The 114,766-nt window shown below is 54.7% G+C and carries 105 protein-coding genes, 12 tRNA genes, 1 other RNA gene and 1 pseudogene (1 of these 119 cut by a window edge); 62 read left to right on the top strand and 57 right to left on the bottom strand.

What is annotated here, in order from left to right; translation table 11 throughout:
* Positions 1–76: 76 nt before the first annotated feature.
* From FHC52_RS08040 to FHC52_RS08055, 4 genes are all read right to left on the bottom strand, one after another.
* Entirely contained in the window at positions 77–436 is a 360-nt protein-coding gene (locus tag FHC52_RS08040; protein WP_220420019.1) for a hypothetical protein, read from the bottom strand.
* Between the two features lie 54 nt (positions 437–490).
* On the bottom strand, positions 491–964 hold the full coding sequence (locus FHC52_RS08045; protein WP_048619581.1) for an HNH endonuclease signature motif containing protein: 474 nt from the start codon (positions 962–964) through the stop codon (positions 491–493).
* Between the two features lie 78 nt (positions 965–1,042).
* A complete protein-coding gene (locus FHC52_RS08050) occupies positions 1,043–1,216 on the bottom strand; it encodes a hypothetical protein (RefSeq protein WP_164085561.1) in 174 nt (57 codons plus the stop codon).
* A gap of 1,379 nt (positions 1,217–2,595) precedes the next feature.
* Positions 2,596–4,410 carry a recombinase family protein gene (locus FHC52_RS08055; RefSeq protein ID WP_045357791.1) on the bottom strand — a complete coding sequence of 605 codons (1,815 nt, stop codon included), beginning with the start codon at positions 4,408–4,410 and terminating at the stop codon, positions 2,596–2,598.
* A 31-nt stretch (positions 4,411–4,441) separates the two neighbouring features.
* Here FHC52_RS08055 and FHC52_RS08060 point away from each other — a divergent pair.
* Positions 4,442–5,059: pseudogene (locus FHC52_RS08060) on the top strand (pyridoxal phosphatase); the annotation flags it as partial.
* Here FHC52_RS08060 and modC read toward each other — a convergent pair.
* From modC to FHC52_RS08080, 4 genes are all read right to left on the bottom strand, one after another.
* Positions 5,060–6,118, bottom strand: a complete 1,059-nt coding sequence (modC, locus tag FHC52_RS08065; protein ID WP_048026984.1) for a molybdenum ABC transporter ATP-binding protein ModC — start codon at positions 6,116–6,118, stop codon at positions 5,060–5,062.
* 2 nt (positions 6,119–6,120) lie between these two features.
* A complete protein-coding gene (gene modB / locus FHC52_RS08070) occupies positions 6,121–6,810 on the bottom strand; it encodes a molybdate ABC transporter permease subunit (RefSeq protein ID WP_023326931.1) in 690 nt (229 codons plus the stop codon).
* Entirely contained in the window at positions 6,810–7,583 is a 774-nt protein-coding gene (gene modA, locus FHC52_RS08075; protein ID WP_032656274.1) for a molybdate ABC transporter substrate-binding protein, read from the bottom strand. The genes modB and modA overlap by 1 nt, the downstream gene beginning before the upstream one ends.
* A gap of 178 nt (positions 7,584–7,761) precedes the next feature.
* A complete protein-coding gene (locus tag FHC52_RS08080; protein ID WP_008501118.1) occupies positions 7,762–7,911 on the bottom strand; it encodes an AcrZ family multidrug efflux pump-associated protein in 150 nt (49 codons plus the stop codon).
* Positions 7,912–8,038: 127 nt separating this feature from the next.
* Between FHC52_RS08080 and modE the strand changes: the two genes are divergently transcribed.
* The 7 genes from modE (at position 8,039) to gpmA (ending at position 15,786) form a co-directional block, all read left to right on the top strand.
* A complete protein-coding gene (modE, locus tag FHC52_RS08085; protein ID WP_126287701.1) occupies positions 8,039–8,827 on the top strand; it encodes a molybdenum-dependent transcriptional regulator in 789 nt (262 codons plus the stop codon).
* Positions 8,828–8,894: 67 nt separating this feature from the next.
* On the top strand, positions 8,895–10,367 hold the full coding sequence (modF, locus tag FHC52_RS08090) for a molybdate ABC transporter ATP-binding protein ModF (protein WP_126287703.1): 1,473 nt from the start codon (positions 8,895–8,897) through the stop codon (positions 10,365–10,367).
* A 201-nt stretch (positions 10,368–10,568) separates the two neighbouring features.
* Positions 10,569–11,585: a UDP-glucose 4-epimerase GalE gene (gene galE, locus FHC52_RS08095; RefSeq protein ID WP_008501115.1), complete on the top strand. Its 1,017-nt coding sequence runs from the start codon at positions 10,569–10,571 to the stop codon at positions 11,583–11,585.
* Positions 11,586–11,594: 9 nt separating this feature from the next.
* Positions 11,595–12,641: a galactose-1-phosphate uridylyltransferase gene (gene galT, locus FHC52_RS08100; protein WP_126287705.1), complete on the top strand. Its 1,047-nt coding sequence runs from the start codon at positions 11,595–11,597 to the stop codon at positions 12,639–12,641.
* 3 nt (positions 12,642–12,644) lie between these two features.
* A complete protein-coding gene (galK, locus tag FHC52_RS08105; protein WP_021241009.1) occupies positions 12,645–13,793 on the top strand; it encodes a galactokinase in 1,149 nt (382 codons plus the stop codon).
* Positions 13,787–14,827, top strand: coding sequence for a galactose-1-epimerase (gene galM, locus FHC52_RS08110; RefSeq protein ID WP_021241010.1), 1,041 nt, complete (start codon positions 13,787–13,789; stop codon positions 14,825–14,827). The genes galK and galM overlap by 7 nt, the downstream gene beginning before the upstream one ends.
* Positions 14,828–15,033: 206 nt before the next feature.
* Positions 15,034–15,786, top strand: a complete 753-nt coding sequence (gpmA, locus tag FHC52_RS08115; RefSeq protein WP_008501111.1) for a 2,3-diphosphoglycerate-dependent phosphoglycerate mutase — start codon at positions 15,034–15,036, stop codon at positions 15,784–15,786.
* 61 nt (positions 15,787–15,847) lie between these two features.
* Here the strand turns inward: gpmA and aroG are convergent, their stop codons facing one another.
* The gene (aroG, locus tag FHC52_RS08120; RefSeq protein ID WP_008501110.1) at positions 15,848–16,900 is read right to left on the bottom strand and encodes a 3-deoxy-7-phosphoheptulonate synthase AroG; all 1,053 of its coding nucleotides are present in this window, start codon (positions 16,898–16,900) and stop codon (positions 15,848–15,850) included.
* 304 nt (positions 16,901–17,204) lie between these two features.
* Here aroG and FHC52_RS08125 point away from each other — a divergent pair, with 304 nt between their 5' ends.
* The gene (locus tag FHC52_RS08125; RefSeq protein WP_032675988.1) at positions 17,205–17,582 is read left to right on the top strand and encodes a YbgS-like family protein; all 378 of its coding nucleotides are present in this window, start codon (positions 17,205–17,207) and stop codon (positions 17,580–17,582) included.
* A 106-nt stretch (positions 17,583–17,688) separates the two neighbouring features.
* The gene (gene zitB / locus FHC52_RS08130) at positions 17,689–18,621 is read left to right on the top strand and encodes a CDF family zinc transporter ZitB (RefSeq protein ID WP_032674380.1); all 933 of its coding nucleotides are present in this window, start codon (positions 17,689–17,691) and stop codon (positions 18,619–18,621) included.
* Here zitB and pnuC read toward each other — a convergent pair.
* The 21 genes from pnuC to mngA form a co-directional block, all read right to left on the bottom strand.
* A complete protein-coding gene (gene pnuC / locus FHC52_RS08135) occupies positions 18,618–19,337 on the bottom strand; it encodes a nicotinamide riboside transporter PnuC (RefSeq protein ID WP_023293003.1) in 720 nt (239 codons plus the stop codon). The two genes, zitB and pnuC, sit on opposite strands and share 4 nt — an antisense overlap.
* A 22-nt stretch (positions 19,338–19,359) precedes the next feature.
* Positions 19,360–20,403, bottom strand: a complete 1,044-nt coding sequence (gene nadA, locus FHC52_RS08140; protein ID WP_023293004.1) for a quinolinate synthase NadA — start codon at positions 20,401–20,403, stop codon at positions 19,360–19,362.
* 191 nt (positions 20,404–20,594) lie between these two features.
* Positions 20,595–20,723, bottom strand: a non-coding RNA gene (locus FHC52_RS08145) — RtT sRNA.
* 26 nt (positions 20,724–20,749) lie between these two features.
* Positions 20,750–20,825 (bottom strand) — tRNA-Lys (locus tag FHC52_RS08150).
* A 24-nt stretch (positions 20,826–20,849) separates the two neighbouring features.
* Positions 20,850–20,925 (bottom strand) — tRNA-Lys (locus FHC52_RS08155).
* A gap of 46 nt (positions 20,926–20,971) precedes the next feature.
* Positions 20,972–21,047 (bottom strand) — tRNA-Lys (locus tag FHC52_RS08160).
* Positions 21,048–21,050: 3 nt separating this feature from the next.
* Positions 21,051–21,126: transfer RNA gene (locus FHC52_RS08165), tRNA-Val, on the bottom strand.
* A 27-nt stretch (positions 21,127–21,153) separates the two neighbouring features.
* Positions 21,154–21,229: transfer RNA gene (locus FHC52_RS08170), tRNA-Lys, on the bottom strand.
* 161 nt (positions 21,230–21,390) lie between these two features.
* The gene (cpoB, locus tag FHC52_RS08175; protein WP_021241013.1) at positions 21,391–22,188 is read right to left on the bottom strand and encodes a cell division protein CpoB; all 798 of its coding nucleotides are present in this window, start codon (positions 22,186–22,188) and stop codon (positions 21,391–21,393) included.
* A 9-nt stretch (positions 22,189–22,197) separates the two neighbouring features.
* Positions 22,198–22,719, bottom strand: a complete 522-nt coding sequence (pal, locus tag FHC52_RS08180) for a peptidoglycan-associated lipoprotein Pal (RefSeq protein ID WP_003858578.1) — start codon at positions 22,717–22,719, stop codon at positions 22,198–22,200.
* Between the two features lie 35 nt (positions 22,720–22,754).
* On the bottom strand, positions 22,755–24,047 hold the full coding sequence (tolB, locus tag FHC52_RS08185; RefSeq protein WP_008501103.1) for a Tol-Pal system beta propeller repeat protein TolB: 1,293 nt from the start codon (positions 24,045–24,047) through the stop codon (positions 22,755–22,757).
* A gap of 134 nt (positions 24,048–24,181) precedes the next feature.
* Positions 24,182–25,450 carry a cell envelope integrity protein TolA gene (gene tolA, locus FHC52_RS08190; RefSeq protein WP_008501102.1) on the bottom strand — a complete coding sequence of 423 codons (1,269 nt, stop codon included), beginning with the start codon at positions 25,448–25,450 and terminating at the stop codon, positions 24,182–24,184.
* A gap of 28 nt (positions 25,451–25,478) precedes the next feature.
* Complete coding sequence (gene tolR / locus FHC52_RS08195; RefSeq protein WP_003858589.1) at positions 25,479–25,907, bottom strand: colicin uptake protein TolR; 429 nt, start codon at positions 25,905–25,907, stop codon at positions 25,479–25,481.
* A gap of 3 nt (positions 25,908–25,910) precedes the next feature.
* A complete protein-coding gene (gene tolQ, locus FHC52_RS08200; RefSeq protein ID WP_008501101.1) occupies positions 25,911–26,603 on the bottom strand; it encodes a Tol-Pal system protein TolQ in 693 nt (230 codons plus the stop codon).
* Complete coding sequence (gene ybgC, locus FHC52_RS08205) at positions 26,600–27,004, bottom strand: tol-pal system-associated acyl-CoA thioesterase (protein ID WP_003858593.1); 405 nt, start codon at positions 27,002–27,004, stop codon at positions 26,600–26,602. Before ybgC ends, tolQ begins: the two co-directional genes overlap by 4 nt.
* 148 nt (positions 27,005–27,152) lie before the next feature.
* Positions 27,153–27,443, bottom strand: coding sequence for a cyd operon protein YbgE (gene ybgE / locus FHC52_RS08210; protein WP_008501100.1), 291 nt, complete (start codon positions 27,441–27,443; stop codon positions 27,153–27,155).
* Positions 27,443–27,556 carry a cytochrome bd-I oxidase subunit CydX gene (gene cydX, locus FHC52_RS08215; RefSeq protein ID WP_003858598.1) on the bottom strand — a complete coding sequence of 38 codons (114 nt, stop codon included), beginning with the start codon at positions 27,554–27,556 and terminating at the stop codon, positions 27,443–27,445. The genes ybgE and cydX overlap by 1 nt, the downstream gene beginning before the upstream one ends.
* A gap of 14 nt (positions 27,557–27,570) precedes the next feature.
* Complete coding sequence (gene cydB, locus FHC52_RS08220; RefSeq protein WP_023293006.1) at positions 27,571–28,710, bottom strand: cytochrome d ubiquinol oxidase subunit II; 1,140 nt, start codon at positions 28,708–28,710, stop codon at positions 27,571–27,573.
* A gap of 15 nt (positions 28,711–28,725) precedes the next feature.
* Positions 28,726–30,294 carry a cytochrome ubiquinol oxidase subunit I gene (cydA, locus tag FHC52_RS08225; protein ID WP_008501098.1) on the bottom strand — a complete coding sequence of 523 codons (1,569 nt, stop codon included), beginning with the start codon at positions 30,292–30,294 and terminating at the stop codon, positions 28,726–28,728.
* Between the two features lie 680 nt (positions 30,295–30,974).
* The gene (mngB, locus tag FHC52_RS08230; RefSeq protein WP_220420020.1) at positions 30,975–33,605 is read right to left on the bottom strand and encodes a mannosylglycerate hydrolase; all 2,631 of its coding nucleotides are present in this window, start codon (positions 33,603–33,605) and stop codon (positions 30,975–30,977) included.
* A 23-nt stretch (positions 33,606–33,628) separates the two neighbouring features.
* Positions 33,629–35,545 carry a PTS 2-O-a-mannosyl-D-glycerate transporter subunit IIABC gene (gene mngA, locus FHC52_RS08235; RefSeq protein ID WP_032674377.1) on the bottom strand — a complete coding sequence of 639 codons (1,917 nt, stop codon included), beginning with the start codon at positions 35,543–35,545 and terminating at the stop codon, positions 33,629–33,631.
* A gap of 170 nt (positions 35,546–35,715) precedes the next feature.
* Here mngA and FHC52_RS08240 point away from each other — a divergent pair, with 170 nt between their 5' ends.
* Positions 35,716–36,432 carry a GntR family transcriptional regulator gene (locus FHC52_RS08240; RefSeq protein WP_021241016.1) on the top strand — a complete coding sequence of 239 codons (717 nt, stop codon included), beginning with the start codon at positions 35,716–35,718 and terminating at the stop codon, positions 36,430–36,432.
* Positions 36,433–36,515: 83 nt separating this feature from the next.
* Here FHC52_RS08240 and sucD read toward each other — a convergent pair whose 3' ends face one another.
* From sucD to sdhC, 8 genes are all read right to left on the bottom strand, one after another.
* Entirely contained in the window at positions 36,516–37,385 is an 870-nt protein-coding gene (sucD, locus tag FHC52_RS08245; protein WP_008501094.1) for a succinate--CoA ligase subunit alpha, read from the bottom strand.
* Complete coding sequence (gene sucC, locus FHC52_RS08250; protein WP_006809579.1) at positions 37,385–38,551, bottom strand: ADP-forming succinate--CoA ligase subunit beta; 1,167 nt, start codon at positions 38,549–38,551, stop codon at positions 37,385–37,387. Before sucC ends, sucD begins: the two co-directional genes overlap by 1 nt.
* A gap of 95 nt (positions 38,552–38,646) precedes the next feature.
* Positions 38,647–39,867 carry a 2-oxoglutarate dehydrogenase complex dihydrolipoyllysine-residue succinyltransferase gene (gene odhB / locus FHC52_RS08255; RefSeq protein ID WP_025912846.1) on the bottom strand — a complete coding sequence of 407 codons (1,221 nt, stop codon included), beginning with the start codon at positions 39,865–39,867 and terminating at the stop codon, positions 38,647–38,649.
* Between the two features lie 14 nt (positions 39,868–39,881).
* Positions 39,882–42,689 (bottom strand): 2-oxoglutarate dehydrogenase E1 component, encoded by a 2,808-nt coding sequence (gene sucA / locus FHC52_RS08260; RefSeq protein WP_008501092.1) that lies wholly within the window; start codon positions 42,687–42,689, stop codon positions 39,882–39,884.
* A 248-nt stretch (positions 42,690–42,937) separates the two neighbouring features.
* Positions 42,938–43,654, bottom strand: a complete 717-nt coding sequence (gene sdhB, locus FHC52_RS08265) for a succinate dehydrogenase iron-sulfur subunit SdhB (RefSeq protein ID WP_008501090.1) — start codon at positions 43,652–43,654, stop codon at positions 42,938–42,940.
* 15 nt (positions 43,655–43,669) lie between these two features.
* Positions 43,670–45,436, bottom strand: a complete 1,767-nt coding sequence (gene sdhA / locus FHC52_RS08270; protein WP_008501089.1) for a succinate dehydrogenase flavoprotein subunit — start codon at positions 45,434–45,436, stop codon at positions 43,670–43,672.
* The gene (gene sdhD, locus FHC52_RS08275; RefSeq protein WP_008501088.1) at positions 45,436–45,783 is read right to left on the bottom strand and encodes a succinate dehydrogenase membrane anchor subunit; all 348 of its coding nucleotides are present in this window, start codon (positions 45,781–45,783) and stop codon (positions 45,436–45,438) included. Before sdhD ends, sdhA begins: the two co-directional genes overlap by 1 nt.
* A complete protein-coding gene (sdhC, locus tag FHC52_RS08280; RefSeq protein ID WP_020684965.1) occupies positions 45,777–46,181 on the bottom strand; it encodes a succinate dehydrogenase cytochrome b556 subunit in 405 nt (134 codons plus the stop codon). Before sdhC ends, sdhD begins: the two co-directional genes overlap by 7 nt.
* Before the next feature lie 639 nt (positions 46,182–46,820).
* Between sdhC and FHC52_RS08285 the strand changes: the two genes are divergently transcribed.
* Entirely contained in the window at positions 46,821–48,104 is a 1,284-nt protein-coding gene (locus FHC52_RS08285; protein WP_008501086.1) for a citrate synthase, read from the top strand.
* Between the two features lie 85 nt (positions 48,105–48,189).
* On the opposite strand, the gene nei is transcribed toward FHC52_RS08285, so the two are convergent.
* From nei to FHC52_RS08320, 7 genes are all read right to left on the bottom strand, one after another.
* Positions 48,190–48,981 (bottom strand): endonuclease VIII, encoded by a 792-nt coding sequence (gene nei, locus FHC52_RS08290; protein WP_220420021.1) that lies wholly within the window; start codon positions 48,979–48,981, stop codon positions 48,190–48,192.
* Positions 48,982–48,999: 18 nt separating this feature from the next.
* Positions 49,000–49,740, bottom strand: coding sequence for a 5-oxoprolinase subunit PxpA (gene pxpA, locus FHC52_RS08295; protein ID WP_025912732.1), 741 nt, complete (start codon positions 49,738–49,740; stop codon positions 49,000–49,002).
* Complete coding sequence (pxpC, locus tag FHC52_RS08300) at positions 49,727–50,659, bottom strand: 5-oxoprolinase subunit PxpC (protein ID WP_021241019.1); 933 nt, start codon at positions 50,657–50,659, stop codon at positions 49,727–49,729. The genes pxpA and pxpC overlap by 14 nt, the downstream gene beginning before the upstream one ends.
* Positions 50,653–51,309 (bottom strand): 5-oxoprolinase subunit PxpB, encoded by a 657-nt coding sequence (pxpB, locus tag FHC52_RS08305; protein WP_032674375.1) that lies wholly within the window; start codon positions 51,307–51,309, stop codon positions 50,653–50,655. Before pxpB ends, pxpC begins: the two co-directional genes overlap by 7 nt.
* Before the next feature lie 14 nt (positions 51,310–51,323).
* Positions 51,324–52,067 (bottom strand): type 2 GTP cyclohydrolase I, encoded by a 744-nt coding sequence (locus FHC52_RS08310; protein WP_021241021.1) that lies wholly within the window; start codon positions 52,065–52,067, stop codon positions 51,324–51,326.
* 10 nt (positions 52,068–52,077) lie between these two features.
* Positions 52,078–53,490, bottom strand: a complete 1,413-nt coding sequence (gene phrB, locus FHC52_RS08315) for a deoxyribodipyrimidine photo-lyase (RefSeq protein ID WP_063453803.1) — start codon at positions 53,488–53,490, stop codon at positions 52,078–52,080.
* 340 nt (positions 53,491–53,830) lie between these two features.
* The gene (locus FHC52_RS08320) at positions 53,831–54,037 is read right to left on the bottom strand and encodes a YbfA family protein (protein WP_008501079.1); all 207 of its coding nucleotides are present in this window, start codon (positions 54,035–54,037) and stop codon (positions 53,831–53,833) included.
* Positions 54,038–54,346: 309 nt separating this feature from the next.
* Between FHC52_RS08320 and kdpF the strand changes: the two genes are divergently transcribed.
* The 9 genes from kdpF (at position 54,347) to potE (ending at position 66,279) form a co-directional block, all read left to right on the top strand.
* The gene (kdpF, locus tag FHC52_RS08325) at positions 54,347–54,436 is read left to right on the top strand and encodes a K(+)-transporting ATPase subunit F (RefSeq protein WP_014069365.1); all 90 of its coding nucleotides are present in this window, start codon (positions 54,347–54,349) and stop codon (positions 54,434–54,436) included.
* A complete protein-coding gene (gene kdpA / locus FHC52_RS08330; protein WP_047748681.1) occupies positions 54,436–56,115 on the top strand; it encodes a potassium-transporting ATPase subunit KdpA in 1,680 nt (559 codons plus the stop codon). The genes kdpF and kdpA overlap by 1 nt, the downstream gene beginning before the upstream one ends.
* Positions 56,116–56,133: 18 nt before the next feature.
* Positions 56,134–58,182 (top strand): potassium-transporting ATPase subunit KdpB, encoded by a 2,049-nt coding sequence (gene kdpB, locus FHC52_RS08335; RefSeq protein WP_008501077.1) that lies wholly within the window; start codon positions 56,134–56,136, stop codon positions 58,180–58,182.
* Between the two features lie 12 nt (positions 58,183–58,194).
* Positions 58,195–58,770 carry a potassium-transporting ATPase subunit KdpC gene (kdpC, locus tag FHC52_RS08340; protein WP_023343593.1) on the top strand — a complete coding sequence of 192 codons (576 nt, stop codon included), beginning with the start codon at positions 58,195–58,197 and terminating at the stop codon, positions 58,768–58,770.
* Positions 58,771–61,458 (top strand): two-component system sensor histidine kinase KdpD, encoded by a 2,688-nt coding sequence (kdpD, locus tag FHC52_RS08345; RefSeq protein ID WP_008501075.1) that lies wholly within the window; start codon positions 58,771–58,773, stop codon positions 61,456–61,458. It abuts the gene before it with no gap.
* Positions 61,455–62,132 (top strand): two-component system response regulator KdpE, encoded by a 678-nt coding sequence (kdpE, locus tag FHC52_RS08350; protein ID WP_008501074.1) that lies wholly within the window; start codon positions 61,455–61,457, stop codon positions 62,130–62,132. The genes kdpD and kdpE overlap by 4 nt, the downstream gene beginning before the upstream one ends.
* Before the next feature lie 279 nt (positions 62,133–62,411).
* Complete coding sequence (gene speFL, locus FHC52_RS08355; RefSeq protein ID WP_003858645.1) at positions 62,412–62,516, top strand: leader peptide SpeFL; 105 nt, start codon at positions 62,412–62,414, stop codon at positions 62,514–62,516.
* Between the two features lie 254 nt (positions 62,517–62,770).
* Entirely contained in the window at positions 62,771–64,969 is a 2,199-nt protein-coding gene (gene speF, locus FHC52_RS08360; protein ID WP_025912727.1) for an ornithine decarboxylase SpeF, read from the top strand.
* Positions 64,966–66,279 (top strand): putrescine-ornithine antiporter, encoded by a 1,314-nt coding sequence (gene potE / locus FHC52_RS08365; protein ID WP_008501072.1) that lies wholly within the window; start codon positions 64,966–64,968, stop codon positions 66,277–66,279. The genes speF and potE overlap by 4 nt, the downstream gene beginning before the upstream one ends.
* A gap of 90 nt (positions 66,280–66,369) precedes the next feature.
* Here the strand turns inward: potE and pgm are convergent, their stop codons facing one another.
* Complete coding sequence (gene pgm / locus FHC52_RS08370) at positions 66,370–68,010, bottom strand: phosphoglucomutase (alpha-D-glucose-1,6-bisphosphate-dependent) (protein ID WP_220420022.1); 1,641 nt, start codon at positions 68,008–68,010, stop codon at positions 66,370–66,372.
* Between the two features lie 24 nt (positions 68,011–68,034).
* Complete coding sequence (gene seqA / locus FHC52_RS08375; RefSeq protein ID WP_008501070.1) at positions 68,035–68,583, bottom strand: replication initiation negative regulator SeqA; 549 nt, start codon at positions 68,581–68,583, stop codon at positions 68,035–68,037.
* Positions 68,584–68,766: 183 nt separating this feature from the next.
* On the opposite strand from seqA, the gene ybfF reads away from it, so the two are divergent.
* From ybfF to fur, 4 genes are all read left to right on the top strand, one after another.
* The gene (ybfF, locus tag FHC52_RS08380) at positions 68,767–69,540 is read left to right on the top strand and encodes an esterase (protein WP_220420023.1); all 774 of its coding nucleotides are present in this window, start codon (positions 68,767–68,769) and stop codon (positions 69,538–69,540) included.
* 128 nt (positions 69,541–69,668) lie between these two features.
* Positions 69,669–69,956 (top strand): LexA regulated protein, encoded by a 288-nt coding sequence (gene ybfE / locus FHC52_RS08385; protein ID WP_008501068.1) that lies wholly within the window; start codon positions 69,669–69,671, stop codon positions 69,954–69,956.
* A gap of 155 nt (positions 69,957–70,111) precedes the next feature.
* Positions 70,112–70,642, top strand: coding sequence for a flavodoxin FldA (gene fldA / locus FHC52_RS08390; RefSeq protein WP_008501067.1), 531 nt, complete (start codon positions 70,112–70,114; stop codon positions 70,640–70,642).
* 291 nt (positions 70,643–70,933) lie between these two features.
* Entirely contained in the window at positions 70,934–71,380 is a 447-nt protein-coding gene (gene fur, locus FHC52_RS08395; protein WP_008501066.1) for a ferric iron uptake transcriptional regulator, read from the top strand.
* A 91-nt stretch (positions 71,381–71,471) separates the two neighbouring features.
* Here the strand turns inward: fur and chiQ are convergent, their stop codons facing one another.
* From chiQ to nagE, 4 genes are all read right to left on the bottom strand, one after another.
* Positions 71,472–71,798 carry a ChiQ/YbfN family lipoprotein gene (chiQ, locus tag FHC52_RS08400; RefSeq protein WP_025912725.1) on the bottom strand — a complete coding sequence of 109 codons (327 nt, stop codon included), beginning with the start codon at positions 71,796–71,798 and terminating at the stop codon, positions 71,472–71,474.
* 47 nt (positions 71,799–71,845) lie between these two features.
* Positions 71,846–73,243, bottom strand: a complete 1,398-nt coding sequence (gene chiP, locus FHC52_RS08405) for a chitoporin ChiP (RefSeq protein WP_023293022.1) — start codon at positions 73,241–73,243, stop codon at positions 71,846–71,848.
* Between the two features lie 446 nt (positions 73,244–73,689).
* Positions 73,690–75,357, bottom strand: coding sequence for a glutamine--tRNA ligase (glnS, locus tag FHC52_RS08410; protein ID WP_021242997.1), 1,668 nt, complete (start codon positions 75,355–75,357; stop codon positions 73,690–73,692).
* Between the two features lie 179 nt (positions 75,358–75,536).
* Positions 75,537–77,489 carry a PTS N-acetyl glucosamine transporter subunit IIABC gene (gene nagE, locus FHC52_RS08415; RefSeq protein WP_220420024.1) on the bottom strand — a complete coding sequence of 651 codons (1,953 nt, stop codon included), beginning with the start codon at positions 77,487–77,489 and terminating at the stop codon, positions 75,537–75,539.
* 326 nt (positions 77,490–77,815) lie between these two features.
* On the opposite strand from nagE, the gene nagB reads away from it, so the two are divergent.
* The 12 genes from nagB (at position 77,816) to FHC52_RS08475 (ending at position 84,685) form a co-directional block, all read left to right on the top strand.
* Entirely contained in the window at positions 77,816–78,616 is an 801-nt protein-coding gene (gene nagB, locus FHC52_RS08420) for a glucosamine-6-phosphate deaminase (RefSeq protein WP_008501061.1), read from the top strand.
* Between the two features lie 55 nt (positions 78,617–78,671).
* Entirely contained in the window at positions 78,672–79,820 is a 1,149-nt protein-coding gene (gene nagA, locus FHC52_RS08425) for an N-acetylglucosamine-6-phosphate deacetylase (RefSeq protein WP_008501059.1), read from the top strand.
* Between the two features lie 8 nt (positions 79,821–79,828).
* Positions 79,829–81,049 carry an N-acetylglucosamine repressor gene (locus tag FHC52_RS08430; protein ID WP_021242995.1) on the top strand — a complete coding sequence of 407 codons (1,221 nt, stop codon included), beginning with the start codon at positions 79,829–79,831 and terminating at the stop codon, positions 81,047–81,049.
* A gap of 45 nt (positions 81,050–81,094) precedes the next feature.
* Positions 81,095–81,847, top strand: a complete 753-nt coding sequence (nagD, locus tag FHC52_RS08435; RefSeq protein WP_008501057.1) for a ribonucleotide monophosphatase NagD — start codon at positions 81,095–81,097, stop codon at positions 81,845–81,847.
* Between the two features lie 249 nt (positions 81,848–82,096).
* Entirely contained in the window at positions 82,097–83,761 is a 1,665-nt protein-coding gene (asnB, locus tag FHC52_RS08440; protein WP_021242994.1) for an asparagine synthase B, read from the top strand.
* Positions 83,762–83,987: 226 nt separating this feature from the next.
* Positions 83,988–84,064, top strand: a tRNA-Met gene (locus FHC52_RS08445).
* Between the two features lie 9 nt (positions 84,065–84,073).
* A tRNA-Leu gene (locus FHC52_RS08450) sits at positions 84,074–84,158 on the top strand.
* Positions 84,159–84,181: 23 nt separating this feature from the next.
* A tRNA-Gln gene (locus tag FHC52_RS08455) sits at positions 84,182–84,256 on the top strand.
* Positions 84,257–84,288: 32 nt separating this feature from the next.
* Positions 84,289–84,363: transfer RNA gene (locus FHC52_RS08460), tRNA-Gln, on the top strand.
* A gap of 17 nt (positions 84,364–84,380) precedes the next feature.
* Positions 84,381–84,457, top strand: a tRNA-Met gene (locus FHC52_RS08465).
* 42 nt (positions 84,458–84,499) lie between these two features.
* A tRNA-Gln gene (locus FHC52_RS08470) sits at positions 84,500–84,574 on the top strand.
* A gap of 36 nt (positions 84,575–84,610) precedes the next feature.
* Positions 84,611–84,685 (top strand) — tRNA-Gln (locus FHC52_RS08475).
* 104 nt (positions 84,686–84,789) lie between these two features.
* Here FHC52_RS08475 and ubiF read toward each other — a convergent pair.
* On the bottom strand, positions 84,790–85,965 hold the full coding sequence (gene ubiF, locus FHC52_RS08480; protein ID WP_126288502.1) for a 3-demethoxyubiquinol 3-hydroxylase: 1,176 nt from the start codon (positions 85,963–85,965) through the stop codon (positions 84,790–84,792).
* Positions 85,966–86,100: 135 nt separating this feature from the next.
* On the opposite strand from ubiF, the gene miaB reads away from it, so the two are divergent.
* The 10 genes from miaB to rihA all read left to right on the top strand — a co-directional run bounded on the left by miaB (position 86,101) and on the right by rihA (position 96,371).
* Positions 86,101–87,525 (top strand): tRNA (N6-isopentenyl adenosine(37)-C2)-methylthiotransferase MiaB, encoded by a 1,425-nt coding sequence (gene miaB / locus FHC52_RS08485; protein WP_128299400.1) that lies wholly within the window; start codon positions 86,101–86,103, stop codon positions 87,523–87,525.
* Positions 87,526–87,688: 163 nt separating this feature from the next.
* On the top strand, positions 87,689–88,735 hold the full coding sequence (locus FHC52_RS08490) for a PhoH family protein (protein ID WP_063453799.1): 1,047 nt from the start codon (positions 87,689–87,691) through the stop codon (positions 88,733–88,735).
* On the top strand, positions 88,732–89,199 hold the full coding sequence (ybeY, locus tag FHC52_RS08495) for an rRNA maturation RNase YbeY (RefSeq protein WP_008501052.1): 468 nt from the start codon (positions 88,732–88,734) through the stop codon (positions 89,197–89,199). The genes FHC52_RS08490 and ybeY overlap by 4 nt, the downstream gene beginning before the upstream one ends.
* Before the next feature lie 89 nt (positions 89,200–89,288).
* On the top strand, positions 89,289–90,167 hold the full coding sequence (gene corC / locus FHC52_RS08500; protein ID WP_021242574.1) for a CNNM family magnesium/cobalt transport protein CorC: 879 nt from the start codon (positions 89,289–89,291) through the stop codon (positions 90,165–90,167).
* Positions 90,168–90,172: 5 nt separating this feature from the next.
* Entirely contained in the window at positions 90,173–91,711 is a 1,539-nt protein-coding gene (gene lnt, locus FHC52_RS08505) for an apolipoprotein N-acyltransferase (protein WP_126288506.1), read from the top strand.
* A gap of 400 nt (positions 91,712–92,111) precedes the next feature.
* Complete coding sequence (locus tag FHC52_RS08510) at positions 92,112–93,017, top strand: amino acid ABC transporter substrate-binding protein (protein WP_025912717.1); 906 nt, start codon at positions 92,112–92,114, stop codon at positions 93,015–93,017.
* 155 nt (positions 93,018–93,172) lie between these two features.
* Positions 93,173–93,913: a glutamate/aspartate ABC transporter permease GltJ gene (gene gltJ, locus FHC52_RS08515; RefSeq protein WP_008501048.1), complete on the top strand. Its 741-nt coding sequence runs from the start codon at positions 93,173–93,175 to the stop codon at positions 93,911–93,913.
* Entirely contained in the window at positions 93,913–94,590 is a 678-nt protein-coding gene (gene gltK / locus FHC52_RS08520; protein WP_008501047.1) for a glutamate/aspartate ABC transporter permease GltK, read from the top strand. The genes gltJ and gltK overlap by 1 nt, the downstream gene beginning before the upstream one ends.
* Complete coding sequence (locus FHC52_RS08525) at positions 94,587–95,312, top strand: amino acid ABC transporter ATP-binding protein (RefSeq protein WP_008501046.1); 726 nt, start codon at positions 94,587–94,589, stop codon at positions 95,310–95,312. Before gltK ends, FHC52_RS08525 begins: the two co-directional genes overlap by 4 nt.
* Before the next feature lie 120 nt (positions 95,313–95,432).
* Complete coding sequence (rihA, locus tag FHC52_RS08530; protein ID WP_126288508.1) at positions 95,433–96,371, top strand: pyrimidine-specific ribonucleoside hydrolase RihA; 939 nt, start codon at positions 95,433–95,435, stop codon at positions 96,369–96,371.
* A 64-nt stretch (positions 96,372–96,435) separates the two neighbouring features.
* On the opposite strand, the gene FHC52_RS08535 is transcribed toward rihA, so the two are convergent.
* Positions 96,436–96,918, bottom strand: coding sequence for a zinc ribbon-containing protein (locus FHC52_RS08535; RefSeq protein WP_023617134.1), 483 nt, complete (start codon positions 96,916–96,918; stop codon positions 96,436–96,438).
* 214 nt (positions 96,919–97,132) lie between these two features.
* Between FHC52_RS08535 and leuS the strand changes: the two genes are divergently transcribed.
* From leuS to lipA, 14 genes are all read left to right on the top strand, one after another.
* Positions 97,133–99,715 (top strand): leucine--tRNA ligase, encoded by a 2,583-nt coding sequence (leuS, locus tag FHC52_RS08540; RefSeq protein WP_032656226.1) that lies wholly within the window; start codon positions 97,133–97,135, stop codon positions 99,713–99,715.
* A gap of 14 nt (positions 99,716–99,729) precedes the next feature.
* Complete coding sequence (gene lptE, locus FHC52_RS08545) at positions 99,730–100,299, top strand: LPS assembly lipoprotein LptE (RefSeq protein WP_008501042.1); 570 nt, start codon at positions 99,730–99,732, stop codon at positions 100,297–100,299.
* Positions 100,299–101,330, top strand: coding sequence for a DNA polymerase III subunit delta (holA, locus tag FHC52_RS08550; protein ID WP_039024429.1), 1,032 nt, complete (start codon positions 100,299–100,301; stop codon positions 101,328–101,330). The genes lptE and holA overlap by 1 nt, the downstream gene beginning before the upstream one ends.
* The gene (gene nadD, locus FHC52_RS08555; protein ID WP_021242579.1) at positions 101,323–101,988 is read left to right on the top strand and encodes a nicotinate-nucleotide adenylyltransferase; all 666 of its coding nucleotides are present in this window, start codon (positions 101,323–101,325) and stop codon (positions 101,986–101,988) included. The genes holA and nadD overlap by 8 nt, the downstream gene beginning before the upstream one ends.
* Before the next feature lie 269 nt (positions 101,989–102,257).
* Positions 102,258–102,575: a ribosome silencing factor gene (gene rsfS, locus FHC52_RS08560; protein ID WP_003858696.1), complete on the top strand. Its 318-nt coding sequence runs from the start codon at positions 102,258–102,260 to the stop codon at positions 102,573–102,575.
* 3 nt (positions 102,576–102,578) lie between these two features.
* Entirely contained in the window at positions 102,579–103,046 is a 468-nt protein-coding gene (gene rlmH, locus FHC52_RS08565; RefSeq protein ID WP_003858701.1) for a 23S rRNA (pseudouridine(1915)-N(3))-methyltransferase RlmH, read from the top strand.
* A gap of 28 nt (positions 103,047–103,074) precedes the next feature.
* The gene (gene mrdA / locus FHC52_RS08570; RefSeq protein ID WP_023293034.1) at positions 103,075–104,976 is read left to right on the top strand and encodes a peptidoglycan DD-transpeptidase MrdA; all 1,902 of its coding nucleotides are present in this window, start codon (positions 103,075–103,077) and stop codon (positions 104,974–104,976) included.
* Between the two features lie 2 nt (positions 104,977–104,978).
* Complete coding sequence (gene mrdB, locus FHC52_RS08575; protein ID WP_008501037.1) at positions 104,979–106,091, top strand: peptidoglycan glycosyltransferase MrdB; 1,113 nt, start codon at positions 104,979–104,981, stop codon at positions 106,089–106,091.
* A 16-nt stretch (positions 106,092–106,107) separates the two neighbouring features.
* Positions 106,108–107,220 carry an endolytic peptidoglycan transglycosylase RlpA gene (rlpA, locus tag FHC52_RS08580; protein WP_021242581.1) on the top strand — a complete coding sequence of 371 codons (1,113 nt, stop codon included), beginning with the start codon at positions 106,108–106,110 and terminating at the stop codon, positions 107,218–107,220.
* Positions 107,221–107,359: 139 nt separating this feature from the next.
* Entirely contained in the window at positions 107,360–108,571 is a 1,212-nt protein-coding gene (dacA, locus tag FHC52_RS08585; RefSeq protein WP_008501035.1) for a D-alanyl-D-alanine carboxypeptidase DacA, read from the top strand.
* 106 nt (positions 108,572–108,677) lie between these two features.
* A complete protein-coding gene (ybeD, locus tag FHC52_RS08590; RefSeq protein ID WP_003858718.1) occupies positions 108,678–108,941 on the top strand; it encodes a DUF493 family protein YbeD in 264 nt (87 codons plus the stop codon).
* Positions 108,942–109,035: 94 nt separating this feature from the next.
* Complete coding sequence (gene lipB / locus FHC52_RS08595; protein ID WP_008501034.1) at positions 109,036–109,677, top strand: lipoyl(octanoyl) transferase LipB; 642 nt, start codon at positions 109,036–109,038, stop codon at positions 109,675–109,677.
* 291 nt (positions 109,678–109,968) lie between these two features.
* Positions 109,969–110,922: a YbeF family transcriptional regulator gene (locus FHC52_RS08600; protein WP_008501033.1), complete on the top strand. Its 954-nt coding sequence runs from the start codon at positions 109,969–109,971 to the stop codon at positions 110,920–110,922.
* Positions 110,923–111,129: 207 nt separating this feature from the next.
* A complete protein-coding gene (lipA, locus tag FHC52_RS08605; protein WP_008501032.1) occupies positions 111,130–112,095 on the top strand; it encodes a lipoyl synthase in 966 nt (321 codons plus the stop codon).
* An 81-nt stretch (positions 112,096–112,176) separates the two neighbouring features.
* Here lipA and tatE read toward each other — a convergent pair whose 3' ends face one another.
* On the bottom strand, positions 112,177–112,380 hold the full coding sequence (tatE, locus tag FHC52_RS08610; RefSeq protein WP_008501031.1) for a twin-arginine translocase subunit TatE: 204 nt from the start codon (positions 112,378–112,380) through the stop codon (positions 112,177–112,179).
* A gap of 125 nt (positions 112,381–112,505) precedes the next feature.
* Positions 112,506–113,294, bottom strand: coding sequence for a deaminated glutathione amidase (locus tag FHC52_RS08615; protein ID WP_126288510.1), 789 nt, complete (start codon positions 113,292–113,294; stop codon positions 112,506–112,508).
* Positions 113,295–113,361: 67 nt separating this feature from the next.
* Here FHC52_RS08615 and crcB point away from each other — a divergent pair, with 67 nt between their 5' ends.
* A complete protein-coding gene (crcB, locus tag FHC52_RS08620; protein WP_008501029.1) occupies positions 113,362–113,745 on the top strand; it encodes a fluoride efflux transporter CrcB in 384 nt (127 codons plus the stop codon).
* A 219-nt stretch (positions 113,746–113,964) separates the two neighbouring features.
* On the opposite strand, the gene cspE is transcribed toward crcB, so the two are convergent.
* Positions 113,965–114,174, bottom strand: a complete 210-nt coding sequence (cspE, locus tag FHC52_RS08625) for a transcription antiterminator/RNA stability regulator CspE (protein ID WP_002439184.1) — start codon at positions 114,172–114,174, stop codon at positions 113,965–113,967.
* A 190-nt stretch (positions 114,175–114,364) separates the two neighbouring features.
* A protein-coding gene (gene pagP / locus FHC52_RS08630) for a lipid IV(A) palmitoyltransferase PagP (RefSeq protein WP_008501026.1) crosses the window boundary here: on the bottom strand, positions 114,365–114,766 show its 3' portion. It continues 216 nt past the right edge of the window; only the last 402 of its 618 coding nucleotides appear in the window; the start codon falls outside the window, past its right edge; the stop codon is at positions 114,365–114,367.

A 114,766-nucleotide genomic window follows, 5' to 3' on the forward strand; every position in this document is an offset into this window, starting at 1 on the left:
ACGGTCTAAATAGGCTGATTCAAGGCATTTACGGGAGAAAAAATCGGCTCAAACATGAAGAAATGAAATGACTGAGTCAGCCGAGAAGAATTTCCCCGCTTATTCGCACCTTCCCTAGTACTTCAAACGCCTGTGATACTAGGGTTGCTATGCGTTTGTACTTTTCACGCGATGATTTACTATCTGGATAGTTTTGATTTTTATTCAGTCTGAATAGTTTTAGATGTTCAAATACCATAACTTCACTGAATTCAGGAGCATTCTTTACTATCGCAAATACATCTTCTTCCGGTACACGGTTTTTACCTAGAAAAGTACTTTCCTGGATTATTCCACGCATTACTTCTTTTGCTTCACTAGATAGTGAATTAAAGCAAATGAAACGTAGTTCATTCTGGATCATTTGATTATTGTGTATTGTTTCTTTTCTCGCCATTATAATTCCCCCTTAATATGGGGCTGTCACTCCTACATGATAGCCCCTAAGTTATTATGCTTGTTTGATAATTCTTGTGTAACTATGTCGTGTAGTATTTCGGTTCCATAGTTGATTGAAGTAGGATGTAATCCCAATGTATGAGTACTTTCCAGTATTCCACGCATCAATAATTTGTACTTTCTCTTCTTCGGTGAATCTATTCCAGCTACGTTTATTTTTCGCTTTTGCCATATTCTCTTTTTGTGTAATCCATTGTAGGTTATCCACGTGATTGTTTAGAGGATTACCATCAATATGATCAACAACTAATTTCAATGATTCATCACGTTCAATAAAAGTTTCTGCGATTAGTCGATGAACTTCTACAGTTCTACTATCACCACCTTTGACAGATAGTGTTACTTTGTAGTACCCATTAGATTTTGAAGGGGTTAGCTTTAGTAGTGTTTCTGTCTTAGTATTGAATACATCACCTTCATTACTTACTACATAATATTCATATTTCGTTTCTTTCCATATTTTCATATATAACTTCCATATTACCCGCGTTACTTCCTGTAATCGCGTTTCTACTTATTGTGTGGTTAGTAGACAACCAATTAATTACTTACTGTTTAGTACAATGTACTGATCAATTAAGTAACCTACAGCAGAAGATAGAGTACCTTTTGATACCTTACCTTCATCAATCAATTTTTTTAGTACTTCAACCTGTGAATTAGATAAACGTGCGGTTATTACGTTATCTTTTCTATCCTTAGATTTATTATTCTTCATTTAATTAACTCATGTGATTTGTATACGTATACGTTATTTATCCCAAGCAAAAAAGATAGCCCTTTTAGGGGGCTATACTTTAGCAATATAGGAGAATTATAATGTTACCATCTATTTAGTCTCTGATGGCTGGAGAAATGGAATTATGCTTCGCAGTTCGGCTAGGTGAACATTTTCGATCACTCAGAAAGCCACATCAATATTATAGGACATTTTTTGCGTCTGTCCCAAATATTTTATAGATACCTACATTATACCGTGAAAAAATCACCCGTTCCAAAATTCTTAGGACTTTTTCTTTCGTAATTTATCAGTACTTTTATTTATGTGTTGTCTTACGTGACGTTCTACAAATGGTATCTTTAGTGGAAGTGCTAGTACTGTGAGAATCATAAACATCAATACTAGTATTGTGTAGATTGGGAAAAGAAAGATTTCAATTAATGGCTTTAGCATGTATACGCCTCCTGTATTGTATACATTTATTTATATAAAGAGGCGTAATCATGTGAGTTATTGTAATAGAAGTACTGATATGAACATACCAGGTTGGAACATTTCAATACTATAGCCCCTGAATCTTTTCAGGGGCTATAAGAAGGTAATGTACCTTCAACCGTCGGCAAACGGTAGAGGCGGCAACCTCTACCTTTCACCAACAGGAGTTTTGGCTTGATTGGTATTATATCAAATAGAAGGTTTTTTCACCAAGAAAAATCTCACATCGCCTAATATCAGTCACCCTCACGAATCACTTAACGCAAATCTTTGCTGTGACGCGTTTTGAGAGGCTCTATTACAAACCCACACCAACGCATTACCATATACGAAAAAGCCCCGCATACGAACGTACACGAGGCCAAAATTAAACTTAAAACGTAAAATCTTGTTTTTAAAATAATCAAATACTTATCGGAAAGTTACATAGTCTGCCTTGCGATTTATGATGGCTTGACTATTCAACGTTATAAATAGTTAGCTTTACTAGTGGTGTTCAAACATAAATACACCCTGCTAATACCATCAAATACTAGCAGGGCAAAAAAATGTATCGTATTTCGCTTACGTCCCATGACAACTATCATCAAAGTACTGCTAACTACTCAACTGATACTACATTATTATTATTGTCAATTTAACTATAGACTACTTTCAAGTGCATCACTATGTACTTTGGAAGTAACGTTAGATTTATCACAAAAATACATGTAACGATTGTTAGTTACATTTTTAAAAGAGAAATACTATCATTACTCAACTTTGTATTTTTCAAAAAATCTTCACGGCTGAAGCAAGATTCTAAAATCGCATTTTTGATGGCTCTGCTGACGTTACAAGTCAATTAAGAGGTTTCTTTCGTTTTATGTTTAGGATACTCGTTACTTAGTGAATAAGAAACTCATATTGTTTCGCATCCAAACACCTACGGCATCACATCGATCTACAGCATCTACATAGTTCAGCAATAGCGAATAATCAATGATTGTAAGATCTTCTTTAGTCTGCTGAAAACGGATCTCACCATCTTTAACACTAATTACGAAAGATGGTGTGTAATAGAATTTAGCACCATCAACATTTTCAATGATCACCTCACTGATTAACTTTTGTTCTTTCTTCTTATTCTCTATAAAAAGGACATGCCTTTTCAGCTCGTTCTGCTTGTAGATAATGTCAATTGTGTAAAAATTGCCGTTACGCTTTAGACGAATATTAGAAACAATCTTGTTAAGTTCATTCTCATAACGTGTGCGTATGTCGACGTTATTCACATTATATAATTCAGTAACGTTAACATCCTGTAGTACTGGTAAATCTACTTGTACTGTAGCTAATGAAGCCTGACGTGCTAATAACTGTTCTAATTCTAACTTGGCATCATCCAATTCTTCCCGCATTTCAAAAGAGACAGCTTTACCAGCACTTTTACGCCGTTCAATACCATTTTCATAGTTAGTGATCTGATCCTTAACTTGATCAATTTGAATACGTATCACTTCAATTTCAGGATTGAATTCTTGTTCTTTAATCACAGTGTTTAGATCCATGCCTAATAAATGCTCTACTACAAAACGCTCTACTGTTTCATAGGTCATAGCTTTATTTTCGCAAAGTCCATCACGTTCATTGAGGCAACGAATGTATCTATATTCCTCGATTTTTGGATCGCCTTTCTTTGGTGTACGTTTAGCACGAACCACATTATGATACATTGGCCCGCCGCATTCAGTACAACGAGCGATACCACTAAACAAATTACTTTTAATCAGTACTTCTTCCTGTCCGTCTTTCTTCACGGTAACACGTCCAGCATTAGGACGACGAGACTTTAGCAATTCCTGTACTAATTCAAATTCTTCTTCATTAATCACTACAGGGTACACGTCCATATCGTACTTTTTCTGAGTTACTGGATTTTCAATATCATCATGGTTACGGATGATTTCTGAAATGAAAATCTTACCAGTTACACGGCGATTAGTAAGAATCTTATGAACAAGTTCACCAGTCCACGGACGATTAAATTTATATTGCTCACCTTCTTTCGTTTGAAGTTGTTTAGCAATCGTGGGGCATCCCATGCCAGTTTGATAAAGAGCAAATATCTCTTTAACTACTGCCGCTTTATGATTAAGCACATACTTATCATTTTCTACTTCGATCCATTGAGGACGTTTATTAGTTACTATAGTACCTTTGTTGAATGCTTGTTCGCGTTTCTTCGCCCACCCTTTACGAATACGATCACTTTTATACTTAGATTCATCATATGCCCGTTGAGCATTCATCATTACAAAAGGTAGATCTTTAGAATTACTACGGCTGATAACTATGTTAGCCATTACATCATGAATAGCTACGTTATGTGCCATTAGAGCATTGATGTAACCCATCACATCAAACGGGTTCTGGCGGCTAAAGCGGTCTATAGATTCCACTACCAATATAGAACTATCCCACATACCATTACGTACTTGTTCCATCCATGCCCCTAACTCACCCTCAGAGATGTTTAAACCCTTAAAGGCTGAGACACCTTGATCCGATAGTACTACTGGGGCTGGATCATCCATTTCCGCACAAATGCCAGTACGCTCTAAGTAGCCTTCTAATAGTTCAGCTTGGCGTGCGATACCTGACCCGTCGAGCTGCTGATCCGAGCTAACACGATGATACACAAATACTTTTTTCATGTTAAACCTTCTAATTTTTGTTTGTATAAGCATAACACATTTGTATGATTATCAGGCAAAAAAGGTTTTAGCCTCCGACCCGCTGCCGGTTCCTCAGGCGCTGCAACTGATTGATCTGCTGGATGAGCATGCCATTCACGGCCTGATGTATGTGGATAACGCAATGGTCTACGAGCGCCCTACCGGCCACGTGGTGCGCACCAGCAACTGGGCGTTGTCCCTGCCTGAAGCGCAGCGTCCGGTCTTTACCCAGGTATCCTCCCTGCGTCAGGCAGCCCAGGACGTTGAGGCTATCTGGAAATTCGCCCTGACGGATGAAGACACGACCAAACTGAATACCTTCGCGAAGCACGTCGAGGAAACGCTGGGGCTGGAGTGCGAGTGGTCCTGGCACGATCAGGTGGATATTGCCCGCAAAGGCAACAGCAAAGGCAAGCGTCTGACGCAGTTTGTGGAATCACAGGGCTGGTCAATGCAGGACGCGATCGCCTTCGGCGACAACTACAACGACATCAGCATGCTGGAAGCCGTCGGTACGGGCGTGGCGATGGGCAATGCCGACGACGCGGTAAAAGCGCGCGCTAACGTGGTGATTGGCGACAACACCACCGACAGCATCGCGCAGTATATTTATACCCACCTGCTGTAATCAGGCGGTGATCGAGACGCTCTTAATTTGCGCGTAAAGCCACAGGCCGGGTTTGATCCCTAACTCATCCCTGGCCCACGGGCTGATGCGCGCCCAGAGCGTTCGGCTTCCCACCTCGAGCTTCACTTCCACCTGGCCGTTATCATCAAAACACTCCGCGACTTTGGCGCGCAGGATATTTCGAATACTGGTTTGCAGCGGCGGCTGCAGCACCAGCGAGACGTCAGATGCCTGAATACGAATACGCAGCGCGGACTGCAACGGCTTGTCGATCTTATTGACCCACAGGTGCTGATCGCCCAGCGCCAGCGCCGTCATCGCGTAGTGCGGATGGTGTTCCAGCACGCTCACCTTCAGGATGCTGCTCTGCTGTTCCCGGGGTAACCACGGGTGCATTACGCTGCTGCCCCAGACCTCTTCCAGGTTGCCGAAGGCCTTGACGCTGCCCTCTTCCAGCACCAGCACTTTGTCGGCCAGATGGAGGATCTCATCCAGCGAATGGCTGACGTAGAGCATTGGAATATTAATTTCTCGCGTCAGGCGCTGCAGGTAGGGCAGGAGCTCACGTTTGCGCGGAATATCCAGCGAGGCCAGCGGTTCGTCGAGCAGCAGCAGTTCGGGCGCGGTCAGCAACGCGCGGCCAATGGCCACGCGCTGTTTTTCTCCGCCGGAAAGCGACGAGGGCAGTCTGTCGAGCAGTGGCTCAATGCCTAAAAGCGTCACCAGCTTATCAAACTGTCCGGCCATGCTTTTCGCCATGCCGTAACGCAGGTTGCCGCGCACGCTGTAGTGCGGGAATAAGCGCGCGTCCTGGAAAACATAGCCAATGCGGCGTTTATCCGGCGACAGATACACCTTGTTTTCCACGTCGTTTAAGACGCGGTTATTCAATACAATCCGTCCTGACTGCGGGCGCGTCAGGCCGCTGATGGCATTTATCAGCGACGTTTTTCCCGCCCCCGAGACGCCGAAGATGGCAGTGATACCGCTTGCAGGCAGCGTCTCGTTGAGCGTCAGGGTATGGTTTCCCAGCGTCTGGGAGAAATTCAGTTCCAGCATGCTTATTTCCCCATCCGCTCACGGCTCAGCCGCGCCAGCCATTCCGACACCAGCAGCGATACCAGCGCCAGCACAATTGAAATGATACACAGCCGCGCCGCCGCGCCCTCTCCGCCCGGCGTTTGAATCAGGGTATACATGGCCGACGGAATCGTTCGCGTCTCGCCGGGGATGTTCGAGACGAAGGTGATGGTCGCGCCAAACTCGCCCAGCGAGCGGGCGAAGGCCAGTACCGTCCCGACAATAATGCCGGGTAACGTCAGGGGAAGCGTGATGGTGAAAAAAACGCGCCAGCGCCCGGCACCCAGCGTACGGGCCGCCTGTTCGAGCTTCATGTCCACGCCTTCCAGCGCGAGGCGGATCGCCCTCACCATCAGCGGGAATGACATTACCGCCGCCGCCAGTACCGCACCGCGCCAGCTAAACGCAAAGGTCAGCCCAAACCAGTCGTAAAGTTTTTCGCCAATAAAACCGCGTCGCCCCATGGAAATTAACAGCAGATAACCGACCACCACGGGCGGCAACACGAGCGGAAGATGAAGCACGCTGTCGAGCAGCGCTTTGCCGGGAAACCGACAGCGAACCAGTAGCCAGGCAAAGAAGATCCCAAAGGGCAAACTCAGCGCAACCGCCAGGGAAGAGACTTTAAGGCTCAGCAGAACAGCCTGCCATTCAGGATCGGTCAATATCATCAGTGAGTCGTAAATCCGTAACGTTTAAAGATCGCGGACGCTTCCGGCCCCTTCAGATAATCGCGGAAGGCCGTCACGGTCGCATTTTTATGTCCATCAACAATCGCAACAGGATATTCCACTTTCTTGTGGGAGTCTTCCGGGAACGTTGCCACCACTTTCACACCCTTACTGGCAACGGCATCAGAGCCATACACAATGCCCAGCGGGGCTTCGTTGCGTTCCACCAGCGCCAGCGCGCCGCGGACATCTTCCGCCGGGGCCAGCTTCGGTGACAATGTCTCCCATGCGCCCAATTTTTGCAGCGCTTCTTTGGCGTAGATCCCGGCCGGAACGTGCTCCGGATCGCCCACCGCCAGACGCCCGCCGTTCAGCAGGCTTATCCAGTGGGTCTCTTTGTTGATGGTGATGTCAGCCTGGGCGCTGGCTTTGGGCGCCACGACAACCAGGCTATTGCCCAGCAGCGTTTCGCGGGTTGCCGCATCAATCGCTTTCTTCTCCACCGCGTAATCCATCCACTTCTGGTCAGCCGAGATGAACAGATCCGCCGGCGCGCCCGCTTCTATCTGGCGAGCGAGCGTCGAGGAAGAGGCAAACGAGGAGACCACCTCGACGTTTTTCTCTTTTTTATACGCCGCCGCGATATCCTGCAGCGCGTTAGTCAGCGACGCCGCCGCAAAGACCGTGATTTTACCCTCATCCGCCAGCGCGTGTCCGGTAAGGGAAAGCGTCAACGTTGCCCCTGCAAAAAGGCGTACCCATGAACGTGCCATCTGTAACTCCTGTGAGTATCGTTATATACATATTAATATAACGGTAACGTCAGGGAGATCCCAGCGTTTAATCGTACCGCTGAAGAGGTAAACCGGCGTAGTGCGTTAAAGAGTATCGGCGAAAACGGGAAAATCTTGAGAGCAAAACGCCCGGACAAGCCGGGCGTTTTGTGGGGAATCAATGCTGCTTTTTAGCCTGGTCTCTGTGACCAATGTTCGAAAAGACGTTGAACACTTCACCCAGGCCGTAGATGGCACCGAGGATGATGGCCATCACTACTGGTACCATGATCACGGCGAATACCAGACTTTTCAACAACTCTAACATGGTTTTCTCCAGATATTGTGAACAGCTTATTCTACCCTTTCAACTGAGAAAAACATCCCCTTTTGTGCGGTACCCTTTGCGCCCTGCACCATTTGGGTCACAATACCCTTTTTGCCAGGACACTGTTATGCAGGCCGAAATTCTTCTCACACTCCGACTTCAGCAAAAGCTTTTCGCCGATCCGCGACGTATCGCCCTGCTTAAACAAATAGAACAAACGGGCTCGATTAGCCAGGGGGCGAAAAACGCGGGCATCAGCTACAAAAGTGCCTGGGACGCCATCAACGACATGAACACCCTGAGCGAACAGCCGCTGGTGGACAGAGCCACGGGCGGCAAAGGCGGCGGCGGTGCAATCGTGACGCGTTATGGCCAGCGTCTTATTCAGCTTTACGATCTGCTGGCCCAGATTCAGCAAAAAGCGTTCGATGCGTTAAGCGATGACGATAACGTTCCGCTGGACAGTCTGCTGGCCGCCATTTCCCGCTTCTCGCTACAAACCAGCGCCCGCAACCAGTGGTTTGGTACGGTGACGGCGCGCGACAATCTGCAGATACAGCAGCATATTGAGATCCTGCTTGCCGATGGCACCACCCGTCTGAAGGCCGCCATAACGGCGCAAAGCGCGGAACGTCTTGAACTGGATGAAGGGAAAGAGGTGCTGGTGCTCCTGAAGGCGCCGTGGGTCAGTATCACACGCGATCCCGACGCGGCAAAGACAGCAGATAACCAGCTGCAGGGCACCATCAGCCATATCGAACGCGGCCAGGCGCAGTGCGAAGTGCTGATGATCCTGGCAGATGGGCAGCCGCTTTGCGCGACCGTACCGCTCAGCGAGTCGGACAACTTAGAAGAAGGTGCTGCCGTCACCGCGTATTTCAACGCGGACCGGGTGATTATCGCCACTTTGTGCTGAGCACATTGACAATCTTACCGACAGTGCGTATCCCTGATATCTGGTGCTGCAAAAACAGGGATAAACCATGTCATCATTGCATATTTCGCAAGGCACGTTTCGTCTTAGCGATACCCGAACGCTGACAATTGCTGATTTGACGCTACGCGCGGGTGAAAGCTGGGCGTTTGTCGGCACAAACGGCAGCGGTAAATCCGCGCTGGCCCGCGCGCTGGCCGGAGAGCTCAACCTTCTCAAGGGCGAATACCAGAGCGACTTTACGCGCCTGACGCGCCTGTCGTTTGAACAACTGCAAAAGCTGGTCAGCGACGAGTGGCAGCGCAACAACACCGATTTGCTCAGCCCTGGCGAAGACGATACCGGCCGTACGACGGCGGAAATTATTCAGGATGAAGTGAAGGATCCCGCCCGCTGCCAGCGCCTGGCAGAACAGTTCGGTATCACCCCTCTGCTGAACCGGCGCTTTAAATACCTTTCGACCGGCGAGACGCGAAAAACGCTGCTTTGTCAGGCGCTGATGAGCGAACCTGAACTGCTTATTCTGGACGAACCGTTCGACGGTCTTGACGTGCAGTCCCGGGCGCAGCTGGCGTCTCTGCTGGCGTCGCTTAATCAGCAGGGATATACCCTCGTGCTGGTGCTTAATCGTTTTGATGAAATTCCGGAATTTATCCAGCACGCGGGCGTCCTGGTCGACTGTAACCTGACCGAGACCGGCGAAAAAACCGCGCTGCTTAAGCAGGCGCTGATTGCCCAGCTCGCGCACAGCGAACAGCTCGACGGTATTACCCTTCCGGAACCCGACGCCCCGTCGGCGCGCCACGCGCTTGATCCCCACCAGCCGCGCATCGTGCTGCGCGATGGGGTGGTCGCTTATGACGATCGCGCTATCCTTAATCACCTCAACTGGACGGTCAATCCAGGCGAGCACTGGCAGATTGTCGGTCCCAACGGCGCGGGAAAATCCACGCTGCTGAGCCTGATCACCGGCGATCATCCGCAGGGCTATAGCAACGACCTCACGCTGTTCGGTCGGCGTCGCGGCAGCGGCGAAACCATCTGGGATATCAAAAAACATATCGGCTACGTCAGCAGCAGCCTGCATCTGGATTACCGGGTCAGTACCACGGTACGCAACGTGATCCTCTCCGGGTATTTTGACTCCATCGGCATTTATCAGGCGGTGTCGGACAAACAGCACAAGCTGGCCCAGCAGTGGCTGGACATTCTGGGCATGGACAACCGGGTGGCTGACGCGCCGTTTCATAGTCTTTCGTGGGGGCAGCAGCGTCTGGCGCTGATCGTTCGCGCGCTGGTGAAACATCCTACGCTGCTGATCCTCGACGAACCGCTGCAGGGACTCGACCCGTTGAACCGCCAGCTTATCCGCCGCTTTGTGGACGTGCTGATTAGCGAAGGTGAAACGCAGCTGCTGTTCGTTTCACATCATGCCGAAGATGCCCCCTCCTGCATCACCCATCGCCTGGAGTTTGTTCCGGACGGTGAGCACCATTACTATCGGCAAAGCAAAATCGATTAATCCCCGGAGGGCACCGCCCTCCGTTTTTCAGATAACCTGCACTAATACATTGCTATCCCGTTGATCTACAATGCCTCACGGTAGCTGAAAATCGGATTTTAAAAACAGTGTAAACGATTCCACTATTTTATCCCATGTCACACTTTTCGCGTCTCTGTTATGCTATGGTTATTACATACCATAAGCCCAATGGAGCGAAATATGCGAGTTCTTGTAACAGGTGGTAGCGGTTACATCGGTAGTCATACCTGCGTGCAGCTGCTGCAAAACGGCCATGACGTCATCATTCTCGACAACCTGTGCAACAGTAAGCGCAGCGTGCTGCCTGTGATTGAACGTCTTGGCGGTAAACACCCGACGTTCGTGGAAGGCGACATCCGTAACGAAGCGCTGATGACCGAGATCCTTCACGACCACGCCATTGAAGCGGTGATCCACTTCGCGGGTCTGAAAGCGGTCGGTGAATCCGTTGCTAAGCCGCTTGAGTATTACGATAACAACGTCAACGGCACCCTGCGTCTCATCTCCGCCATGCGTGCGGCCAACGTCAAAAACTTCATCTTTAGCTCTTCCGCCACCGTCTACGGCGATCAGCCTAAAATCCCTTACGTTGAAAGCTTCCCGACCGGGACGCCGCAGAGCCCGTACGGCAAAAGCAAGCTGATGGTGGAGCAGATCCTGACCGACCTGCAAAAAGCCCAGCCGGAGTGGAGCATCGCGCTGCTGCGCTACTTCAACCCGGTCGGTGCGCATCCGTCTGGCGATATGGGGGAAGATCCGCAGGGCATTCCGAACAACCTGATGCCGTATATCGCCCAGGTGGCGGTAGGCCGCCGCGAGTCGCTGGCGATTTTTGGCAATGACTACCCGACCGAAGACGGCACCGGCGTGCGCGACTATATCCACGTGATGGATCTGGCCGACGGCCACGTTGCGGCCATGCAGCAGCTGGCGGACAAACCGGGCGTGCATATTTACAACCTCGGCGCCGGCGTCGGCAGCAGCGTGCTGGACGTGGTTAACGCCTTCAGCAAAGCCTGCGGCAAGCCGGTGAACTACCACTTCGCACCGCGTCGTGAGGGCGATCTGCCTGCTTACTGGGCCGACGCCACCAAAGCCGACAAAGAGCTTAACTGGCGTGTTACGCGCACGCTTGATGAAATGGCACAGGATACCTGGCACTGGCAGTCACGCCACCCGCAAGGCTATCCGGACTAAGGATCCGTCATGACGCAATTTAATCCCGTCGATCATCCGCATCGTCGCTTTAACCCGTTAAGCGGGCAATGGATTTTAGTTTCTCCGCATCGCGCCAAGCGCCCCTGGCAGGGGGCGCAGGAGACGCCTGCAAAACAGACCCTGCCGCAGCACGACCCGGACTGCTTCCTCTGTCCGGGCAATACGCGCGTCACCGGGGATAAAAACCCGGACTACAAAGGCACCTTCGTGTTTACCAACGATTTTGCCGCCCTGATGACCGACACGCCGGACGCGCCGGAAAGCCACGATCCGCTGATGCGCTGTGAAAGCGCGCGCGGTACCAGCCGCGTGATCTGCTTCTCTCCCGATCACAGCAAAACGCTGCCGGAGCTGAGCGTTGAGGCACTGAAAGAGGTGGTCAACACCTGGCAGGCGCAAACCGCCGAGCTGGGTCAGACTTACCCGTGGGTGCAGGTGTTTGAAAATAAAGGTGCGGCCATGGGCTGCTCTAACCCGCACCCGCACGGCCAGGTCTGGGCGAACAGCTTCCTGCCTAACGAAGCCGAGCGTGAAGACCGCCTGCAAAAAGCGTATTACGTGGAAAACGGCTCGCCGATGCTGGTGGATTACGCGCAGCGTGAGCTGGCCGACGGCAGCCGTACCGTGGTGGAGACCGAACACTGGCTGGCCGTCGTGCCTTACTGGGCCGCCTGGCCGTTTGAGACGCTGCTGCTGCCGAAAGCGCACGTGCAGCGCATCACCGAACTCAGCGACGCGCAGCGCGACGACCTTGCCCTGGCGCTGAAAAAGCTGACCAGCCGTTACGACAACCTGTTCCAGTGCTCCTTCCCGTACTCCATGGGCTGGCACGGCGCACCGTTTAACGGGGAAGAGAATCAGCACTGGCAACTGCACGCCCATTTCTATCCGCCGCTGCTGCGCTCCGCGACGGTGCGTAAATTTATGGTGGGCTACGAAATGCTGGCAGAAACCCAGCGTGATCTGACGGCGGAACAGGCGGCTGAACGTCTGCGTGCCGTTAGCGACGTCCACTATCGCGAATCAGGAGTCTAAAAGATGAGTCTGAAAGATAAAACACAATCCCTGTTTGCTGAGAAATTTGGCTACCCTGCCACCCACGTAATTCAGGCACCTGGCCGCGTCAACCTGATTGGTGAACACACCGACTATAACGACGGCTTTGTGCTGCCGTGCGCCATCGATTACCAGACGGTCATCAGCTGCGCGAAGCGCGACGACCGCCAGGTTCGCGTGATTGCGGCGGATTACGGTAATGAGACGGACGCGTTTTCCCTCGATGCCCCGATTGTGACGCACGACAGCCAGCAGTGGTCTAACTACGTGCGCGGCGTGGTGAAGCATCTGCAGAAGCGTAACAAAAACTTCGGCGGCGCCGATTTGGTCATCAGCGGCAACGTGCCGCAGGGGGCGGGCTTAAGCTCCTCTGCGTCTCTGGAGGTCGCCGTCGGCACCGTGTTCCAGCAGCTCTATCATTTACCGCTGGATGGCGCACAAATCGCCCTGAACGGCCAGGAAGCGGAAAACCAGTTCGTGGGCTGCAACTGCGGCATCATGGACCAGCTGATCTCCGCGCTGGGCAAAAAAGAGCACGCGCTGCTGATCGACTGCCGCTCGCTGGGCACCAAAGCCGTTCCCCTGCCAAAAGGCGCGGCTGTCGTGATCGTCAACAGCAACTTTAAGCGCACGCTGGTGGGCAGCGAGTACAACACCCGCCGCGAGCAGTGCGAAACCGGCGCCCGCTTCTTCCAGCAGCCCGCCCTGCGCGACGTCACGCTCAATGAATTTAACAAAGTGGCGCACGAGCTGGATCCGATCGTCGCCAAACGCGTTCGTCACGTGCTGACGGAAAATGCCCGTACCGTTGAAGCCGCGTCCGCGCTGGCGAAAGGTGACCTGAAACGCATGGGTGAACTGATGGCGGAATCTCACGCCTCCATGCGCGATGATTTTGAAATCACCGTGCCGCAGATCGACACCCTGGTGGAGATCGTCAAAGCGGTCATTGGCGACAAAGGCGGCGTGCGCATGACGGGCGGCGGTTTTGGCGGCTGCATCGTTGCGCTGGTGCCTGAGGAGCTGGTCCCTGCTGTACAGGACGCCGTGGCGAAGCAGTACGAAGCAAAAACAGGTATCAAAGAAACCTTCTATGTTTGCAAAGCATCACAAGGAGCCGGACAGTGCTAAACGAAACACCTACCCTCGCACCGGATGGTCTGCCGTATCGCCTGTTAACCCTGCGCAATCGCGCGGGGATGGTGGTTACGCTCATGGACTGGGGTGCAACCCTTCTTTCAGCACGCGTACCGATGCCGGACGGCAGCGTGCGCGAAACCCTGCTCGGCTGCGCATCGCCCGAGCAGTATGTTAATCAGTCTGCCTATCTGGGCGCATCCGTAGGGCGCTATGCGAACCGCATCGCGAAGAGCCGTTTTGAACTCGACGGCGTGCAGTACACCCTGCTTCCAAGCCAGGGTGAGAACCAGCTGCACGGCGGCCCGGACGGGTTTGATAAACGTCGCTGGAAAATTGTTCGTCAAAACGACGGCGAAGTGCTGTTCTCGCTGGATTCGCAGGACGGCGATCAGGGCTTCCCGGGTAACCTTATCGCCTCCGCGCGCTTTACATTGACCGACGACAACCGTATCGCCATTGAATACCGTGCGACGGTCGACAAGCCGTGTCCGGTCAACCTGACCAATCACGCGTACTTTAATCTGGACGGTAACCAGTGCGACGTGCGGAACCACAAGCTTCAGATCCTGGCGGATGCGTATCTGCCGGTTGATGAGATGGGCATTCCGTACCAGGGCCTCAAAGACGTGAGCGGCACCAGCTTTGACTTCCGCAGCGCGAAATCCATCGCCCAGGATTTCCTGAGCGATGACGACCAGCGCAAGGTGAAAGGCTACGACCACGCGTTCCTGCTGCAGGCTAAAGGCGATGTGAAACAACCTGCCGCACAGGTCTGGTCCACCGATGAGAAGCTGCAGATGACGGTTTATACCACCGCTCCTGCCCTGCAGTTCTACTCAGGTAACTATCTCGGCGGCACGACGGCGCGCGAACACGAAGAGTACAGCGACTGGCAAGGGCTGGCGCTGGAGAGCGAGTTCCTGCCGGACAGCCCGAATCATCCGGAATGGCCGCAGCCGGACTGCGTGCTGCGCCCGGGTGAAGAGTACGTTAGCGTGACGGAATATCATTTTATTCCACATTAATATTCAGCCCTCCCTCCGGAGGGCTTTTTTCTGTGCGCCTTGCTGAAAATAGCGCCGATCGCAGACAAAATCATAACCCTGGATTCACAAGCATCTTACACTCAGAGACTATTTTCGCTATGGTTAGGGTTAAGCGTTGCTGCTGGCACGGCCACGGCAATATAATGAGAATTGTTATCATTCTAAAAATGCTTGAGGAGTAAGAGATGGCTATTACTAAGCTGGTTCTGGTGCGTCACGGCGAAAGCCAGTGGAACAACGAAAACCGCTTTACCGGTTGGTACGACGTTGATCTGTCCGAGAAAGGCGTAAGCGAAGCAAAAGCAGCAGGTAAACTGCTGAAGGAAGAAGGCTTCAGCTTTGATTTTGCTTACACCTCTGTGCTGAAACGTGCCATCCATACCCTGTGGAACGTGCTGGACGAACTGGACCAGGCCTGGCTGCCGGTTGAGAAATCCTGGAAACTGAACGAGCGTCACTACGGTGCGCTGCAGGGCCTGAACAAAGCGGAAACCGCTGAGAAATACGGTGACGAGCAGGTTAAACAGTGGCGTCGCGGCTTCGCGGTCACCCCACCAGAGCTGACCAAAGATGACGAGCGCTACCCGGGCCACGACCCGCGTTACGCGAAACTGACCGACGCTGAGCTGCCAACCACCGAGAGCCTGGCGCTGACCATCGACCGCGTTGTGCCTTACTGGAACGAAACCATTCTGCCACGTCTGAAAAGCGGCGAGCGCGTGATTATCGCGGCTCACGGTAACTCCCTGCGTGCGCTGGTGAAATACCTGGACAACATGGGTGAAGACGAAATTCTCGAACTGAACATCCCAACTGGCGTACCGCTGGTGTATGAGTTCGACGAAAACTTCAAGCCAATCAAACACTACTACCTGGGTAACGCGGACGAAATCGCAGCGAAAGCGGCGGCCGTTGCGAACCAGGGTAAAGCGAAGTAATTTTCGCTGACCATAAAAAAAGCGCGGAACCGTCCGCGCTTTTTTATTTGAGCCGTCAGAATTAACCGCGACGCGCTTTCACCGCATTCGCCAGCTGGCGCAGGATGGCGTCGGTGTCATCCCAGCCGATGCAGGCATCGGTCACGCTCTTGCCGTACACCAGCGGCTCGCTGCCTTCCAGGTTCTGGTTACCTTCAACCAGATGGCTTTCGATCATCACCCCAATTACCGCCTTCTCACCGCCGGCAATCTGCTGACAGACATCTGCGCCCACTTCCATCTGCTTTTTAAACTGCTTGCTGGAGTTGGCGTGGCTGAAATCGATCATCACCTGCGGTGGCAGCCCGGCTTTTTCCAGCCCGACTTTGACTTCGGCCACATGCTTTGCGCTGTAGTTCGGCTCTTTGCCGCCGCGCAGAATGATATGGCAGTCACCGTTACCGCTGGTGTTAACGATGGCGGAGTGGCCCCATTTGGTCACGGACAGGAAGCAGTGCGGTGCGCCCGCTGCGTTGATGGCGTCGATAGCCACCTTAATGGTGCCGTCAGTACCGTTTTTGAAGCCCACCGGACAAGAGAGACCGGACGCCAGCTCGCGGTGAACCTGAGATTCAGTAGTGCGGGCACCAATTGCCCCCCAGCTCATCAGGTCTGCCAGATACTGGGGCGTAATCATATCCAGGAACTCACCGGCCGCAGGCAGCCCGCTGTCGTTAATCTCCAGCAGCAGCTTGCGCGCAATGCGCAGACCGTCGTTGATCTGGAAGCTGTTATCCATGTGCGGATCGTTAATCAGCCCTTTCCAGCCAACGGTGGTGCGCGGTTTTTCAAAATAGACGCGCATCACGATTTCCAGCTCATCCTTCAGCTCTTCACGCAGGGTGAGCAGACGGGCTGCGTATTCTTTCGCGGCAGCAGGATCGTGGATAGAGCATGGGCCAATCACCACCAGAAGACGATCGTCATTACCTTTCAGGATCTTATGGATCGCTTTACGAGCATGAGAAACCGTGTTTGCGGCATTTTCAGTGGCGGGGAATTTCTCAAGGAGTGCTACAGGAGGTAATAACTCATTGATCTCTTTAATACGTAAATCGTCATTCTGATAATTCATCTTCGTTCCAGCTCTGCCATATCTTTAGTAATGAAAGCAATCCTTTCAATCTATCTTGTCGCTCAGGAAGTGTAAACACGGTTTTACACTTCACGCAGATAATTCCTGGAATTCGCCTAAAAATCGCCACAAAATAGCGAAAAACGAGATCTAACCTAAGCTTTTTAACTGTAACAACCATTTTTACACGCTTAAACGCGATTCCCGACTGACGTAAGTCCGTATGGCGGAATCTTTCGCCTCTGAAAAAGATGCACTGTTGGAAAAAGTTATCCAGCGTAACGACAAGAACAGGAGCACCATGATGAAAATGACAAAACTGGCAACCCTCTTCCTGACCGCCACCCTCACCCTGGCCAGCGGTAGCGTTCTTGCGGCCGAAACGGGCTCATCGGGTAACGGTGATGCAAACGCGGCTGCGTCAGCAGGCCAGGTCGCCCCTGATGCCAAACAGAACGTCGCCCCGAACAATGTCGATAATAGTCAGATCAATAATGGAAACACCAACACCGGCGGCACCATGCTGCACCCCAACGGTACCGACTCCGGCACCATGAGTCATGACAGCATGAGCAAAGATGAAGTTCATAAGAACTCCATGTGTAAAGATGGCAAATGTCCCGACCCGAATGACAAAGTGGGGGATGATGCCAATACCAAAACAGATGGTACGACTCAGTAACCGGCTGTGAAATTAATGATAAAAGGAGAGCTAAGGCTCTCCTTTCTTTTTGAGTAACCTATTAAAAACGCTACACTAAAAACGATAACGAATCAGGAAAGATAACATGGCACACACACATTCCCACGCCACCGGCGACGACAACGCTAAACGATTGCTGCTGGCCTTTGGCGTCACGGCAACGTTTATGATTATCGAGGTCATTGGCGGCCTGGTTTCCGGCTCTCTGGCGCTTCTGGCCGATGCCGGACATATGTTGACCGATGCCGCCGCCCTGCTCTTCGCCCTACTGGCCGTGCAGTTTGCGCGCCGCCCACCGAATGCGCGCCACACCTTCGGCTGGCTGAGGCTGACCACCCTGGCCGCGTTTGTTAACGCGATTGCCCTGGTGGTCATTACCATTCTTATCGTTTGGGAGGCCATTCAGCGCTTCAGACATCCTCAGCCGATTGCCGGGGCGACAATGATGGTGATTGCCGTGGCAGGGCTGGTGGCGAATATCCTGGCCTTCTGGATTTTGCACCGCGGCAGCGAGGAAAAGAACCTCAACGTGCGCGCGGCGGCTCTGCATGTGCTGGGGGATTTGCTCGGTTCAGTCGGGGCGATTGTCGCCGCGCTGGTGATCCTCTATACCGGCTGGACGCCTGTCGATCCGATTCTGTCCGTGCTGGTGTCGTGTCTGGTCTTGCGCAGCGCCTGGCGGCTGCTGAAGGAGAGCGTGAATGAACTGCTTGAAGGGGCTCCGGCATCCATGGACATCGACGAGCTGAAGCGCAACCTGCGCCGTACTGTTCCGGAAGTCCGCAATGTCCACCACGTGCACGTCTGGCTGGTGGGGGAGAAACCGGTCATGACGCTCCATGTCCAGGTGATCCCGCCTCACGACCACGATGCGCTGCTCGATCGCATCCAGCACTTCCTGGAACATCACTACGACATTAGCCATGCCACCGTTCAGATGGAGTATCAGCCCTGTAGCGGACCGGACTGCCACCTTAACGAGGCGCAGTCCGGTCATTCACATCATCATGACCACTAGCTGGAAAGCGCGCGAGAGCCTCGCTCACGCGCGCTGTTAATCCACATCCGGCTACCGTTCAGCGCGATGAAGGTCAGCAACAGATATTCCAGCGACATGGCATAGACGCCCTGCAGGGCGAAGATCGCCACGCTGATAACGTTGATGATGACCCACAGCAGCCAGTTCTCAACGTATTTACGGGTCATCAGAATCATCGCTGCAATCGACAGCACCATCATGCAGGAATCCCAGAACGGGAAAGCATCCGGCTGGAGTTCTGGCATCGTCACGTTCAGGCCGATGCCGGACATGACCGAAACGGCAATGCGGGTCAGGAACGCAAACACCGGATTGATGAAGACGGTCATTAAGCCAATGGCCACCACGCAGGCGACAAACCAGGCGATGGCTTTCGGCAAGGGCAGCCAGCGAATCTGCAGCTCTGCCTCCTGCTGGCTGTTCTGACGCGACCACGCATACCAGCCGTAAATATTGGCGGCGAAGAAGAACAGCTGCAAAAGCAGGCTGGCGTACAGCTGGATCTGGAAGAAGATAATCGCAAACAGCGTGACGTTAATCAGCCCGAATGCATAATTACTGATCTTCTCAAGGCTTGCCAGCCAGATACACAATAGTCCCGCCAGCGTACCAACGGCCTCAATCCATGACAGGTCATAGCCACCTGCACCAATCGGTATATGAACCAGAATGTTCTGTGTGCTAAAAAAATCCATCTTTTCCCCGGGGCGTAGTGAATTAAGTACGTAGTGTAGCCGCAAAATCCAGCATGCGGTTAAGCGGAATTAACGCGCCTTCACGCAGGCCAGCATCCACGTGGATTTCATGCGCCGCACCACCGGTTTCTAACCCTTCGGCAATCGCTTTCAGGCCGTTCATCGCCATCCACGGGCAATGCGCACAGCTGCGGCACGTTGCCCCCTCGCCTGCGGTAGGCGCTTCGAGAAGCTCTTTCTCCGGCACGGCCTGCTGCATCTTGTAGAAGATACCGCGATCGGTCGCCACGATGAGCTGCTTGTGAGGCAACGTTCTGGCCGCGTTAATAAGCTGGCTGGTTGAACCCACCGCATCCGCCATGTCGACAATCGACTGCGGAGATTCAGGATGCACAAGAATGGCGGCGTCAGGATAAAGCGCCTTCATGCGCGCCAGCGCCTGCGTCTTGAACTCATCATGAACGATACAGGCGCCCTGCCAGCAGAGTACGTCAGCCCCCGTCTGCTTCTGAACATAGTTGCCGAGATGGCGATCAGGCGCCCAGATAATCTTCTCACCCAGACTATCCAGATGTTCAATCAGCTCAACGGCGATGCTTGACGTGACCACCCAGTCTGCCCGCGCTTTCACTGCTGCCGACGTGTTCGCGTAAACCACCACGGTCCGGTCAGGGTGGGCATCACAGAAGGCCGTGAATTCGTCAATCGGACAGCCGAGATCCAGGGAACACTCCGCGTTAAGCGTGGGCATCAGAATGGTTTTTTCCGGGCTCAGGATCTTTGCCGTTTCGCCCATAAAACGCACGCCGGCAACCAGCAGCGTGGAAGCGGGATGTCGTGCACCGAAGCGCGCCATCTCCAGTGAGTCAGAAATGCAGCCGCCGGTCTCTTCCGCCAGCTGCTGAATTTCCGGGTCGGTGTAGTAATGGGCCACCATCACCGCGTCGCGCTCTTTAAGAAGACGTTTAATCTTCTCGCGGTAGAACTGCTTTTCGTCCTGGCTCAGTGGGACAGGCTTAGGCGGAAACGGATAGATTGCGGCTTCAGGATCAAACATCACACTCATTATGGCTTCTCGTTTTACGGGCTTAACAATATTGCCTTTCATTTGCCTGACATAGCAAAACGCGTGGCAATTGTGTTTTGTATACTAAACAAGATAGCGAATCTGGCGTGAAAAGTCACCGGGAATAGATGGGCGGAGCATTTGTTGTACCGCAGATAGCAAAAAGGCGCCTTTAGGGCGCCTTTCTACACTGGTGGGTCGTGCAGGATGACTCGCTTCGCTCGCCCTTCGGGCCGTCGCCGTAAACGGCTCCGGTGCCTCACTGCGTTCGGCTCGAACCTGCTGCAGGTTCGAATCATCCAGATCGCAGATAGCAAAAAAGCGCCTTTAGGGCGCTTTTTTACATTGGTGGGTCGTGCAGGATTCGAACCTGCGACCAATTGATTAAAAGTCAACTGCTCTACCAACTGAGCTAACGACCCCTTGCGGGATTTTTTTCTTCGAAGTGGTGGGTCGTGCAGGATTCGAACCTGCGACCAATTGATTAAAAGTCAACTGCTCTACCAACTGAGCTAACGACCCATTCGGGTGCTGACTTCGAAGATTTTTACTCGGTACCACTTTAAAGTGGTGGGTCGTGCAGGATTCGAACCTGCGACCAATTGATTAAAAGTCAACTGCTCTACCAACTGAGCTAACGACCCGAGTGGTGGGTGATGACGGGCTCGAACCGCCGACCCCCTCCGTGTAAAGGAGATGCTCTACCAACTGAGCTAATCACCCACTCTGTACTGCCGGAACTGCGTTAAGTGGTGGGTCGTGCAGGATTCGAACCTGCGACCAATTGATTAAAAGTCAACTGCTCTACCAACTGAGCTAACGACCCACTTTTATGCTGCTTTCACGTTGTTTGATATCCCGTGGCAACGGCGGCATATATTACTGATTTAAGAATTCTGCGCAACAAAAATTTCGATGAAGATCACTTAACTGCTTAGTAATCATGCTGCACGACCAGAAATAACGCGATTTCTGGTCATGCGATAATCATCCCATCGAATTCAGACGTTTTTGCGCCTGCTTAGCACCTTCGGTACCCGGGAATTTTGCGACCACCTGCTGATAAACCGCTTTGGCTTTCGCCGTGTCGCCTTTGTCCTGCATGATCACGCCAACCTTATACATCGCATCTGGCGCCTTCGGCGATTTTGGGTAATTTTTCACCACTGAGGCAAAATAAAACGCCGCATCGTCCTTTTTACCCTTGTTGTAATTCAACTGACCGAGCCAGTAATTGGCATTTGGCTGATAAGTGGAATCAGGGTATTTCTTAACAAAGCTCTGAAACGCAGCAATCGCGTCATCCTGACGAGATTGATCCTGCACCAGGGCAATCGCCGCATTGTAATCCGTATTCGCGTCACCGCTCTGTACAGGCGCGCCTGTTGAGGCAGACGTATCAGCAGATGGCGCTGGCGTAGACGTCGCCGCACCGCTCTGATCGCCTGCGGCAGGCTGCGCTGCTGCACCACCACCGCTGCTCAGGCTATCTATCTGCAACAAGATTTGCTTCTGACGTTCCACAACCTGATTAAGCTGATACTGGCTTTCCTGAATCTGACCGCGGAGAGAGTCAATATCATTCTGGTTATCGGAAAGTTGTTGCTGGAGTTGGGTTAAAAGCTGGCTGTGAGCGTTAGAAATACGCTCGAGTTGAGTGACCCGGTCTTCTACCGAGCCTGAGCCGACACTACTGATTGGTGCCTGAGCAAAAGCGGCCCAGGGGGCCGCTATTCCAACCAGTAACGACAGACTCAACAGATGATGTCTGAAGTTACTGCTCATGCAATTCTCTTAGTAAACCAGTACGGCACGACGGTTTTTGGAGTAAGCCGCTTCGTCGTGACCCAGTACTGCAGGTTTTTCTTTACCGTAAGAAACGATGGAGATCTGGTCAGCAGAAACGCCTTTACCCTGCAGGTACATTTTAACAGCGTTAGCACGACGTTCACCCAGGGAGATGTTGTACTCTGGAGTACCACGTTCGTCCGCGTGACCTTCTACGGTGACTTTGTAAGATGGGTTGCTACGCAGGAAGTTAGCGTGCGCATCCAGCATCGCAGCGAAGTCAGAACGGATGTCGTATTTATCCAGATCGAAGTAAACGATGTTGTTCTGCTGCAGCTGCTGCATCTGAAGACGCGCCTGCTCTTCAGAAGACATGTTGCCATTGCCGTTCGCGTCCATACCGGTGCCGGCACCCATCATGCCTTCGCCGCTCTGGTCATTGCTGGCGTTCTTGTTAGAAGAACACGCTGCGATTGCCATTACAGGCAGAGCGATCATCAGCCCCTTCAGCACTTTGTTCAGTTGCATTTCTATGATTCCTTTAGTAATCAATTAATTATTATTTACAGATACGGCGACCAGGCAGGTGATTTTACCTGTCCATCAGTTGCCGGAATACGCGCTTTGAAACGCCCATCTGTAGAAACCAGATTCAGCACAGATCCCATCCCCTGAGAAGAGCTGTAGATTACCATCGTGCCGTTAGGTGCCAGACTTGGCGTTTCATCCAGGAACGTTGACGACAGAACTTGCACGCCACCCGCTACCAGATCTTGTTTGGCAATGTGCTGCTGCCCGCCGTTGGAGCTGACCATTACCATAAATTTACCGTCGCTGCTCACGTCTGAGTTCTGGTTCTGAGAACCTTCCCAGGTAATACGCTGCGGAGCACCGCCGTTGATGTTGACTTTATAAATTTGTGGACGGCCGGCCTGGTCAGAGGTAAACGCCAGGTTTTGACTGTCCGGGAACCATGAAGGTTCGGTGTTGTTGCTGCGACCGTCGGTCACCTGACGGATCTGGCCAGAGCCAATGTCCATCACGTACAGGTTCAGGCTACCGGTTTTTGACAGCGCAAACGCCAGTTTAGAGCCGTCTGGAGAGAACGAAGGCGCACCGTTGTGACGTGGGAAAGACGCCACCTGACGAACCGCACCGTTTGCCAGCGTCTGGATAACCAGCGCAGAACGGCCGCTTTCGAAGGTCACATACGCCAGCTTAGAACCGTCCGGAGACCAGGCTGGAGACATCAGTGGCTGCGAGGAGCGTTTCACCAGGAACTGGTTGTAGCCATCGTAGTCAGATACGCGCAGCTCATACGGGAATTGACCACCGTTGGTCTGCACCACGTACGCGATACGGGTACGGAACGCGCCTTTAATGCCGGTCAGTTTTTCAAATACCGCATCGCTGGCAGCGTGTGCCGCGTAGCGCAGGTACTGCTTAGTGACCTTGTAAGAGTTCTGGGCCAGAACGGTACCGGGTGCACCGCCGGTATCCACCAGCTGCCAGGCCACGTTGTAAGAACCGTCCGGATTAGGGGTAACCTGACCCACAACCACGGCATCAATACCCAGTGCAGACCATGCTGCAGGCTGAACTTCCTGCGCGCTACCCGGCTGCTGAGGCAGGCGAGAACGATCTAACGGGTTGAATTTACCGCTGTTACGCAGGTCAGCCGCCACGATGCCACCGGCATCTTCAGGTGCAGCGCCAGGACCGGCCCACTGGAACGGAACAACACCGATTGGGCGTGCCGAGTCCACCCCCTGGGTGATCTCGATACGTACTTCTGCGTGCAGTACTGCTGCCCACAGCATTAAAAAACTAAATGCTACACGTAATGCCTGCTTCATCATATCTCCCTTATCCGGGTAACCTTACCCACGATAATTTAGCAGAATGTTAACAAACTCAAATAGACAAAACTACCCGAACCCTGTGACTAAACCTGGTCTATTTTTCCCCGTTTGCACGGGGAAAATGTAACTTAAGGTTTGAAGTCCAGCGGCGCATTTTTGAAGACTTCGTAGACTGCCTGCGAAGGCGGTTTAGGCATCTTCGCCTGACGCGCTGCAGCCAGGGCCGCAGTACATAGAGCCGGGTCGCCACCTTCAGACTTAATATCCAGCAGCATGCCATCCGGAGCCAGTTTTATACGCAACGTACACGTTTTACCGGTATAGGAAGACGCATCATAGAATCGGCTTTCAATAGCGGATTTAATCTGCGCGGCATAACCGTTGATTTCAGCCCCTGTCGCACCGTTACTCTTAGTGTTACCACTTCCGGTCGGCGCTGCGTTGTTTCCTTTCGCCCCACCGCCCGTTTTCGGCGCATTCTTACCGGAGCTCAAATCGCCGAGCAGATCGTCAACCCCTGCGGCAGCAGCGGCTTTTTCAGCGGCGGCAGCCTTTTTAGCAGCCGCTTTTTCAGCTGCTGCTTTCTTATCGGCAGCGGCCTTCTCAGCTGCAGCTTTTTTGTCAGCAGCGGCTTTTTCGGCAGCTGCCGCTTTTTCTGCCGCGGCTTTTTCTGCTGCTGCTTTCTCTGCAGCAGCCGCTTTCTTCGCGGCCTCGGCAGCAGCTTTCTTCTCTGCTTCCTGAGCGGCCTTCTTCGCGGCTTCCGCTTCTGCTTTCTTCTGAGCATCAGCTGCGGCTTTCTTCGCGGCTTCCGCTTCGGCTTTCTTCTGAGCATCAGCGGCCGCTTTCTTCGCCGCTTCGGCTTCCGCTTTCTTCTGGGCGTCAGCAGCCGCTTTCTTCGCCGCTTCTGCCGCTAATTTCGCCTGGGCATCAGCCTGTGCTTTCGCGTCCGCTGCGGCTTTTGCTGCCGCCTCTTCCGCCTGCTTTTGCTGTTCCTGTGCTTTTTTCGCGGCCTCTTCGGCTTGTTTCTGCTGCTCTGCCTGCGCTTTCGCGGCTTCCTGCGCCTGCAAACGTTCTTTCTCAAGCTGCTTCAGACGCTCCTGCTCTGCGGCCTGCTTTTCACGCAGTTCTTCCGCTTGCTGTTGCGCCTGTTTTTCACGCTGCTCTTCAGCCCGTTTTGCACTCGCCTTCTGCTGCTGTTGGCGATTATAGTTCTGTACTACCGCACCGGGATCCACCATGACGGCGTCAATGGAAGATCCTCCACCGCCGCCGGCTGATGCATCAATATGCTCGTCGAACGAACTCCAGATCAGCGCTGCAAAGAGAATAACGTGCAGCACTGCGGAGACGATTATCGCTCGCTTAAGCTTGTCGTTCTGTTCGGTTGCCTTTGACACTATCGGTTCCCAAAAACTACGCGGATGATCAAATAGGTTGGGTCATTAAGCCAACTGACTTAACACCCGCACTATGTAGCAAGTTCAGCGCTTTAATAATTTCATCGTAGGGTACGTCTTTCGCGCCACCGATTAAGAAGACCGTTTTCGGATTTGACTCCAGGCGACGCTGCGCTTCGGCAATAACCTGCTCAGGTGGCAGCTGATCCATACGATCTTTTTCTACCACGACGCTGTATTGCCCTACGCCGGAAACCTCAATGATAACCGGAGGATCGTCATTAGTGCTCACCGCCTGTGATTCTGTCGCATCCGGCAGATCCACTTCCACGCTCTGGGTAATGATTGGCGCTGTTGCCATGAAGATCAGCAGCAGTACCAGCAGGACGTCCAGCAGTGGAACGATATTGATTTCGGACTTGAGCTCGCGACGACCTCGTCCACGCGATCTGGCCATGGTTTACCCCTTGTTGCTCTCGGTGCTGGTAAACGCCTGACGGTGCAGAATCGCAGTGAACTCTTCCATAAAGTTGTCGTAGTTCAGTTCCAGTTTGTTCACGCGCTGGTTCAGACGGTTGTAAGCCATAACCGCAGGAATTGCCGCAAACAGACCGATAGCGGTCGCAATCAGTGCTTCAGCGATACCCGGTGCAACCATCTGCAACGTGGCCTGCTTCACCGCGCCCAGCGCGATAAAGGCGTGCATGATCCCCCACACGGTACCAAACAGGCCGATATACGGGCTAATGGAACCGACAGTACCGAGGAAAGGAATATGCGTTTCAAGGTTTTCCAACTCGCGGTTCATCGAAATGCGCATCGCACGCGAGGCACCTTCAACCACCGCTTCCGGCGCATGATTGTTTGCACGATGCAGACGGGCGAACTCTTTGAAGCCGCTATAGAAAATTTGCTCGGAGCCGGTCAGGTTTTCACGGCGTCCCTGGCTCTCCTGGTACAGACGAGAAAGCTCAATGCCCGACCAGAACTTATCTTCAAACGCTTCAGCTTCACGGCCGGCGGCATTGAGGATACGCGTTCTCTGGATGATGATGGCCCAGGATGCGATTGAAAAACCAATCAAAATCAACATGATAAGTTTAACCAGAAGGCTTGCCTTCAGGAACAAATCAAGGATATTCATGTCAGTCACTGCTTAAACTCCGCGACAATAGACTTAGGAAGCGCACGAGGCTTCATTATGGTTGGATCAACACAAACAATCAGCACTTCAGCTGAGTTCAGTACGGTATTCTCTGCGTTGACTATCCGCTGCGTGAAAACCAGTGAGGTCCCGCGCATTGATGTAATTTCAGTTTGGACTTCGAGCATATCGTCGAGTCTGGCAGGCGCAAAATACTCAAGCGTCATCTTGCGTACCACGAAGGCAACTCGCTCAGCCAACAGCACCTGTTGACTAAAGTGATGATGGCGCAGCATCTCTGTGCGTGCCCGTTCATAAAAAGCAACGTAGCTGGCGTGGTAAACCACACCACCGGCATCGGTATCTTCGTAATAGACACGAACCGGCCATCGAAACAGCGTTGTATTCACTTTACATCCCAGTAATGCAACAAAAGTTAGAGCTTTTAAACTTCGCTACTATACGCGCGGGAAAGATGGTTTGGAATGGGGGAAAGTAAACGGAGAGTAAATTTTTATGGGCTCGGGTAAGCCCATAACGTTAACGGACATTTCTTATTCAGAAGAAGAAGAAAATCAAACCGGCGAGTAGCACCAGATCGGCGATTAGCGGGCAAAAAATTCCCTGCCAGTGAACGGCTTTCGGACGAAAGCCCACGCCGTGGATCACACCTGCGCACACCGCCCACATAATGAGGAAGCCGTGCCAGATTTCAAGCTCGCTGGTTTTCGCTGCAAAGCGCGAAGGGTCCCAGAAGATACAGCCTGCCAGCAGTAATGCCATCACTAAAGAAAGCGCCCGTAACGGGCGCTTATCCATTACCGCGTAAAGTTTCGCGATAATATTCATCAGTGTTTTTCTTCACCCGCTTTGGTCGCTTCTACGTGCTCAAGCGCCAGGGCAGTGATGACACCAAATGCACAGGCAAGAAGCGTCCCTAAAATCCATGCGAAATACCACATATTCAGCTCCTTACTTAATACATAGAGTGGGTGTTGCTTTCGATATGTTCTTTCGTGATGCGGCCGAACATTTTCCAGTAACACCAGATGGTGTAGGCCAGAACAATCGGAACGAACACGCAAGCAACATACGTCATCAGGTTCAGCGTCATGTGGCTGGACGTAGCATCCCACATGGTCAGGCTAGCATTCAGCATGGTGCTGGATGGCATGACGAATGGGAACATCGCAATACCCGCCGTCAGGATGATGCATGCCAGAGTCAGTGAAGAGAACACGAACGCCAGCGCGCCTTTTTCCAGACGAGACGTCAACATGGTCAGCAGCGGCAGCAGCACGCCCAGCGCCGGGATCGCCCACAGCACAGGGGTATTGTTGAAGTTCACCAGCCATGCTCCCGCCTGACGCGCCACTTCTTTGGTCAGCGGGTTAGACGGTGCGGTGTGGTTAATGGCAGACGTCACCACGTAGCCATCAATGCCGTACACCACCCACACACCGGCCAGCGCGAAGCAGACCAGCGTAACCAGCGCAGCAACCTGAGCCGTCGCGCGGGAGCGCAGATGCAGCTCGCCTACAGTACGCATCTGCAGGTAGGTTGCGCCCTGAGTGATGATCATCGCCACGCTGACGACACCGGCCAGCAGACCAAACGGATTCAGCAGCTGGAAGAAGTTACCGGTGTAGTAAAGACGCATGTATTCGTCCAGGTGGAACGGTACGCCCTGCAGCAGGTTACCGAACGCCACGCCGATCACCAGCGGTGGAACGAAGCTACCGATGAAGATGCCCCAGTCCCACATGTTGCGCCAGCGGGTATCTTCAATCTTCGAACGGTAGTCGAAACCGACCGGACGGAAGAATAAAGAGGCCAGCACCAGAATCATCGCCACATAGAAACCGGAGAACGCAGCCGCGTAGACCATCGGCCAGGCAGCGAACAGCGCGCCGCCTGCGGTGATCAGCCACACCTGGTTACCGTCCCAGTGCGGGGCGATGGAGTTGATCATGATTCGACGCTCGGTGTCATTACGACCGAGGAAACGGGTGAGCATCCCCACCCCCATGTCGAAACCATCCGTGACGGCGAAACCGATCAGCAGAACGCCAACCAGCAGCCACCAGATAAAACGCAATACTTCATAATCGATCATTTGATGACTCCTGTCTTAGCGTGCCGGCTGAGTAGTCGCAGTGGACTGCTCGTAGTGATAGCGACCGGTTTTCAGGCTGCTTGGGCCAAGGCGCGCGAACTTGAACATCAGGAACAGTTCAGCCACCAGGAACAGGGTGTACAGACCACAAATCAGCAGCATGGAGAAGATCAGGTCGCCTGCGGTCAGGGACGAGTTCGCTACCGCCGTTGGCAGCACCTCACCGATCGCCCATGGCTGACGGCCATATTCCGCCACAAACCAGCCGGACTCAATCGCGATCCACGGCAGTGGAATACCGTACAGCGCGGTGCGCAGCAGCCATTTTTTCTCGCCGATGCGGTTGCGAATCACGGACCAGAAGGACGCCGCAATGATCAGCAGCATGATGATGCCGCAGCCCACCATGATACGGAATGCGAAGTACAGTGGCGCAACGCGTGGAATTGAGTCTTTGGTTGCCATCTGGATCTGCGCTTCCGTCGCATCAGAAACGTTCGGGGTATAACGCTTCAGCAGCAGACCGTAACCCAGATCTTTCTTCACATCGTTAAACTGATCGCGAACGGCCTGGTCGGTAGAACCGGCACGCAGCTGTTCCAGCAGCGAGTAGGCTTTCATACCGTTACGGATACGCTCTTCGTGCTGCACCATCAGCTCTTTCAGACCCGTCACCTGCTTATCAACAGAACGGGTGGCGATGATACCCAGCGCGTAAGGGATTTGAATAGCGAAGCGGTTTTCCTGCGCGTCCTGATCGGGAATACCGAACAGCGTAAAGGCAGCAGGTGCCGGCTGGGTTTCCCATTCGGCTTCGATAGCGGCCAGTTTGGTTTTCTGCACGTCACCCATTTCGTAACCGGATTCATCACCCAGAACAATAACGGAGAGAATCGCAGCCATACCGAAGCTTGCAGCGATAGCAAAGGAGCGTTTAGCAAACGCGAAGTCACGACCGCGCAGCATGTAGTAAGAACTGATACCCAGTACAAACATCGCGCCGCACACATAGCCAGAGGCGACGGTGTGAACGAATTTAACCTGAGCAACCGGGTTCAGGACCAGCTCGGCAAAGCTGACCATCTCCATACGCATGGTTTCGAAGTTGAAATCAGACGCGATAGGGTTCTGCATCCAGCCGTTCGCGACCAGTATCCACAGCGCGGACAGGTTCGAACCTAATGCCACCAGCCAGGTCACCGCCATATGCTGGACTTTACCCAGACGGTCCCAACCGAAGAAGAACAGACCTACAAAGGTGGATTCAAGGAAGAATGCCATCAGACCTTCAATGGCCAGCGGCGCACCGAAGATATCCCCTACATAGTGGGAATAGTAAGACCAGTTAGTCCCGAACTGGAACTCCATGGTCAGACCGGTTGCCACGCCCAGTGCGAAGTTGATACCAAACAACTTGCCCCAGAACTTGGTCATATCTTTATAAATCTGTTTGCCGGAGAGAACGTATACCGTTTCCATGATGGCCAGCAGGAACGCCATACCGAGCGTCAGTGGCACAAACAGGAAGTGGTACATCGCGGTCAAGGCAAACTGTAAGCGCGACAGTTCGACTATATCTAACATCATGACTCCTTGCTCATCGCATGAAGACTCCGAGAGTGAACCCCGTCAGAAAGAGATCCACACGCATGCCCCAATACAAATTATTCGCATCCTTGTCGTCGTTATTACCCTGAAGGAGGATAAAAACGATGACGTGAGGTTACAAATACGTTAATAAAAAACTCAAATTGATACCGCAAATATAATACGCTGCAAAACCCTTACAATAAACAGGTTTTTATTGAATCACATTTACGTTTTTCGACGGTGATCAATTTATAGCAAAATTACCACTTTTCGGCCATTTTGATCGGGAACAATTTAGCGCTTTTCAGCACCTTTTTCCAAGGATTAAACTTTGATTTAAATCAAAAACAAACCTTGATGTTAACTATGTTTAATCGTGGTGAGAATGGTAAAAACCATGTTAATGATATGTGCATGTAAAGATGTGATTGGTTATCGAAGACGAAAAAAAATATAAACAGAAGTGATTTTAATTAACGCGAAACAAAAGCCTCATTTCGATGCGCGGCAAACAATAAAGCATAGTCGGGCCGGGTTATTTTTCCACGGCATTTATGCACCCCTTCGTAATTACATTTATTTTACTTTTATCACCCCATAACTTAACACCGCGGAGTGACTATTTAATGAAAAAGGCCGCAAACAGTGCAGCCTTTTAATGATATCAGCGGTACTCAGGCAAGAAGAAGGCTAAAGGTTCGCGACTGTCCCGGTCTGAACGCCCCGACAATCCCTTCGTCTTCACCGTGGTCCATCAGCCGTTCATTCATGTCCGTTTCGCAGCACCGCTTCACCGCCGGATTGACGGATAGCGTCGCGTCACATGCGCTGGACTGTGAAGGGTTGAACAGACGAAGAATGAGCTCATCACGATCTTCCGCTTTTTTGATCGCACTGAGTACGCATCCCGTTGGCGAAAGCGCTAACAGGCTGTAACTTTCCGGCGTGGTCAACGACGCGCGATTCAGCTTCATTGCATCCCAGGGGATCTTGTTATAACACTGCACCGGCGTTAACCACGATTGAGCCTGCTGCGCGACACCCGCGTTTTCAGGCGTGCCGCTGAAGCTGAAGAGGCTAAAGCGACAGCTTAGCGGACCACGCACTTGAGCGTCCGGGACCGGCATTTTGATACCGGATGGTCTGCCGGGGCGCAGGAGCAGATCTTCTTTGCCGAGTACCCCCACGCCGCGCAGCAAGGTCAGAGCAAATGCCTTTTGTTCATCACCCACGACTTCAAATTCACGCAGCCCCTCGGTAAATAGCGCAAGCCCGTTTCGTTTTTCCTGCAGGACGGCGTAGTTGAGTAAATTCCAGACGGGAACCGGCGCTTCTTTCCACCCCTCCTCCTGCCAGTTTTGCATCGCCGCGTCCTGCACCGGACGAGAGATCGTGCCAAACTGCGTATCCGCTAACACCTCCCGGGTCGCAAACGGCGTTGGGATGAGCACGCGAACGCGGTGGTCGTCGGCCTGATTATCCAGGCGCACCGCCACGTCAATGCGTCTGCTGTTGCGGCTTAGCGTAATTTCAAATTCAGCGTCGAGGTAGCCGTTTCGCTGGCGCGCCGCGCGTTCCGCCAGGTTCGCCGGAACGGCGATTCGATGGCGGATAACTGCCCTGCTCTGCCAGCCTTCATGCGTAACCTCAAATTCATGCTCGCCCTGCGCGGAAGTGAGTCTCCACTCTTCCCGTGAAGGCGAGTAGTCGTACTCATCGCCATCATCCGAGCTCTCTTCGATTTCCAGCACGCGGTCATAAATAAGCCCGGTTTCTTTGTCGCGCAGGCGCAGCGAACCGTCGTCATTTATGTCAATCTGCCAGAAGGCGTTTTCAAGTAAGGATTCGGTATTTTCCCCCGCAGAGAGCACCTTCCCGGCCACGTTAGGTTCGATAAACAGCGTACGGTAGCCCATCGACGGCAGTATCTGGCTGAGCTGAATATCAAACTCCATAAACGGTTCGTAATTGCCGTAGTGGACAATCTGTCGGTCAATGAGGCCCGGGTCGAGCTCTCGCGCGCTGCGGATGAAATACGGGATCTCGTTGCCTTTGTCATCCCGCAGACGGAACTGGCTGGCGCGCAGTCGAATCGTGGTGTTCATCACCTCCTCACGCGGCCAGGGCATCAGGTTGAACATCACCAGCTTATCGGCATCGCTTTGCGGCATGTTGTCGACAATCTTGCGCATATAGAAACGCGCCAGGTTGTCTGCCATGTCCTCAGCCAGCTCGAAGCGGGAGACAATCTCGCGATGCACCTTGTCGCTGCAGCAGCAGCCGATGCTGTCGTGAGCGTGGTTTTTGAGGATCTCTTTCCACATCTTCTCCAGCAGGCCGTGGTGGTAGTCGAAGCCCAGCGTCCAGGCAAGCGTCGCCAGCGGCTCGAGGATGTTGACAATTTTGTTCTCAATACGCGCATGGGCGATTTTGATATCCATGCGCGTGGAGCCGATGGTCCGGTGCACGCGCATGTATTTCCCGTCGATAAACTTGCCTTTTAAGGTCGCCAGATCGTCGCGGTGCGCGTCGATGCGATCAAAGACCTCCTCAAACCGGCTCATCACAAATAGACGCTGCGGATAGATTTCACGCAGCTTCTCCATCACCGCGAAAATGTTCTGCTGCAGCGGCATCTGGTCGTGTCCGTTGGGCAGCAAAATCGCTTTGGTGACGGACGCCTTTTCCAGAACCTCGAAATAGCTGTCGAGCCGTTTTCGCAGCCCCGCTTCGTCCTCCGGTAAGTACTTACCAATCGCGTAGCCCAGCGGCAGCACCTGTGCCGTCACTTCACTGCCGTCCTGGCTCTGCCAGAGAAATTCGGTTTTATCGGTCCCGTGGCGTTCAGAACAACCGCGCCAGAACATCGTGCGGGTAATGCCAAACCCGTTATAGATATGCGGAAGCTGGCCGGACATGCCAAACGAATCCGGCAGATAGCCGATCTTCATCGGCTCGCCGAAGGCCATACAATCCCGGATGCCGTACATCAGGTTGCGGACAATCGACTCGCCGCTCACGATCGTGGTATCGGTCTGGGTATACCAGGGGCCGATAATCAGCTTTCCACGCTCGACAAGCGCCTTTACGCGAGAGCGGTTTTCGGGCACAACGGCAAAATAATCCTCCAGTACCGCCGTCTGTCCATCGAGAACATAGTATTTGTACTCATCATCCTGCTCCAGCCGGGTCAGGATTTCTTCCATATTATTGACCAGAAGAATACGCGACTCTTCGGTGCTGAAGTACCACTCACGGTCCCAGTGCATATGCGGCGTGATATGAACGCGAGATACAGCTTTCATCTTCGTTTCCTGTTTGTGCGTTTTTACGATAAGGCGTCTTCAGTGACGTAGTTGCCCTTTTTTACCGCCTGGCGTCGCCAGAGCAGCAGAACCAGGGTGGAGATAGCGGTCCCCACCAGCGCCGCGCCAAACCAGCCCGCCGCCGCAACCACACCGCCCAATCCGGCATCGTGAAGTAAAAAGAGAGAGAAAATCCCGGCCCCCGGCGTAGACAACCCGATCCCCATCGCACCGACAGCCGCGCCTGTCACCATGGATCCGAGTACAAATGAGCCAATGACGCGAAGCGGATCTTCAATCGCCATCGGAATCGCCCCTTCGGTAATGCCCGCGAGGCCGAGCAGCCAGGTCGATTTACCGGTTTCAATTTCAAACGACTTAAACAGCTTCGGTGCCAGCATCGTTGACGCCGTGACGGTGAAGGCTGAGACCATTTTGACGGAGGCAAAGATGGCATAGGGACCGTATACCCCGTTCGCCATCGCCCCCAGGCAGAACGCGTAAGAGGCTTTGTTGACCGGGCCACCCAAATCGAATGAGCACATAAACCCGAGGATTGCCCCCAGAAGCAGCGCATTCGCGCCGGACAGACCGTTAAGCCAGACGGTGAGCGTGTTATTGAGCCAGGCCACCGGTTCGCCAATCACAAACAGCATCAGGCTGCCCGCGCCCAGCACGCCAATCACCGGATAGAGATAAAAAGTCAGAAAGCCGTTGTAGCGGCTACTGAGCCGGATGTGGTTTTTCACCCAGCGCATCAGGTAGCCCGCGATCAGCCCGCCGAAGATAGCGCCAAGAAAACCGGAGCCGATCATGTTGGCAGCCAGACCGGCCGCAAAGCCCGGCGTCAGCGCGGGTTTATCCGCCAGCGAGTAGGCGGTGTAGGCCGACAGGACAGGCACCATCAAAATGCCGAGCATGCCGCCGCCAAGCTTGCGGTACATCCACAGCCACGAGTTTTCCTGGTCAAACAGGTGCTGCAGGCCAAGGATTTGCGCCAGCAGTACCGATACGGCCAGCACCGTACCGCCGGCGACGATCAGCGGCACCGCAAAAGAGATGCCGCTGAGAAGCGCCTGCTTGAGTTCAGTTTTAACGCGCTTTTTCGTTTCGGTATCGGCCTGCGCATGGCGCGCATCGGTAGAAGGCTTTAGCGCCAGCGCGCGCTCAATCAACGCTTCAGCATGACGCAGGGGTTCCGCAACGGGCACGGAAATGGCGGGGATCCCCTGAAAGCGCTCGCTCTCTTTGATCGCCACTTCTGCGGCAAAAATACACGCTTTCGCCTCCAGCAACTGCTGGGCAGTAATGCGCCCTTCTATACCATTCGCCCCCTGCTTTTCGACCACCACGTTGACGCCGAGCTTACGTCCCGCTTTTTCCAGGTACTCTGCGGCCATATAGGTATGCGCGATCCCCGCCGGACAGGCGGTGACACAGACGACGGTTGGTGCATTCACCGGCGTATCAGCCTCGTCTTCCTTCGAGACACCGTTCAACGCATCAAGCATCTCCTCTGCCGTCTCAGCAGCCATAACGCGTTCCCGGAGGGCATCATCGGCCAGGCGAGACGTCAGCGCCGTCAGCACCTGGATATGCGTGGATCCCGCTTCAGCTGGCGGGATGGCAAGCAGGACGATCAGCTCTACGCGTTCAGGGCCGTCCACCCCCTCCCACTCCAGCGGTTCGCGCAGCGTAGCAACCGCAAAAGCCGCTTCGTTCACCGCGCTCGATTTACCATGCGGGACAGCCAGCCCTTCACCCAGCGCGGTTGGCCCCTGCGATTCGCGACGGTAGACCTCCGCCAAAAATGCCTCGCCATCGGTAATTTTGCCCAGCGCCACCAGCCGCATTGTAAGCTGGCGAATGGCCTCATCACGGCTGGCATAGTGCGCCTGCACGCAGACAGCACTGGTGTGGGTCAGGGTCGTCAGGTTCATAAGATCCTCACACATACGTTGTTATTGTCTGGCGGCAATTGTGGCAGGTCATACAATACATTTATGTAATCATTTTCACTAACAACGCGAATTTGTATTTAAGTTGTATTATTTACAAATTTTAAGCGGGAGGCATAATTCCATGAAAAGGTATTAGAAAGGCAGATTCGATGGGTAACAAACCGATGTACCGGCAAATAGCCGATGCGCTTCGCGAAAAAATCAGTGCGGGAGAGTTAAAGCCTGGCGATGCGTTACCGACGGAATCCAGCCTTCAGGAGGCATTCAACGTGAGTCGCGTCACGGTGAGACAGGCGCTGAAGCTGCTTACGGAAGAGCAGATCGTCGAGAGCATTCAGGGCAGCGGCACCTACGTAAAAGAAGAGCGCGTCAATTACGACATTTACCAGCTCACCGGGTTTTACGAAAAACTGGCGGACCGGAACGTGGATACCCACAGTGAGGTGAGCATTTTCGAAGTGCTGAAAGCCGATGCAAAACTTGCCGAAAAGCTAAATCTCTCTCATGACGATAAAGTCTGGCACGTTAAACGCGTCCGCTTTATCAAACAAAAACCGGTAAATCTGGAAGAAACGTGGATGCCGCTGGCCCTGTTCCCCGACCTCACCTGGGAAGTGATGGAGAATTCGAAATACCACTACGTTGAGCAGATCAAAAAGCTGGTTATCGATCGCAGCGAGCAGGAGCTGGTGCCGATCATGCCGTCAGAGGAGGCGATCGCCGCGCTGTCGCTCGATCCGGCAAAGCCGATCCTGGAAAAAGTCTCCCGCGGATTTCTGAAGGACGGGCGGGTATTTGAATACAGCCGCAACGTGTTCAATACCGATGATTACAAGTTCACGCTAGTCGCCAGACGCAGGCAATAAAAAAGGCCGCTTTACAGCGGCCAACCATGTCGAAACGGACATTTTTATACTGCAACGCCCCCCTTTCGGGGAGCAGAGAGGACTTACTTAATGATGGATTTCAGTGCTTCGCCGATATCCGCCAGGCTGCGAACGGTCTTCACGCCTGCGGCTTCCAGCGCTGCGAATTTCTCATCAGCCGTACCTTTACCACCGGCGATGATCGCGCCTGCGTGACCCATACGCTTGCCTTTCGGCGCGGTCACACCCGCGATGTAGCCCACAACTGGCTTGGTCACGTGTTCTTTGATGTAAGCAGCCGCTTCTTCTTCCGCGCTACCACCGATCTCACCGATCATCACGATCGCTTCGGTCTGTGGATCTTCCTGGAACAGCTTCAGGATGTCGATGAAGTTAGAACCCGGGATCGGGTCACCGCCGATGCCCACGCAGGTGGACTGGCCGAAACCGTAGTCGGTGGTCTGCTTAACCGCTTCATAGGTCAGGGTACCGGAACGGGACACGATGCCCACTTTACCCGGCTTGTGAATGTGGCCCGGCATGATGCCGATTTTGCATTCGCCCGGGGTGATCACGCCCGGGCAGTTCGGGCCGATCATACGCACGCCAGCTTCATCCAGCTTCACCTTCACGGTCAGCATATCCAGCGTCGGGATGCCTTCAGTGATGGTGATGATCAGTTTGATGCCTGCGTCGATCGCTTCCAGAATAGAGTCTTTGCAGAACGGCGCCGGAACGTAGATCACGGTCGCGGTTGCGCCCGTCGCTTCTACGGCTTCACGCACGGTGTTGAACACCGGCAGGCCCAGATGCGTGGTGCCGCCTTTACCTGGCGTTACGCCGCCAACCATCTGCGTGCCGTAGGCAATCGCCTGTTCGGAGTGGAAAGTCCCCTGGCTACCGGTGAAGCCCTGGCAGATAACCTTGGTATCTTTATTAATTAAAACTGACATTATTTCCCCTCCACTGCGGCAACAACCTGCTGAGCTGCATCCGTCAGACTTTTCGCTGCAATAATATTCAGGCCGCTGTCAGCCAGTTTTTTCGCGCCGAGTTCAGCGTTGTTACCTTCCAGACGCACAACCACCGGAACGTTAACACCCACTTCTTCTACCGCACCGATGATACCGTCGGCGATCAGGTCGCAACGGACGATGCCGCCGAAGATGTTAACCAGAACGGCCTTCACGTTGTCGTCGGAGAGAATGATTTTGAACGCTTCGGTTACGCGCTCTTTGGTAGCGCCACCGCCCACGTCGAGGAAGTTCGCTGGCTCGCCGCCGTGCAGCTTAACGATGTCCATGGTGCCCATCGCCAGGCCCGCACCGTTAACCATGCAGCCGATGTTACCGTCCAGCGCCACGTAGTTCAGCTCCCACTGAGCAGCCTGTGCTTCACGCGGGTCTTCCTGAGACTGGTCGCGCATTTCGCGCAGATCCGGCTGGCGGAACAGCGCGTTGCCGTCAGCGCCCAGCTTGCCGTCGAGGCAGATCAGATCGCCCTGGGTCGTGATCACCAGCGGGTTGATCTCGATCAGCGCCAGATCGCGCTCCAGGAAAATGGTCGCCAGGCCCATGAAAATCTTGGTGAACTGCTGAACCAGCTTGCCTTCCAGACCCAGTTTGAACGCCAGCTCGCGACCCTGGTAAGGCATTGGGCCAGCCAGCGGATCGATAGCCACTTTGTGGATCAGGTGCGGGGTCTCTTCCGCCACTTTTTCGATTTCCACGCCGCCTTCGGTAGATGCCATGAACACCACGCGACGGGAGCTACGGTCAACCACCGCGCCCAGGTACAGCTCTTTCGCGATGTCGGTTGCCGCTTCAACCAGGATCTGGTTAACCGGCTGGCCGTTCGCATCTGTCTGGTACGTTACCAGACGCTTGCCGAGCCAATGTTCAGCAAACGCACGAATCTCTTCTTTGCTCTTAACAACCTTCACACCGCCCGCTTTACCACGGCCACCAGCGTGAACCTGACACTTAACTACCCACGGGCCGGAACCGATTTTAGATGCGGCTTCTTCTGCTTCACGCGGGGTAGTACAGGCATAACCCACCGGAGCCGGTAAGCCATACCGGGCAAACAGCTGTTTGGCCTGATATTCATGTAAGTTCATGTGTTCTATCCATCCTTCAGGGTAATCGTTATCTTCAAACCTGTAGACCGGCGCAGCGTGTGCCGGTCTACGGGGCAGGTGATGCTAAATCGTGACTAGACGTCCAGCAGCAGACGCGTTGGATCTTCGAGCAGCTCTTTAATGGCTACCAGGAAGCCCACGGACTCGCGGCCGTCGATCAGGCGGTGGTCGTAAGAGAGCGCCAGGTACATCATCGGCAGGATCTCAACTTTACCGTCTACCGCCATAGGACGATCTTTGATGGCATGCATACCCAGGATCGCGCTCTGCGGCGGGTTAATGATCGGGGTAGACATCAGCGATCCGAAGACGCCGCCGTTGGTAATGGTGAAGTTACCGCCGGTCAGGTCGTCTACGGTCAGCTTGCCGTCGCGGCCTTTCACGGCCAGCTCTTTAATGTTTTTCTCGATGTCGGCCATACCCAGGGTATCCACATCACGCAGAACCGGGGTCACCAGGCCACGTGGGGTCGAAACCGCCATGCTGACGTCGAAGTAGTTGTGGTAAACCACGTCATCGCCATCAATGGACGCGTTCACTTCCGGGTAGCGTTTCAGCGCTTCAACCACCGCCTTCACGTAGAAGGACATAAAGCCCAGACGGATACCGTGACGTTTTTCAAACGCGTCACCGTACTGCTTACGCAGGTCCATGATTGGCTTCATGTTCACTTCGTTGAAGGTAGTCAGCATCGCGGTAGAGTTTTTCGCTTCCAGCAGACGCTCGGCCACGCGCTTACGCAGGCGGGTCATTGGCACGCGTTTTTCGCTGCGTGCGCCCAGAGCAGGCTGTGCTGCCGGTGCTGCCGCAGGGGCTTTCGCTTCGGCCTGAGCAGGCGCTTTCGCCAGATGCTTGTCGATGTCTTCGCGGGTCAGACGACCGCCTACACCGGTACCTTTGATGGCTGCCGGGTCAAGGCTGTGTTCCGCCAGCAGGCGACGGATCGCCGGGCTGAGCGCGTCGTTGGTCTGTTCTTCCAGAGACGCCTGCTGGCGCTGAGCCGGCGTAGAGGCTTTCTCTTCAGACTTCGCGCTGGACTCTTTGCCTGCGCTGTTGCCTTCACGCAGGCGACCCAGGATCTGACGAGAGGTGACGGTGGTGCCTTCGTCTTCCAGCACCGCGTCCAGAACGCCATCCGCCGAAGCCGGTACTTCCAGTACCACTTTGTCAGTTTCGATTTCTACCAGCACTTCATCGCGCTTAACGGCATCGCCTGGTTTTTTGTGCCAGGTAGCGACGGTCGCATCTGCTACAGATTCAGGCAGGTCGGGAACAAGAATATCTACGCTACTCATTATGTATCCTTTAATTAATCGACGTTCAGCGCGTCATTGACCAGATCTTGTTGCTGCTTCTGGTGAACGGACATATACCCTACCGCCGGAGAGGCGGAGGCCGGGCGACCTGCATAGCGCAGGGCTGACCCAAATGGAATCACTTCACGGAAATGATGCTGGCTGCAGTACCATGCGCCCTGGTTGAGCGGCTCTTCCTGGCACCAGACAAAATCATGAACGTGAGCGTACGGTTTCAGCGCTTCCTGCACCGCCTGGTGCGGGAACGGATAAAGCTGTTCGATACGCACGATGGCGACATCTTTCTGATCGTTCTTACGGCGCTGTTCCAGCAGGTCGTAATAAACCTTACCAGAACACATCACCACGCGCTTCACGGCCTGCGGATCCAGCTCGTCAATTTCACCGATGGCTGGCAGGAAGGTACCGTTCGCCAGCTCTTCCAGGCTGGACACCGCCAGCGGGTGACGCAGCAGGGATTTCGGCGACATGACCACCAGCGGACGACGCATACCGCGCAGCGCCTGACGACGCAGCATGTGGTAAACCTGAGCCGGGGTGGACGGTACGCAAACCTGCATGTTCTGCTCCGCGCAGAGCTGCAGATAACGTTCCAGACGCGCGGAGGAGTGCTCCGGACCCTGGCCTTCATAGCCGTGCGGCAGCAGCATCACCAGGCCACACATACGGCCCCATTTCTGTTCGCCGGAGGAGATGAACTGGTCGATAACCACCTGCGCACCGTTGGCGAAGTCACCGAACTGCGCTTCCCAGATGGTCAGGGTGCGCGGTTCTGCCGTGGCGTAACCGTATTCGAAAGCCAGTACCGCTTCTTCAGACAGCACGGAGTCCCAGACCTTGAACTGGCCCTGACCGTTGTGCACGTGCTGCAGCGGGGTGTAGGTTGAACCGTTAGACTGGTTGTGAACCACCGCGTGACGGTGGAAGAAGGTGCCACGGCCCGCATCTTCACCGGACAGACGAACAGGAATGCCTTCGTCAACCAGCGTCGCGTAAGCCAGCGTTTCCGCGCCGCCCCAGTCGAACAGCTTCTCGCCTGCCGCCATGGCCTGACGGTCAGCATAAATTTTCGCCACGCGAGACTGCATCTCGATAGCGTCCGGCACGGTGCTGATGCGTTTAGCCAGCTCCTGCAGGCGCTTCATCTCCACCTTGTTCGGGTAGCTCTCATCCCACTCGTGGTTGAGGTACGGCGACCAGGTAAAGGAGTGCATGTTCATCGGGCGCAGCTCTTTCACTACGCATTCACCCGCGTCCAGCGCGTCGCGGTAGAGGTTGACCATTTCGGTCGCATCTTCCAGCGTCGCCACTTTGTCGCTTTCCAGCTTGTCAGCATAGATTTTGCGCGGCGTCGGGTGTTTTTTGATTTTCTGGTACATCAGCGGCTGGGTTGCACTTGGCTCATCCGCTTCGTTGTGGCCGTGACGGCGGTAGCAGAAGAGGTCAATGAACACATCGCGTTTGAAGGTGTTACGGAAGTCCAGCGCCAGACGGGTCACGAAAGCCACGGCTTCCGGGTCATCCGCATTAACGTGGAAGATCGGCGCCTGAACCATCTTACCGATGTCGGTGCAGTACGGGGTAGAACGTGCGTCCAGCGGGTTAGAGGTGGTGAAGCCCACCTGGTTGTTGATCACGATGCGAACGGTACCGCCCACTTCATAACCACGCGCTTTGGACATGTTCAGGGTTTCCTGCACCACGCCCTGCCCTGTCACCGCCGCATCACCGTGGATGGTGATTGGCAGAACTTTGTTGCTGCTCGGCTCGTCCAGACGATCCAGACGCGCGCGCACGGAACCGATAACCACCGGGCTGACGATCTCGAGGTGCGACGGGTTAAACGCCAGCGCCAGGTGAACCAGACCGCCTTCGGTTTCGATATCTGACGAGAAGCCCATGTGGTACTTCACGTCGCCGGTGCCGAGGTGTTCTTTATGTTTGCCCGCGAATTCATCGAACAGGTCCTGCGGTTTTTTACCCAGCACGTTGACCAGTACGTTCAGACGACCACGGTGTGCCATGCCCAGCACCACTTCACGGGTGCCGCTCTTGCCTGCGTGACGAATCAGCTCTTTCAGCATCGGCACCAGGGCGTCGCCGCCTTCCAGCGAGAAGCGTTTTGCGCCCGGGAACTTCGCGCCCAGATAGCGCTCAAGGCCTTCCGCTGCGGTCAGTTCGCTGAGGAAGCGTTTTTTCTCATCAGCCGAGAAGGTCGCGTGGCCCGCTACGGATTCGATACGCTGCTGGATCCAGCGCTTCTCTTCGGTAGAGGTAATGTGCATGTATTCCGCGCCGATGGAGCCGCAGTAGGTTTGCTTGAGCGCGTCAATCAGATCGCCCAGCTTCATCGTGTCTTTGCCGATGGCAAAGGAACCTACGTTAAAGCTTTCCTGGAAATCGGCCTCGGTCAGATCGTGATACGCCGGATCGAGATCGGCCACACGGTCTTGTTTCCACAGTCCCAGCGGATCGAGATTCGCATGCTGGTGACCACGGAAGCGATAAGCGTTGATAAGCTGCAGGACTTTAACCTGCTTCGCATTGGTGTCAGGGTCGGAAATCGCAGAAGAGTAACGTGAGGCATCCTTCGCCAGACGACGGAAATAATCACGTGTTTTGGAATGGAATTGATCCGGTTTGACCCCTGTACCAGGCAACTGCTGGAACATGGAACGCCAGTTTGCGTCCACTGAGTCAGGATCGGTTAAGAAGTCTTCATAGAGCTGTTCTATCCAGCTCTGGTTGGCACCAGAGAGGTAAGAAGAGTCCAGCCAGGCTTTCATTGCGCCGTTCTGCATCGTGATCCCTTAAGCATTTTTATGCTTACTTTCGCCGTAGAAACTACCACGCACACCACGTGTACGTGCCGGGGTTCACCTGCGAGCTCTTTTCATTTGGCCCGCGAAGGAACCTTTAGAAACTGTCTGGACTTCAGGGTAGTACAGGGCAGTTTTTAAAGGTTTCTGCATTTTGCCCGGTGGCGCTACGCTTACCGGGCCTACAGTTTCGTAGGCCGGATAAGCGCAGCGCCATCCGGCAACGTCACTTACGCACTGCGCTGCAGCAGCATCGACTTAATATGGCCGATGGCGCGCGTCGGGTTCAGCCCCTTCGGACACACACTGACGCAGTTCATGATGCTATGGCAGCGGAATACGCTGAAAGCGTCACTCAGTCCTTCCAGACGGCTGTCGGTTTCGGTGTCGCGGCTATCGATCAGGAAGCGATAGGCAGCCAGCAGACCGGCCGGGCCGATAAACTTGTCCGGGTTCCACCAGAACGACGGGCAGGACGTAGAACAGCATGCGCAGAGAATACACTCGTACAGACCATCGAGTTTTTCACGCTGCTCAGGAGACTGTAAGTGCTCACGAGCCGGTGGATTTTGCCCATTATTCAATAAGTAAGGCTTAATCTTCTCATATTGTGCATAGAATTGCCCCATATCTACCACCAAATCACGCACGACCGGCAGGCCTGGCAGAGGACGGATAACAATTTTCTGACCAGGACGCTGCAACGCTGAAATTGGCGTGATGCAGGCCAGGCCATTTTTGCCGTTCATGTTCACACCGTCAGAACCACACACCCCTTCACGGCAGGAGCGACGGAACGACAGGGTTGGATCTTTTTCTTTCAGCTGGATTAAGGCATCCAGCAGCATCATGTCGCGACCTTCTTCCGCTTCCAGGGTGTAGTCCTGCATGCGCGGAGCGTCATCAACATCCGGGTTATAACGATAAACTGAGAATTCGAGTTTCATTATCCTGTCTCCGCATTAGTAAGTACGAATCTTCGGCGGGAACGCCGGACGCAGTTTCGGTTCCATGTTGACGCTACGACGCGTCATGGTTTCCGACTCTGGCAGATACAGGGAATGGCACAGCCAGTTTTCGTCATCACGCTCCGGGAAGTCGAAGCGGCTATGCGCGCCACGGCTTTCGGTACGGAAGTTTGCCGACATCGCGGTCGCGAACGCGGTTTCCATCAGGTTATCCAGCTCCAGGCACTCAACGCGCTGGGTGTTGAACTCGCTGGAGGTGTCGTCCAGACGGGCATTTTTCAGACGCTCGCGGATCGCTTTCAGCTGCTCAAGACCTTTGGCCATCGCGTCGCCTTCACGGAATACCGAGAAGTTGTGCTGCATGCATTCCTGCAGCGCTTTACGGATTTCCACCGGATCTTCGCCGTTACGGTTGCCGTTCCAGCGGTTGAGGCGCTCAAGAGAGGCATCAATTTCGTCGTCGGTCGCATCACGCAGCGCGCCCTGCTCGGCAATGGATTCCTGCAGATGCAGACCCACTGCGCGACCAAACACCACCAGGTCCAGCAGGGAGTTGCCGCCCAGACGGTTTGCGCCGTGTACGGATACGCAGGCAATTTCGCCCACCGCGAACAGGCCAGGAATAACCACGTCTTCGCCCTGCTCGTTCACGGTCAGCGCCTGACCGGTCACTTTGGTCGGAATACCGCCCATCATGTAGTGGCAGGTTGGGATAACCGGAATCGGCTCTTTCACCGGATCGACGTGCGCGAAGGTGCGGGACAGTTCCAGGATGCCCGGCAGACGGGACTCCAGCACTTCTTTACCCAGGTGGTCGAGCTTCAGCTTCGCGTGTGGACCCCAAGGGCCGTCACAGCCGCGGCCTTCACGGATTTCGATCATGATGGAACGCGCCACCACGTCACGACCCGCCAGGTCTTTCGCATTCGGGGCATAACGCTCCATGAAGCGCTCGCCGTGTTTATTCAGCAGGTAGCCACCTTCACCACGGCAGCCTTCTGTTACCAGCACGCCCGCACCGGCGATACCGGTTGGGTGGAACTGCCACATCTCCATATCCTGCACCGGCACGCCTGCGCGGATAGCCATACCGACACCGTCACCGGTGTTGATGTGGGCGTTGGTGGTGGACTGGTAAATACGGCCTGCACCGCCGGTCGCCAGCACGGTTGCGCGGGCTTTGAAGTAGACCACTTCACCGGTTTCGATGCACAGCGCGGTACAACCAACGATGGCGCCATCGGCGTTTTTCACCAGATCCAGCGCATACCATTCGGAGAAGATGGTGGTGTGGTTTTTCAGGTTCTGCTGATACAGGGTGTGCAGCAGCGCGTGACCGGTACGGTCAGCCGCCGCCGCGGTGCGTGCCGCCTGCTCGCCGCCGAAGTTTTTCGACTGGCCGCCAAACGGACGCTGATAGATGGTGCCATTTTCCAGACGGGAGAACGGCAGACCCATGTGGTCCAGCTCCAGAATCGCTTCCGGGCCAGTTTTACACATATATTCGATGGCATCCTGGTCGCCGATGTAATCGGAACCTTTTACCGTGTCATACATGTGCCATTCCCAGTTATCTTCATGGGAGTTACCCAGCGCAACGGTAATACCGCCCTGCGCAGACACAGTATGGGAACGGGTTGGGAAGACTTTAGAGAGCAGCGCACAGCTCTGGCCACTCTGGGAAATTTGCAGTGCGGCACGCATACCTGCGCCACCGGCACCAATCACAACAGCATCAAATTCTCTGACTGGCAGTTTCATTACACACCCCACACCACAACGAATCCATAAATAACGTAAACCACCAGTGCAACCACAATGGCCAGCTGCAGTGGAAGGCGAATCGCCAGCGGTTTAACGTAATCGGTCAACACCTGCCACATGCCAATCCAGGCATGAATAAGGATGGAGAAAAGGGCCAGCAGGGTGAACACTTTGGTGAAGGCGGATCCGAAGAACCCACTCCAGATTTCCCACGTCAGCGTGCCGCTGGTCGCGAAGAAACCGATCATATAGATGATGTAGAGGGTGAGAACGATGGCGGTAGCACGGACCAGAATGAAGTCATGTACGCCGTTGCGTCCTAATGCGGAGGCGTTGCTTACCATACGAGAACTCCTGCGAGAAGTGAAAGCACGACTGTAATCACAAATGAAATGTTAGCGGAGCGTTTCCCGGCTTCGAAGGTCTCTTCCAGGTAGCCAAAGTCCATCAGCATATGGCGAACACCCACCACAACGTGGTACGCCAGTGCGGTCAGAATGCCCCACATGATGAATTTCACGAAGAAGCTGTTCATGATGGCAGAGGCCTGGAGGAATCCTTCAGGGGAAGAGAGGCTGGTGCCCAGTAACCACAGCAGAATACCGACCGCCACAAACGTAATCACACCAGAAACACGGTGCAGAATGGACGCTATTGCTGTTACGGGGAACCGGATCGTTTTGAGATCCAGATTGACAGGTCTTTGTTTTTTCACATTTCTTATCATGAATAACGCCCACATGCTGTTCTTATTGTTTCCTTCCTCCGGACTGCGATGCGGGTCAGACAGCGTTCCTTTTCTATAACTGCGCGTCATGCAAAACAGTGCTTCCAGATGCTTAAACGACACATTACAACGCTGGGTGGCTCGGGATTGCAGGGTGTTCCGGAGACCTGGCGGCAGTATAGGCCGTTCACAAAATCATTACAATTAACCTACATACAGTTTGTCGGGTTTTCTCTGGAACAGTGATCAGGGTCACGATAACAACATCTTTTTAATTTTTAATCATCTGATTTGACAAATGTTAAACAATATTGTTACAAACGTCATCAGAAAAGGCATATAATGCGCAAAAGTTATGAGGTCTCTCTTTCACCTGACAAATAGTTATGTAACAGTGTGATGGTATTGACCGAAGTTATCAGGACAGTTATTAGTGATATACAGGTTTGAATAATTCGGACTGCAAAAACGCTGATTTGCTGTTGTTTCACTGATATTTCATTCGTTTACCTGCAAGGCGCCATAGCTCTGTACCCTGGTTTGTCCTCGTGAGCTGAGCGGTAAGCCAAATAACAATCTGGTAACGGTGATTAACAGCTGAAAGCAAATCCGGTAAAGCGCAGTCTTAAGCATAAGGCGCTAAGGAGACCGTAAATGGCTGATACAAAGGCAACGCTCACCCTAAATGGTGACACTGCTATTGAACTGGATGTGCTAAAAGGCACGCTCGGTCAGGATGTTATTGATATCCGTACGCTGGGTTCCAAAGGGGTATTCACCTTTGACCCTGGATTTACCTCTACCGCATCTTGCGAATCCAAAATCACCTTTATCGACGGTGACGAAGGTATCCTGCTCCATCGCGGCTTCCCTATCGATCAGTTAGCCACCGAATCCAACTATCTGGAAGTGTGCTACATCCTGCTGAACGGCGAAAAACCGACGCAGGCACAGTTCGATGAATTTAAAACCACCGTGACCCGTCACACCATGATCCATGAGCAGATTACCCGTCTGTTCCATGCGTTCCGTCGTGACTCTCACCCAATGGCGGTGATGTGCGGTATTACCGGTGCGCTGGCAGCGTTCTACCACGACTCCCTTGACGTGAATAACCCGCGTCACCGTGAAATCGCCGCTTACCGTCTGCTGTCCAAAATGCCGACCATGGCGGCGATGTGTTACAAATACTCCATCGGCCAGCCGTTTGTGTATCCGCGTAACGACCTCTCCTACGCGGGCAACTTCCTGCGCATGATGTTCTCCACGCCGTGCGAAGAGTACGAAGTGAACCCGGTTCTGGAACGCGCGATGGACCGTATTCTGATCCTGCATGCTGACCACGAACAGAACGCCTCGACCTCAACCGTTCGTACCGCAGGCTCTTCAGGCGCGAACCCGTTCGCCTGTATCGCTGCGGGCATTGCCTCCCTGTGGGGACCGGCGCACGGCGGCGCGAACGAAGCGGCGCTGAAGATGCTGGAAGAGATCAGCACCGTTGAGCACATTCCTGAGTTCGTGCGTCGCGCGAAAGACAAGAATGACTCCTTCCGCCTGATGGGCTTCGGTCACCGTGTTTACAAAAACTATGACCCGCGCGCCACCGTGATGCGTGAAACCTGCCACGAAGTGCTGAAAGAGCTGGGTACCAAAGATGACCTGCTGGAAGTGGCGATGGAGCTGGAACACATCGCGCTGAACGACCCGTACTTCATCGAGAAGAAACTCTACCCGAACGTCGATTTCTACTCTGGCATTATTCTGAAAGCGATGGGCATTCCGTCTTCCATGTTCACCGTGATCTTCGCCATGGCCCGTACCGTAGGCTGGATTGCGCACTGGAACGAAATGCACAGCGAAGGCATGAAGATCGCCCGTCCTCGTCAGCTGTATACCGGCTACGAGCAGCGTGATTTTAAGTCTGACCTGAAGCGCTAAAAGTTAAGCCCGGTGGCGCTACCGCTTACCGGGCCTACAAATGCGAAACGTAGGCCGGGTAAGGCGTAGCCGCCACCCGGCTTTTTTATTTTTGACAATATGGACACCAGTAAAAGGGTCTCGAAGAGAGCATAATCCTGTCGATAATCCCGCCGCACCGCTCGCACTTCTTCCCCGCCCGATGAAACACCTTGAACCGGAACAGCGCCCCGTGGTGCTTGTTTTCATCTACGATGCCACGCGTGTTGTACGACAGCCGCGGGATGTCCAGCAGCGCGTGGGACAGCGCCTCCAGCTGTTCATCGCTCAGCTGAGAAGCTTTGTGCTGCGGTGCCAGCCCGACTTCCCAGAGGATCTCCACCCGCAGGTAGTTGCCAAGCCCGGCGAGAAAGGCCTGGTCAAGGAACAGGCCGGAAAACTGCCGGTTGCGGAATGTGGGCGATAGCAGTCGGGCCTTCACGTCGCTCGCCGTCAGGCGCATATCCAGCACGTCCGGCCCAACCCGCTGTAAGAACGGGTGCGTGAGCAACTGCTCAGGCGTTAACATTTCGATATCAGAAGCGCTATAGAGCAGGATCGCCTTATCCGCCGTTTGCAGCCTGACGCGCAGCACGCGGGTCGTTTGCGGCTGTTCACCCGCCTCCACCACGCGCCACACGCCGTAAAGCTGGTTGTGGCTATATAACGTCAGGTTATGGGAAAAGTGCGTGAGCAACGCTTTGCCGCGCGTTTCAATATGCGTTACCGACTGCCCCACCAGCTGTGATTCAAACGGTTTCAGTTGAGGAAAAGCAAACCAGACCTCCGTCAGCGGTTTGCCCTTTATCGCCGCCTCGAGGCTATCCGCCGCGCGGCGGATCTCCGGGCCTTCTGGCATTTTTCTGTCCTTTTATGATTAATCTGCGCTGACAAGAATGCCCTCTTCAGCGAACGCGGCCCGCAGGCGGCGAGCGAACTGGAGCGCATGCTCGCCATCGCCGTGTAAACATACCGTATCAGCCTGAACGTGCGCCGTTGTGCCATCCACGGCGGTCACTCGCCCGTAGCGCACCATCTCCAGCGTCTGCGCCAGCGCTTTCGCTTCATCGGTAATCAGCGCACCGGCTTGCGTGCGCGGAACCAGACTGCCGTCCGGCATGTATCCCCGATCGGCAAACACCTCCTGCCGCGTGGTCAGCCCCAGCCGTTCTCCGGCACGAATAAGCTCACTGCCCGCCAGGCCGACCAGAATCAGCTGCGGATTACAGTCCCGCACCGCACGGGCAATCGCCGCCGCCAGTACCGGGTCTTTTGCCGCCTGGTTATAGAGCATACCGTGCGGCTTCACGTGACGCAGTACGCCCTTCCCGGCGCGAACCATCGCCTCCAGCGCGCCAGTCTGGTAGAGCACCTGCGCGTAGACCGTCTCAGGCGGCAGGTCCATCGCGGTGCGGCCAAAGTTATCCCGGTCAGGGAAGCTCGGGTGAGCGCCAATCGCCACGCCATTTTTGATGGCATGACGCACGCTCTCCAGCATGGTTTGCGCATCGCCTGCGTGGAAGCCGCAGGCAATATTGACCGAAGAGACCAGCGTCATTAGCGCCGCGTCGGCGCTGCCGCCCTCGCCCAGATCGGCGTTTAAATCAATCTTTACCATCGAGCCTCCACGCCAGCTGTTCGAGATAGCGCTGCTGATCCTGCCGCGCCTTTAGCGCTTCCTCCAGCGAACACTGCACGAAGTGAATCGGCTGTCCGAGGGGAATTTGCGCCAGATGGTAGCGATCGGCTTCAATAATGCAGGCAATTCGCGGATAGCCCCCCGTCGTCTGCGCGTCGTTCATTAAGACGATCGGTTGCCCGTTACCTGGAACCTGAATCACGCCGGGCAACAAACCGTGGGAGAGCAGTTCCCGGTCGGTGGTCCGGATCAGCGGCTGCCCCTGCAGACGATAGCCCATTCGGTTACTCTGCGGACTAAGCTTCCACGGCGCGCGCCAGAAAGACTCTTTTGAGGCCTCGTCGAACTCATGATATTCCGGCCCCGGTAAGGCGCGGATCTGGTTTCCCCAGAGAAGTTGTTTCACCCCCTGAGCCGTCGAGAAGTGACGCGAAGAGGGCTTAATCGCCAGGCGATCGCCGTCGCGCAACAGACGTCCTTCGTGACCGCCTATCCCGGCTTTCTGATCGGTACTGGATGAGCCCAGCACCTCAGGCACATCAATGCCGCCAGCCACCGCGAGATAGCTACGCACGCCGTGCAGAGGACGTTTTAAGGTCAGACGCTGCCCGGCTTTCGCCCGCAGACGCCAGCCGGTCCACACCGCTTTGCCGTCCAGCGTGGCATCACAGCCGGCGCCGGTGAGCGCGAACCAGGTCTCCTGACCAAACTCAATGACACACTGGCCGAGCGTAATTTCGAGCGCCGCCGTGCTGCCGGGGTTGCCCACCAGCACGTTAGCGATTTCCAGCGCTGGACGGTCCAGCGCGCCACAATAGCTCACGCCGGACTGGCGCATGCCAAAGCGCCCGGCATCCTGTACGGAGGTGTAAAGCCCGGCGCGAATAAGCGTTAACATACCCCCTCCTTCTGCGGGATAAAGCGAAGGGTGTCGCCCGGGCGCAGGAGTATTGGCGACGCCAGCGCGGGGTCAAATAACGGGGTGGCGGTATGCCCAATAAGCTGCCAACCACCGGGCGAAGCCAGCGGATATACGCCGGTCTGCTCGCCACCAATCGCGACCGTCCCCGCCGGTACGCTCAGGCGCGGTTCAGCGCGGCGCGGCGTATGCAGCCGGGGAGATAATCCCCCCAGATACGGGAATCCGGGCTGGAATCCCAGGAACCAGACGACGTAATCCACCGAACTGTGCAGTTCAACCACCTGCTTTTCGGTGAGCCCGCAATGGTCTGCGACCACACCAAGATCCGGTCCCCCCGTACCGCCATAAACGACCGGGATCTCAATGGCACGCGATTCCGGCTCCAGCGCCTCGCTCTCTTCCCACCAGCGCTGTAAACGCTCGATGGCATCCAGCGCCAGCGTATGCGGACTACGCAGCACCACCGTGATGTTATTCATCCCCGGAATGGCTTCAACCACTTCAGGCAGATCGACCAGACGCTGGGTTAGCCGCCAGATACGCTTTTGCGTGGCAAGGGTCACCGGCGGCTCGAGCTCCAGAACCACTGCCGTTTCTCCCAGAAGATAACAACGCGCTCGCTGCACTCAGGCACCTCTCATCAGGCCGGGTTAGGGATATCAATAAAGGTTACATCCAGATCGGTATTTTCCGTCAGCCACTCGCTGAGGGCCCGAATGCCGCCGCGCTCGGTGGCATGATGACCGGCCGCGTAGAAATGCAGCCCCTGTTCACGCGCCGAATGAATGGTCTGCTCGGAAACCTCGCCGGTGATAAAGGCATCAACACCGAAGCGCGCGGCGCTGTCGATAAAGCCCTGCCCGCCCCCGGTGCACCAGGCAACGCGTTTTACCAGGTCCGCGCCCGTATCGCCGCACCACAGCGGGCGACGCCCCAGGCGCGCTTCAATCCACGAGGCCAGCTCCAGTCCGGGAACCGGCATCGCCAGCTCGCCCCACGGCACCAGCGGCTCGATTTCGCCCATTACGGTAATTCCCAACAGCTGCGCAAGCTGAACGTTGTTGCCCAGTTCCGGGTGTGCGTCCAGCGGCAGGTGGTAACCGTACAGGTTGATGTCATTTGCCAGCAACGTTTTCAGGCGGTTGCGCTTCATGCCGCGAATAATCGGTGATTCGTTTTTCCAGAAGTAGCCGTGATGGACAATCACCGCATCGGCTTCCTGACGGACAGCCTCGTCCAGCAGCGCCTGGCTTGCCGTGACGCCGGTGATAATTTTCTGCACCGTTTCGCGCCCTTCTACCTGCAGGCCATTTGGGCCGTAGTCGCTAAAGGAGGCGGTATTGAGTTTTTCGTTAATCAGGCGTTCCAGTTCACTGTTTTTCATCTTTATGCTCTCAAACTTTTCGGGCGGCTTCGTACGCCGCCAGCGTGGCGGTGCGCGCCTGTTTATGGTCAACAATCGGGCGGGGATAATCGAGCTTTACGCCCTGTTTATCCGCCCATGCCCACGGTTCGTGGATCGCTTTCGCAGGAACGTTCCTGAGCGCGGGCAACCAGCGGCGGATAAAGTCGCCGTTGGCATCAAATTTTTGCCCCTGGGTAGTCGGATTAAAAATCCTGAAATAGGGAGCCGCATCGGTGCCGGTAGAGGCCGCCCACTGCCAGCCGCCGTTATTCGCAGCGAGATCGCCGTCGATCAGCTGAGAGATAAAATAGCGCTCTCCGATACGCCAGTCGATAAGCAGATCCTTCACCAGAAAGCTGGCGGTAATCATTCGCAGGCGGTTGTGCATCCACCCGGTTTCATTCAGCTGGCGCATGGCGGCATCAACAATCGGATAGCCCGTTTCCCCTTTTTGCCAGGCCTGTAAACGTGCCGCATCGTGCTGCCATTTGACGTTATCGGTCCAGGGAATGAACGGACGATGCTTACAGAGATCGGGATGATACGTCATCAGATGGCGATAGAATTCACGCCAGATGAGTTCGTTCAGCCACACCGAACCCGCCCCACCGTCCATCGCCTGCGGCTGCTCGGCCAGAAGACGATGTAAACACTGACGAGGAGAGAGTACGCCCAGCGCCAGGCTTGCCGATAAGCGGCTTGTCCCTTCAATCGCCGGGAAATCCCTGCGCGCGTCGTACTCTCCCGCGCCCTGTTTGCAAAACTGGCGCAGCTTCGCAATTGCTGCCTTCTCGTTTGCGGGGAACAGAAGCTCATCGAATGTCTGTTGGGGATAGTTAAACGTTAATTCAGGCAGCGTGGTTATAGCTTCCCCTCTGGCTGCGGGTGCGGGTACGCACTCCGGCAGCGCCTCTTTCAGACGTTTAACAAAAGCATTTTTAAACGGTGTGAACACTTTATACATTTCATGGCCGCCGGTCATGACGCTGCCCGGTGCCAGCATTACGCTGTCATCAAATCCTTCACAAACCACCTCGCCCAGAATGTTCTCCAGTTGGCGATCCCGCAGCCGTTCGTTCAGCTCGTACTGGTAGTTATAAAAAAGATGCGTGACGCCGTTCTGCTGACATACCTCCCGCAACATCTTAAGCTGCGCGGCAAAGTCACTGACCTCTTTGTAGATCAGCGGGATACCTTTTTCAGCCAGTGAGTGTTGCAGATCGTTCAGATGCGATTTGAGGTAAGCCGCCTGCCGCGGGGCCATATCATGCTGCTGCCACTGTTCAGGCGTAGCGATAAACAGCGCCAGCACGCTGGCGTCATCGGAACGGCAGGCTGCCGCGAGTGCGAAGTTGTCATGTACGCGCAGGTCCGCGCGAAACCAAACCAGATGGGTGGGCATAAAACTCCAGGCAAATATCCATTATGTCCGTAAGGGCATGCCGTAAAAGGAAAAAGCATGCATTGAACTACTTTGCCATGAAGTGTAGACGGGATGAAATAAAAAAGGCCGCCCAAGGCGGCCTTACAGACTGATGACAAGGTGCATGCTGTGCATTTCGCCCGGCGGCGCTACGCTTGCAAGGGCCTACAATGAAACATGCAATGCATTGATCTCTTTGCCCTGTGTAGGCCGGGTAAGCGCAGCGTCACCCGGCAAGAAAGATGGCTATTATGTGCCTGTAAACCCTGACGAGGGGCTATCCCTCCCCCGGCGTTTTTTTCTGGGTGTCGTCTTAGTATCAGTAAAAATCGCAGGTCGCTTTCTCTGCCTGATCCATCCACACCGGCTTCTCGCTGGTTTTCGCCCAGACGCGGTGCAGATAGCTATAAAAACGTGCACGATCTTTCCAGAACAACATCACCGGCAGAGCCAGCACGCCAGCCACTACGGCGAAAGCGCGGCGCATGAACACGATATGAGCCGGAAACTCTTTATAAAGATCCATATTTTTCTCCCCTATAGTTGGCCGGAAACGTCATCCGGAAAATTCAAAATCTGTGACCTGGCTAAAATAATATCGCTTTGTTTGTAATTTTACTACTCATCCGACCACTTATTTTCGTCCGTTTAGCCAAAATTTACATTCACGCCGTAATTAAGTTACAAAAAAGTTAACGATTTACTTATCAATAGTTAAATTGTGGGCTTTGCCATTTTTATACTTTTTTTACACCCGCCCTTCTCATTTTTGCGAAATCTTTGCGCCATAAATCCTACCGTTAGCACAACAACAAAAGTCACCCGGAGGTGGATTGTGAGTGCAGGTCTTATTGCCGGCATCGTGCTGGTGTTCCTGTTATTGGGTTATCTGGTTTATGCCCTGATTAATGCGGAGGCATTCTGATGGCTGCTCAGGCGTTTTTGCTTATTGCCAGTTTCTTAGTGGTGTTGTTCGTCCTGGCAAGGCCACTGGGCTCGGGGCTGGCACGGCTGATCAATAACGTTCCCCTGCCCGGCACGGGAAGCGTTGAAAAAGGGATCTGGCGCGTACTGGGTATAGACGATCGGGAGATGAACTGGCGTGACTATCTGATCGCTATTCTGCTGCTGAATATCGTTGGCCTCATCGCGCTTTTTGCCATGCTGATGTTGCAGGGTGTCCTGCCTTTGAATCCGCAGCAGTTACCGGGCCTGTCCTGGCATCTGGCGCTAAACACGGCGGTCAGTTTTGTCACCAACACCAACTGGCAGTCCTATGCCGGTGAAACCACGCTCAGCTACTTCAGCCAGATGGTCGGGCTAACCGTGCAGAACTTCCTCTCTGCCGCCAGCGGTATTGCGGTGATCTTCGCGCTGACGCGTGCGTTTGCGCGCCAGAAAGTGAGCACGCTGGGTAACGCGTGGGTAGACCTGACGCGCATTACCCTGTGGATCCTGCTGCCGATTGCGCTGCTGATCGCGCTGTTCTTCATTCAGCAGGGCACCCTGCAAAACCTGCTGCCTTACACGCCTTATACCTCGCTGGAAGGTGCAAAACAGCTCCTGCCGATGGGGCCAGTGGCGTCGCAGGAAGCCATCAAAATGCTCGGAACGAACGGCGGCGGCTTCTTCAACGCCAACTCGTCGCACCCGTTTGAAAACCCGACCGCCCTGACCAATTTTGTGCAGATGCTGGCGATTTTCCTGATCCCCGCCGCGCTCTGCTTTGCCTTTGGCGACGTGGTTAACGATCGCCGTCAGGGGCGCACCCTGCTCTGGACCATGTCGCTTATCTTCGTGGTCTGTGTTGCGCTGGTGATGTGGGCCGAATGGCAGGGTAATCCGCACTTCCTCTCACTCGGGGCCGATAGTGCAATCAATATGGAAGGTAAAGAGAGCCGCTTTGGCATTCTCGCCAGCAGCCTGTATGCGGTGGTTACCACGGCTGCGTCGTGCGGGGCCGTCAATGCCATGCATGATTCCTTTACGGCGCTGGGCGGCATGATCCCGATGTGGCTGATGCAGATTGGCGAGGTGGTGTTTGGCGGCGTGGGCTCCGGTCTTTACGGCATGCTGCTGTTCGTGCTGCTGGCGGTGTTTATTGCCGGTCTGATGATTGGCCGCACCCCGGAGTATCTGGGTAAAAAGATCGACGTTCGCGAAATGAAATTAACCGCGCTGGCAATTCTGGTCACCCCGGCCCTCGTGCTGCTCGGCACCGCGCTGGCGTTGATGACCGAGGCCGGACGCAGCGGCATCTTTAACCCTGGCATTCACGGTTTTAGCGAAGTGCTGTATGCCGTCTCCTCTGCCGCCAACAACAACGGCAGCGCCTTTGCAGGCTTAAGCGCCAACTCTCCGTTCTGGAACTGTCTGCTGGCGTTCTGCATGTTTGTGGGCCGCTTCGGGATCATTGTGCCGGTCATGGCGATTGCCGGATCGCTGGTGAATAAAAAAATCCAACCGACCACCACCGGGACATTACCGACCCACGGCGCGCTGTTTATCGGCCTGCTGACGGGCACCGTGTTGCTGGTCGGCGCCCTGACCTTTATCCCCGCCCTCGCGTTAGGCCCGGTCGCGGAATACCTCTCTTTACGCTGATTTTGCGGAGAAATTGTCATGAGTCGTAAACAACTGGCCCTGTTCGAACCGTCATTAGTTCGCCAGGCGCTCATGGATGCGGTGAAAAAGCTGAGCCCGCGCGTGCAGTGGCACAACCCGGTGATGTTTATCGTCTGGGCGGGAAGCGTCCTGACCACCGCCCTGGCGATTGCCATGGGAACGGGCCATATGCCGGGAAATGCGATGTTTACCGGCGCCATCAGCCTGTGGCTGTGGTTTACCGTGCTGTTCGCCAACTTTGCGGAAGCGCTGGCGGAAGGCCGGAGCAAAGCCCAGGCCAACAGCCTGAAAGGGGTGAAAAAGACCGCCTTCGCACGCAAGCTACGTGAGCCGAAGTACGGCGCGCAGATGGACCACGTTCCGGCAGATGAACTGCGTAAAGGCGATGTGGTGCTGGTGGAAGCCGGTGACATCATCCCTTGCGACGGCGAAGTTATTGAAGGGGGCGCATCGGTGGATGAGAGCGCAATTACCGGCGAATCCGCGCCGGTGATCCGTGAGTCCGGCGGCGATTTCGCCTCCGTGACGGGCGGGACGCGCATTCTCTCCGACTGGCTGGTGATCCAGTGCAGCGTTAACCCGGGTGAAACCTTCCTCGACCGGATGATCGCCATGGTGGAAGGCGCACAGCGTCGTAAAACGCCAAACGAGATTGCCCTGACCATCCTGCTGGTGGCCCTGACCATTGTCTTCCTGCTGGCAACCGCGACGCTGTGGCCATTCTCCGCCTATGGCGGTACCGCGGTCACCGTCACGGTGCTGGTGGCGCTGCTGGTTTGTCTGATCCCCACCACCATCGGCGGCCTGCTGTCGGCCATCGGCGTCGCCGGCATGAGCCGTATGCTCGGTGCCAACGTCATCGCCACCAGCGGGCGTGCGGTAGAAGCCGCCGGTGACGTGGATGTGTTGCTGCTGGATAAAACCGGCACCATCACCCTCGGTAACCGCCAGGCGTCGGATTTTTTACCCGCCCCGGGCGTGGATGAAAAAACGCTGGCGGATGCCGCCCAGCTCTCCTCGCTTGCCGATGAAACCCCGGAAGGCCGCAGCATTGTGATCCTCGCCAAGCAGCGCTTTAACCTGCGCCAGCGCGACGTTCAGAGCCTGCACGCCACGTTCGTGCCCTTTACGGCGCAAACCCGCATGAGCGGCATTAACATTCAGGATCGCATGATCCGTAAAGGCTCGGTTGACGCGATCCGCCGCCACATCGAGGCTAACAACGGCCACTTCCCGCCGGAAGTGGACAGCCTGGTCGAAAGCGTGGCCCGTCAGGGGGCGACGCCGCTAGTGGTGGCCGAAGGCGCGCGCGTGCTCGGGGTCATTGCCCTGAAGGACATCGTCAAAGGCGGCATCAAAGAGCGCTTTGCCCAGCTGCGTAAAATGGGGATCAAAACGGTGATGATCACCGGGGATAACCGTCTTACCGCCGCGGCGATTGCCGCCGAAGCGGGCGTGGATGATTTCCTTTCCGAAGCCACACCGGAAGCCAAGCTGGCACTGATTCGTCAGTATCAGGCGGAAGGCCGTCTGGTGGCGATGACCGGCGACGGGACCAACGATGCTCCTGCCCTCGCGCAGGCCGACGTGGCGGTGGCGATGAACTCCGGTACCCAGGCCGCAAAAGAGGCAGGCAACATGGTCGACCTCGACTCTAACCCGACCAAGCTGATTGAAGTGGTGCACATCGGCAAGCAGATGCTGATGACGCGCGGTTCGCTGACCACGTTCAGTATCGCCAACGACGTGGCGAAGTATTTCGCCATCATTCCGGCCGCGTTTGCTGCGACCTATCCGCAATTAAACGCGTTGAACGTGATGCACCTGCACTCTCCGGCCTCGGCCATTCTGAGCGCAGTCATCTTTAACGCCCTGATTATTGTCTTCCTGATCCCGCTGGCGCTGAAGGGCGTGAGCTATAAGCCGCTCACGGCGGCTGCCATGCTGCGCCGCAACCTGTGGATTTACGGCCTGGGCGGGCTGGTGGTGCCCTTCGTCGGTATCAAGGTTATCGACCTGCTGTTGACCCTGTTCGGCCTGGTTTAAAAGGTGAATCAAATGACCATGTTACGCCCCGCTATACTTCTGTTCATACTGCTGTCTCTCATTACCGGCGGGCTGTACCCGCTGGTGACCACCGCGCTGGGCCAGTGGTGGTTTAAGGATCAGGCCAACGGCTCGCTGATACTGCAAAACGGTGAAAACCGCGGCTCTCGCCTGATTGGTCAGAACTTTACGGATGCCCGCTACTTCCAGGGACGCCCTTCCGCCACTGCCGAAAGCCCGTATAATCCGATGGCATCCGGCGGCAGCAACCTGGCGGGCAGCAACCCCGAGCTGGACAAAGCCGTCGCTGAGCGCGTGGCAGCCCTGCGCGCCGCGAATCCGCAGGCCAGCCGTGACGTTCCCGTGGAGCTGGTAACCGCCTCGGCCAGCGGGCTGGACTACAGCCTGACGCCGGCAGCGGTGGCATGGCAGATCCCACGCGTCGCCGCTGCCCGTCAGCTGACCGTCGAACAGGTGAGCAGGCTTGTGGCAGAGCACACGCAAAAGCCGCTGGTCAGCTTCATCGGCATGCCCGTGGTTAATATTGTTGAGCTGAATCTGGCGCTGGACGCGCTAAGGAAAAACTAAATGACCGACGAGCCCATGCGCCCGGATCCGGACAGGCTGCTCGAACAAACAGCTGAGGCCCATCGCGGCAAACTGAAAATTTTCTTCGGCGCCTGCGCGGGCGTCGGGAAAACCTTCGCCATGCTGACGGAAGCCCAGCGGCTTCGGGCGCAGGGGCTCGATATTCTGATCGGCGTGGTTGAAACCCACGGACGCAAAGAGACGGCGTCGCTGCTGAAGGGGCTGGCTACCCAGCCGCCCCGCCGCATCAGCCACCGCGGTCGGTTAGTCACCGAATTCGATCTCGATGCCGCCCTCGCCCGCCGTCCCGCGCTTATCCTGATGGACGAGCTGGCGCACAGCAATGCGCCAGGCTCGCGCCACCCCAAACGCTGGCAGGACGTTGAAGAATTACTTGAAGCCGGTATCGATGTGTTCACCACGGTTAACGTTCAGCATCTCGAAAGCCTGAACGACGTGGTCAGCGGCGTAACCGGCATCCAGGTACGCGAGACGGTGCCCGATCCCTTCTTCGATTCCGCCGATGAGGTGGTGCTGGTCGACCTGCCGCCCGATGATTTGCGCCAGCGCCTGCACGAAGGCAAAGTCTATATCGCCGGCCAGGCCGAGCGCGCCATCGAACATTTCTTCCGTAAAGGCAACCTGATTGCCCTGCGCGAGCTGGCCCTGCGCCGAACCGCCGACCGGGTGGACGATCAGATGCGCGCCTGGCGCGATTTACAGGGACAGGAACGCGTCTGGCACACGCGGGACGCCATCCTGCTGTGCGTGGGCCACGGCAGCGGCAATGAAAAGCTTGTCCGCACCGCCGCGCGCCTGGCGGCCAAATTTGGCAGCGTCTGGCATGCGGTGTATGTTGAAACGCCGCAGCTGCACGCGCTGCCCGAAAACCAGCGTCGCGCGATCCTGAGTTCGCTGCGCCTGGCGCAGGAGCTGGGCGCGGAAACCGCCACCCTTTCCGATCCGCAGGAAGATAAAGCGATTCTGCGCTACGCGCGCGAGCATAACCTGGGGAAAATCGTCATTGGCCGTCGTCAGCATCGGCGCTGGTTTAGCCGAGAATCCTTTGCCGACAAGCTGGCCCGTCGCGCGCCGGATCTGGATCTGGTGATCGTGGCGCTGGATGACAAACCTACCCCCTTACCCAATCGCGCGCCGGACAGCCGTACCTTCAGCGATAAATGGCGCATTCAGCTTCGCGGCTGTCTCGTCGCCGTCGTGCTCTGCGCCCTGATTACCGTGATTGCCAGCCAGTGGCTGATCGCGTTTGATGCCGCCAACCTGGTGATGATCTACCTTTTGGGCGTGGTGGTGGTGGCGCTCTTTTACGGACGCTGGCCGTCGGTCCTGGCGACGGTGATCAACGTCATCAGCTTCGATCTGTTCTTTATTGCCCCCCGCGGGACGCTGGCCGTCTCGGACGTACAGTACATCCTCACCTTTGCCGTCATGCTCACCGTCGGGCTGGTGATCGGCAATCTGACGGCGGGCGTGCGCTATCAGGCGCGCATCGCCCGCTATCGCGAACAGCGCACGCGCCATCTCTATGAGATGTCGAAATCGCTGGCGGTGGGCCGCACGCCGCTGGATATCGTGCAGACCAGCGAGCAGTTTATCCGCTCGACGTTTCATGCCAGCAACCTGATTTTACTCCCGGACGAACACGGCAAGCTGCGCCCGCTGACCTCCGCCACAGGCATGACGCCCTGGGACGAAGCCATCGCGCGCTGGAGCTTTGACAAAGGCTTACCGGCGGGCGCAGGGACCGACACCCTCCCCGGCGTGCCCTACCAAATTCTGCCCCTGCGCAGCGCCGATAAAAATCAGGGGCTGGTCATCGTGGAGCCTTCCAACCTGCGCCAGCTGATGATCCCCGAACAGCAGCGTTTACTGGAGACGTTTACGCTGCTGGTTGCCAGCGCGCTGGAACGACTGGCCCTCACCGCCAGCGAGGAACAGGCCCGGCTGGCAAGCGAGCGTGAAAGCATTCGTAACTCGCTGCTGGCGGCGCTGTCTCACGATCTGCGTACCCCGCTCACCGTCCTGTTCGGTCAGTCAGAAATTCTGACGCTGGACCTGGCGGCGGAAGGCTCTAAACATGCACTCCAGGCCAGCGAGATCCGCCAGCACGTGCTGAATACCACGCGCCTGGTGAATAACCTGCTCGACATGGCGCGTATCCAGTCGGGCGGTTTTAACCTCAAAAAAGAGTGGCTCACGCTGGAAGAGGTGGTGGGCAGCGCGCTGAAAATGCTCGAGCCCGGCCTGGGCGGGCGACATATTGCGCTGAACATGCCCGAACCCCTGACCTTAATTCACGTTGATGGTCCGCTGTTTGAACGGGTGCTGATCAACCTGTTGGAAAATGCCGCCAAATATGCGGGCGCCAGCGCGCAGATTGGGGTGGATGCGACGGTGGACGACGGCGCGCTTCGCCTTAACGTCTGGGATACCGGCCCGGGCATTCCTGCCGGGCAGGAGTTGGCTATTTTCGAGAAATTCGCGCGCGGCAATAAGGAGTCGGCCATTCCGGGCGTGGGGCTGGGGCTGGCCATTTGCCAGGCGATCATTGACGTGCATGGCGGCTCCATTTCCGCGGAGAATCGTCCGGAAGGCGGTGCGCGTTTTTGTGTTACACTTCCTCTGGAAACCCCGCCAGAACTTAATGAATTACCAGAGGATTTGTGATCAACGTTCTGATTGTTGAAGATGAGATCGCTATTAGCCGTTTTCTGCGCGCTGCGCTGGAAGGAGACGGTCTGCGCGTCCATGATGCAGGTACGCTTCAGCGGGGGTTAATTGAAGCCGCTACCCGCAAGCCGGACCTGGTGATCCTCGATCTGGGTCTCCCGGACGGTGACGGCATCGATTTTATTCGTGAAGTCCGTCAGTGGAGCCAGATGCCGATTCTGGTGCTCTCCGCCCGTACTGAAGAGACGGATAAAATCGCCGCGCTGGATGCCGGGGCGGATGACTACCTGATTAAACCGTTTGGCATCGGCGAGCTACAGGCTCGCCTTCGCGTGGCGCTGCGTCGCCACAGCGCCACCACGCCTGCCGATCCAACCTACACGTTTGGGGATATCCGGGTTGACCTGGCCGCGCGGCGCATTGTGCGCGGCGAAGAGGAAATTCACCTCACGCCCATCGAATTTCGCCTGCTCGCCGTGCTGCTCAACAATCACGGCAAGGTTCTCACCCAGCGCCAGCTGTTAAGTCAGGTGTGGGGACCCAACGCCGTGGAACATAGTCACTATTTACGCATATATATGGGGCACCTTCGTCAGAAACTCGAAGTCGACCCCGCTCGCCCTCGCCATTTATTAACTGAAACCGGTATCGGTTATCGGTTTATGCTCTGAATAACTATTCATTTTATTTTTTAAATAAAATCAAAACCTCTCAGAAAATATTTCATAAATAATCCAATCGATATTTTTTGGGTTATTTATGTCCATTTAAAACATTTGCAATACATCCTGTTAACCCGATATCAACAAATCAGAATTTTGATCTGCGATATTCATCAAAAACGACTATTTATTTCTAAAATGATCGGTTAACGGTGATCTCCTTCACAGTTAATCGCGTTTTCCTGGATAAAATGACCGTGCTTTCAATTACTGAAAGGAAAATAAATCATGGAAAACAACAATCGTTTAATGCCCCATATAAGGCGGACAACACATATCATGATGTTTGCCCACCGAAACTGCTTTGACTTTCATCTCTTTAATGCCCGGTAGTCCTTCGACTTCTGGCGCATTCGCTTACAGGTTACCCTGAAACCTCTTATTTTACAGGCCATTGCCTGTGAACGTGTGCGCTCATTCATTTTGATTCAGACCCATCCGCACCGGGCGGACTGAATTTCAATCATCAAAAAAGCAATGTACTGATTTTAATCAGCGGCCACCCTTTGCTTTTTTTCCGGAAAATTATCGATTTCTTTTTTGCAAGAAATCGAGGGACGCTTATTACCTAAAATAAAGAGAGAAAGATGAAAAGTTTAAAAATCGCAGCCAGCCGCGCCTGTCCTGATTGCTTTACCACCCAGCGTGAACTGGTGGATGTCCGGGCCTCGGATTATATCGACGTTGCCGCTATTGTGCTGGCGGTCAGTGATATTACCGACGGCATACTGGAAGAAATAGAAGCCACCGGATTTGGCATTCCTGTTTTTGTCGCGACGCATAAAGAAGAATTCATTCCGGCAGATTATTTATCGCGCATTCATGGCGTATTTGAGTATTCAGACACCAGCAACGACTTTTATGGACGCCAGCTGGAGGCGGCTGCCCTGAAGTATGAAACCCAGCTGCGCCCGCCGTTTTTCCGCGCCCTTGTCGACTATGTAAAACAGGGCAACAGCGCGTTTGACTGTCCGGGGCATCAGGGCGGCCAGTTCTTCCGCCGCCATCCTGCCGGCAATCAGTTCGTTGATTTCTTTGGCGAGACGCTTTTCCGCGCCGATCTGTGCAACGCCGACGTGGCAATGGGCGATCTGCTGATCCACGAAGGCGCGCCGTGCATCGCACAGCAGCATGCGGCGAAGGTCTTTAATGCCGATAAGACCTATTTCGTGCTCAACGGCACCTCGTCATCCAACAAAGTGGTGCTGAACGCCCTGCTCACCCCGGGCGACCTGGTGCTGTTCGACCGTAATAACCACAAATCCAACCATCACGGTGCCCTCCTTCAGGCAGGCGCAACGCCGGTCTATCTGGAAACCGCGCGCAACCCGTACGGCTTTATCGGCGGCATTGACGCCCACTGTTTTGAAGAAAGCTATCTTCGCGAGCTGGTGGCAGAAGTCGCACCCGGCCGTGCACGCGATGCGCGTCCGTTCCGTCTGGCGGTGATCCAGCTGGGCACCTACGATGGCACCATCTACAACGCCCGCCAGGTGGTGGATAAGATTGGGCACCTGTGTGATTACATCCTGTTTGACTCGGCCTGGGTGGGTTACGAGCAGTTTATCCCAATGATGGCCGACTGCTCGCCGCTGCTGCTGGAGCTGAACGAAAACGACCCGGGGATTTTGGTTACCCAGTCCGTGCATAAACAGCAGGCCGGCTTCTCCCAGACCTCGCAAATTCACAAGAAAGACAGCCATATCAAAGGTCAGCAGCGCTATGTCCCGCATAAGCGGCTGAATAATGCCTTTATGATGCACGCCTCCACCAGCCCGTTTTATCCGCTGTTTGCCGCGCTGGACATCAACGCCCGGATGCATGAAGGCCAGAGCGGCCGCAACATGTGGATGGACTGCGTGGTGAACGGTATTGAGGCGCGAAAACTAATCCTGGAGAACTGCCAGTATCTGCGACCGTTCGTGCCGGAGACAGTGGATGGCCGTCCGTGGGAAAGCTGGGACACGGCGGAGATTGCGACCGATCTGCGCTTCTTCCACTTCGTACCGGGTGAAAACTGGCACGCTTTTGAAGGCTACGCCGAGCATCAGTATTTTATCGACCCGTGCAAGCTCCTGCTGACCACGCCGGGCATTAACGCCCGCACCGGGGAGTATGACGACTTCGGCGTGCCTGCCACCATCCTCGCCAACTTCCTGCGTGAAAACGGCATCGTGCCGGAGAAATGCGATCTCAACTCGATCCTGTTCCTGCTCACGCCTGCGGAAGATATGGGCAAGCTGCAGCAGCTGGTGGCGCAGCTGGTGCGTTTCGAAAAACTGCTCGAGAGCGATGCTCCATTAAAAGAGGTGCTGCCTTCCATCTGCAGACAACATCCGGAACGTTACGCGGATTACACCCTGCGCCAGATCTGCCAGGAGATGCATGACCTGTACGCCCGTCACAATGTCAAACAGCTGCAGAAAGAGATGTTCCGCAAGTCTCACTTCCCGCGCGTGATGATGAACCCGCAGGACGCGAACTACGCCTATCTGCGCGGAGAAGTGGAACTGGTCTCCCTGCGCGACGCGGAAGGCCGCATCGCCGCCGAAGGCGCCCTCCCTTATCCACCGGGGGTATTGTGCGTGGTTCCAGGGGAGGTCTGGGGCGGCTCCGTGCTGCGCTACTTCGCCGCGCTGGAAGAAGGCATCAACCTGCTGCCGGGCTTCGCGCCGGAGCTGCAGGGTGTGTACGTCGAAGAGTGCGAGGGCCGCAAACAGGTTCGCTGTAACGTCATCAAACAACCCGCCGCTCAGCCCGCGCTGCTGAAAGGAGAGAAATTATGAGTAAGTCCAATAAGATGGGCGTGGTGCAGCTGACCATCCTCACCATGGTGAACATGATGGGTTCAGGGATCATTATGCTGCCCACCAAGCTTGCCGAAGTAGGAACCATTTCAATTATCTCCTGGCTGGTGACCGCCGTCGGCTCGATGGCGCTGGCGTGGGCGTTTGCCAAGTGCGGGATGTTCAGCCGCAAGTCAGGCGGCATGGGGGGCTACGCCGAGTATGCCTTTGGCAAGTCGGGCAACTTTATGGCCAACTATACCTACGGGGTGTCACTGCTGATCGCCAACGTGGCGATTGCCATCTCCGCCGTGGGCTACGGTACGGAGCTGTTTGGCGCGACGCTTAGCCCGGTACAGATTGGCCTGGCCACCATCGGCGTGCTGTGGATCTGCACCGTGGCTAACTTTGGCGGGGCGCGTATCACCGGACAGCTCTCTAGCATCACCGTCTGGGGCGTGATTATTCCGGTTGTCGGCCTGTGCATCATCGGCTGGTTCTGGTTCAGCCCGACCCTGTACGCCAACTCCTGGAACCCGCACCATGTGCCGTTCTTCAGCGCAGTCGGCTCTTCTATCGCCATGACGCTCTGGGCCTTCCTGGGCCTGGAATCCGCCTGCGCCAACGCAGAAGTGGTTGATAACCCTGAAAAGAACGTGCCGATTGCGGTCCTCGGCGGTACGCTGGGCGCAGCGGTGATCTATATCGTCTCGACAAACGTCATCGCGGGCATCGTTCCGAACATGGATCTGGCCAACTCCACGGCGCCGTTCGGGCTGGCCTTCGCGCAGATGTTCACGCCGGAAGTCGGGAAAGTGATTATGGGTCTCATGGTCATGTCATGCTGCGGTTCACTGCTTGGCTGGCAGTTCACCATCGCACAGGTATTTAAATCTTCGGCTGATGAAGGTTACTTCCCAAAAATCTTCTCCCGCGTCACCAAAGCCGATGCGCCGGTGCAGGGCATGCTGGCGATTGTTATCTTCCAGAGCGGATTGTCGCTGATGACCATTAGCCCGTCGCTGAACAGCCAGTTCAACGTGCTGGTCAACCTGGCGGTGGTGACGAACATCATTCCGTATATTCTGTCGATGGCGGCGCTGGTGATTATTCAGAAGGTTGCGAAGGTGGATCCGCGCAAGGCGCGTGCGGCCAATATCGTGGCGCTGATTGGCGCAATCTACAGCTTCTATGCGCTCTATTCCTCCGGCCAGGAAGCGATGCTGTATGGTGCGATGGTGACCTTTATGGGCTGGACGCTGTACGGTCTGGTGTCGCCGCGGTTTGAATTGAAGAATAAGCACAGTTGAAAAAAAGCCCGGTGGCGCTAGCGCTTACCGGGCCTACGATCGTTGTTGTAGGCCGGGCAAACGCAGTGCCGCCCGGCACACAAACCGCACTTACGCGTTTTTCAGCACTTCGCTGACAATCTCTACCGCTTCTTTCTCAATCTGCTGACGATGCTCAGCGCCGAGGAAGCTTTCGCAATAGATTTTATACGCATCTTCCGTACCGGATGGACGCGCAGCGAACCAGCCGTTTTCGGTCATCACTTTCAGACCACCAATAGACGCGCCGTTACCCGGTGCCGCCGTCAGACGCGCGGTGATCGGATCGCCCGCCAGGATGCTTGCACTGACCATCTCCGGAGAGAGTTTGGACAGGGCCGCTTTCTGGGCAGACGTTGCGCTGGCCTGAATACGGTTATAGCTTGGCGCACCAAAGCGTGCTGCCAGGTCGTTGTAATGTTCCTGTGGGTTTTTACCGGTGACCGCGGTGATTTCCGCCGCCAGCAGGCACATGATGATGCCGTCTTTATCGGTTGACCACGGCGTGCCGTCGAAGCGCAGGAAAGAGGCCCCCGCGCTCTCTTCACCACCGAAGCCAAAGCTGCCGTCGTGCAGACCGTCAACAAACCATTTGAAGCCCACAGGTACTTCCACCAGCTTGCGGCCCAGCGCCTCGACCACGCGGTCGATCATCGCGGAGGACACCAGCGTTTTACCGACAGCCACCTCTTTGCCCCACTGTGGACGGTGCTGGAACAGGTAGTTGATCGCAACAGCCAGATAGTGGTTCGGGTTCATCAGCCCGGCAGGAGTGACGATACCGTGACGGTCGTAATCCGGGTCGTTCGCAAACGCCAGATCGAATTTATCACGCAGCGCCAGCAGGCCCGCCATCGCGCACTCGGAGGAGCAGTCCATACGGATCGCGCCGTCTTTGTCCAGGTGCATAAAGCGGAAGGTCTGATCGACGTGATCGTTTACGATGGTCAGATCCAGCTTGTAGTGCTCGGCAATACGTTTCCAGTATTCAATACCGGAGCCGCCCAGCGGATCCACACCTAGCTTCAGGCCGGCTTTCTGGATGGCCGCCATATCGACGATCTCCGCCAGCCCTTCCACGAACGGCTGAACCAGATCCTGCTCCGTCACGTGGCCGGACGCCATGGCCGCATCCAGAGAAATACGCTTCACGCCTTTCAGGCCGTCAGCCAGCAGGGCGTTCGCACGATCTTCCACCACTTTGGTGACGTTAGTGTCTGCCGGGCCACCGTTAGGCGGGTTGTATTTGATGCCGCCGTCTTCCGGCGGGTTGTGGGATGGCGTGATCACGATACCGTCAGCCAGCGCGCCACCTTTTTTGTTGTGCACCAGGATGGCGTTAGAGACCGCTGGCGTTGGGGTGAAGCCGTTGTTCTCCTGAACAATCACATCAACGCCGTTCGCAGTCAGAACTTCCAGCACGGAGATAAAGGCCGGTTCAGACAGGGCATGGGTATCTTTCCCCACGTAGCAAGGACCGGTAACGCCATTTTTAGCGCGCTCTTCCGCAATGGCCTGAGCAATGGCCAGAATGTGCGGTTCGTTAAAGCTGTGGCGCGCCGCGCTGCCGCGGTGACCAGATGTACCAAACTTCACTGCGTGTTCTGCGTTGCCCACGACCGGCTTCAGCACGTAATACTGCGCGGTCAGCTGAGCGACGTTAATCAAATCGCTTTGTTGTGCAGGTTGGCCTGCACGGCTGTGATTTGCCATTACCGGGTCCTTCTGATGCAAGGGTTAAATTGTACCGCAAACCTTCTCAATCAATTCCGCCGGGAACTGCATGGACTGCATGATGTGTTCAATCATGCTGCACTTGCGGCCCGTATTGGTATTGGTGATCACCCAGTACGGGGTGCCAGGAACATGTTTGGGTTTGGTTTGATTGCCATTTTGCAGCAGCGTCTGCTCGTCGCCCGCGAAGTAGACGCGAGTACGACCGTGCAGCGACTCGGTCGCTTCAGCAAACGCTTTGTTATCCAGTGAATAAAGTGTAGACAGCACCAGCATAAAGCGGTTAACCGCCTTTTTTTGCTCCGCATATTCATCGGAGAGCAGCAGCTCGCGCATCGCGCGCACTTTATCTTTTGCCGGTGTCACGGCAGGTTTTGCTTGTGCAACAACGCTTGGCTGAGACACGACATCTTTGGTGACTGGGGTAGCAGGCTGTGAAGCGGCGGAAATTTTAAGCATGCGCCGTAAAATGTCGGACGCGCTCTCCCCGATATGCCGCGTCTGGCTGGCAATATACTGATAGAGTTCGTCATCAACTTCGATTGTTTTCATCTTAATCCAGTGCGATATCTTATCTGAATACAAGTCATTGGGATTATAAGGTCAAATCCCAACAGCGGATAGCGTCAAACCAGGTTGGCGGCAAAAGTCAGATTAAACTGGAACCTTGCAGCCGGGCGGCAGAATGGTCAACATGATACCCTAACCTGACATACGTAAAAAAAGAACTTTGCCATGAAATTGAATACCCGAGCGCAAACTGCACAATCGCCGAACAATAATTCTCCCATCGTACTGGTTCACGGGCTTTTTGGCAGCCTGGATAACCTGGGCGTGCTGGCGCGCGATCTGGTTACCGACCACGATATTCTTCAGGTTGATATGCGCAATCACGGTCTTTCCGGCCGTTCCGACGAGATGACCTACGCCGCGATGGCGCAGGATCTGCGGGATACGCTCGATGCCAACGACTTGCAAAAGGTGACCCTCATCGGGCATTCAATGGGCGGTAAAGCGGTGATGGCCCTGACGGCGCTGGCCCCGGAGCGTATTAACGGCCTGGTGGTGATTGATGTTGCGCCCGTGGATTACGACGTCCGCCGTCACGACGAAATTTTTGCCGCCATCAATTCGGTCACCGAAGCGGGTGCCGCGACGCGTCAGCAGGCGGCTGCCATCATGCGTGAGCATCTTGATGAAGAAGGCGTCGTCCAGTTCCTGCTGAAGTCGTTTGTTGACGGGCAATGGCGTTTTAACGTGCCGGTGCTCTGGAACCAGTACAACAATATTGTGGGCTGGCAAACCGTACCCGCCTGGCCACACCCTACCCTCTTTATTCGCGGCGGCAATTCCCCTTACGTTACCGACGCGTACCGCGACGCCATACTGGCGCAATTCCCGCAGGCTCGCGCCCACGTCATTGCCGGAGCCGGACACTGGGTGCATGCGGAAAAACCTGACGCCGTGCAGCGCGCCATTCGCCGCTATCTTGCTGATACTGCAAATTGATTAAAAAGAGAGCGACTGGAAGGCTGCGGGCTTCCAGTCGTTGGCGCGCCGTTTTTGGTGATGTATGATGGCGCGCTTATCGCCCGGGCATTAGCAGGGCGGCGTGTTTCCCCCGAAGTCTCAGAATCATGGCCAAAGAACAAACGGACCGTACGACACTAGATCTGTTCGCGAATGAGCGTCGCCCGGGACGACCGAAGACGAATCCGCTTTCGCGCGATGAACAGCTGCGTATCAATAAACGCAATCAGCTTAAACGCGATAAAAATCGTGGGCTTAAGCGTGTCGAACTGAAGCTCAACGCCGACGCGGTCGATGCGCTTAACGAGCTGGCCGACGCGCGAAATATTAGCCGCAGCGAGCTCATTGAAGAGATGTTGATCGCCCAGCTTGAGATGCTGCGCAGCCAGGCATAAGTCTGAAAATTCCCTTAATTACCCTTTTCATGTAGCACAGAGTGCAGTCCTGCGCGATAGCTGTTTCCGCAGGGTTGCCAGTTCTGCTATTATTGCCCTTATCCGTGGCCGAATTGCGCCACCATACTATTAAGTTTCAAGAGGTTATTTTACTCATGGCAATCATCGGCATTTTCTTTGGCAGTGATACCGGCAATACCGAAAATATCGCGAAAAACATTCAAAAACAGCTCGGTAAAGACGTTGCTGATGTGCATGACATCGCCAAGAGCAGCAAAGAAGATCTCGAAGGCTATGACATTCTGCTGCTGGGTATTCCGACCTGGTACTACGGCGAAGCCCAGTGCGACTGGGATGATTTCTTCCCGACGCTGGAAGAAGTGGACTTCAACGGTAAGCTGGTTGCCCTGTTTGGCTGTGGCGACCAGGAAGACTACGCCGAGTACTTCTGTGACGCGCTGGGTACCATCCGCGACATCATTGAGCCGAATGGCGCTGTGATCGTCGGCCACTGGCCAACCGCCGGTTACCACTTCGAAGCGTCCAAAGGCCTGGCCGATGACGATCATTTCGTGGGTCTGGCCATCGACGAAGACCGTCAGCCAGAACTGACTGCAGAGCGCGTCGAGAAATGGGTTAAGCAGATCCGTGAAGAACTGCACCTGGACGATATTCTCAACGCCTGATTTTTATCGCGGCGCAACGGCGGTTGCGCCCGCGCACCAGGTCAAACCGATTAAATTAATTGCTACAATCTTTTAACTTTTTCGCCCAGACCTGTACAATGTCTCCCTGATAAAATGTGGTTTTCCACCGAGCAAGTTTGTTGGTGATACCCCATTTTTATAAGCATATTTTGCCTGAGACTTGCAGTTTTCATTTAGCCATGGCAGTTCTATAATGAGACGCATTATCCCGGGTGCATTTTCTGTCACTTCCTACAGAAGTGAATCGTTTAGCAACAGGACAGATTCCGCATGACTGACAACAATACCGCATTAAAGAAGGCTGGCCTGAAAGTTACGCTTCCTCGGTTAAAAATCCTCGAAGTGCTTCAGGGTCCAGACAATCACCATGTCAGTGCGGAAGACCTTTATAAACGTCTTATCGACATGGGTGAAGAGATTGGGCTGGCTACCGTCTATCGCGTGCTTAACCAGTTTGATGACGCGGGCATTGTCACCCGTCATAATTTCGAAGGTGGTAAATCTGTCTTCGAACTGACCCAGCAGCAGCACCACGATCACCTGATCTGCCTCGACTGTGGCAAGGTCATTGAATTTAGCGATGACTCTATCGAAGCGCGCCAGCGTGAAATCGCCGCGCGTCACGGCATCCGTCTGACCAACCACAGCCTGTACCTTTATGGTCACTGCGCTGAAGGCGATTGCCGCGAAAATGAACATGCGCATGACGCAAAATAAGTGAGTGTTCATACTCTGAGCCAGCCGTAAGGTTGGCTTTTTTTTGCCAGAAAAAAGCCCGGTGGCACTGTGCCACCGGGCGTAAAGCAACTTATTTATTGTTATTGCGTATCTCGTTCCAGATCTTATCGCAACGCTTCGCCACTTCCTGATCGTTACCGGTTTTACGTGCCTGGATACAGGCCTGGTAATCCATCACGCGGACATTCTCCTGCGTCGCGAACTGCTCGTGCGCTTTCTCTTTCTTCAGCACGTTCAGCACGCTCTGGCAGGCTTCAATTTTCTCCGGCGATCCTTCCGCAGTATTAATGCAGGCGCTGTAGGCCTCCTTGAGGCGGGAGTCCTCTTTCGGTGCCTGAGTCTGGGCACACGCCACCAGCCCCGATGCCAACAGCGCGACGATTACGATTTTTTTCATCATTTGCAGTCTCCGGTCCGGCGGGATCTAACCCGCCGGACGATTCATCAGAAGATGGTGAACGGTGCGATAACCATGAATTTCACGTCACGTTCATCCTGGAAGATGTTGCCGTAACCGCCCGCGTAGCTCGGGATATCGGAGTGGTTGTCGTACTGGGTGAAGTGCAGTTTGAACATCGTGCCTTTCGCGCGGCCATCCTGCAGGGTATAGATAGCATCCAGGCTGTAGGAAGACTCTTTCAGGCGATAGTTTGGATCGTAGTAAGCATCCGGTGTTGCCATGTCGGCTGGTTTTGCATCCCAGGCGTAAGCATAAGAAGCGCCCACGGCCCAGCCCGGCAGATTCCAGTTTTTCAGGTCATACATCGCGCCGAAGAAGACCGCTTTCTCACCGTCGGCGTTGAAGTCGGAGCGGTTATCCCACCAGATATCAAGACGACCGTTGGAGGAAGCATAGGTCGGGGTCATACGCTGCAGGAAGTAGCCCTGCTGCCCTTCCGCTTTCACCCATGTGCCTTCCAGACGTAAATCAACCTGACCGACCTTGTAGCCGAAGGTTAACGCCTGCAGCCACGCGGTGCCGTCGTAGATATCATTGACGCCACCGTTACTGACTTTGTCGCGCGTACCGTAGAACTGGTAGCTGGTACTCAGCGGGCTACCCGCAATATCAAACTTATAGCTGGCCTTGGCAAAGTATTGATCGATATAACCTTGCGCCTGGCCGAATGCCGCTTCGAGAACCAGATCGTTTTTGAAGTCGTATTTCGCACCCAGCGAGTGGAGGTAATCGACTTTGGTTTTCTTATCGTTCTGGTAGAACTTGTCCATTTCAATGTGCCACGGTGCTTTGTACTCGTTGGTCCACATATAGGAGAAGCTCAGCGCACCTGCGTCACCGTAGTCAAAGTTAGCCCCGGCTTCTGCACCCTGATAGGTACCCGGCATAAAGCTCCAGTGTGGGGCTAACAGCGTCTGGCCGGTTGGCTGAATATAGCCCCCACGCGCCCAGACCGGGCCGTATTTGAATTTCGCTGCGGCTTTGTAGAGGCTGATACCGCTCTTATCCCCGGACCAGTCTTCATCATAGGCTTTGTTGCTGGAGGAGAAGGCAATTTCGTTCGGGTGGCCGCTGTCGCCGTTTTCCGCCATTTCGATCGCGGTGAACGCGGCGATATCCAGACCGAACATATCCGCGGCGTAGCCTGACTGGAAGTCCAGGTTGGCGTTCCAGGTGGAGTGCGAGAGGTTGGTTTTGTATTTATCTTCAGTGACGTCTTTACGGTCACGCTCACGCTGCCAGTAATAAATACCGCCCGTGAGGGTAGAATCTTCGATGAAACCCGCTGCTTTTGCCTCTGGCGCAATCACCAGGCCCGACATTGCTGTCACACCGGCAATAGCCAGCGCCAGCGCACTACGTTTGCCACTGAACGTACGCATAGATTATTCCTCTTTGACGAATTAAAACGCCTGAAACGGCGTAAATAAAAAAGACCAAATGGTCAGGGGTAGTGTTAAATACCCTCGAATTAACTACCGTCTTTAGGTTATTTTTCGCGACGCGAATTATCAATGCTTTTCAGCGGGCAAAAGTCAGGATTATGACGAAGTGCACATAATTGGTAGTGCTTTGTAACATTTACAGGAAGGCGAGGAATGACGGGAAATTCTCAGCTATTTCAGTGTCCAGGCGTGGGATCGGTTTCCTTTTTTATAACCTTTTTGATTTTCGTAATGACACAAACTTTTTTTTAAAAAATAAGTAGCACCTCATTGACCTGTTATTTTCATGACGCCACTTTAACCCCTGGCTTAATACTCTGATCGTTAAATAAAAAAACGCCGCATAATGCGGCGTTTGTCTCTCATTGACCAGAGCAGGAATATTATTCGCCGATCTTCGTCCAGGTATCACGCAGGCCCACGGTACGGTTAAATACCGGTTTTTCCGCCGTGCTGTGACGGCTATCCAGGCAGAAGTACCCTTCACGTTCGAACTGGAACGCTTTGCCTGCTTCAGCCGCTTTTAGAGAAGGCTCCGCATAACCCTGCTTGATCACCAAAGATTCCGGGTTAATGGTCGCCAGGAAGTCTTCCGCCGCACCTGGGTTAGGCACGCTGAACAGGCGATCGTACAGACGAATCTCTACCGGCAGCGCGTGGGATGCGCTCACCCAGTGGATAACGCCTTTCACCTTGCGGCCATCCGCCGGATCTTTACTCAGCGTCTCAGCGTCATAAGAACAGAAGATGGTGGTGATATTCCCTTCCGCATCTTTTTCTACGCGCTCGGCTTTGATGACGTAAGCATTACGCAGACGCACTTCTTTACCCAGCACCAGACGCTTGTACTGCTTGTTGGCTTCTTCACGGAAGTCAGCGCGGTCAATCCAGATCTCGCCGCTGAACGGCACGTCGCGGCTTCCCATTTCCGGTTTGTTCGGATGGTTAGGCATGGAGACCAGCTCGCTTTCACCCTGCGGATAGTTTTCGATGACCAGCTTCACCGGATCGATAACGGCCATCGCGCGCGGAGCGTTTTCGTTGAGATCTTCGCGAATGCAGGATTCAAGGGAGGCCATCTCGATGGTGTTGTCCTGCTTGGTCACGCCGATGCGTTTGCAGAACTCACGAATAGAGGCGGCAGTGTAACCACGACGACGCAGACCAGAGATGGTTGGCATACGCGGGTCGTCCCAGCCCTCAACGTGCTTGTCGGTGACCAGCAGGTTCAGCTTACGCTTGGACATCACGGTGTATTCCAGATTCAGACGAGAGAACTCGTACTGACGCGGATGCACAGGAATGGTGATGTTATCCAGCACCCAGTCGTACAGACGACGGTTGTCCTGGAACTCCAGCGTACACAGCGAGTGGGTGATGCCTTCCAGCGCATCGCTGATGCAGTGGGTGAAGTCGTACATCGGATAGATGCACCACTTGTTGCCGGTCTGGTGGTGTTCTGCGAACTTGATGCGGTACAGCACCGGATCGCGCATCACGATGAACGGAGACGCCATATCGATTTTGGCACGCAGGCACGCTTTGCCCTCTTCGAAGCCACCGGCACGCATTTTTTCAAACAGCGCCAGGTTCTCTTCCACGCTGCGATCGCGGAACGGGCTGTTTTTACCCGGTGCGGTCAGCGTACCGCGGTACTCACGGATCTCATCTGCAGACAGTTCGTCTACATACGCCAGACCTTTGTTGATGAGCTCTACCGCGTAGGCATACAGCTGATCAAAATAGTCAGAGGAGTAGCAGATATCGCCAGACCAGTTGAAGCCCAACCATTGCACGTCATTTTTGATGGACTCAACGTATTCGATGTCTTCTTTTACTGGGTTGGTGTCATCGAAACGCAGGTTGCACTGTCCCTGGTAGTCTTGCGCAATGCCAAAGTTCAGGCAGATGGACTTCGCATGCCCGATATGCAGGTAGCCATTCGGCTCCGGCGGGAAACGGGTATGAATTGTGGTGTGCTTACCACTGGCCAGATCTTCATCGATGATCTGACGAATAAAGTTACTCGGGCGGGCTTCTGCCTCACTCATCGTGGATTCCTCAAAGCGTAAACAACGTATAACGGCATATGATCTTATAAGCCGGACGTAGTGACAACCCTTAGTTACGGAAAATACGTATCAGATGAAAATAATGGGGGCATTTGCTGCAAAAAAAAGCGGCGGAGGATATCCCCCGCCGCTTAAGGCATGACTCTACTCAGGAGCGATTACTTGCCTTTAATCTCATACAGCGGGGTTTGACCCGCAACAACCTGACCTTTCGCCTGGAGTACCAGACAGCTAAAGTCGTCGATGTTGCTGCACACGACCGGACTAATCATCGAGCGCGCGTTGGCATTCAGGAAGTCCAGATCCATTTCCAGAATCGGCTGACCTGCCACCACTTCGGCCCCCTCTTCCACCAGGCGAGTAAAGCCCTGACCGTTCAGCGCTACGGTATCGATCCCCATGTGGACAACGATCTCCGCGCCTTTTTCGGTTTCGAGGCAGAACGCGTGGTTGGTGTTGAAGATTTTCACGATGGTGCCTGCCGCCGGAGACACAACGGTTTTGTCCGTTGGTTTCACCGCCACGCCGTCACCGACCGCTTTGCTGGCGAACGCTTCATCAGGTACCTGCTCAAGGTCAACCACGTCACCCGTTACCGGAGAGACCAGCGCGGCCACCGTCACGGCGTTAGGCACGGCCTGCGGCTTCGCTACCGGGGCAGCCGTCGACGCAGGTGCGCTGTCGGCTGATGCTGCCGCAACCGGACCGCGGGCAACCACTTTCTTCATTTCGTCACCGATGGATTCCGCTTTGGCACCCACGATAACCTGGATAGTTTGTTTGTTCAGTTTAACCACGCCCGATGCACCAAGGCGTTTACACATTGCGTCGCTGACGCGCGCAGAGTCACCTACCGTCAGACGCAGACGAGTGATACAGGCATCAATGGCTTTCAGGTTGTCAGTCCCCCCGACGGCAGCGATATAGCTGGTCGCCAGCTGGGTCAGACCCTCTTCGGTGTTGCTGTTGGCTTCGTTGGTGACCACTTCATCTTTGGTGTCTTCGCGGCCCGGCGTTTTGAGGTTAAACATACGAATAACCGCAGTGAACAGCACGAAGTAGATGACGAAGAAGACCAGACCCATTACCACCAGCATCCAGACGTTCTTGCTTGCCGCCGGCAGGTTGTACATCAACACGTAGTCGATCGCGCCTGCAGAGAAGGAGAAGCCAGCATGGATACCCAGCAGGGTCGCCACAAACAGGCTGATACCGGTCAGGACCGCATGCATGAGGTACAGCACCGGCGCCAGGAACATGAACAGGAATTCCAGCGGCTCGGTTACGCCGGTCAGGAACGCGGTAACCGCAACGGACAGCAGCATGCCGCCAACCATTGGGCGACGCGCTTTTGGCGCAGCCAGGTACATTGCCAGCGCAGCGCCCGGCAGACCAAACATCATGATTGGGAAGAAGCCAGACATGAACATGCCTGCGGTGCCGTCACCCGCGTAGAAGCGGTTGATGTCGCCGTGGAATACGGTGCCCGCAGCATTGGTGAACTCACCAATCTGGAACCATGCGATAGTGTTCAGCACCTGATGCAGACCGGTTGGGATCAGCAGACGGTTGATAAAACCAAAGATACCTGAGCCAAGTGCACCCGCTGAAACAATCCACTCACCACCCGCATGGATCGCATGCTGTACCGGTGGCCAGACGTAGCCAAAGATAGCGGCCAGAACCAGACAGAAGAAACCTGTCGCGATCGGCACGAAACGTTTGCCGCCAAAGAAACTCAGGAAGTCTGGCAGCTTAATGTTTGCCCAGCGGTTGTACACAGCACCACCGACCAGACCGGTAATGATACCTGCCAGCACGCCCATGTTGATTTCTGGGTTAATGGTTACCATCGCTTTCGTCAGGATGAAATAACCGACTGCCCCTGCCAGCGCTGCGGCACCCGCGCTGTCTTTTGACCAGCTAGAGGCAACACCGATGGCGAAAATCAGCGCCAGGTTGTCAAAAATGGCACCGCCAGCCTGAGCAATAAACGGTACGTTAAGAAGATCGGGTTGCCCGAATCGCAGCAGCAGCGCTGCAACCGGTAGCACGGCGATAGGGAGCTGCAAAGCCCTACCGAGGCGCTGGAAAAAACCTAAAATATTCATCCTATTCCCCCTACGAGACCCTTTTTCAGGCTCGCGCATAAACTATGTTTTTATTGTGTCACGAACGATAGATACCGTTGATAATTCACTGGCAGTCTGAGTGTGTGGAAAATTAATTCGTATCGCAAATTAAACACCTATTTTTTGTGATTTTTGTCACCAAATATCGTATTCAGCCCTCCCTTACACTGGCTAACAGTGAAAACTTATTTTATCATTCAAAAAATCAAGACGGATTGATCCGGCCTGAAAGTTTCCAGGTTACGCTTTAGTATCAGGTTCCGAAGCCATCCGCCCACTCTTCTACTTAAACTTTGAGGTGAACAATGAGACTGATTCCCCTGGCAACTGCAGAACAAGTTGGTAAATGGGCCGCTCGCCATATCGTAAACCGCATTAACGCGTTCAAACCGACCGCCGATCGTCCTTTCGTTCTGGGCCTTCCAACCGGCGGCACACCGCTGACCGCTTACAAGGCGCTGGTTGAGATGCATAAAGCAGGCCAGGTTAGCTTCAAACATGTTGTGACCTTCAATATGGATGAATATGTTGGCTTACCGAAAGACCACCCGGAAAGCTACCATAGCTTTATGCACCGCAATTTCTTTGATCACGTTGATATCCCAGCTGAAAATATTAACCTGCTGAATGGAAACGCGCCGGATATTGACGCAGAATGCCGTCAGTATGAAGAAAAAATCCGTTCCTACGGTAAAATCCACCTGTTCATGGGTGGTGTAGGTAATGATGGTCATATCGCGTTTAACGAACCGGCGTCCTCTTTGGCTTCCCGTACCCGTATTAAAACGCTGACCCATGACACGCGCGTGGCAAACTCCCGCTTCTTTGACGGTGACGTGAACCAGGTTCCAAAATACGCCCTGACCGTAGGCGTAGGCACCCTGCTGGATGCTGAAGAAGTGATGATTCTGGTGCTGGGCGGCGTGAAAGCGCAGGCGCTCCAGGCTGCTGTTGAAGGCAACGTTAACCATATGTGGACCATCAGCTGTCTGCAGCTGCATCCTAAATCCGTCATCGTCTGCGACGAACCGTCAACGATGGAGCTGAAGGTTAAAACGCTGAAATACTTCAACGAGTTAGAAGCCGAGAACATCAAAGGTCTGTAATTGAATAACCGCCTCTTTATCAAGAGGCGGCCGCTTTTTTTAACCGGGGGTCGTTATGTACGCTTTAACCCACGGTCGGATTTATACCGGCCATGAAATTCTGGATGACCACGCGATTGTTATCGCGAATGGCCTGATTGAACGTGTTTGCCCGCTGGCAGAACTGCCGCCGGAGATTGAACAGCGCTCACTCAATGGAGCAGTAATCTCCCCCGGTTTCATCGACGTACAGCTCAACGGCTGCGGCGGTGTGCAATTCAATGATACCGCCGATGCGGTAACGGTCGAAACGCTGGAGATCATGCAGAAAGCCAACGAGAAATCGGGCTGCACCAGCTATCTGCCGACGCTCATCACCAGCAGTGATGACCTGATGAAGCAGGGTATCCGCGTGATGCGCGAATACCTGGCCAAACATCCGAATCAGGCGCTCGGTCTGCACCTGGAAGGGCCATGGCTGAACATGGTCAAGAAAGGAACGCATAACCCGGACTACGTGCGTAAACCTGATGCGGAGCTGGTTGACTACATGTGTGCCAACGCCGATGTGATCACCAAGGTGACGCTGGCACCGGAAATGACCGGCACGGACGTCATCAGCAAGCTGGCCGCCGCCGGAATTGTGGTTTCAGCGGGCCACTCAAATGCCACGCTGAAAGAAGCGAAAGCCGGTTTCCGCGCGGGCATTACCTTTGCGACGCACCTTTATAACGCCATGCCATACATCACAGGTCGTGAACCGGGTCTGGTCGGCGCGATTCTGGATGAGCCAGACGTTTACTGCGGCATTATCGCGGACGGCTTACACGTTGATTACACCAACATTCGCAACGCCAAGCGGCTGAAAGGTGACAAGCTCTGCCTGGTAACGGACGCTACCGCACCGGCAGGTGCAAATATTGAGCAGTTCATTTTTGCCGGTAAAACAATATACTACCGCAATGGACTGTGTGTGGATGAAAACGGTACGCTGAGCGGTTCCTCTTTGACCATGATTGAAGGGGTGCGTAACCTGGTTGAGCATTGCGGAATTGCGCTTGATGAAGTCCTGCGCATGGCCACCCTTTATCCTGCGCGCGCTATCGGCGTGGATAAACAGCTTGGCGGAATTGCACCAGGTATGGTTGCAAACCTGACGGCATTCACACACGATTATAAAATTATTAAGACCATCGTTAATGGTAACGAGGTCGTCACTGAGTAAGTAAAAGTATGACACCTGGCGGACAAGCTCAAATCGGTAATGTCGATCTCGTTAAACAGCTTAACAGCGCGGCGGTATATCGCCTGATTGACCAACACGGGCCAATCTCACGTATTCAGATAGCCGAACAAAGCCAGCTTGCTCCCGCCAGCGTGACAAAAATTACCCGCCAGCTCATTGAGCGCGGTTTGATCAAAGAAGTCGATCAGCAGGCCTCCACCGGGGGCCGCCGCGCTATCTCCATTATTACCGAAACCCGCAATTTTCAGGCAATTGGCGTCCGTCTGGGCCGTCATGACACCACGCTCACGCTGTACGATCTGAGCAGTAAAGCCATTGCGGAAGAGCACTATCCCCTTCCGGAACGCACCCAGGAGACGCTGGAGCATGCGCTGCTGAATACCATCGCGCAGTTTATTGAAAGCTGTCAGCGCAAGATCCGCGAACTCATCGCCATCTCGGTGATTCTGCCCGGTCTGGTCGACCCGGAAAGCGGCGTGATCCGCTATATGCCGCACATTCAGGTTGAAAACTGGGGGCTGGTCGACGCGCTGGAAAAGCGCTTTAAAGTGACCTGCTTTGTGGGCCATGACATTCGCTCTCTGGCGCTGGCAGAGCACTACTTTGGTGCGAGCCAGGACTGTGAAGACTCTATTCTGGTGCGCGTTCACCGCGGTACGGGCGCAGGCATTATCTCTAACGGCCGAATTTTTATCGGTCGCAACGGTAACGTCGGTGAGATCGGCCACATTCAGGTTGAACCGCTCGGGGAGCGCTGCCACTGCGGCAACTTTGGCTGCCTTGAAACCATTGCCGCCAACACCGCCATCGAGCAGCGCGTTCGCCATCTGCTTGAACAGGGTTACCAAAGCCGCGTGACGCTGGATGACTGCAAGATAGGCACCATCTGCAAAGCTGCTAATAAAGGCGACGCGCTGGCCTGTGAAGTGATCGAGCAGGTGGGTCGCCATCTGGGGAAAACCATCGCCATCGCCATTAACCTGTTTAACCCACAAAAAGTGGTGATCGCCGGTGAAATTGTGGAGGCGGAAAAGGTGCTGCTCCCCGCGATTGAAGGCTGTATTAACACCCAGGCGCTGAAAGCATTCCGCCAGAATCTTCCGGTGGTTCGTTCAAAGCTTGACCATCGTTCGGCGATTGGCGCGTTCGCGCTGGTCAAACGCGCCATGCTCAACGGAATTCTGCTGCAGCATTTGCTGGAAAGTTGATCGGACCTTATAGTAACGCCTTCTTTTTTTGATGTCGGACTGTCCATGACCATTAAGAATGTAATTTGTGATATCGACGGCGTGCTGATGCACGACAACGTTGCCGTGCCGGGTGCTGCGGAGTTTCTTCACCGCATCATCGACAAAGGAATGCCTCTGGTTCTTCTCACGAACTACCCTTCTCAGACCGGTCAGGATCTGGCAAACCGCTTTGCCACGGCGGGGGTCGACGTCCCGGACAGCGTGTTTTATACCTCGGCGATGGCCACGGCGGATTTTCTGAAGCGTCAGGAAGGAAAAAAAGCCTATGTGGTCGGTGAAGGCGCGCTGATCCATGAGCTGTATAAAGCGGGCTTTACCATCACCGACGTCAACCCGGACTTTGTGATTGTAGGTGAAACGCGTTCCTACAACTGGGAGATGATGCATAAGGCATCCTTCTTTGTGGCTAACGGCGCGCGCTTTATTGCGACCAACCCGGATACCCACGGTCGCGGTTTTTATCCGGCCTGCGGCGCGCTGTGTGCCGGTATCGAGAAGATCTCCGGGCGCAAGCCGTTCTATGTCGGCAAGCCCAGCCCATGGATCATTCGCGCCGCGCTCAACAAGATGCAGGCCCACTCTGAAGAGACCGTGATTGTCGGCGACAACCTGCGCACCGATATTCTGGCCGGTTTCCAGGCAGGCCTGGAGACGATTCTGGTGCTCTCTGGGGTCTCTCAGCTTGATGACATTGACTCAATGCCGTTCCGCCCAAGCTGGATTTACCCCTCCGTCGATGAAATTGACATCATCTGATACCGAACCACGCCTCAGGGCGTGGTTTTTTATTTTCTCACCTGCAAAACACGACTACATCTAACGAAAAAGCACTTTCATTGCATAATCCTCAATAAAAGTGCTCATGGCATACGCGTTTTTCACTGATCTGCAACCACCATTGCACTATTTCCGTTTTCGCCCGTAAAACGCTTGCGCGCCCTGCCCCTTTGCGGCATTTTCATAAGCAAGCAACATTACAAAGCAACAGGGTTAACGGAGAAGGTTATGTGTTCAATTTTTGGCGTACTGGATATTAAAACTGACGCGGGCGAACTGCGTAAAAAGGCACTCGAACTGTCCCGCCTGATGCGCCATCGCGGCCCGGACTGGTCAGGCGTTTACGCCAGTGACAAAGCAATTCTGGCTCACGAACGTCTGTCTATTGTTGACGTCAACGCCGGTGCACAGCCGCTGTATAACGAGAAAAAAACGCACGCGCTGGCTGTCAACGGTGAGATCTATAACCACCAGGCGCTGCGCGCCGAGTACGGCGACCGCTACGCGTTCCAGACCGGGTCCGACTGTGAAGTGATCCTGGCGCTGTATCAGGAGAAAGGTCCCGAGTTTCTGGACGACCTGCAGGGTATGTTTGCCTTCGCCCTGTACGACAGCGAAAAAGACGCCTACCTGATTGGCCGCGACCACATCGGTATTATCCCGCTGTACATGGGCCACGATGAACACGGCAACTTCTACGTTGCGTCTGAAATGAAAGCCCTGGTGCCGGTCTGCCGCACCATCAAAGAGTTCCCGGCAGGCAGTTACCTGTGGAGTAAAGACGGCGAGATCCGTCCGTACTACCAGCGCGACTGGTTCGACTACGACGCGGTAAAAGACAACGTGACGGACAAAGCCGAGCTGCGTCAGGCGCTGGAAGATTCCGTGAAAAGCCACCTGATGTCAGACGTACCTTACGGCGTGCTGCTCTCCGGCGGTCTGGACTCCTCCGTGATCTCCGCGATCACCAAGAAATTTGCGGCTCGTCGCGTGGAAGATCAGGAGCGCTCAGAAGCCTGGTGGCCACAGCTGCACTCCTTTGCCGTGGGCCTGGAAGGCGCGCCGGATCTGAAAGCCGCGCAGGAAGTGGCAAACCACCTCGGCACCGTGCACCATGAAATTCACTTCACCGTGCAGGAAGGCCTGGATGCGATCCGCGATGTGATCTATCACATTGAAACGTATGACGTAACGACAATTCGCGCCTCCACGCCGATGTACCTGATGTCGCGTAAGATCAAGGCGATGGGCATCAAAATGGTGCTCTCCGGTGAAGGTTCTGACGAAGTGTTTGGCGGCTACCTGTACTTCCACAAAGCGCCAAATGCCAAAGAGCTGCACGAAGAGACCGTGCGTAAACTCCAGGCGCTGCATATGTTTGACTGCGCGCGTGCCAACAAAGCGATGTCGGCATGGGGTGTCGAAGCGCGTGTACCGTTCCTGGATAAGAAATTCCTCGACGTGGCGATGCGCATCAACCCGCAGGATAAAATGTGCGGCAACGGTAAAATGGAAAAACATATCCTGCGTGAATGTTTTGAATCCTACCTGCCGGCGAGCGTGGCATGGCGTCAGAAAGAGCAGTTCTCCGATGGCGTAGGCTACAGCTGGATCGACACCCTGAAAGAGGTGGCGGCGAAACAGGTTTCTGACCAACAGCTGGAAACCGCAAGCTTCCGCTTCCCGTACAACACGCCGGGCTCGAAAGAAGCGTACCTCTACCGTGAAATTTTTGAAGAACTGTTCCCGGTACCGAGCGCTGCGGAGTGTGTGCCGGGTGGTCCATCCGTCGCCTGCTCGTCTGCCAAAGCGATTGAATGGGATGAATCGTTCAAATCCATGAACGATCCGTCAGGACGTGCGGTAGGCGTTCACCAGTCAGCCTACAAATAATCACGCATTTCATCTCAGGCCCTGCGGGGCCTGATTTTTTTTGCCCCGCTTTTGCACAGCTAAAACCGATTAATAACCAATAATTGCCGAATATTCGGTCACGCTGTTCGCAACCTAACCAAACAGTCACATTCCGGCTATTTTCGTTGAAAAAGGTGTTGACGCTGCAAGGGTCTATACGCATAATGCGCCCCGCAACGCCGATAAGGTAACGCGAAAAAAAGATGGCTACGTAGCTCAGTTGGTTAGAGCACATCACTCATAATGATGGGGTCACAGGTTCGAATCCCGTCGTAGCCACCATCTTTTTTTGCGGGAGTGGCGAAATTGGTAGACGCACCAGATTTAGGTTCTGGCGCCGCAAGGTGTGCGAGTTCAAGTCTCGCCTCCCGCACCATTCCCGGGTAAGCGTTGCACGGATGGGGTATCGCCAAGCGGTAAGGCACCGGTTTTTGATACCGGCATTCCCTGGTTCGAATCCAGGTACCCCAGCCATATTTCTTCGATTTTGCGGTTCTCCGCGGTATTGGGGTATCGCCAAGCGGTAAGGCACCGGTTTTTGATACCGGCATTCCCTGGTTCGAATCCAGGTACCCCAGCCATCGAAGATTGCAGTACTGGCTACGTAGCTCAGTTGGTTAGAGCACATCACTCATAATGATGGGGTCACAGGTTCGAATCCCGTCGTAGCCACCAAATTGAGATTATCGATCGATTTCGGTAATGAGAAAAAATTGTTGGGGTATCGCCAAGCGGTAAGGCACCGGATTCTGATTCCGGCATTCCGAGGTTCGAATCCTCGTACCCCAGCCAATTTACAAAGTCGTTAGGCAGCTTGTTTAACGCAATTGGGGTGTCGCCAAGCGGTAAGGCTCTGGTTTCTGATACCAGCATTCCGGGGTTCGAATCCCTGCACCCCAGCCACTTAAAACAAAAAAGCCCGCTCTGCGGGCTTTTTTGTTTTTGTACAGAATTGTGCGGCCTGATGCCCTCACCCCGGCCCTCTCCCACGGGGAGAGGGAAAAAGTTTAGAGTCCGAGAGCGTACTTCAGGGCCTGACGCTTCAGGCCACCGGCACGTTCTGCTGCCATTAGGCCTATATTACGCAGAATACGCACTGGCGCTACGTCATTGCTAAACCCGGCATAGAACAGATCCATCCCCGACTGCATGATAAAGTTATCCGCCATACGCCGCGTCTGATAACGCTTCAGCACCTGATGGCTGGCCCAGTTTTCCGCGTGTCCGCGGGCGTTGCCCAGCACATCCAGCAGGGCATCGACGTCACGATATCCCAGGTTCACGCCCTGCCCGGCCAGCGGATGAATGGTGTGTGCCGCATCACCCACCAGCGCTAAGCCTGCGCGGGCATACTGCAACGCATGACGACGCGTGAGTGGGAACGCCCCGGCGGCGACCGGCGTGACGTGCCCCAGACGGCTCGGGAAGTGCAGCAGGATCTCGCGCTGCAGCTGTTCCATGTTCATCCCCTGCAGCTGACGAATGCGCGCCGGTTTGTCGTACCACACCAGCGACGCCCAGTTATCAAACAGCGGTAAAAAGGCATGCGGGCCGTTCGGCGTAAAGTGCTGCCAGGTGCTTTCGCCCGGCGCATTCTCACACTCGGCGGTAATCAGCATACAGGACTGTTCATACTGCCAGGCATGAACCCCGATCCCCGCCATCTGTCTGACCTGCGAGTTAGCGCCGTCCGCCCCGATGACCAGCTTCACGGCCAGCTCATCGCCGTTGTCGAGCGTCAGTAGATAGCCACGCTCGTGAGGATGCAGCGCCTTAAGCGACGCAGGCACGCGCAGCGTCACCTTCGGATGCGCCTCCAGCGCCTGCCAGAGCGCCCGCTGGAGCACGTTGTTTTCCACCATATACCCCAGGCGCGGCAGCTTTAGCTCAGCGGCATCAAACGCGACGTGGGCATTTTCCCACTCCCAGGTTTCGAGGCGGCTGTAAGGGTGCGCGCGCATCGCCTGCACTGCCTCCCAGACGCCCAGCCCGCGCAGCAGATCGACGGATGCCGCGCTGATCGCGGAAATGCGCACGTCCGGTTTACTGGCGGGATCGTAGGCTGGCGGAGCCGCCTGTTCGATTACCGTTACCTCAAATCCCTGCTGTGCCAGCCCCAGCGCCAGCGCGCCGCCGACCATACCGCCGCCGACAACGGCAACTTCGGTGTGTTGGAGTGTCATGGTCAATTTTCCTTATTGGAGAATCCCTTAAGTTTACCGGATTTTTGCGGTCCTGAGACACATAACCTTCATACTGGTCACAACCCCACCAAAGCATTACAATACGCGGCTTGCAATCCTGAGCTGAGCAAGTCGATGACTAAAAAACTCCATATAAAAACCTGGGGCTGTCAGATGAACGAATACGATTCATCCAAGATGGCCGATCTGCTGGATACCACCCACGGATACCAGCTGACTGAAAATGCGAAAGAAGCCGATGTGCTGCTGCTGAACACCTGTTCAATTCGTGAAAAAGCGCAGGAAAAAGTCTTTCACGTGTTAGGCCGCTGGAAACTTCTCAAACGAAAAAATCCGGACCTGATCATCGGCGTGGGCGGCTGCGTCGCGTCGCAGGAAGGCAAGCTGATCCGCCAGAGAGCCCCGTATGTGGACATTGTCTTTGGCCCTCAGACCCTGCACCGTCTGCCTGAGATGATCAATCAGGTTCGCGGTAACCGTAGCCCGGTCGTTGACGTCAGCTTCCCGGAAATCGAAAAATTTGACCGTCTGCCGGAGCCACGTGCCGATGGCCCGACCGCCTTCGTCTCCATCATGGAAGGCTGCAACAAATACTGCACGTACTGCGTGGTGCCGTACACCCGTGGTGAAGAGGTCAGCCGCCCGGCAGATGACATTCTGTTTGAAATCGCGCAGCTTGCCGCGCAGGGCGTGCGCGAAGTGAACCTGCTGGGCCAGAACGTTAACGCCTGGCGCGGTGAGAACTACGACGGCACGACCGGCAGCTTTGCTGAGCTGCTGCGTCTGGTGGCCGCGATTGACGGCATCGACCGCATTCGCTTTACCACCAGCCATCCGATGGAATTTACCGATGACATCATTGACGTTTATCGCGATACGCCAGAGCTGGTGAGCTTCCTGCACCTGCCGATTCAGTGTGGCTCTGACCGCGTGCTGAACCTGATGGGCCGCCCCCATACGGTGCTGGAGTACAAATCCACCATCCGCAAGCTGCGTGAAGCACGTCCGGATATCCAGATTAGCTCCGACTTTATCGTCGGCTTCCCTGGCGAAACCGCAGAAGACTTCGAGCGCACCATGAAGCTCATCGGCGAAGTGAACTTTGACGTCAGCTACAGCTTCATCTTCTCTGCGCGTCCAGGAACACCGGCGGCCGATATGGTTGACGATGTACCGGAAGAAGAGAAAAAGCAGCGCCTGTATATTCTGCAGGAGCGCATCAACCAGCAGGCTAACGCCTGGAGCCGCCGCATGCTCGGTACCGTACAGCGCATTCTGGTGGAAGGCACTTCCCGCAAGAGCATTATGGAACTCTCTGGTCGTACGGAAAATAACCGCGTGGTGAACTTTGAAGGCACCCCGGATATGATCGGTAAGTTTGTGGACGTCGAGATTGTCGAAGTGCTGACCAACTCGCTGCGCGCGAAAGTGGTCCGCACCGAAGACGAAATGGGCCTGCGTATCGCAGAGTCACCGGAATCCGTGATCGCGCGTACCCGCAAAGAAAACGATTCTGGCGTTGGGATTTACCAGCCATAATCCTTCAGGCCTGCCGCTTTGGCAGGCCTTGTATTTCCTCTCATCGCCCCCAATATCTTCCGCAACGCTTGCGCCTTTATTCTGTGGCGTGAATAATTTCGGTAATGACCGTTTTATTGCGCCGTGTGGCAGTGGGTCAGTTAATCAATCAAAGAGGAACAGTTTGAACATAGATACGCGTGAAATTAGCCTTGAGCCAGCAGACAACGCTCGCCTGCTGAGCCTGTGCGGGCCGTTTGATGACAACATCAAACAACTGGAGCGACGTCTGGGTATCGAAATCAATCGTCGCGATAATCATTTCAAACTCACCGGACGCCCTATCTGCGTCAACGCCGCTGCGGACATTCTGCGTAGCCTGTATGTCGACACCTCCCCCATGCGCGGCGAAATTCAGGATATCGAACCGGAGCAGATTCACCTCGCCATTAAAGAGGCGCGCGTGCTTGAGCAGAGCGCGGAGAGCGTGCCGGACTATGGCAAGGCGATCAACATTAAGACCAAGCGTGGCGTCATCAAGCCGCGTACGCCAAACCAGGCGCAGTATATCGCCAATATTCTCGACCACGACATCACCTTCGGCGTGGGGCCGGCGGGTACGGGTAAAACCTATCTGGCCGTTGCCGCAGCGGTCGATGCGCTGGAGCGTCAGGAGATCCGACGTATCCTGCTGACCCGCCCTGCCGTTGAAGCCGGTGAAAAACTGGGCTTCCTGCCAGGCGATCTCAGCCAGAAGGTCGACCCGTATCTCCGTCCTTTATACGATGCGCTGTTCGAAATGCTGGGCTTTGAGAAGGTCGAGAAGCTCATTGAGCGTAACGTGATCGAAGTGGCCCCGCTCGCCTACATGCGCGGCCGCACGCTGAACGATGCGTTCATCATTCTCGATGAGAGCCAGAACACCACCATCGAACAGATGAAAATGTTCCTGACGCGTATTGGCTTTAACTCGAAAGCGGTGATTACCGGCGACGTCACGCAGATCGATCTGCCACGCAGCACCAAATCGGGCCTGCGCCACGCCATCGAAGTGCTGGCCGAGGTCGATGAAATCAGCTTTAACTTCTTCCACAGTGAAGACGTCGTTCGCCACCCGGTGGTCGCGCGCATCGTTAACGCCTATGAAGCCTGGGAAGAGGCGGATCAAAAACGCAGGGCCGAACAGGCCGCGGAACGTAAGCGCGAAGCGCAGGAGCAAGAACAGAAATGAGTCAGGTGATCCTCGATTTACAGCTGGCCTGTGAAGACAATTCCGGCATGCCAGATGAGGCACAGTTTCAGAAATGGCTGGATGCCGTTATCCCGCAGTTTCAGGAAGAATCAGAAGTCACGATTCGCCTGGTGGATGAAGCAGAAAGCCATGAGCTTAACCTGACCTATCGCGGGAAAGATAAGCCGACCAACGTGCTCTCTTTCCCGTTCGAAGCCCCGCCGGGCATCGAGATGCCGCTGTTGGGCGATCTGATCATCTGCCGCCAGGTGGTTGAACAGGAAGCTAAAGAGCAGCAGAAACCTCTTGAAGCCCACTGGGCGCACATGGTGGTACACGGCAGCCTGCATCTGCTCGGCTACGATCATATTGAAGACGACGAAGCGGAAGAGATGGAGTCCCTCGAGACAGAGATAATGCTTGCTCTGGGCTATGAGGATCCGTACATTGCCGAGAAAGAATAGTCAGTCACCGGACTGACTCCCCTGCCGCCACGAAAGGACATCGCGTGGCGGTAAACATTGAACTAACAAGAGAACCCTTAACAAACGCCATGAGCGACGACAATTCACACAGTAGCGACACGACAACCAGTAAAAAGGGATTTTTCTCCCTCATTCTGAACCAGCTTTTCCACGGCGAACCGAAAAACCGTGATGAACTGCTGGAGCTGATTCGTGATTCCGGGCAAAACGACCTTATCGACGAAGATACGCGCGAAATGCTCGAAGGGGTTATGGACATCGCCGACCAGCGCGTTCGCGATATCATGATTCCCCGCTCGCAGATGATCACCCTGAAACGTAACCAGACGCTGGACGAGTGTCTCGATGTCATCATCGAATCCGCCCACTCGCGTTTCCCGGTCATCAGCGAAGACAAAGATCACATCGAAGGGATTTTGATGGCGAAAGATCTGCTGCCGTTTATGCGCAGCGATGCCGAAGCCTTCAGCATGGAAAAAGTGTTACGCCAGGCCGTGGTTGTGCCGGAAAGTAAACGTGTGGATCGGATGCTGAAAGAGTTTCGCTCTCAGCGTTACCACATGGCGATTGTTATTGATGAATTTGGTGGCGTCTCCGGTCTGGTCACGATCGAGGATATCCTTGAGCTGATCGTGGGCGAAATCGAAGATGAGTATGACGAAGAAGAGGATATCGACTTCCGTCAGCTCAGCCGCCACACCTGGACCGTGCGGGCGCTGGCCTCTATTGAGGACTTCAACGACGCCTTCGGGACCCACTTCAGCGATGAAGAGGTCGATACCATTGGCGGGCTGGTGATGCAGGCCTTTGGCCACCTCCCGGCGCGCGGAGAGACCGTTGACATCGACGGTTACCAGTTCAAAGTAGCCATGGCCGACAGCCGACGTATTATACAGGTTCACGTCAGAACGCCGGACGACTCACCGGTGCCAAAACTGGAAGATTAATGTAAATGGCATTTGCCCCATTGCTTGAACGCCAGCGCGTCCGTTTGCTGCTGGCGCTGTTACTCGGAGCCAGCGGTACGCTGGCTTTTTCTCCTTACGATATCTGGCCTGCGGCCATTCTCTCCCTGATGGGGCTTCAGGGGTTGACCCTGAACCGTCGTCCGGTGCAGGCTGCCGCTATTGGCTACTTCTGGGGACTGGGGCTGTTTGGCTCAGGGATTAACTGGGTCTACGTCAGCATCGCGCAGTTTGGCGGTATGCCGGGCCCGGTAAACGTCTTCCTGGTGGTACTGCTCGCCGCGTATCTCTCGCTCTATACCGGTCTGTTCGCCGGCATCCTTTCTCGCCTGTGGCCCAAAACCACCTGGCTGCGCGTTGCCATTGCCGCGCCGGTGGTCTGGCAGATCACGGAATTCCTGCGCGGCTGGGTGCTGACCGGCTTCCCGTGGCTGCAGTTCGGCTACAGTCAGATTGACGGCCCGCTGAAAGGCCTGGCGCCGGTCATGGGCGTTGAGGCCATTAACTTCCTGCTGATGGTCGTTAGCGGCCTGCTGGTATTAGCGCTGGTTTCACGATGCTGGAAACCGCTGGCTGTGGCGCTGGTGCTGTTCGCCCTGCCCTTCCCGCTGCGCTATATCCAGTGGTTCACGCCGGAGCCCGCGCGCGCCATGCAGGTCTCCATGGTGCAGGGGAATATCCCGCAGTCGATGAAGTGGGACGAGAAAGAGCTGCTGAATACGCTGAAGATCTACGCCAACGCCACCGAAGAGGTGATGGGTAAATCGCAGCTGATTATCTGGCCGGAGTCTGCTATTCCCGATCTGGAGATCAATCAGCAGCCGTTCCTCAACATGATGAACGACCTGCTGCTCTCGCGTGGCAGTACGCTGATCACCGGGATTGTCGATGCGCGTCTGAATCAGCAGAACCGCTACGACACCTACAACACCATCATTACGCTCGGCAAAGACAGCGAATACAGCTACCACTCCACTGACCGGTACAACAAGAACCACCTGGTGCCGTTTGGTGAATTTGTGCCGCTGGAGTCAATTCTTCGCCCGCTGGCCCCGTTCTTCGATCTGCCGATGTCCTCCTTCAGCCGCGGACCGTACGTTCAGCCTCAGCTGCACGCGCACGGCGCAGCCCTGACGGCGGCCATCTGCTACGAAATCATTCTCGGCGAGCAGGTGCGCGATAACTTCCGCCCGGATACGGACTATTTGCTGACCATCTCTAACGATGCCTGGTTTGGTAAATCAATCGGCCCGTGGCAGCACTTCCAGATGGCACGCATGCGCTCCCTGGAGCTGGCACGTCCCCTGCTGCGCAGCACCAACAACGGCATCACCGCCGTGATTGGTCCGCAGGGTGAAATCCAGGCCATAATCCCACAGTTCACCCGAGAAGTGCTGACCACCAGCGTCACTCCTACCACCGGGCTGACGCCGTACGCCCGCACCGGCAACTGGCCGCTGTGGATCCTGACCGCGCTGTTCGGCTTTGGCGCGGTGCTGATGAGTCTGCGCCAGCGTCGTCGATAATCCCTCCTCTTCCTGCCGGGTGGCGCTGACGCTTACCCGGCCTACTGTTTCGCTTTTGTAGGTCGGGTAAGCGTCAGCGCCACCCGACAATTCCCTCCGGACTTCAATTCTGGCACGCCTATTGCTTTGTTTATTCAGGTAAACGCAGTTTGGCTTACTGTGCAACTTTGTCGCACCAGCGTAGATCATCGGTAGCACCGAAACGGTGCAACGGGAGATATTTGCCTCTGAATGGTGCGGCGTGCTTCGCAAAAATAAACAATAACGCAGCAAAATCTTTACATTAAGCCAGACTAAATGTTAACAAGCTTGCATAACACTGCACTCGCATTGCGCGAGATATAACAACATCACAATGGGTATCAATGCGTCGCTGGCGCTGATAAAAAAGGAGTTGGGTATGCAATTACGTAAACTGGCCACAGCAATGCTGGTTTTGGGGATGTCCGCAGGCGTGGTTCACGCTGAAGACGCTCCGGCAGCAGGCAGCACTCTCGACAAGATTGCCAAAAACGGCGTTATCGTGGTCGGCCACCGTGAATCTTCTGTCCCGTTCTCTTACTACGACAACACGCAAAAAGTCGTGGGCTATTCACAGGATTACTCCAACGCCATCGTTGAAGCTGTGAAGAAAAAGCTGAACAAACCTGACCTGCAGGTGAAGCTGATCCCCATCACTTCACAGAACCGTATTCCGCTGCTGCAAAACGGCACCTTTGACTTCGAGTGTGGCTCCACCACCAACAACCTCGAGCGTCAGAAGCAGGCTGCCTTCTCCGACACCATCTTTGTTGTGGGCACCCGCCTGCTGACGAAGAAAGGCGGTGAGATCAAAGACTTCGCTGACCTGAAAGGGAAAGCGGTCGTTGTCACCTCCGGGACCACGTCTGAAGTGCTGCTGCACAAGCTGAACGACGAGAAGAAAATGGATATGCGCATCATCAGCGCGAAAGACCATGGCGACTCCTTCCGTACCCTGGAAAGCGGTCGTGCCGTCGCGTTTATGATGGACGACGCCCTGCTGGCAGGCGAGCGTGCGAAAGCGAAGAAACCAGACAACTGGGATATCGTCGGTACCGCGCAGTCGAAAGAAGCCTACGGCTGTATGCTGCGTAAAGACGATCCGCAGTTCAAAAAGCTGATCGATGACACCATCGCCCAGGTGCAGACCTCAGGCGAAGCGGAAAAATGGTTCGACAAATGGTTCAAGAACCCGATTCCACCAAAAAACCTGAACATGAATTTTGAACTGTCAGACGACATGAAAGCGCTGTTCAAATCTCCAAATGACAAGGCTCTTAACTAATTAGAACAACAGGGGCGGGATCTCCTGCCCTCTCGATTGTCGGGAAGCATGGACAGACTATACGTTGAGTGGTCGTTCCCCACTCAGCGCGAAAAATGAGCTTCTCACCAATCTTCGAGGGTAGCGCTGCTACCCTTTTTTTTCTGGAGTTTATTATGTCAATCGACTGGAACTGGGGCATATTCCTGCAACAAGCCCCGTTCGGCAACACCACCTATCTTGGCTGGCTGTGGAGCGGCTTTCAGGTCACCGTGGCATTATCGATAACGGCGTGGATCATCGCGTTTCTTGTCGGTTCTCTGTTCGGTATTCTGCGCACCGTCCCTAACCGTTTTCTTTCAACACTCGGCACCCTGTACGTGGAACTGTTCCGTAACGTTCCGCTGATCGTGCAATTCTTTACCTGGTATCTGGTTATCCCGGAACTGCTGCCGGAAAATATTGGCATGTGGTTCAAGTCGGAACTGGATCCGAATGTGCAGTTCTTTGTCTCCTCCATGATGTGTCTGGGGCTGTTTACCGCTGCGCGCGTTTGCGAGCAGGTGCGTGCCGCCATTCAGTCATTACCCCGCGGACAAAAAAATGCGGGTCTGGCGATGGGGTTAACCCTGCCACAGACCTACCGCTACGTGCTGCTGCCTAACGCCTACCGCGTCATCGTTCCGCCGATGACCTCCGAGATGATGAACCTGGTGAAAAACTCGGCCATCGCCTCGACCATCGGCCTGGTCGATATGGCCGCGCAGGCGGGCAAGCTGCTGGATTACTCCGCTCACGCGTGGGAATCCTTCACCGCGATCACGCTCGCCTACGTTCTGATTAACGCTTTCATCATGCTGGTGATGAACCTGGTTGAACGCAAAATTCGCCTGCCGGGCAACATGGGGGGCAAATAATGTACGAATTTGACTGGAGTTCTATCGTTCCATCCATGCCTTACCTGCTTGATGGACTGATGATTACCTTAAAAATCACCGTCATTGCCATTATCGTCGGTATCGTCTGGGGCACCCTGCTGGCCGTTATGCGCCTGTCGAGCTTTAAGCCGCTCGCCTGGTTTGCAACCGCCTACGTTAACGTGTTCCGTTCCATCCCGCTGGTAATGGTGCTGCTGTGGTTTTACCTGATCGTGCCCGGCTTCCTGCAAAACGTGCTGGGGCTGTCGCCGAAAACCGATATCCGTCTGATCTCGGCGATGGTGGCGTTCTCAATGTTTGAGGCCGCTTACTACTCGGAGATTATCCGTGCAGGCATTCAGAGTATCTCCCGCGGGCAATCCAGCGCCGCGCTGGCGCTGGGGATGACGCACTGGCAGTCCATGCAGCTCATTATTCTGCCGCAGGCGTTTCGCGCCATGGTTCCGCTCCTGCTGACCCAGGGAATTGTGCTGTTCCAGGATACGTCCCTGGTCTACGTGCTGAGCCTGGCAGACTTCTTCCGTACCGCGTCCACCATCGGTGAGCGTGATGGTACGCAGGTTGAGATGGTGCTCTTTGCGGGAGCGGTCTATTTTGTGATTAGTTTAAGCGCGTCGCTGTTGGTCAGCTGGCTGAAGAAAAGGACGGTACAATGATTTCCCTGAAAAATGTTTCTAAATGGTATGGGCACTTTCAGGTGCTGACCGACTGCTCCACCGAAGTGAAAAAAGGCGACGTGGTAGTGGTGTGCGGGCCGTCCGGTTCCGGTAAATCGACGCTGATCAAAACCGTTAACGGACTGGAGCCGGTCCAGCAGGGTGAGATCGTCGTCAACGGCACCAAAGTCAACGACAAGAAAACCAATCTTGCCCAGCTTCGCTCTCACGTTGGCATGGTGTTCCAGCATTTTGAGCTGTTCCCTCACCTCTCCATTATTGAGAACCTGACCCTGGCCCAGGTGAAAGTGCTCAAGCGTGATAAAAAAGCGTCGCGCGAGAAAGGCCTGAAACTGCTGGAACGCGTTGGGCTCGCGGCTCATGCCGATAAGTTCCCGGCGCAGCTTTCTGGCGGCCAGCAGCAGCGTGTGGCGATCGCCCGCGCGCTGTGCATGGATCCGGTTGCCATGCTGTTTGACGAGCCCACGTCGGCGCTCGATCCGGAGATGATCAACGAAGTGCTGGACGTAATGGTCGAGCTGGCGCACGAAGGGATGACCATGATGGTGGTGACCCACGAAATGGGCTTCGCCCGCAAGGTGGCCAACCGCGTGATCTTCATGGACGAAGGGAAAATTGTCGAAGATTCCCCGAAAGAGGAGTTCTTCGCCAACCCGAAATCGGAACGTGCGAAAGATTTCCTCGCCAAAATCCTGCACTAACCTTCTCAGTGCGCAATCTGCGGATTGCGCACTGCCTCACGCTTTCGCTCACTTCTTCTCGTCGGTGCCCCATTGCAGCGTTAACCTTGTCACAAAATAACGCTATGAATGGAGAACGCTATGGCACAACCTATAATTTTCGATTGCGACCCGGGTCATGATGACGCGATCGCGCTCGTCCTTGCACTTGCCTCCCCCGAGCTCGACGTCAAAGCCGTCACCTCTTCTGCCGGAAACCAGACGCCGGATAAAACCCTGCGTAACGTTTTGCGCATGCTGACGCTGCTCAAGCGCACGGATATTCCTGTCGCCGGCGGCGCCCTCAAGCCCCTGATGCGTGAATTAATTATTGCGGATAACGTGCATGGCGAAAGCGGGCTGGACGGTCCGGCGCTGCCGGAACCTGGCTTCACGCCGCAAAGCTGCACCGCCGTGGAGCTGATGGCAAAGGTGCTGCGCGAGAGCGCGGAACCCGTCACCCTGGTGGCAACGGGACCGCAAACCAACGTCGCGCTGCTGCTGAACAGCCATCCTGAACTGCACAGCAAAATCGCTCGTATCGTCATCATGGGCGGGGCTATGGGCCTGGGAAACTGGACGCCTCCCGCAGAGTTCAACATTTTTGTCGATCCGGAAGCAGCGGAAATCGTCTTCCAGTCGGGCCTGCCAGTTGTGATGGCAGGGCTGGATGTGACGCATCGCGCGCAGATTATGGCAGACGACATTGAGCGCTTCCGTGCCGTGGGTAATCCGGTCGCGACAACCGTGGCTGAGCTGCTCGACTTCTTTATGGAGTATCACAAAGCCGAGAAATGGGGATTCCACGGCGCGCCGCTGCACGATCCGTGCACCATTGCCTGGCTGTTAAAACCGGAGATGTTTACCACAGTCCACAGGTGGGTTGGCGTCGAAACTCAGGGGAAATACACCCAGGGGATGACGGTGGTGGACTATTACTCGCTGACGGGGAATAAACCGAATACCACGGTGATGGTGGATATTGACCGTGAGGCGTTTGTGGATTTGCTGGCGGAGAGACTGGCTTACTATAGTGCGTAGTGCGGCCTGATGCCCTCACCCCGGCCCTCTCCCACGGGGAGAGGGCGCAAACCTGCGCTTTTACCTAGGGCTCAAACGGCCGACGCTGGAACTGATCGTGGCCGCATTTCGGACACAGCGACAGGACCTCCGGCGTATACACCGCAATATGATGGTGGCAATTCTCGCACACCAGATTTCCCAGCCCGACCACTTCACCGCTGTGGTACACACCGTGGTGGTTTAAATCCTGAAAGACTTCACGCCACTCCAGCTGCGTTTTATCGGTGATATCGGCCAGCTCCTGCCACAGGCTCTCTTTGATCACCCGCATGAAAACGCTGTCCGTGACCTCCTCCTGGCTTTCCTGGTAGCTGCGCGCGAACTCTTCCAGATCGCGACGCACGGCGCGGGTCACCTCTTCCACTTCGGTTCGCGTTAACTCACCCGTTTGCGACACGCGGGCACGCGCCTGCTCCACCAGCGCGTCGATATCACGCTCGCCGTTACGCAGCCGTTCTGTCAGTGTCGCCACCAGTTCGCGGTAAAATTGAGCAACCTTGTTCATCATTTTGCCTCCCGGGTCAGTAACTATTTCTAATAATAGACCTTATTTCAGCGCCGCTTTGTCAGGTGAAGCACAGACCCGGTAAATTCCTGCAAAGCGCATTTGTGCGAAAGGCTGTTTTGACGCGGGCGTTTGGGCTATGCTATGCGGATCTGAATTACCACATCCATTGGCTACATTTGTAGCTGTATTGAACACAGGACCACTGGCTGCCATGCAAGAGCAATACCGCCCGGAAGAGATAGAATCAAAAGTCCAGCAACACTGGGACGAGAAGCGCACCTTTGAAGTAACCGAAGACGAGAGCAAAGAGAAGTATTACTGCCTGTCGATGCTTCCCTATCCTTCTGGTCGACTACACATGGGCCACGTGCGTAACTACACCATCGGTGATGTGATTGCGCGCTACCAGCGCATGCTGGGCAAAAACGTTCTGCAACCCATCGGTTGGGATGCGTTCGGTCTGCCTGCGGAAGGCGCGGCGGTCAAAAACAATACGGCGCCGGCACCGTGGACGTACGACAACATCGCGTACATGAAAAACCAGCTCAAAATGCTGGGCTTTGGCTATGACTGGAGCCGCGAGCTGGCAACCTGTACCCCGGAATACTACCGCTGGGAACAGAAATTCTTCACCGAGCTGTACAAAAAAGGCCTGGTGTACAAGAAGACCTCTGCCGTTAACTGGTGCCCGAATGACCAGACCGTTCTCGCGAACGAACAGGTTATCGATGGCTGCTGCTGGCGCTGTGATACCAAAGTGGAGCGTAAAGAGATCCCGCAGTGGTTTATTAAAATCACCGCTTACGCTGATGAGCTGCTGAACGATCTGGATAATCTGGACCACTGGCCAGATACCGTTAAGACCATGCAGCGCAACTGGATCGGCCGTTCTGAAGGCGTGGAAATTACCTTCAACGTTGAGAACTACGACCAGACCCTGACCGTCTACACCACCCGTCCGGACACCTTCATGGGCGCGACCTACCTGGCCGTGGCCGCAGGACACCCGCTGGCGCAGAAAGCGGCAGAAAACAATCCGGAACTGGCTACCTTCATCGACGAGTGCCGCAACACGAAAGTGGCAGAAGCCGATATGGCAACGATGGAGAAAAAAGGGGTTGATACCGGCTTTAAGGCCATTCACCCACTGACGGGCGAAGCGATCCCTGTCTGGGCCGCCAACTTCGTACTGATGGAATACGGCACAGGCGCCGTGATGGCTGTTCCGGGTCACGACCAGCGCGACTATGAATTTGCCACTAAATATGGCCTGACCATCAAGCCTGTTATTCTGACGGCTGACGGTTCTGAACCAGACCTGTCCGAACACGCGCTGACCGAAAAAGGGACCTTGTTCAACTCCGGCGAGTTCAACGGTCTGAGCTTCGAAGAGGGCTTCAACGCTATCGCCGACAAGCTGGCCTCCCTTGGCGTGGGCGAGCGTAAAGTTAACTTCCGTCTGCGCGACTGGGGCGTTTCCCGTCAGCGTTACTGGGGTGCGCCAATTCCAATGGTGACGCTGGAAGATGGCACCGTGATGCCAACGCCGGAAGATCAGCTGCCGGTGATCCTGCCGGAAGACGTGGTCATGGACGGTATCACCAGCCCGATCAAAGCCGATCCTGAGTGGGCAAAAACCACCGTCAACGGTCAGCCCGCGCTGCGCGAAACCGACACCTTTGACACCTTTATGGAGTCATCCTGGTACTATGCTCGCTACACCTGTCCTCAGTATCAGGACGGCATGCTGGATTCCAAAGCAGCGAACTACTGGCTGCCGGTAGATATCTACATCGGTGGTATCGAACACGCCATCATGCACCTGCTCTACTTCCGCTTCTTCCACAAGCTGATGCGCGATGCGGGCATGGTGAACTCTGACGAACCTGCAAAACAGCTGCTGTGCCAGGGCATGGTGCTGGCGGATGCCTTCTATTACGTCGGGGCGAACGGCGAGCGTAACTGGGTATCTCCGGTTGACGCGATCGTTGAGCGCGACGAGAAGGGCCGTATCGTGAAGGCGAAAGACGCTGAAGGTCACGAGCTGGTCTACACCGGCATGAGCAAAATGTCCAAGTCGAAAAATAACGGTATCGACCCGCAGGTGATGGTTGAGCGTTATGGTGCGGATACCGTGCGTCTGTTCATGATGTTTGCCTCTCCGGCAGACATGACGCTGGAATGGCAGGAGTCTGGCGTGGAAGGCGCAAACCGCTTCCTGAAACGCGTCTGGAAGCTGGTTTACGAGCACACCTCACTGGGCGATGCCCCGGCGCTGAACGCTGCTGCCCTGACTGAAGATCAGCAGGCGCTACGTCGTGACGTTCATAAAACCATTGCGAAAGTGACCGATGATATTGGTCGTCGTCAGACCTTCAATACCGCAATTGCGGCTATTATGGAACTGATGAACAAGCTGGCGAAAGCCCCGCAGGACGGCGAGCAGGATCGTGCCTTAATGCGTGAAGCGCTGCTGGCCGTCGTTCGCATGCTGAACCCGTTCACGCCGCACGTTAGCTTTACCCTGTGGCAGGAGCTGAAAGGCGAAGGCGATATCGACAACGCGCCGTGGCCGCAGGCTGACGAAGCCGCGATGGTGGAAAACACCACGCTGGTCGTGGTCCAGGTGAACGGTAAAGTCCGCGGTAAAATTACCGTGGCGGTCGATGCAACCGAAGAACAGGTTCGCGAGCGCGCGGGCCAGGAACCACTGGTCGCTAAATATCTTGAGGGCGTTACCGTACGTAAAGTGATCTACGTACCTGGTAAACTGCTGAATCTGGTCGTTGGCTAAGCGCGGGAGGAAACGTGCGACAACTGGCAACAATACTCTTATCTCTGGCGGTGCTTGTCACCGCTGGCTGCGGCTGGCACCTGCGCAATACCACGGCGGTGCCTGCTCAGATGAAAACCATGATCTTTGATTCCGGAGATCCGAACGGTCCACTCAGCCGGGCAATTCGCAATCAGCTGCGTCTGAACGGCGTTGAGCTTGTTGAGAAACAGACGCTGCGTCAGGATGTACCGTCTCTGCGTGTGACAGGAAGTGGCCTGTCGAGAGACACTGCGTCTATCTTCCAGGATGGCCGTACCGCAGAGTATCAAATGGTGTTGACGGTCAACGCGGCAGTCCTGATCCCGGGTAAAGATATCTATCCGATCAGCACGAAAGTGTACCGTTCGTTCTTCGATAACCCGCAGACGGCGCTGGCAAAAGATGCCGAACAGCAGATTATCATCAACGAAATGTACGACAAGGCGGCGGAGCAGCTGATCCGTAAACTGCCAAGTATTGCAGCGTCAACCAAACAAGGATCTGACATTGTTGATAAACCGGTTGATGGCACGCTTCCTGCTGCTAACTCTCTGGGTAAATGATGATCAGGCTGTATCCTGAACAACTCCGCGCGCAGCTCAATGAAGGGCTGCGCGCGGCGTATCTGCTTCTTGGAAACGATCCGTTATTACTTCAGGAAAGCCTGGATGCCGTGCGGCATGCCGCCGCCGCGCAGGGCTTTGATGAACACCACACCGTCCAGCTGGATAACAATACCGACTGGAACGCCCTCTTCTCGCTCTGTCAGGCGATGAGCCTGTTCGCATCGCGCCAGACGATTCAGATCCTGCTGCCGGAAAACGGGCCTAACGCGGCGATGAACGAGCAGCTCGCTACGCTGGTCAGCCTCTTACACAGCGATCTGATCCTGATTGTGCGTGGCAACAAGCTGACCAAAGCGCAGGAAAACGCGGCATGGTTTACCCAACTCGCGCCCCACGCGGTGTTGGTCACCTGTCAGACGCCTGAGCAGGCGCATCTGCCTAAATGGGTCGCCGCGAGAGCGAAGCAGCACAACCTTCAGCTGGATGATGCGGCGAACCAGCTGCTCTGCTACTGCTATGAAGGTAACCTGCTGGCCCTGGCGCAGGCGCTGGACAGACTCTCCCTGCTCTGGCCGGACGGCAAGCTGACCTTGCCGCGCGTCGAGCAGGCTGTTAACGACGCGGCGCACTTCACGCCGTTCCACTGGGTGGACGCGCTGCTGTCGGCAAAAAGTAAACGCGCCCTGCATATTCTGCAGCAGCTGCGCCTCGAAGGGAGCGAACCGGTCATTCTGCTGCGTACGCTGCAGCGCGAACTGCTGCTGCTGATTACGCTCAAGCGTCAGTCTGCCCATACGCCTTTGCGTTCGCTGTTTGATAAACACCGGGTGTGGCAAAATCGCCGGGCTTTGACTTCCGAGGCCATCAACCGTCTGAGTCATGAACAGCTTCGCCAGGCGGTACAGCTTCTGATGCGCGCCGAACTCACGTTAAAACAAGATTACGGCCAGTCGGTCTGGGCTGAGCTGGAAAGCCTTTCCCTGCTGCTCTGCCACAAGGCGCTGGCAGACGTTTTTATTGATGGATAGTATGCACTCTTTACAGGCCCTGTATGGCGGCACCTTCGACCCGGTACACTACGGGCATCTGAAGCCGGTTGAAATTCTGGCGAATCTGATCGGCCTTCAGCGCGTCACCATCATGCCCAATAATGTCCCGCCCCATCGTCCACAGCCTGAGGCGACCAGCGAGCAGCGAAAAGAGATGCTTGCCCTGGCCATCGCAGATAAGCCGCTCTTCCGGCTTGACGAGCGTGAGCTGCGTCGCGATACGCCCTCCTGGACCTCGCAGACGCTTCAGGAGTGGCGCACAGAACAAGGTCCAGACCAGCCGCTGGCTTTTATCATCGGACAGGACTCCCTGCTGAACTTCCCCACATGGCATAAATATGAAACCATCCTGGAGAACAGCCACCTGCTCGTCTGCCGCCGTCCTGGCTATCCGCTAACCATGCGCGAAGCGCAGTACCAGCAGTGGCTGGAAGATCATCTCACCGCCAATGTTGAAGATCTCCACAATCAGCCTGCCGGGAAGATTTATCTGGCGGAAACGCCGTGGTTCGATATCTCTGCAACCCTCATTCGCGAGCGCTTACAGCAGGGTTTAGCGTGTGACGATCTGCTCCCCGCACCGGTGCTGGCCTATATCCATACGCATGGTTTGTATCAGAAAAGCGCAGATGAATAGCCGGAGGGCATAAAAAGCGGCTTATTGTTTATCCTGCCTTGACAGGGTAAGCCATACTGTTATTCTCCGCTGCCAGACTTTCCCGCCGATGATTGCTTTACAGAAATTGTTTTACAAAAATGGCGATGCAATCTCAGGCAGAGGGTGGGATGATACCCGCCTTCAAAAGCCCGACCGGAGACTTTTGTCCCGATACAGGCATGAGTTCAGGTATACTGTCTGGCTACGAATTCAACGTTTTACAATCTCATTCACCCCAGGGGGAAAACTTGCAGGGTAAAGCACTCCAGGATTTTGTTATTGACAAAATTGATGACCTGAAAGGTCAGGACATCATCGCTATCGACGTTAAGGGTAAATCCAGTATTACCGACTGCATGATCATCTGCACCGGTACGTCCACACGTCATGTTGTTTCAATTGCCGATCACGTGGTACAGGAATCACGTGCTGCAGGGCTGTTGCCGCTCGGCGTTGAAGGTGAAGCGACGGCTGACTGGGTGGTTGTCGATCTCGGCGATGTGATTGTCCACGTCATGCAGGAAGAGAGCCGTCGCCTGTATGAGCTGGAAAAACTCTGGGGTTAATGCGTGAAGTTGCAGCTGGTCGCCGTCGGCACCAAAATGCCGGACTGGGTACAAACCGGTTTTACTGAATATCTGCGTCGTTTTCCAAAAGACATGCCGTTCGAACTGGTGGAAATCCCCGCCGGTAAGCGCGGCAAGAACGCCGATATCAAACGTATTCTCGATAAAGAGGGCGAACTGATGCTGGCTGCCGCTGGCAAAAACCGCATCGTCACCCTCGATATTCCAGGAAAACCCTGGGATACGCCGCAGCTGGCGCACGAACTGGAGCGCTGGAAGCAGGATGGCCGTGACGTCAGTCTGTTGATTGGCGGACCCGAAGGGTTATCCCCTGCCTGCAAAGCGGCAGCAGAACAAAGTTGGTCCCTCTCCGCGCTGACGCTTCCCCACCCGCTCGTTCGGGTACTGGTGGCAGAAAGCCTGTATCGCGCGTGGAGCATTACTACCAACCACCCCTATCACCGCGAGTAATGACTGACCAGGGTAGATTAAGCAGCGGATGAAACTACAGAATTCTTTTCGCGACTATACGGCTGAGTCCGCGCTGTTTGTGCGCCGGGCGCTGGTCGCCTTCACCGGGATTTTGCTGCTTACCGGCGTGCTGATCGCCAACCTTTATAATCTGCAAATTGTCCGTTTTACCGACTACCAGACGCGTTCCAACGAAAACCGTATCAAGCTGGTGCCTATCGCGCCCAGCCGCGGCATTATTTACGATCGCAACGGCACCCCGCTGGCGTTAAACCGCACCATCTATCAAATCGAGATGATGCCGGAAAAAGTCGATAATGTTCAGGATACGCTGGAAGCGCTGAAAAGCGTTGTCGACCTTAACGACGACGATATCGCCGCCTTCAAAAAAGAGCGCGCCCGCTCTCACCGTTTCACCTCCATCCCGGTTAAAACCAACCTGACGGAAGTCCAGGTGGCCCGCTTTGCGGTAAACCAGTACCGTTTCCCCGGCGTGGAAGTAAAGGGGTACAAGCGTCGCTACTACCCCTACGGCTCCGCGCTGACGCATGTGATTGGCTACGTCTCCAAGATTAACGACAAAGACGTCGACCGCCTCGATAAAGACGGCAAGCTGGCGAACTACGCCGCAACGCACGACATCGGTAAGCTCGGTATTGAACGCTACTACGAAGATGTCCTGCACGGGCAAACCGGCTATGAAGAGGTTGAGGTTAACAACCGTGGCCGCGTGATTCGCCAGCTTAAAGAAGTGCCGCCTCAGGCGGGGCACGACGTCTATCTGACCCTCGACCTTAAGCTACAGCAGTATATTGAAACCCTGCTGGCGGGCAGCCGCGCAGCCGTTGTGGTCACCGATCCCCGCACCGGCGGCATCCTGGCGATGGTGTCTATGCCAAGCTATGACCCGAACCTGTTTGTTGACGGCATTTCCAGTAAAGACTACTCCGGTCTGCTGAATGACCCCAACACGCCGCTGGTGAACCGCGCGACGCAAGGGGTTTACCCGCCGGCATCCACGGTTAAACCGTACGTGGCGGTCTCTGCACTGAGTGCTGGCGTCATCAACCGCAATACCAGCCTGTTTGACCCAGGCTGGTGGCAGCTGCCCGGTTCAGAAAAGCGCTATCGCGACTGGAAAAAATGGGGCCACGGTCATCTGAACGTCACCAAATCGCTGGAGGAGTCTGCGGATACCTTCTTCTATCAGGTGGCGTATGACATGGGGATCGACCGCCTGTCTGAGTGGATGAGCAAATTCGGCTACGGACACTACACCGGCGTTGACCTGGCAGAAGAACGCTCCGGCAACATGCCGACGCGCGAATGGAAGCTGAAGCGCTTTAAAAAACCGTGGTATCAGGGCGACACCATTCCGGTGGGTATCGGTCAGGGTTACTGGACGGCAACGCCGCTTCAGATGAACAAAGCCATGATGATCCTCATCAATGACGGCGTGGTGAAAGTGCCTCACCTGCTGCAGAGTACGGTTGAAGACGGCAAAAAAGTGCCGTGGAACCAGCCGCACGAAGCGCCGGTGGGTGACATTCATTCCGGCTTCTGGGAAATCGCGAAAGACGGTATGTACGGCGTGGCAAACCGCCCCAACGGTACCGCACACAAGTATTTCGCCGGTACGCCGTACAAAGTGGCGGCGAAGTCCGGTACTGCGCAGGTCTTTGGTCTGAAAGCCAACGAAACCTATAACGCGCACCGCATTGCCGAACGTCTGCGTGACCACAAGCTGATGACGGCGTTTGCCCCATATGACAACCCGCAGGTCGCGGTGGCGATGATTCTGGAGAACGGCGGTGCCGGGCCTGCAGTAGGGACCATCATGCGCCAGATCCTTGACCACATTATGCTGGGTGATAACAACACCGAACTGCCGGCTGAAAACCCGGCCGCCGCTGCGGCGGAGGACCAATAATCATGACGGATAATCCAAATAAAAAATCGCTGTGGGACAAAATCCACATCGACCCAGCCATGCTGCTGATCCTGCTGGCTCTGCTGGTTTACAGCGCGCTGGTTATCTGGAGCGCCAGCGGCCAGGACATCGGGATGATGGAGCGCAAAATCGGCCAGATCGCCATGGGCCTGATCATTATGGTGGTGATGGCGCAGATCCCGCCGCGCGTTTACGAAGGCTGGGCGCCCTACCTCTACATCTTCTGTATTATTTTGCTGGTTGCGGTCGATGCGTTTGGCGCCATTTCAAAAGGGGCGCAGCGCTGGCTGGATTTGGGCATTGTCCGCTTTCAGCCTTCGGAAATTGCCAAAATCGCCGTGCCCTTAATGGTGGCACGCTTTATCAACCGCGACGTCTGCCCGCCGTCGCTGAAGAATACCGCTATCGCGCTGGTGCTGATTTTCCTGCCAACGCTGCTGGTTGCGGCACAGCCTGACCTGGGTACCTCTATCCTCATCGCCCTCTCCGGCCTGTTTGTCCTGTTCCTGTCGGGCCTGAGCTGGCGCCTGATTGGTATCGCGGTAGTGCTGATTGCGGCGTTCATCCCTATTCTCTGGTTCTTCCTGATGCACGATTACCAGCGCCAGCGCGTCATGATGCTGCTCGATCCAGAAACCGATCCGCTGGGCGCGGGCTATCATATTATTCAGTCCAAGATTGCGATTGGCTCCGGCGGCCTGCGCGGTAAAGGCTGGCTGCACGGCACGCAGTCGCAGCTGGAATTTTTACCGGAACGCCACACCGACTTTATCTTTGCCGTTCTGGCGGAAGAGCTGGGGCTGGTGGGCATCTTAATACTCCTGGCCCTATACGTTCTGCTGATCATGCGAGGATTGTGGATTGCAGCACGCGCGCAAACGACCTTTGGTCGCGTCATGGCTGGCGGGTTGATGCTGATTTTATTCGTTTATGTCTTCGTAAATATTGGTATGGTGAGTGGTATTCTGCCGGTGGTAGGCGTACCGCTGCCGCTGGTGAGTTACGGAGGCTCGGCACTGATCGTGTTGATGGCCGGGTTTGGTATCGTGATGTCGATCCATACCCACAGAAAAATGTTGTCAAAAAGCGTATAAAAATAAGGGGATCGGAATGCGTAAGCAGTGGCTGGGGATCTGCATTGCGGCAAGTTTACTTGCGGCCTGTACTAGTGATGATGGTCAGCAACAGGCAACCGTCGCGCCGCCGCAGCCTGCGGTGTGTAATGGCCCGATCGTAGAAATCAGCGGTGCCGATCCCGTTTATGAACCGCTGAATGCCAGTGCCAATCAGGATTACGAGCGCGACGGCAAAAGCTATAAAATTGTTCAGGATCCTTCCCGTTTCAGCCAGGCGGGCTTTGCCGCCATTTATGATGCCGAGCCAGGCAGTAACCTGACGGCCTCCGGAGAGACGTTCGACCCCATGCAGCTGACGGCGGCACATCCGACGCTGCCGATCCCGAGCTATGCCCGTATCACCAACCTGGCAAACGGCCGCATGATCGTCGTGCGTATCAACGACCGCGGCCCGTACGGAAATGACCGGGTGATCTCCCTGTCGCGCGCGTCTGCCGATCGCCTGAATACCTCGAACAACACCAAAGTCCGTATTGACCCGATTATTGTGGCGCAGGATGGTTCGCTGTCCGGTCCGGGTACCGCGTGTACGACGGTGGCGAAACAGACCTATGCCCTGCCCGACCGCCCCAATCTTGACGGCGGAATGGGCAGCGTTTCTTCTCCGGCCGAGCCTGCTCAGCCGGGGGGAGAAATACGCCCAATCAGCAACGACACGCTGCAAAGCGACGATTCAACGGGCGCACCGGTAAAGAGCAGCGGTTTTCTTGGCGCACCGACGACCTTAGCCTCGGGCGTGCTGGAAGGCAGTGAACCTACCCCAGCCCCCGCTCCCGTTGCTGCACCAGCGACCCAGTCGGCTCCCGTAACGGCGCCCGCGGCCACGCAAAGTGCCGCGGTGGCGGCTCCAACAGCGGCCAGCGGCAGCTATGTGGTTCAGGTCGGTGCTGTGAGCGATCAGGCCCGGGCTAAACAGTATCAGCAGCGTCTGAGCCAGCAGTTTGGCGTACCAGGACGCGTTGAGCAGAACGGTGCGGTCTGGCGCATTCAGATGGGGCCGTTTGGCAGCAAATCACAGGCAGCCTCCCTGCAGCAGCGTCTGCAGAATGAAGCTCAGCTTCAGTCATTTATCGCTGTTGCGAAATAATTAACCGGCGGTATCCGAATTGTCAGTTTGTGTAAAACACATTCACAAACTCATGCTTAAAGTCGGATGCCTGCCTGAATAGCATTTGCTATAGTAAGGCACTTTTTTTAATTCCATCACGGATGTCGTAGTTCTGACCATGAAGACCACTTTTTCTGCTCGTTTTGTGCAGCGCATGGCGCTGACCACGGCCCTTTGCGCGGCTGCGCTCTCTGCAGCTCACGCCGATGACCTGAATATCAAGACCATGATCCCCGGCGTTCCGCAAATCGACGCGGAATCCTACATCCTGATCGATTACAACTCTGGCAAAGTGCTGGCAGAACAGAATGCCGATGCCCGCCGTGACCCGGCCAGCCTGACCAAAATGATGACCAGCTACGTTATCGGCCAGGCGATGAAGGCAGGTAAATTCAAAGAAACGGATCTGGTCACCATCGGTAACGATGCGTGGGCAACCGGGAACCCGGTCTTTAAGGGTTCCTCTCTGATGTTCCTGAAACCGGGTATGCAGGTTCCTGTTTCCCAGCTGATTCGCGGTATCAACCTGCAGTCGGGTAACGATGCCTGCGTAGCGATGGCCGATTTCGCCGCCGGTAGTCAGGATGCCTTCGTAGGCCTGATGAACAGCTACGTGAACGCGCTGGGTCTGAAAAACAGCCATTTCCAGACCGTACACGGCCTGGACGCAGACGGTCAGTACAGCTCGGCACGTGACATGGCGTTGATTGGTCAGGCGCTGATCCGCGATGTTCCTAATGAGTACTCTATCTATAAAGAGAAAGAGTTCACCTTCAACGGTATCCGTCAGACCAACCGTAACGGCCTGCTGTGGGATAACAGCCTGAACGTTGACGGTATCAAAACGGGTCACACCGACAAAGCGGGCTACAACCTGGTCGCCTCCGCCACTGAAGGCCAGATGCGTCTGATCTCTGCCGTGATGGGTGGCCGCACCTTTAAAGGCCGTGAAACAGAAAGCAAGAAGCTGCTGACCTGGGGCTTCCGTTTCTTCGAAACCGTGAATCCACTGAAAGCAGGCAAAGAGTTTGCGTCTGAACCGGTCTGGTTCGGCGACAACGACCGTGCTTCTCTCGGCGTTGATAAAGACCTCTACCTTACCATTCCGCGCGGTCGTATGAAGGATCTGAAAGCCAGCTACGTCCTGAACAGCACCGAGCTGCACGCCCCGCTGCAGAAAAATCAGGTCGTGGGCACAATCAACTTCCAGCTGGATGGCAAAACGATCGATCAGCGCCCGCTGGTGGTCCTGCAAGAAATTCCTGAAGGCAATTTCTTCGGCAAAATCATTGATTATATTAAATTGATGTTCCACCACTGGTTTGGTTAAAAATCGAACACTTGAAAGTGTGATTTTGATCCCCATATACTAAGTATCCTGATAACTCCCACCTGACGTGGGAGTTATTATTTTTTGACGTTACGCCGGAGCTGACATGAAAACCAAACTTAACGAACTGCTTGAATTCCCTACCCCATTTACCTACAAAGTAATGGGTCTGGCGAAACCTGAGCTGGTTGATCAGGTGGTTGAAGTGGTACAGCGCCATGCGCCGGGTGACTACTCTCCGTCAGTAAAACCAAGCAGCAAGGGCAACTACCACTCGGTTTCTATTACCATCACTGCGACACACATTGAGCAGGTTGAGACGCTGTACGAAGAGCTCGGCAATATCGAAATCGTTCGTATGGTGCTGTAGTCCCTTTGCGGTTACCCGGTTTGCCGGGTAACCCCTCTCCCCGCTGTGATATACTCCCGTATACCTTTTGTCCCTCGTCTTCGGAGACGCAGTTTTGTATCAGGATAAAATTCTGGTCCGTCACCTCGGGCTGCAACCTTACGAGCCTGTCTCCCAGGCTATGCATGACTTCACCGATTCACGCGATGACACTACCCCCGATGAGATCTGGCTGGTCGAACACCTGCCGGTCTTTACGCAGGGTCAGGCGGGAAAAGCAGAACATTTATTAATGACGGGCGATATTCCGGTTATCCAGAGCGATCGCGGCGGTCAGGTCACGTACCATGGACCCGGGCAGCAGGTGATGTACGTCCTGCTCAATCTGAAGCGCAGAAAGCTCGGCGTGCGTGAACTGGTTACCTTACTGGAACAGACAGTCGTCAATACGCTGGCGGAATACGGGATTGACGCGCATCCGCGAGCCGATGCGCCTGGGGTCTACGTTGGGGAAATGAAGATCTGCTCTCTGGGGCTGCGTATTCGTAAAGGCTGCTCATTCCATGGCCTGGCCTTGAATATTAATATGGATCTCGCGCCTTTCCAGCGCATAAACCCCTGTGGCTACGCCGGCATGGAAATGACGCAAATGCGCCAGTGGGTAGAAACCGCTACGCCAGACACGATTCGTCCCGTGCTGTTAAAGAACGTGTTAGCACTACTTAACAATCCCCCGCACGAATATATCCCTGCTTAATATATCGTACAACAGGGCTCGCTAATTTGACGGGCCACTGTCTATTTACCGTTTTTGCACTTTACAATAATCCATAGATTCTATATTTTCGAAGCGCCCGAATATTACCGCTACATATTATTTAGCCTCCAGCATGCACGGCAAACACGGCATAAGTAACGTGAGCAATTATCACACAAGTGTTTGCTTTTGATAAACAAATGAAACAAAACCAACACTTTACGAATCTCTACAAGCATAATAAATAAATTCAACTATCATTCATATTGTGAATGTATACGGAGTGAAAGCGTGGAGTATAATAATTTACCAGCCAAACGACTGAATGAACCTGGTGGCGAAGACAAGCCGCAAATTTTTCGGACTTTACGTAATATTGATCTCAATTTACTGACTATTTTTGAGGCAGTATATGTCCATAAGGGTATCGTTAACGCTGCGAAAATTCTTAATCTCACGCCATCAGCAATAAGCCAGTCCATCCAAAAGCTACGCGCTATATTTCCTGACCCGTTATTTATCCGTAAGGGCCAGGGGGTAACGCCGACGGCTTACGCCACGCATCTTCATGAGTACATCAGCCAGGGGCTGGAGTCGATTCTGGGCGCACTGGATTTAACCGGGAGCTATGATAAGCAGAGAACCATCACCATCGGCTGTTCTCCTTCTGTGGGTGTGCTGGTGATGCCAGCGATCTTCCAGGCCGTAAAAGAGCATGCTCCGCAGCTCCTGCTTCGCAATGTGCCTCTCCATGAGCCTGACGTTCAGCTTGCCCAGTTCCAGACGGACCTGATTATTGAAAGCGGCAGCTTCAGTGCCAGAGCGCTGGGGCAAAATGTGCTCTATGCGGATAACCTGGTACTGGTTTGCCGTCAGCAGCATCCTGCCCTCAGCGAGCCGCTGACCATCGAAAACCTGCGCAACTACGACCACTCGTCTTTCATGACCGAAGGGCAGTCCAACCATGGCCTTCGTCAGCGTATTGATGAAATTTTCCCGGAACGTCAGATCAGCTTCAGCAGTTACAATATGTTCACCACCGCATCCCTGATAGGCAGCAGCGATATGCTGTGCATCATGCCATCGCGCCTGTACAGCCTGCTCCGGAAATGCTGGCCGCTGGACAGTATCCCCCTCAGCCAGCTTAATGCGGAATCTGTTGAAATTTCACTGCATTACAACAAGCTGAGCTTGCGCGATCCGGTTCTGGAAAACGTCATCCGCATTATCCGTCAGGCCTTCTGACAGGTTGAGCCAGCATAAGCCCCTGCGGCAGGCAGGGCAAAAGGCACAAAACAACAACTATTTTACAAATTGGCGATCTGGCAGGCTGCTTTAACGACCGTTTCAATGATATACTGCCTGTCGTTCGTTCAAAAATAGTTGATAAATACAACATTCCCTTGAATTGAAACGCTTTCCTTCGATATTCGCAACTGGAACACGCACGCTATGAGTAAACCCATTGTGATGGAACGCGGTGTTAAATACCGCGATGCCGATAAAATGGCCCTTATCCCGGTTAAAAACGTGGCTACAGAGCGCGAGGCGCTGTTAAGAAAACCGGAATGGATGAAAATCAAACTTCCGGCCGACTCTTCGCGTATCCAGGGGATCAAAGCGGCGATGCGCAAGAATGGCCTTCACTCCGTTTGTGAAGAAGCCTCTTGTCCGAACCTTGCTGAATGTTTCAATCACGGTACCGCGACGTTTATGATTCTGGGTGCTATCTGTACCCGCCGCTGCCCGTTCTGCGATGTTGCTCATGGCCGTCCGGTCGCACCTGATGCTAACGAACCCCAGAAGCTGGCGCAGACCATCGCCGACATGGCGCTGCGTTACGTGGTTATCACGTCCGTTGACCGTGACGATCTGCGCGACGGCGGAGCACAGCACTTCGCTGACTGTATTACGGCCATTCGCGAGAAAAGCCCAAACATCAAAATCGAGACGCTGGTGCCAGACTTCCGCGGCCGTATGGACCGCGCGCTGGATATCCTGACCGCGACGCCGCCAGATGTATTTAACCACAACCTGGAAAACGTACCGCGTCTCTATCGTCAGGTCCGCCCGGGCGCTGACTATAACTGGTCTCTGAAACTGCTGGAACGCTTCAAAGAAGCGCATCCACATATTCCGACCAAGTCAGGTCTGATGGTAGGTCTGGGTGAAACTAACGATGAAATCATCGAGGTGATGCGCGATCTTCGCCGCCACGGTGTAACCATGCTGACTCTGGGCCAGTATCTGCAGCCAAGCCGTCACCACCTGCCGGTACAGCGCTACGTGAGCCCGGACGAGTTTGATGAAATGAAGGCCGAAGCGCTGGCGATGGGCTTTACTCACGCCGCATGCGGCCCGTTTGTTCGCTCCTCCTACCATGCAGATATGCAGGCAAAAGGCGAAGAAGTTAAATAGAGCTGTAATATTCATTTACAGTAATACAAAAAAACCGGCCTCATGAGCCGGTTTTTTTTCGCAATCCCGCAGGCGTTGCTGTCACTCTTTGTGAGAAAGCTTGTCTGCCGGGACGTCATCCTCAGCGCTTTTCTTCGCGGCTGTATCATCGTCGTTCATTGCTTTCTTAAAGCCTTTGATGGCAGCCCCCAGGTCACCACCCAGCGTGCGTAACTTCTTGGTACCAAACAGCAGGACGACCAGTGCGGCAACCACCAGCAGTTTGGTAATACTAATCTCACCCATAGATACCTTCTTTACTTAAAACAGGCTGCATTCAGCGCCAAAACCTGACTGTATTAACGGTCATTTAGCGCGTGCACACAATAGCAATCTGTAACAAGGTGAATCAAGCATTGTTGAAAAAAACATCACAATAATTGCGGTGGCGCAAACCGACGATTGCGAAGAACAGGTAATTGCTGACGTGCAAGCGCAATTCTGTCTATGTTTATCTCCGCCACCAGCAAATCCGGGGCTTCCGCAGCGGCGGCAATCGTCACACCCAGCGGATCGACTACCCTGCTTTGCCCGATGTTCTTCGTTCCGCATTCTCCTGCAGCAACGACATAGCAGGTGGTATCCAGCGCGCGTGCCGTCAGCAGCGTTGCCCAGTGATGTTCCTTTAACGGCCCTTTAACCCACGCGGCAGGCAGAACCAGCACGTCCGCCCCCTGTAGCGCCAGATGGAGTGCCAGCTCCGGAAAACGCAGGTCATAGCAGGTCATCAGCCCAACCTTTAATCCGTCAATCTCCAGCAGCGGCGGAACACGGTCTCCTGGGTCGACGCGCCGTGATTCCTGAATGCTGAAGGCATCATAAAGATGGAGCTTGGCGTAACGTGCGACTATGGCTCCGCCGCGAATCGCCACCAGCGTATTCACCGCCCGACCCGGCGTAGAGGGAACATGGATTGTTAAGATCGTCGTCATCGTATTGCCCACGCTCTGGGCGAGCAATTGCTGTAAAAATTCACCGTCCAGCGGCTGCGCGGACTTCACGGATAAATTCGGGTCATTATCATCCCTGGCCAGCAGCGCCTCAGGAAGCACCAGCAGCGACGCGCCTTTCTGTTGGGCCTGCATCATCAGATTGACGCATTTTATCGCGTTAGCCTGCCAGTCAGGCGTGACCGCAAATTGCCCTACCGCAACATACATATTTGTCCCCTCATCATAAACGGCGTTAAACTCGCTTCTCTTACACATCAAATAGCAGGTATTTAGCGTGTTACAACTACTTTTAGCCGTTTTTATTGGTGGGGGAACGGGTAGCGTTGCGCGATGGTTTCTCAGTATGCGGTTTAACCCCCTGCATCAGGCGATTCCCATGGGGACGCTGGCTGCAAACCTGATAGGTGCCTTTATCATTGGCATGGGGCTGGCCTGGTTTAACCGAATGACACACATTGACCCAATGTGGAAAGTCCTGATTACCACCGGATTCTGCGGCGGGTTAACCACCTTCTCAACCTTTTCTGCGGAAACGGTTTTTCTCTTTCAGGAAGGCCGTATCGGCTGGGCGCTGATGAATATGGCGATCAATATGCTCGGCTCCTTTGCGATGACGGGGATCGCATTTTGGCTATTTTCTTCCGCAAGCGCGCATTAACAGCCGAACCGTTAATGTTGGCTTAATTTTTCTCTGTCACTCTGGATGCAGTACTGAACGAGGGTGACAGAATGAAACAGAGTCTGATGAGCGCAGGCATGGTGTTGTTAAGCGTGCTGATCGTGGCCAGCTTCCTGAAAATGTATCTGCTTGGCTGATTCAAAACGAAAAAAACCCGCTCAGTGAGCGGGTTTTGAAATTCTTGCTGACGCGTCTGGATTACAGAGCGATTACGTTAGCAGCAGAAGGGCCTTTGGCACCGTTAGTGATTTCGAACTCTACACGCTGACCTTCAGCCAGAGTTTTGAAACCATTAGACTGGATTGCAGAGAAGTGTACGAACACGTCTTTGCTGCCATCTTCAGGAGTAATGAAACCGAATCCTTTGGACTCATTAAACCACTTAACGTTACCTTTAATCTTAGACATCAAAATTACCTTTACATTAAAAAACGACACAAATGCTGTGTCGGTTACCAGTACATCAATTGTGAGACCTTTTGTCCAGCGGATCTTTGATAAAAAGTGACTAAAGTCGCGTTAATTTTCACTGGCAGATTTTTATCGTTTATGAATCAACGGCTGCGCGTTTTATCACCAACAGGTAACGTTTTTTCAGTTAAAACTGAAAACGCATCCAGGCGAAGTAAACGTTACCGTTGTTGTACGTGCCCGGGATGTAGGTCATCTGGAACGTTGCGGGGCCGTAACCGATAGAGGCCAACGGCAGCAGCACCGGGATCGGAATGTAGTTCCAGTTGTCACGCGCGGTGACCCCCGCGGTATAGCCCAACCCGACATGGAAGTTCTCGTCGGCTAGCGGGCGCCAGGTTTTCTCCCAGCCGTAGCCCCCAATCGGCTCCCATTTATTAAAGGAGTCTTTAAAGGCCATCAGATAGATGCCATGCCAGTTTCCCTTATCATCCCAGCGCGACTGACCGAAACCAGCGCCCCACGGACGCTCGTTATATTTATCGGTTTTCTCTTTGTCGTAAGCAAAACGCGCATGCCACGTTATTGC

Origin of the sequence: Enterobacter sp. EC_64, from assembly GCF_019584165.1 — a bacterium.
In the GTDB taxonomy this organism is placed as follows: Bacteria; Pseudomonadota; Gammaproteobacteria; order Enterobacterales; family Enterobacteriaceae; genus Enterobacter; species Enterobacter roggenkampii.

What these genes read in the sequence shown, in the direction of transcription:
- FHC52_RS08040 (WP_220420019.1), bottom strand. Translation starts at nt 436, where the DNA reads ATGGCGAGAAAAGAAACAATACACAATAATCAAATGATCCAGAATGAA.
- FHC52_RS08045 (WP_048619581.1), bottom strand. Translation starts at nt 964, where the DNA reads ATGAAAATATGGAAAGAAACGAAATATGAATATTATGTAGTAAGTAAT.
- FHC52_RS08050 (WP_164085561.1), bottom strand. Translation starts at nt 1,216, where the DNA reads ATGAAGAATAATAAATCTAAGGATAGAAAAGATAACGTAATAACCGCA.
- FHC52_RS08055 (WP_045357791.1), bottom strand. Translation starts at nt 4,410, where the DNA reads ATGAAAAAAGTATTTGTGTATCATCGTGTTAGCTCGGATCAGCAGCTC.
- modC (WP_048026984.1), bottom strand. Translation starts at nt 6,118, where the DNA reads ATGCTGGAACTGAATTTCTCCCAGACGCTGGGAAACCATACCCTGACG.
- modB (WP_023326931.1), bottom strand. Translation starts at nt 6,810, where the DNA reads ATGATATTGACCGATCCTGAATGGCAGGCTGTTCTGCTGAGCCTTAAA.
- modA (WP_032656274.1), bottom strand. Translation starts at nt 7,583, where the DNA reads ATGGCACGTTCATGGGTACGCCTTTTTGCAGGGGCAACGTTGACGCTT.
- FHC52_RS08080 (WP_008501118.1), bottom strand. Translation starts at nt 7,911, where the DNA reads ATGTTAGAGTTGTTGAAAAGTCTGGTATTCGCCGTGATCATGGTACCA.
- modE (WP_126287701.1), top strand. Translation starts at nt 8,039, where the DNA reads ATGCAGGCCGAAATTCTTCTCACACTCCGACTTCAGCAAAAGCTTTTC.
- modF (WP_126287703.1), top strand. Translation starts at nt 8,895, where the DNA reads ATGTCATCATTGCATATTTCGCAAGGCACGTTTCGTCTTAGCGATACC.
- galE (WP_008501115.1), top strand. Translation starts at nt 10,569, where the DNA reads ATGCGAGTTCTTGTAACAGGTGGTAGCGGTTACATCGGTAGTCATACC.
- galT (WP_126287705.1), top strand. Translation starts at nt 11,595, where the DNA reads ATGACGCAATTTAATCCCGTCGATCATCCGCATCGTCGCTTTAACCCG.
- galK (WP_021241009.1), top strand. Translation starts at nt 12,645, where the DNA reads ATGAGTCTGAAAGATAAAACACAATCCCTGTTTGCTGAGAAATTTGGC.
- gpmA (WP_008501111.1), top strand. Translation starts at nt 15,034, where the DNA reads ATGGCTATTACTAAGCTGGTTCTGGTGCGTCACGGCGAAAGCCAGTGG.
- aroG (WP_008501110.1), bottom strand. Translation starts at nt 16,900, where the DNA reads ATGAATTATCAGAATGACGATTTACGTATTAAAGAGATCAATGAGTTA.
- FHC52_RS08125 (WP_032675988.1), top strand. Translation starts at nt 17,205, where the DNA reads ATGAAAATGACAAAACTGGCAACCCTCTTCCTGACCGCCACCCTCACC.
- zitB (WP_032674380.1), top strand. Translation starts at nt 17,689, where the DNA reads ATGGCACACACACATTCCCACGCCACCGGCGACGACAACGCTAAACGA.
- pnuC (WP_023293003.1), bottom strand. Translation starts at nt 19,337, where the DNA reads ATGGATTTTTTTAGCACACAGAACATTCTGGTTCATATACCGATTGGT.
- nadA (WP_023293004.1), bottom strand. Translation starts at nt 20,403, where the DNA reads ATGAGTGTGATGTTTGATCCTGAAGCCGCAATCTATCCGTTTCCGCCT.
- cpoB (WP_021241013.1), bottom strand. Translation starts at nt 22,188, where the DNA reads ATGAGCAGTAACTTCAGACATCATCTGTTGAGTCTGTCGTTACTGGTT.
- pal (WP_003858578.1), bottom strand. Translation starts at nt 22,719, where the DNA reads ATGCAACTGAACAAAGTGCTGAAGGGGCTGATGATCGCTCTGCCTGTA.
- tolB (WP_008501103.1), bottom strand. Translation starts at nt 24,047, where the DNA reads ATGAAGCAGGCATTACGTGTAGCATTTAGTTTTTTAATGCTGTGGGCA.
- tolR (WP_003858589.1), bottom strand. Translation starts at nt 25,907, where the DNA reads ATGGCCAGATCGCGTGGACGAGGTCGTCGCGAGCTCAAGTCCGAAATC.
- ybgE (WP_008501100.1), bottom strand. Translation starts at nt 27,443, where the DNA reads ATGAATATTATCGCGAAACTTTACGCGGTAATGGATAAGCGCCCGTTA.
- cydX (WP_003858598.1), bottom strand. Translation starts at nt 27,556, where the DNA reads ATGTGGTATTTCGCATGGATTTTAGGGACGCTTCTTGCCTGTGCATTT.
- cydB (WP_023293006.1), bottom strand. Translation starts at nt 28,710, where the DNA reads ATGATCGATTATGAAGTATTGCGTTTTATCTGGTGGCTGCTGGTTGGC.
- cydA (WP_008501098.1), bottom strand. Translation starts at nt 30,294, where the DNA reads ATGTTAGATATAGTCGAACTGTCGCGCTTACAGTTTGCCTTGACCGCG.
- mngB (WP_220420020.1), bottom strand. Translation starts at nt 33,605, where the DNA reads ATGAAAGCTGTATCTCGCGTTCATATCACGCCGCATATGCACTGGGAC.
- mngA (WP_032674377.1), bottom strand. Translation starts at nt 35,545, where the DNA reads ATGAACCTGACGACCCTGACCCACACCAGTGCTGTCTGCGTGCAGGCG.
- FHC52_RS08240 (WP_021241016.1), top strand. Translation starts at nt 35,716, where the DNA reads ATGGGTAACAAACCGATGTACCGGCAAATAGCCGATGCGCTTCGCGAA.
- sucD (WP_008501094.1), bottom strand. Translation starts at nt 37,385, where the DNA reads ATGTCAGTTTTAATTAATAAAGATACCAAGGTTATCTGCCAGGGCTTC.
- sucC (WP_006809579.1), bottom strand. Translation starts at nt 38,551, where the DNA reads ATGAACTTACATGAATATCAGGCCAAACAGCTGTTTGCCCGGTATGGC.
- odhB (WP_025912846.1), bottom strand. Translation starts at nt 39,867, where the DNA reads ATGAGTAGCGTAGATATTCTTGTTCCCGACCTGCCTGAATCTGTAGCA.
- sucA (WP_008501092.1), bottom strand. Translation starts at nt 42,689, where the DNA reads ATGCAGAACGGCGCAATGAAAGCCTGGCTGGACTCTTCTTACCTCTCT.
- sdhB (WP_008501090.1), bottom strand. Translation starts at nt 43,654, where the DNA reads ATGAAACTCGAATTCTCAGTTTATCGTTATAACCCGGATGTTGATGAC.
- sdhA (WP_008501089.1), bottom strand. Translation starts at nt 45,436, where the DNA reads ATGAAACTGCCAGTCAGAGAATTTGATGCTGTTGTGATTGGTGCCGGT.
- sdhD (WP_008501088.1), bottom strand. Translation starts at nt 45,783, where the DNA reads ATGGTAAGCAACGCCTCCGCATTAGGACGCAACGGCGTACATGACTTC.
- sdhC (WP_020684965.1), bottom strand. Translation starts at nt 46,181, where the DNA reads ATGTGGGCGTTATTCATGATAAGAAATGTGAAAAAACAAAGACCTGTC.
- FHC52_RS08285 (WP_008501086.1), top strand. Translation starts at nt 46,821, where the DNA reads ATGGCTGATACAAAGGCAACGCTCACCCTAAATGGTGACACTGCTATT.
- nei (WP_220420021.1), bottom strand. Translation starts at nt 48,981, where the DNA reads ATGCCAGAAGGCCCGGAGATCCGCCGCGCGGCGGATAGCCTCGAGGCG.
- pxpA (WP_025912732.1), bottom strand. Translation starts at nt 49,740, where the DNA reads ATGGTAAAGATTGATTTAAACGCCGATCTGGGCGAGGGCGGCAGCGCC.
- pxpC (WP_021241019.1), bottom strand. Translation starts at nt 50,659, where the DNA reads ATGTTAACGCTTATTCGCGCCGGGCTTTACACCTCCGTACAGGATGCC.
- FHC52_RS08310 (WP_021241021.1), bottom strand. Translation starts at nt 52,067, where the DNA reads ATGAAAAACAGTGAACTGGAACGCCTGATTAACGAAAAACTCAATACC.
- phrB (WP_063453803.1), bottom strand. Translation starts at nt 53,490, where the DNA reads ATGCCCACCCATCTGGTTTGGTTTCGCGCGGACCTGCGCGTACATGAC.
- FHC52_RS08320 (WP_008501079.1), bottom strand. Translation starts at nt 54,037, where the DNA reads ATGGATCTTTATAAAGAGTTTCCGGCTCATATCGTGTTCATGCGCCGC.
- kdpA (WP_047748681.1), top strand. Translation starts at nt 54,436, where the DNA reads ATGGCTGCTCAGGCGTTTTTGCTTATTGCCAGTTTCTTAGTGGTGTTG.
- kdpB (WP_008501077.1), top strand. Translation starts at nt 56,134, where the DNA reads ATGAGTCGTAAACAACTGGCCCTGTTCGAACCGTCATTAGTTCGCCAG.
- kdpC (WP_023343593.1), top strand. Translation starts at nt 58,195, where the DNA reads ATGACCATGTTACGCCCCGCTATACTTCTGTTCATACTGCTGTCTCTC.
- kdpD (WP_008501075.1), top strand. Translation starts at nt 58,771, where the DNA reads ATGACCGACGAGCCCATGCGCCCGGATCCGGACAGGCTGCTCGAACAA.
- speFL (WP_003858645.1), top strand. Translation starts at nt 62,412, where the DNA reads ATGGAAAACAACAATCGTTTAATGCCCCATATAAGGCGGACAACACAT.
- speF (WP_025912727.1), top strand. Translation starts at nt 62,771, where the DNA reads ATGAAAAGTTTAAAAATCGCAGCCAGCCGCGCCTGTCCTGATTGCTTT.
- potE (WP_008501072.1), top strand. Translation starts at nt 64,966, where the DNA reads ATGAGTAAGTCCAATAAGATGGGCGTGGTGCAGCTGACCATCCTCACC.
- pgm (WP_220420022.1), bottom strand. Translation starts at nt 68,010, where the DNA reads ATGGCAAATCACAGCCGTGCAGGCCAACCTGCACAACAAAGCGATTTG.
- seqA (WP_008501070.1), bottom strand. Translation starts at nt 68,583, where the DNA reads ATGAAAACAATCGAAGTTGATGACGAACTCTATCAGTATATTGCCAGC.
- ybfF (WP_220420023.1), top strand. Translation starts at nt 68,767, where the DNA reads ATGAAATTGAATACCCGAGCGCAAACTGCACAATCGCCGAACAATAAT.
- ybfE (WP_008501068.1), top strand. Translation starts at nt 69,669, where the DNA reads ATGGCCAAAGAACAAACGGACCGTACGACACTAGATCTGTTCGCGAAT.
- fldA (WP_008501067.1), top strand. Translation starts at nt 70,112, where the DNA reads ATGGCAATCATCGGCATTTTCTTTGGCAGTGATACCGGCAATACCGAA.
- fur (WP_008501066.1), top strand. Translation starts at nt 70,934, where the DNA reads ATGACTGACAACAATACCGCATTAAAGAAGGCTGGCCTGAAAGTTACG.
- chiQ (WP_025912725.1), bottom strand. Translation starts at nt 71,798, where the DNA reads ATGAAAAAAATCGTAATCGTCGCGCTGTTGGCATCGGGGCTGGTGGCG.
- chiP (WP_023293022.1), bottom strand. Translation starts at nt 73,243, where the DNA reads ATGCGTACGTTCAGTGGCAAACGTAGTGCGCTGGCGCTGGCTATTGCC.
- glnS (WP_021242997.1), bottom strand. Translation starts at nt 75,357, where the DNA reads ATGAGTGAGGCAGAAGCCCGCCCGAGTAACTTTATTCGTCAGATCATC.
- nagE (WP_220420024.1), bottom strand. Translation starts at nt 77,489, where the DNA reads ATGAATATTTTAGGTTTTTTCCAGCGCCTCGGTAGGGCTTTGCAGCTC.
- nagB (WP_008501061.1), top strand. Translation starts at nt 77,816, where the DNA reads ATGAGACTGATTCCCCTGGCAACTGCAGAACAAGTTGGTAAATGGGCC.
- nagA (WP_008501059.1), top strand. Translation starts at nt 78,672, where the DNA reads ATGTACGCTTTAACCCACGGTCGGATTTATACCGGCCATGAAATTCTG.
- FHC52_RS08430 (WP_021242995.1), top strand. Translation starts at nt 79,829, where the DNA reads ATGACACCTGGCGGACAAGCTCAAATCGGTAATGTCGATCTCGTTAAA.
- nagD (WP_008501057.1), top strand. Translation starts at nt 81,095, where the DNA reads ATGACCATTAAGAATGTAATTTGTGATATCGACGGCGTGCTGATGCAC.
- asnB (WP_021242994.1), top strand. Translation starts at nt 82,097, where the DNA reads ATGTGTTCAATTTTTGGCGTACTGGATATTAAAACTGACGCGGGCGAA.
- ubiF (WP_126288502.1), bottom strand. Translation starts at nt 85,965, where the DNA reads ATGACACTCCAACACACCGAAGTTGCCGTTGTCGGCGGCGGTATGGTC.
- miaB (WP_128299400.1), top strand. Translation starts at nt 86,101, where the DNA reads ATGACTAAAAAACTCCATATAAAAACCTGGGGCTGTCAGATGAACGAA.
- ybeY (WP_008501052.1), top strand. Translation starts at nt 88,732, where the DNA reads ATGAGTCAGGTGATCCTCGATTTACAGCTGGCCTGTGAAGACAATTCC.
- corC (WP_021242574.1), top strand. Translation starts at nt 89,289, where the DNA reads ATGAGCGACGACAATTCACACAGTAGCGACACGACAACCAGTAAAAAG.
- lnt (WP_126288506.1), top strand. Translation starts at nt 90,173, where the DNA reads ATGGCATTTGCCCCATTGCTTGAACGCCAGCGCGTCCGTTTGCTGCTG.
- FHC52_RS08510 (WP_025912717.1), top strand. Translation starts at nt 92,112, where the DNA reads ATGCAATTACGTAAACTGGCCACAGCAATGCTGGTTTTGGGGATGTCC.
- gltJ (WP_008501048.1), top strand. Translation starts at nt 93,173, where the DNA reads ATGTCAATCGACTGGAACTGGGGCATATTCCTGCAACAAGCCCCGTTC.
- gltK (WP_008501047.1), top strand. Translation starts at nt 93,913, where the DNA reads ATGTACGAATTTGACTGGAGTTCTATCGTTCCATCCATGCCTTACCTG.
- FHC52_RS08525 (WP_008501046.1), top strand. Translation starts at nt 94,587, where the DNA reads ATGATTTCCCTGAAAAATGTTTCTAAATGGTATGGGCACTTTCAGGTG.
- rihA (WP_126288508.1), top strand. Translation starts at nt 95,433, where the DNA reads ATGGCACAACCTATAATTTTCGATTGCGACCCGGGTCATGATGACGCG.
- FHC52_RS08535 (WP_023617134.1), bottom strand. Translation starts at nt 96,918, where the DNA reads ATGAACAAGGTTGCTCAATTTTACCGCGAACTGGTGGCGACACTGACA.
- leuS (WP_032656226.1), top strand. Translation starts at nt 97,133, where the DNA reads ATGCAAGAGCAATACCGCCCGGAAGAGATAGAATCAAAAGTCCAGCAA.
- holA (WP_039024429.1), top strand. Translation starts at nt 100,299, where the DNA reads ATGATCAGGCTGTATCCTGAACAACTCCGCGCGCAGCTCAATGAAGGG.
- nadD (WP_021242579.1), top strand. Translation starts at nt 101,323, where the DNA reads ATGGATAGTATGCACTCTTTACAGGCCCTGTATGGCGGCACCTTCGAC.
- mrdA (WP_023293034.1), top strand. Translation starts at nt 103,075, where the DNA reads ATGAAACTACAGAATTCTTTTCGCGACTATACGGCTGAGTCCGCGCTG.
- mrdB (WP_008501037.1), top strand. Translation starts at nt 104,979, where the DNA reads ATGACGGATAATCCAAATAAAAAATCGCTGTGGGACAAAATCCACATC.
- rlpA (WP_021242581.1), top strand. Translation starts at nt 106,108, where the DNA reads ATGCGTAAGCAGTGGCTGGGGATCTGCATTGCGGCAAGTTTACTTGCG.
- dacA (WP_008501035.1), top strand. Translation starts at nt 107,360, where the DNA reads ATGAAGACCACTTTTTCTGCTCGTTTTGTGCAGCGCATGGCGCTGACC.
- ybeD (WP_003858718.1), top strand. Translation starts at nt 108,678, where the DNA reads ATGAAAACCAAACTTAACGAACTGCTTGAATTCCCTACCCCATTTACC.
- lipA (WP_008501032.1), top strand. Translation starts at nt 111,130, where the DNA reads ATGAGTAAACCCATTGTGATGGAACGCGGTGTTAAATACCGCGATGCC.
- tatE (WP_008501031.1), bottom strand. Translation starts at nt 112,380, where the DNA reads ATGGGTGAGATTAGTATTACCAAACTGCTGGTGGTTGCCGCACTGGTC.
- FHC52_RS08615 (WP_126288510.1), bottom strand. Translation starts at nt 113,294, where the DNA reads ATGTATGTTGCGGTAGGGCAATTTGCGGTCACGCCTGACTGGCAGGCT.
- cspE (WP_002439184.1), bottom strand. Translation starts at nt 114,174, where the DNA reads ATGTCTAAGATTAAAGGTAACGTTAAGTGGTTTAATGAGTCCAAAGGA.